General features: G+C 56.3%; 95 protein-coding genes (2 of these 95 cut by a window edge). 51 read left to right on the plus strand and 44 right to left on the minus strand.

Going from position 1 to position 115,343, the window contains the following annotated elements; translation table 11 throughout:
* The 5 genes from ACQQ2Q_RS15605 to ACQQ2Q_RS15625 form a co-directional block, all read right to left on the minus strand.
* Window positions 1–531 carry the 5' portion of a phosphodiesterase gene (locus tag ACQQ2Q_RS15605; RefSeq protein ID WP_428188037.1) on the minus strand. It extends 270 nt beyond the left edge of the window, so 531 of the gene's 801 nt are visible here — the first part of the coding sequence; the start codon lies at window positions 529–531; its stop codon lies beyond the left edge, outside the window.
* Window positions 532–601: 70 nt separating this feature from the next.
* Window positions 602–1,897, minus strand: coding sequence for an ABC transporter substrate-binding protein (locus ACQQ2Q_RS15610; RefSeq protein ID WP_428188038.1), 1,296 nt, complete (start codon window positions 1,895–1,897; stop codon window positions 602–604).
* Between the two features lie 45 nt (window positions 1,898–1,942).
* On the minus strand, window positions 1,943–2,764 hold the full coding sequence (locus ACQQ2Q_RS15615; RefSeq protein ID WP_428188039.1) for a carbohydrate ABC transporter permease: 822 nt from the start codon (window positions 2,762–2,764) through the stop codon (window positions 1,943–1,945).
* Window positions 2,764–3,690 carry a carbohydrate ABC transporter permease gene (locus ACQQ2Q_RS15620; RefSeq protein WP_428188040.1) on the minus strand — a complete coding sequence of 309 codons (927 nt, stop codon included), beginning with the start codon at window positions 3,688–3,690 and terminating at the stop codon, window positions 2,764–2,766. The genes ACQQ2Q_RS15615 and ACQQ2Q_RS15620 overlap by 1 nt, the downstream gene beginning before the upstream one ends.
* Window positions 3,687–4,832, minus strand: a complete 1,146-nt coding sequence (locus ACQQ2Q_RS15625; RefSeq protein ID WP_428188041.1) for an ABC transporter ATP-binding protein — start codon at window positions 4,830–4,832, stop codon at window positions 3,687–3,689. The genes ACQQ2Q_RS15620 and ACQQ2Q_RS15625 overlap by 4 nt, the downstream gene beginning before the upstream one ends.
* A gap of 400 nt (window positions 4,833–5,232) precedes the next feature.
* Between ACQQ2Q_RS15625 and ACQQ2Q_RS15630 the strand changes: the two genes are divergently transcribed.
* The 6 genes from ACQQ2Q_RS15630 (at window position 5,233) to ACQQ2Q_RS15655 (ending at window position 14,725) form a co-directional block, all read left to right on the plus strand.
* Window positions 5,233–6,540, plus strand: coding sequence for a hypothetical protein (locus ACQQ2Q_RS15630; protein WP_428188042.1), 1,308 nt, complete (start codon window positions 5,233–5,235; stop codon window positions 6,538–6,540).
* A gap of 41 nt (window positions 6,541–6,581) precedes the next feature.
* On the plus strand, window positions 6,582–7,667 hold the full coding sequence (locus ACQQ2Q_RS15635; RefSeq protein WP_428188043.1) for an acyltransferase family protein: 1,086 nt from the start codon (window positions 6,582–6,584) through the stop codon (window positions 7,665–7,667).
* Window positions 7,668–7,677: 10 nt separating this feature from the next.
* Window positions 7,678–8,724, plus strand: coding sequence for a glycoside hydrolase family 5 protein (locus tag ACQQ2Q_RS15640; RefSeq protein WP_428188044.1), 1,047 nt, complete (start codon window positions 7,678–7,680; stop codon window positions 8,722–8,724).
* Window positions 8,725–8,936: 212 nt separating this feature from the next.
* Entirely contained in the window at window positions 8,937–10,448 is a 1,512-nt protein-coding gene (locus ACQQ2Q_RS15645; RefSeq protein WP_428188045.1) for a GumC family protein, read from the plus strand.
* Window positions 10,449–10,682: 234 nt separating this feature from the next.
* Entirely contained in the window at window positions 10,683–11,174 is a 492-nt protein-coding gene (locus ACQQ2Q_RS15650) for a (2Fe-2S)-binding protein (RefSeq protein ID WP_428188046.1), read from the plus strand.
* A complete protein-coding gene (locus ACQQ2Q_RS15655; protein WP_428188047.1) occupies window positions 11,171–14,725 on the plus strand; it encodes a molybdopterin cofactor-binding domain-containing protein in 3,555 nt (1,184 codons plus the stop codon). The genes ACQQ2Q_RS15650 and ACQQ2Q_RS15655 overlap by 4 nt, the downstream gene beginning before the upstream one ends.
* A gap of 87 nt (window positions 14,726–14,812) precedes the next feature.
* Here ACQQ2Q_RS15655 and ACQQ2Q_RS15660 read toward each other — a convergent pair whose 3' ends face one another.
* Window positions 14,813–16,270, minus strand: coding sequence for a hypothetical protein (locus tag ACQQ2Q_RS15660; protein ID WP_428188048.1), 1,458 nt, complete (start codon window positions 16,268–16,270; stop codon window positions 14,813–14,815).
* Window positions 16,271–16,572: 302 nt separating this feature from the next.
* Between ACQQ2Q_RS15660 and ACQQ2Q_RS15665 the strand changes: the two genes are divergently transcribed.
* The 5 genes from ACQQ2Q_RS15665 (at window position 16,573) to ACQQ2Q_RS15685 (ending at window position 21,274) form a co-directional block, all read left to right on the plus strand.
* Complete coding sequence (locus ACQQ2Q_RS15665) at window positions 16,573–17,880, plus strand: ABC transporter substrate-binding protein (RefSeq protein WP_428188049.1); 1,308 nt, start codon at window positions 16,573–16,575, stop codon at window positions 17,878–17,880.
* A 122-nt stretch (window positions 17,881–18,002) separates the two neighbouring features.
* Window positions 18,003–18,884, plus strand: a complete 882-nt coding sequence (locus ACQQ2Q_RS15670; RefSeq protein ID WP_428188050.1) for a branched-chain amino acid ABC transporter permease — start codon at window positions 18,003–18,005, stop codon at window positions 18,882–18,884.
* Window positions 18,881–19,843: a branched-chain amino acid ABC transporter permease gene (locus tag ACQQ2Q_RS15675; RefSeq protein WP_428188051.1), complete on the plus strand. Its 963-nt coding sequence runs from the start codon at window positions 18,881–18,883 to the stop codon at window positions 19,841–19,843. Before ACQQ2Q_RS15670 ends, ACQQ2Q_RS15675 begins: the two co-directional genes overlap by 4 nt.
* Window positions 19,831–20,574, plus strand: coding sequence for an ABC transporter ATP-binding protein (locus tag ACQQ2Q_RS15680; protein ID WP_428188052.1), 744 nt, complete (start codon window positions 19,831–19,833; stop codon window positions 20,572–20,574). The genes ACQQ2Q_RS15675 and ACQQ2Q_RS15680 overlap by 13 nt, the downstream gene beginning before the upstream one ends.
* Window position 20,575: 1 nt before the next feature.
* Window positions 20,576–21,274 (plus strand): ABC transporter ATP-binding protein, encoded by a 699-nt coding sequence (locus ACQQ2Q_RS15685; RefSeq protein WP_428188053.1) that lies wholly within the window; start codon window positions 20,576–20,578, stop codon window positions 21,272–21,274.
* Window positions 21,275–21,280: 6 nt separating this feature from the next.
* Here the strand turns inward: ACQQ2Q_RS15685 and ACQQ2Q_RS15690 are convergent, their stop codons facing one another.
* The gene (locus ACQQ2Q_RS15690; protein ID WP_428188054.1) at window positions 21,281–21,745 is read right to left on the minus strand and encodes a MarR family winged helix-turn-helix transcriptional regulator; all 465 of its coding nucleotides are present in this window, start codon (window positions 21,743–21,745) and stop codon (window positions 21,281–21,283) included.
* Window positions 21,746–22,055: 310 nt separating this feature from the next.
* On the opposite strand from ACQQ2Q_RS15690, the gene ACQQ2Q_RS15695 reads away from it, so the two are divergent.
* The 6 genes from ACQQ2Q_RS15695 (at window position 22,056) to ACQQ2Q_RS15720 (ending at window position 29,442) form a co-directional block, all read left to right on the plus strand.
* Window positions 22,056–23,486 carry a 6-hydroxynicotinate reductase gene (locus ACQQ2Q_RS15695; protein WP_428188302.1) on the plus strand — a complete coding sequence of 477 codons (1,431 nt, stop codon included), beginning with the start codon at window positions 22,056–22,058 and terminating at the stop codon, window positions 23,484–23,486.
* 20 nt (window positions 23,487–23,506) lie between these two features.
* A complete protein-coding gene (locus tag ACQQ2Q_RS15700; RefSeq protein ID WP_428188055.1) occupies window positions 23,507–24,433 on the plus strand; it encodes a UPF0280 family protein in 927 nt (308 codons plus the stop codon).
* A complete protein-coding gene (locus ACQQ2Q_RS15705; RefSeq protein ID WP_428188056.1) occupies window positions 24,426–25,007 on the plus strand; it encodes an amino acid synthesis family protein in 582 nt (193 codons plus the stop codon). The genes ACQQ2Q_RS15700 and ACQQ2Q_RS15705 overlap by 8 nt, the downstream gene beginning before the upstream one ends.
* Window positions 25,004–25,588, plus strand: coding sequence for an amino acid synthesis family protein (locus ACQQ2Q_RS15710; RefSeq protein ID WP_428188057.1), 585 nt, complete (start codon window positions 25,004–25,006; stop codon window positions 25,586–25,588). The genes ACQQ2Q_RS15705 and ACQQ2Q_RS15710 overlap by 4 nt, the downstream gene beginning before the upstream one ends.
* Window positions 25,589–25,657: 69 nt before the next feature.
* Window positions 25,658–27,733: a hydantoinase/oxoprolinase family protein gene (locus tag ACQQ2Q_RS15715; RefSeq protein ID WP_428188058.1), complete on the plus strand. Its 2,076-nt coding sequence runs from the start codon at window positions 25,658–25,660 to the stop codon at window positions 27,731–27,733.
* Window positions 27,730–29,442, plus strand: coding sequence for a hydantoinase B/oxoprolinase family protein (locus ACQQ2Q_RS15720; RefSeq protein ID WP_428188059.1), 1,713 nt, complete (start codon window positions 27,730–27,732; stop codon window positions 29,440–29,442). Before ACQQ2Q_RS15715 ends, ACQQ2Q_RS15720 begins: the two co-directional genes overlap by 4 nt.
* Window positions 29,443–29,484: 42 nt before the next feature.
* Here ACQQ2Q_RS15720 and minE read toward each other — a convergent pair whose 3' ends face one another.
* From minE to minC, 3 genes are read right to left on the minus strand one after another with little or no spacing between them, the layout of a single operon-like run.
* Window positions 29,485–29,742, minus strand: coding sequence for a cell division topological specificity factor MinE (minE, locus tag ACQQ2Q_RS15725; RefSeq protein WP_428188060.1), 258 nt, complete (start codon window positions 29,740–29,742; stop codon window positions 29,485–29,487).
* Window positions 29,739–30,554 carry a septum site-determining protein MinD gene (gene minD, locus ACQQ2Q_RS15730; protein WP_428188061.1) on the minus strand — a complete coding sequence of 272 codons (816 nt, stop codon included), beginning with the start codon at window positions 30,552–30,554 and terminating at the stop codon, window positions 29,739–29,741. The genes minE and minD overlap by 4 nt, the downstream gene beginning before the upstream one ends.
* Window positions 30,555–30,583: 29 nt before the next feature.
* The gene (minC, locus tag ACQQ2Q_RS15735; protein WP_428188303.1) at window positions 30,584–31,324 is read right to left on the minus strand and encodes a septum site-determining protein MinC; all 741 of its coding nucleotides are present in this window, start codon (window positions 31,322–31,324) and stop codon (window positions 30,584–30,586) included.
* Between the two features lie 279 nt (window positions 31,325–31,603).
* Between minC and ACQQ2Q_RS15740 the strand changes: the two genes are divergently transcribed.
* The 10 genes from ACQQ2Q_RS15740 (at window position 31,604) to ngg (ending at window position 45,308) form a co-directional block, all read left to right on the plus strand.
* Entirely contained in the window at window positions 31,604–32,614 is a 1,011-nt protein-coding gene (locus ACQQ2Q_RS15740; RefSeq protein ID WP_428188304.1) for a ligase-associated DNA damage response exonuclease, read from the plus strand.
* Window positions 32,615–34,231, plus strand: coding sequence for a cisplatin damage response ATP-dependent DNA ligase (locus ACQQ2Q_RS15745; protein ID WP_428188062.1), 1,617 nt, complete (start codon window positions 32,615–32,617; stop codon window positions 34,229–34,231).
* A 60-nt stretch (window positions 34,232–34,291) separates the two neighbouring features.
* Window positions 34,292–35,449: an osmoprotectant NAGGN system M42 family peptidase gene (locus tag ACQQ2Q_RS15750; RefSeq protein ID WP_428188063.1), complete on the plus strand. Its 1,158-nt coding sequence runs from the start codon at window positions 34,292–34,294 to the stop codon at window positions 35,447–35,449.
* A 192-nt stretch (window positions 35,450–35,641) separates the two neighbouring features.
* On the plus strand, window positions 35,642–37,207 hold the full coding sequence (locus ACQQ2Q_RS15755) for an ABC transporter substrate-binding protein (RefSeq protein ID WP_428188064.1): 1,566 nt from the start codon (window positions 35,642–35,644) through the stop codon (window positions 37,205–37,207).
* A 77-nt stretch (window positions 37,208–37,284) separates the two neighbouring features.
* The gene (locus ACQQ2Q_RS15760; protein WP_428188065.1) at window positions 37,285–38,232 is read left to right on the plus strand and encodes an ABC transporter permease; all 948 of its coding nucleotides are present in this window, start codon (window positions 37,285–37,287) and stop codon (window positions 38,230–38,232) included.
* A complete protein-coding gene (locus tag ACQQ2Q_RS15765) occupies window positions 38,229–40,025 on the plus strand; it encodes a dipeptide/oligopeptide/nickel ABC transporter permease/ATP-binding protein (protein ID WP_428188066.1) in 1,797 nt (598 codons plus the stop codon). The genes ACQQ2Q_RS15760 and ACQQ2Q_RS15765 overlap by 4 nt, the downstream gene beginning before the upstream one ends.
* Entirely contained in the window at window positions 40,022–40,819 is a 798-nt protein-coding gene (locus ACQQ2Q_RS15770; RefSeq protein ID WP_428188067.1) for an ATP-binding cassette domain-containing protein, read from the plus strand. The genes ACQQ2Q_RS15765 and ACQQ2Q_RS15770 overlap by 4 nt, the downstream gene beginning before the upstream one ends.
* Before the next feature lie 24 nt (window positions 40,820–40,843).
* Entirely contained in the window at window positions 40,844–41,623 is a 780-nt protein-coding gene (locus tag ACQQ2Q_RS15775) for a FadR/GntR family transcriptional regulator (RefSeq protein WP_428188068.1), read from the plus strand.
* A 123-nt stretch (window positions 41,624–41,746) separates the two neighbouring features.
* Complete coding sequence (locus tag ACQQ2Q_RS15780) at window positions 41,747–43,522, plus strand: N-acetylglutaminylglutamine amidotransferase (protein WP_428188305.1); 1,776 nt, start codon at window positions 41,747–41,749, stop codon at window positions 43,520–43,522.
* 1 nt (window position 43,523) lies between these two features.
* Complete coding sequence (gene ngg / locus ACQQ2Q_RS15785) at window positions 43,524–45,308, plus strand: N-acetylglutaminylglutamine synthetase (protein WP_428188069.1); 1,785 nt, start codon at window positions 43,524–43,526, stop codon at window positions 45,306–45,308.
* Between the two features lie 72 nt (window positions 45,309–45,380).
* Here ngg and ACQQ2Q_RS15790 read toward each other — a convergent pair whose 3' ends face one another.
* The 11 genes from ACQQ2Q_RS15790 to ACQQ2Q_RS15840 form a co-directional block, all read right to left on the minus strand.
* Window positions 45,381–49,031 (minus strand): hydantoinase B/oxoprolinase family protein, encoded by a 3,651-nt coding sequence (locus tag ACQQ2Q_RS15790; RefSeq protein ID WP_428188070.1) that lies wholly within the window; start codon window positions 49,029–49,031, stop codon window positions 45,381–45,383.
* Window positions 49,032–49,183: 152 nt separating this feature from the next.
* Window positions 49,184–50,629, minus strand: coding sequence for an aldehyde dehydrogenase family protein (locus ACQQ2Q_RS15795; RefSeq protein WP_428188071.1), 1,446 nt, complete (start codon window positions 50,627–50,629; stop codon window positions 49,184–49,186).
* Window positions 50,630–50,794: 165 nt separating this feature from the next.
* Window positions 50,795–51,478 carry a phosphoribosyltransferase gene (locus ACQQ2Q_RS15800; RefSeq protein WP_428188072.1) on the minus strand — a complete coding sequence of 228 codons (684 nt, stop codon included), beginning with the start codon at window positions 51,476–51,478 and terminating at the stop codon, window positions 50,795–50,797.
* 16 nt (window positions 51,479–51,494) lie between these two features.
* Window positions 51,495–52,664 carry a M20 aminoacylase family protein gene (locus ACQQ2Q_RS15805; protein WP_428188073.1) on the minus strand — a complete coding sequence of 390 codons (1,170 nt, stop codon included), beginning with the start codon at window positions 52,662–52,664 and terminating at the stop codon, window positions 51,495–51,497.
* 19 nt (window positions 52,665–52,683) lie between these two features.
* Window positions 52,684–54,471, minus strand: coding sequence for an adenine deaminase (locus ACQQ2Q_RS15810; protein WP_428188074.1), 1,788 nt, complete (start codon window positions 54,469–54,471; stop codon window positions 52,684–52,686).
* Window positions 54,468–55,394: a nucleoside hydrolase gene (locus ACQQ2Q_RS15815; RefSeq protein WP_428188075.1), complete on the minus strand. Its 927-nt coding sequence runs from the start codon at window positions 55,392–55,394 to the stop codon at window positions 54,468–54,470. Before ACQQ2Q_RS15815 ends, ACQQ2Q_RS15810 begins: the two co-directional genes overlap by 4 nt.
* A gap of 6 nt (window positions 55,395–55,400) precedes the next feature.
* Window positions 55,401–56,426: an ABC transporter ATP-binding protein gene (locus ACQQ2Q_RS15820; protein ID WP_428188076.1), complete on the minus strand. Its 1,026-nt coding sequence runs from the start codon at window positions 56,424–56,426 to the stop codon at window positions 55,401–55,403.
* The gene (locus ACQQ2Q_RS15825; RefSeq protein ID WP_428188077.1) at window positions 56,419–57,198 is read right to left on the minus strand and encodes an ABC transporter permease; all 780 of its coding nucleotides are present in this window, start codon (window positions 57,196–57,198) and stop codon (window positions 56,419–56,421) included. The genes ACQQ2Q_RS15820 and ACQQ2Q_RS15825 overlap by 8 nt, the downstream gene beginning before the upstream one ends.
* Window positions 57,195–58,022, minus strand: coding sequence for an ABC transporter permease (locus ACQQ2Q_RS15830; protein WP_428188078.1), 828 nt, complete (start codon window positions 58,020–58,022; stop codon window positions 57,195–57,197). The genes ACQQ2Q_RS15825 and ACQQ2Q_RS15830 overlap by 4 nt, the downstream gene beginning before the upstream one ends.
* A 114-nt stretch (window positions 58,023–58,136) precedes the next feature.
* Window positions 58,137–59,162 (minus strand): ABC transporter substrate-binding protein, encoded by a 1,026-nt coding sequence (locus tag ACQQ2Q_RS15835; RefSeq protein ID WP_428188079.1) that lies wholly within the window; start codon window positions 59,160–59,162, stop codon window positions 58,137–58,139.
* Between the two features lie 26 nt (window positions 59,163–59,188).
* Complete coding sequence (locus ACQQ2Q_RS15840) at window positions 59,189–60,232, minus strand: LacI family DNA-binding transcriptional regulator (RefSeq protein ID WP_428188080.1); 1,044 nt, start codon at window positions 60,230–60,232, stop codon at window positions 59,189–59,191.
* 175 nt (window positions 60,233–60,407) lie between these two features.
* On the opposite strand from ACQQ2Q_RS15840, the gene ACQQ2Q_RS15845 reads away from it, so the two are divergent.
* A complete protein-coding gene (locus tag ACQQ2Q_RS15845; protein ID WP_428188081.1) occupies window positions 60,408–61,856 on the plus strand; it encodes an aldehyde dehydrogenase in 1,449 nt (482 codons plus the stop codon).
* Between the two features lie 93 nt (window positions 61,857–61,949).
* Here the strand turns inward: ACQQ2Q_RS15845 and ACQQ2Q_RS15850 are convergent, their stop codons facing one another.
* The 3 genes from ACQQ2Q_RS15850 to ACQQ2Q_RS15860 form a co-directional block, all read right to left on the minus strand.
* Complete coding sequence (locus tag ACQQ2Q_RS15850) at window positions 61,950–62,387, minus strand: response regulator (RefSeq protein WP_428188306.1); 438 nt, start codon at window positions 62,385–62,387, stop codon at window positions 61,950–61,952.
* A 2-nt stretch (window positions 62,388–62,389) separates the two neighbouring features.
* Window positions 62,390–63,925 carry a sensor histidine kinase gene (locus ACQQ2Q_RS15855; protein ID WP_428188082.1) on the minus strand — a complete coding sequence of 512 codons (1,536 nt, stop codon included), beginning with the start codon at window positions 63,923–63,925 and terminating at the stop codon, window positions 62,390–62,392.
* A 126-nt stretch (window positions 63,926–64,051) separates the two neighbouring features.
* Window positions 64,052–64,249, minus strand: coding sequence for a CsbD family protein (locus ACQQ2Q_RS15860; protein ID WP_428188083.1), 198 nt, complete (start codon window positions 64,247–64,249; stop codon window positions 64,052–64,054).
* Between the two features lie 354 nt (window positions 64,250–64,603).
* Here ACQQ2Q_RS15860 and ACQQ2Q_RS15865 point away from each other — a divergent pair, with 354 nt between their 5' ends.
* The 3 genes from ACQQ2Q_RS15865 to ACQQ2Q_RS15875 are packed head-to-tail and all read left to right on the plus strand — an operon-like array spanning window position 64,604 to window position 65,937.
* A complete protein-coding gene (locus ACQQ2Q_RS15865; protein WP_428188084.1) occupies window positions 64,604–64,939 on the plus strand; it encodes a DUF883 family protein in 336 nt (111 codons plus the stop codon).
* A complete protein-coding gene (locus ACQQ2Q_RS15870) occupies window positions 64,851–65,381 on the plus strand; it encodes a hypothetical protein (protein WP_428188085.1) in 531 nt (176 codons plus the stop codon). The genes ACQQ2Q_RS15865 and ACQQ2Q_RS15870 overlap by 89 nt, the downstream gene beginning before the upstream one ends.
* A gap of 43 nt (window positions 65,382–65,424) precedes the next feature.
* Complete coding sequence (locus tag ACQQ2Q_RS15875) at window positions 65,425–65,937, plus strand: Dps family protein (RefSeq protein WP_428188086.1); 513 nt, start codon at window positions 65,425–65,427, stop codon at window positions 65,935–65,937.
* Between the two features lie 43 nt (window positions 65,938–65,980).
* Here the strand turns inward: ACQQ2Q_RS15875 and ACQQ2Q_RS15880 are convergent, their stop codons facing one another.
* On the minus strand, window positions 65,981–66,205 hold the full coding sequence (locus ACQQ2Q_RS15880; RefSeq protein ID WP_428188087.1) for a NepR family anti-sigma factor: 225 nt from the start codon (window positions 66,203–66,205) through the stop codon (window positions 65,981–65,983).
* Between the two features lie 173 nt (window positions 66,206–66,378).
* Between ACQQ2Q_RS15880 and ACQQ2Q_RS15885 the strand changes: the two genes are divergently transcribed.
* The 6 genes from ACQQ2Q_RS15885 to ACQQ2Q_RS15910 all read left to right on the plus strand — a co-directional run bounded on the left by ACQQ2Q_RS15885 (window position 66,379) and on the right by ACQQ2Q_RS15910 (window position 71,008).
* Window positions 66,379–67,173, plus strand: a complete 795-nt coding sequence (locus tag ACQQ2Q_RS15885) for a response regulator (RefSeq protein ID WP_428188088.1) — start codon at window positions 66,379–66,381, stop codon at window positions 67,171–67,173.
* Window positions 67,174–67,264: 91 nt separating this feature from the next.
* The gene (locus ACQQ2Q_RS15890) at window positions 67,265–68,257 is read left to right on the plus strand and encodes a sensor histidine kinase (protein ID WP_428188089.1); all 993 of its coding nucleotides are present in this window, start codon (window positions 67,265–67,267) and stop codon (window positions 68,255–68,257) included.
* Between the two features lie 65 nt (window positions 68,258–68,322).
* Window positions 68,323–69,429 (plus strand): AI-2E family transporter, encoded by a 1,107-nt coding sequence (locus ACQQ2Q_RS15895; RefSeq protein WP_428188307.1) that lies wholly within the window; start codon window positions 68,323–68,325, stop codon window positions 69,427–69,429.
* Complete coding sequence (locus ACQQ2Q_RS15900) at window positions 69,426–70,430, plus strand: zinc-binding metallopeptidase family protein (RefSeq protein ID WP_428188090.1); 1,005 nt, start codon at window positions 69,426–69,428, stop codon at window positions 70,428–70,430. Before ACQQ2Q_RS15895 ends, ACQQ2Q_RS15900 begins: the two co-directional genes overlap by 4 nt.
* Window positions 70,431–70,484: 54 nt before the next feature.
* Window positions 70,485–70,811 carry a hypothetical protein gene (locus tag ACQQ2Q_RS15905; protein WP_428188091.1) on the plus strand — a complete coding sequence of 109 codons (327 nt, stop codon included), beginning with the start codon at window positions 70,485–70,487 and terminating at the stop codon, window positions 70,809–70,811.
* Between the two features lie 17 nt (window positions 70,812–70,828).
* On the plus strand, window positions 70,829–71,008 hold the full coding sequence (locus ACQQ2Q_RS15910) for a hypothetical protein (RefSeq protein WP_428188092.1): 180 nt from the start codon (window positions 70,829–70,831) through the stop codon (window positions 71,006–71,008).
* Window positions 71,009–71,171: 163 nt separating this feature from the next.
* Here the strand turns inward: ACQQ2Q_RS15910 and ACQQ2Q_RS15915 are convergent, their stop codons facing one another.
* Window positions 71,172–71,339 (minus strand): DUF1328 domain-containing protein, encoded by a 168-nt coding sequence (locus ACQQ2Q_RS15915; RefSeq protein ID WP_428188093.1) that lies wholly within the window; start codon window positions 71,337–71,339, stop codon window positions 71,172–71,174.
* A gap of 178 nt (window positions 71,340–71,517) precedes the next feature.
* Between ACQQ2Q_RS15915 and ACQQ2Q_RS15920 the strand changes: the two genes are divergently transcribed.
* Both ACQQ2Q_RS15920 and ACQQ2Q_RS15925 read left to right on the plus strand, forming a co-directional pair.
* Window positions 71,518–71,739: a NepR family anti-sigma factor gene (locus ACQQ2Q_RS15920; RefSeq protein WP_428188308.1), complete on the plus strand. Its 222-nt coding sequence runs from the start codon at window positions 71,518–71,520 to the stop codon at window positions 71,737–71,739.
* Window positions 71,732–72,295, plus strand: a complete 564-nt coding sequence (locus ACQQ2Q_RS15925) for an RNA polymerase sigma factor (RefSeq protein WP_428188094.1) — start codon at window positions 71,732–71,734, stop codon at window positions 72,293–72,295. Before ACQQ2Q_RS15920 ends, ACQQ2Q_RS15925 begins: the two co-directional genes overlap by 8 nt.
* A gap of 16 nt (window positions 72,296–72,311) precedes the next feature.
* On the opposite strand, the gene ACQQ2Q_RS15930 is transcribed toward ACQQ2Q_RS15925, so the two are convergent.
* Window positions 72,312–72,683: a hypothetical protein gene (locus ACQQ2Q_RS15930; protein WP_428188095.1), complete on the minus strand. Its 372-nt coding sequence runs from the start codon at window positions 72,681–72,683 to the stop codon at window positions 72,312–72,314.
* Between the two features lie 220 nt (window positions 72,684–72,903).
* Here ACQQ2Q_RS15930 and ACQQ2Q_RS15935 point away from each other — a divergent pair, with 220 nt between their 5' ends.
* Window positions 72,904–73,653, plus strand: a complete 750-nt coding sequence (locus ACQQ2Q_RS15935; protein ID WP_428188096.1) for a Crp/Fnr family transcriptional regulator — start codon at window positions 72,904–72,906, stop codon at window positions 73,651–73,653.
* A gap of 35 nt (window positions 73,654–73,688) precedes the next feature.
* Here the strand turns inward: ACQQ2Q_RS15935 and ACQQ2Q_RS15940 are convergent, their stop codons facing one another.
* The 4 genes from ACQQ2Q_RS15940 to ACQQ2Q_RS15955 all read right to left on the minus strand — a co-directional run bounded on the left by ACQQ2Q_RS15940 (window position 73,689) and on the right by ACQQ2Q_RS15955 (window position 78,129).
* Complete coding sequence (locus ACQQ2Q_RS15940) at window positions 73,689–74,735, minus strand: histidine kinase dimerization/phosphoacceptor domain -containing protein (protein WP_428188097.1); 1,047 nt, start codon at window positions 74,733–74,735, stop codon at window positions 73,689–73,691.
* 312 nt (window positions 74,736–75,047) lie between these two features.
* Window positions 75,048–76,592, minus strand: a complete 1,545-nt coding sequence (locus ACQQ2Q_RS15945) for a tripartite tricarboxylate transporter permease (protein ID WP_428188098.1) — start codon at window positions 76,590–76,592, stop codon at window positions 75,048–75,050.
* A 23-nt stretch (window positions 76,593–76,615) separates the two neighbouring features.
* Window positions 76,616–77,047, minus strand: a complete 432-nt coding sequence (locus ACQQ2Q_RS15950; protein WP_428188099.1) for a tripartite tricarboxylate transporter TctB family protein — start codon at window positions 77,045–77,047, stop codon at window positions 76,616–76,618.
* 98 nt (window positions 77,048–77,145) lie between these two features.
* Window positions 77,146–78,129, minus strand: coding sequence for a Bug family tripartite tricarboxylate transporter substrate binding protein (locus ACQQ2Q_RS15955; protein ID WP_428188100.1), 984 nt, complete (start codon window positions 78,127–78,129; stop codon window positions 77,146–77,148).
* A 107-nt stretch (window positions 78,130–78,236) separates the two neighbouring features.
* On the opposite strand from ACQQ2Q_RS15955, the gene ACQQ2Q_RS15960 reads away from it, so the two are divergent.
* Genes ACQQ2Q_RS15960 through ACQQ2Q_RS15970 form a run of 3 tightly spaced genes read left to right on the plus strand, consistent with a single transcriptional unit; the run spans window position 78,237 to window position 81,393 of the window.
* A complete protein-coding gene (locus ACQQ2Q_RS15960) occupies window positions 78,237–78,917 on the plus strand; it encodes a response regulator transcription factor (protein ID WP_428188101.1) in 681 nt (226 codons plus the stop codon).
* A complete protein-coding gene (locus tag ACQQ2Q_RS15965) occupies window positions 78,917–80,317 on the plus strand; it encodes a sensor histidine kinase (RefSeq protein ID WP_428188102.1) in 1,401 nt (466 codons plus the stop codon). The genes ACQQ2Q_RS15960 and ACQQ2Q_RS15965 overlap by 1 nt, the downstream gene beginning before the upstream one ends.
* Window positions 80,314–81,393, plus strand: a complete 1,080-nt coding sequence (locus ACQQ2Q_RS15970) for an ABC transporter substrate-binding protein (RefSeq protein WP_428188103.1) — start codon at window positions 80,314–80,316, stop codon at window positions 81,391–81,393. The genes ACQQ2Q_RS15965 and ACQQ2Q_RS15970 overlap by 4 nt, the downstream gene beginning before the upstream one ends.
* Window positions 81,394–81,425: 32 nt before the next feature.
* Here ACQQ2Q_RS15970 and ACQQ2Q_RS15975 read toward each other — a convergent pair whose 3' ends face one another.
* The 3 genes from ACQQ2Q_RS15975 to ACQQ2Q_RS15985 all read right to left on the minus strand — a co-directional run bounded on the left by ACQQ2Q_RS15975 (window position 81,426) and on the right by ACQQ2Q_RS15985 (window position 86,239).
* Window positions 81,426–82,595 carry an aminotransferase gene (locus tag ACQQ2Q_RS15975; RefSeq protein ID WP_428188104.1) on the minus strand — a complete coding sequence of 390 codons (1,170 nt, stop codon included), beginning with the start codon at window positions 82,593–82,595 and terminating at the stop codon, window positions 81,426–81,428.
* A 161-nt stretch (window positions 82,596–82,756) separates the two neighbouring features.
* Window positions 82,757–84,271, minus strand: a complete 1,515-nt coding sequence (locus ACQQ2Q_RS15980; protein ID WP_428188105.1) for a UxaA family hydrolase — start codon at window positions 84,269–84,271, stop codon at window positions 82,757–82,759.
* A 210-nt stretch (window positions 84,272–84,481) separates the two neighbouring features.
* On the minus strand, window positions 84,482–86,239 hold the full coding sequence (locus tag ACQQ2Q_RS15985; RefSeq protein ID WP_428188106.1) for a glucan ABC transporter ATP-binding protein/ permease: 1,758 nt from the start codon (window positions 86,237–86,239) through the stop codon (window positions 84,482–84,484).
* A gap of 316 nt (window positions 86,240–86,555) precedes the next feature.
* Between ACQQ2Q_RS15985 and ACQQ2Q_RS15990 the strand changes: the two genes are divergently transcribed.
* Window positions 86,556–87,296: a LuxR family transcriptional regulator gene (locus ACQQ2Q_RS15990; protein ID WP_428188107.1), complete on the plus strand. Its 741-nt coding sequence runs from the start codon at window positions 86,556–86,558 to the stop codon at window positions 87,294–87,296.
* Between the two features lie 173 nt (window positions 87,297–87,469).
* Window positions 87,470–90,928, plus strand: coding sequence for a pyruvate carboxylase (gene pyc / locus ACQQ2Q_RS15995; RefSeq protein ID WP_428188108.1), 3,459 nt, complete (start codon window positions 87,470–87,472; stop codon window positions 90,926–90,928).
* A 101-nt stretch (window positions 90,929–91,029) separates the two neighbouring features.
* Here pyc and ACQQ2Q_RS16000 read toward each other — a convergent pair whose 3' ends face one another.
* Together ACQQ2Q_RS16000 and ACQQ2Q_RS16005 are read right to left on the minus strand one after the other, a co-directional pair.
* Window positions 91,030–99,516 carry a GH36-type glycosyl hydrolase domain-containing protein gene (locus ACQQ2Q_RS16000; protein ID WP_428188109.1) on the minus strand — a complete coding sequence of 2,829 codons (8,487 nt, stop codon included), beginning with the start codon at window positions 99,514–99,516 and terminating at the stop codon, window positions 91,030–91,032.
* A 209-nt stretch (window positions 99,517–99,725) separates the two neighbouring features.
* The gene (locus ACQQ2Q_RS16005) at window positions 99,726–100,418 is read right to left on the minus strand and encodes a helix-turn-helix domain-containing protein (RefSeq protein ID WP_428188110.1); all 693 of its coding nucleotides are present in this window, start codon (window positions 100,416–100,418) and stop codon (window positions 99,726–99,728) included.
* 263 nt (window positions 100,419–100,681) lie between these two features.
* On the opposite strand from ACQQ2Q_RS16005, the gene ACQQ2Q_RS16010 reads away from it, so the two are divergent.
* Window positions 100,682–101,881 carry an aromatic ring-hydroxylating oxygenase subunit alpha gene (locus ACQQ2Q_RS16010; RefSeq protein WP_428188111.1) on the plus strand — a complete coding sequence of 400 codons (1,200 nt, stop codon included), beginning with the start codon at window positions 100,682–100,684 and terminating at the stop codon, window positions 101,879–101,881.
* Window positions 101,882–101,940: 59 nt separating this feature from the next.
* On the opposite strand, the gene ACQQ2Q_RS16015 is transcribed toward ACQQ2Q_RS16010, so the two are convergent.
* On the minus strand, window positions 101,941–103,308 hold the full coding sequence (locus ACQQ2Q_RS16015) for an aminotransferase (RefSeq protein ID WP_428188309.1): 1,368 nt from the start codon (window positions 103,306–103,308) through the stop codon (window positions 101,941–101,943).
* A gap of 359 nt (window positions 103,309–103,667) precedes the next feature.
* On the opposite strand from ACQQ2Q_RS16015, the gene ACQQ2Q_RS16020 reads away from it, so the two are divergent.
* Genes ACQQ2Q_RS16020 through ACQQ2Q_RS16030 form a run of 3 tightly spaced genes read left to right on the plus strand, consistent with a single transcriptional unit; the run spans window position 103,668 to window position 106,388 of the window.
* Window positions 103,668–104,492: an ABC transporter permease gene (locus tag ACQQ2Q_RS16020; RefSeq protein WP_428188112.1), complete on the plus strand. Its 825-nt coding sequence runs from the start codon at window positions 103,668–103,670 to the stop codon at window positions 104,490–104,492.
* Window positions 104,489–105,310, plus strand: a complete 822-nt coding sequence (locus tag ACQQ2Q_RS16025; RefSeq protein WP_428188113.1) for an ABC transporter permease — start codon at window positions 104,489–104,491, stop codon at window positions 105,308–105,310. The genes ACQQ2Q_RS16020 and ACQQ2Q_RS16025 overlap by 4 nt, the downstream gene beginning before the upstream one ends.
* Window positions 105,311–105,317: 7 nt before the next feature.
* On the plus strand, window positions 105,318–106,388 hold the full coding sequence (locus tag ACQQ2Q_RS16030; protein ID WP_428188114.1) for an ABC transporter ATP-binding protein: 1,071 nt from the start codon (window positions 105,318–105,320) through the stop codon (window positions 106,386–106,388).
* A gap of 91 nt (window positions 106,389–106,479) precedes the next feature.
* On the opposite strand, the gene ACQQ2Q_RS16035 is transcribed toward ACQQ2Q_RS16030, so the two are convergent.
* The 7 genes from ACQQ2Q_RS16035 to ACQQ2Q_RS16065 all read right to left on the minus strand — a co-directional run bounded on the left by ACQQ2Q_RS16035 (window position 106,480) and on the right by ACQQ2Q_RS16065 (window position 113,826).
* Complete coding sequence (locus ACQQ2Q_RS16035; RefSeq protein WP_428188310.1) at window positions 106,480–107,502, minus strand: extracellular solute-binding protein; 1,023 nt, start codon at window positions 107,500–107,502, stop codon at window positions 106,480–106,482.
* Between the two features lie 69 nt (window positions 107,503–107,571).
* Window positions 107,572–108,249 (minus strand): TetR family transcriptional regulator C-terminal domain-containing protein, encoded by a 678-nt coding sequence (locus tag ACQQ2Q_RS16040; protein WP_428188311.1) that lies wholly within the window; start codon window positions 108,247–108,249, stop codon window positions 107,572–107,574.
* Between the two features lie 29 nt (window positions 108,250–108,278).
* Window positions 108,279–109,076: a class I SAM-dependent methyltransferase gene (locus tag ACQQ2Q_RS16045; RefSeq protein WP_428188115.1), complete on the minus strand. Its 798-nt coding sequence runs from the start codon at window positions 109,074–109,076 to the stop codon at window positions 108,279–108,281.
* Window positions 109,077–109,505: 429 nt separating this feature from the next.
* Window positions 109,506–111,125 carry a 5-guanidino-2-oxopentanoate decarboxylase gene (locus ACQQ2Q_RS16050; protein WP_428188116.1) on the minus strand — a complete coding sequence of 540 codons (1,620 nt, stop codon included), beginning with the start codon at window positions 111,123–111,125 and terminating at the stop codon, window positions 109,506–109,508.
* Window positions 111,110–112,312: a pyridoxal phosphate-dependent aminotransferase gene (locus tag ACQQ2Q_RS16055; protein ID WP_428188117.1), complete on the minus strand. Its 1,203-nt coding sequence runs from the start codon at window positions 112,310–112,312 to the stop codon at window positions 111,110–111,112. Before ACQQ2Q_RS16055 ends, ACQQ2Q_RS16050 begins: the two co-directional genes overlap by 16 nt.
* 18 nt (window positions 112,313–112,330) lie before the next feature.
* Window positions 112,331–112,975: a TetR family transcriptional regulator C-terminal domain-containing protein gene (locus ACQQ2Q_RS16060; RefSeq protein WP_428188118.1), complete on the minus strand. Its 645-nt coding sequence runs from the start codon at window positions 112,973–112,975 to the stop codon at window positions 112,331–112,333.
* Complete coding sequence (locus tag ACQQ2Q_RS16065; protein ID WP_428188312.1) at window positions 112,972–113,826, minus strand: dimethylarginine dimethylaminohydrolase family protein; 855 nt, start codon at window positions 113,824–113,826, stop codon at window positions 112,972–112,974. Before ACQQ2Q_RS16065 ends, ACQQ2Q_RS16060 begins: the two co-directional genes overlap by 4 nt.
* Before the next feature lie 225 nt (window positions 113,827–114,051).
* Between ACQQ2Q_RS16065 and ACQQ2Q_RS16070 the strand changes: the two genes are divergently transcribed.
* Together ACQQ2Q_RS16070 and ACQQ2Q_RS16075 are read left to right on the plus strand one after the other, a co-directional pair.
* Window positions 114,052–114,825: an ABC transporter ATP-binding protein gene (locus ACQQ2Q_RS16070; protein WP_428188119.1), complete on the plus strand. Its 774-nt coding sequence runs from the start codon at window positions 114,052–114,054 to the stop codon at window positions 114,823–114,825.
* Between the two features lie 27 nt (window positions 114,826–114,852).
* A protein-coding gene (locus ACQQ2Q_RS16075) for a transporter substrate-binding domain-containing protein (protein ID WP_428188120.1) crosses the window boundary here: on the plus strand, window positions 114,853–115,343 show its 5' portion. The gene runs 289 nt beyond the window's last position; 491 of the gene's 780 nt are visible here — the first part of the coding sequence; it begins with the start codon at window positions 114,853–114,855; its stop codon lies beyond the right edge, outside the window.

Consider the following 115,343-nt stretch of genomic DNA (forward strand, 5'->3'; position numbering starts at 1 on the left):
GCGTTCCATGATTGCACCTTCGTCGTGCATTCCTATGCGGTCGAAATGGGCGATACCCGGATCGATCGGCGGATGGTGGATGAAGATGGTCACAGGCTTTTTGCCAGCGCCTTCAAGTGCAGCATCCAACCATTCCAGGCGGTCGGCACCGTAGATGCCACCAATGACATTTTCCTCGTGACTGTCGAGAAACAGGAGCCTGCCAAACTCGGTGTCGAGGAAGGACTGGATATAGCCCTTGTCGTCGCGGGGATGCTGCGGAAATGCGGCGATAAATTGCGGTCTCTTGTCGTGATTGCCCAAAATCAAACGGATTTCAAAAGCAATCGGAGTCAGAATATCCGCCAAAAGCTGATAGGCCTCGGGATCCCCGTAATTGCACAAGTCGCCGGTTACAACGAGCAGGTCGGCATCGGCATGTTTTTCGAGAATGTCAGTCACTGCCGCACGCAGTTGCATCTCTGGGTCGACGCCGTTCACCACGATACCGGGCGGCATAAGGTGCGTGTCTGTCAGCTGGATAATCTTCATTTACAGTCTCTCTCAGCATAAGGCAGCTGCGGAGCCGAAGCACCGCAGCTGTTGTCTGCACAAGCGCCGATTATTTCATCAGAGCGTTGGTCTGCTCGACCATCTGCTTGAGCCCTTCTTCAGGCGTCACTTCGCCGCGCATGACGGTCCCGATGATGTCGCGCTGGGTGCGCCAGATGCGGACGCTGTCGCCACCTGGATATCCAGCCCAAGGAAGCGAGCGATCGGCCTGGAGGGAGGCCGTCTTCACATTCGGATGGTCGACATAATAGGCCTCAAGATAGTCGGGGCCGGTCGCAAGCTTGTTGGTCGGCAGGTAGCCGGTAATGCGAACGATCACATTCTGTGCTTCTGGTCCTGTGATCCACTTCAGGTACTTCCAGGCAGCATCCTGCTTGGCCTTGTCCTGGGTCAGGATGACAGCCGAGTTTCCACCTGTCGGTACGCCACCCTTTTCCGCATTGTCGAGCGGGAAGGTTGCTGTCTTCAGCGTGAAGCGGTCACCCACCAGACCTTCTATGGTTTGAACGTGAGCAGGCGTCGAGAAAATAAAGCCGGTCAGACCAGCGCCGAATTGCTGGCGTGACTGATCCCAGTCGAGCAGGGTCTGGCCACCGTCGGTTACAAATTGACGGGTAAGCTTCAAAGCATTCAAGCCGATTTCGTTATCAAAGGCGACGGTCTTGGTGGCATCGTCCACGAGCTTGCCGCCCTGTTCGAATACCAGCGCCTGCCACAGCCAGTCGTCAGGCCAGCCATTGATGTCATAGCCCATGCCGGCGATCTTCGGATCGAGCGCATGGATCTTGCTCGCGAGTTCAATCAGGCCAGCAAAGGTCTTGGGCATGTTGTCCGGATCGCCGCCAGCCTTCGTCACCAGATCAGCATTGACATACATGATAGGGGAAGACGCGTTGACCGGCAGGCCGTATTGCTTGCCGTCGATCTGGCCAAGGGCGGCCATCTTCGGGCTGTAGTTCTTGTCGATAAAGGCCTGTCCACCTTCCGCTTCGATGAAGGGCGCGAGGTCGGTAATCTGTTGACGGGGTTGCAGAGTGTGAACCAGTTCGGCCGTCAGATTATAGCCAGAGAAATAGACGTCCGGTAGATTGCCGGTAACGGCGGAGCGCAGAACCTGCTGCTGGCCTTCGTTATAGCCGGCTGCCGGTGCCAGGAAGTTGATCTTCACATCAGGATTGTTCTTCATGAACTCATCGGCGAGAGGTTGATGAAATTTCGTGAAGCCCGGAAGGTTGTAAAGGACGTTGAGCGTCACTTCGTCCTGCGCAAAGGCGGGTCGAACGAGGCCGGCGAAGGCAAGACCAATGGCCAGACCGCTCACGGCAGTCCGTCTTGTGATATTCATGTTAGTCTCCAGCAAGGTTTCAGTCAGGGGGAGGAGCGACCGGCGTCATTTGACCCCGGTCATGGTGATGCCCGCGATGAAGTGACGTCGGGCAAAGAGGAAACAGGCCACCATGGGGGTTGTGATAATCGCCGCACCGGCCATCAGTGCGCCGTAATTCGCGCCGGATTCGACATCCGAGAAATACAGCATGCCGAGTGGCGGCGGTGCGAGATTGGTGTCAGATACGACGATCATCGGCCAGTATAGATCGTTCCAGTGAGCGACCAGTGAGAACACGGCAAAGGCTGCGACCGACGGAAGCGATCCGCGCAGCACAAGGCCCCAGCAGATCTCAAGCTCGGAAAACCCGTCCATCCGCGCCGCCTCGATCACTTCGTCGGGATAGCTACGGAAGGACTGGTGGAAAAGGAAGATCGCAAACACCGACAGGAAGAAGGGGGCGATCATGGCGAAATAGGTGTTGAGTAACCCCAGCTTTGCCAGGCCCACAAACAGGGGGAGTGCGAGAGCCTGCATGGGAATGCAAAGTGCTGCGATTACCAGCGTCAGCAGTAGCCGGCGGCCCGGAAACTTCAGCTTCGCCAAGGCATAGGCTGCGGGCACCGCCGTCAATATCTGCACCAAGAGAATGCCCAGGCACACGATGACGCCGTTCAGCATGAACCGACCCATCGGAGCCTGGCTGACCGAATGTCCATAGTTTTCGGCGGCGTCGAATTTCTCCGGAATTGGCCAGAGCGAAACATCGAAGATCTCGGCAGGAGAGCGGATCGACGTCAGCGCCATCCAATAGAATGGCAAGAGCATCACGACAGCGCCGAGCGCCAGTACAAGATGCGGCAGGTATCTGCGAAGTGCTTTCATCAGTAATGCACCTTTCGGTCCATATGCAGTGTTTGCCCGATGGAGAGCACCAGCACGAAAGCCAGGAAAACCAGTGTCAGCGCTGCGGCATAACCGGTGTTGGAATATTCAAAGCCCTCCAGGTATAGGTCGAACAGCAGGGTTTCCGAACCTGAGCGGCCCTTGGTCAGAACGGCCACCGTTTCGAACACCTTGAAGGCGGAGATGGAGGTTGTCACAACCACGAACATCGTCGTTGGTCCGAGCATCGGCCATGTCACGGTGAAAAAGCGGTCTATCGGATTTTTTGCGCCATCAAGCCGGGCTGCCTCCTGCAGGTCCTTTGGGATTGCAGTGAGACCTGCCAGGAAGAGCACCATATTGAAGCCCAGAATCTGCCAGATCCCGATCATCGCCATGGTTGGAATAAGGAGCGTGGGATTAGACAGGAATGCCACAGGTTCAAAGCCGAAAGCCTTGATCGCCGCATTCACAGGTCCCAGCGAAGGATGAAGCAGGAACTGCCAGACCGTGGCCATGGCGACCAAGGTGGCTGTCACCGGCAGGAAGTAGGCCACTTCCCAAAAGGCACGGCTGCGTTTGCGGTTATAAACCAGAAGCGCCACACCGAGCGCCAGAAATACCCCGAACGGTATGACGATGATGGCATAGAGAATGGTGTTTGCAAGCGCGCGCCGAAATACCGGGTCGTTGAAAGCCTTGATGAAATTATCCAGTCCGACGAAGTGGGTCGACAATGCGCCTAGCTGGTAATCTGTCACCGAGAAGCAGGCGAGCACAATCATCGGTATGATGTAGATCGCCAGCAACAGAAGGGTTGCGGGGGCTATGAAAAGAAGCGCACGCCGCATCATACGATGCTCTTTGCCGGCTGAGCTTGACTTCGCTTTCAGGTTTGCACCTGTTTGAAAATCGATCGCAGTCATGCCGCCAGCCACTCACGGATGGAGACATCAAGACGACGTTCATCGGCTGCGAACAAATGCACCCGCTCATGCTTGAAGCCGATGCGTATAATGCCGTCGGCATCGGCGCCGATTGCCTCGTCAGCCGGCTGCCGCATTGTCATGCGCACCGTTTCGTCTTCCAGAAGGTGGCATGTGACGAAGCGGTCAGAGCCATGCGTTTCTGCGTGCAGTATCCGCGCGGCGAGGCCCTTCGCCTGCGGCCCCACATCTTCGGCTCTCAGCCCCAGCGTTGCGGGGCCCGCATTCTGCGCATCCGTCTCAAGTCCGAGATCCTGACCGAAGGCCGAGATCCGTCCCTGTGCGTTGATTTCGACTGGCAACAAATTGATTGAGGGCGTGCCGATAAAGCGTGCAACGGTCAGTGTGGCCGGGCGTTTGTAGAGTTCATCCGGCGTGCCAAGCTGCTCGATGCGCCCGTTCGACATGAGCGCGACCCGGTCGGACATTGTCATCGCTTCGATCTGATCGTGGGTCACGTAGATGAAGGTTGCACCGAGCCGGCGGTGCAGCGCGGTCAGTTCCTCACGCATATGGGCTCGCAGCTTGGCGTCCAGGTTCGAGAGCGGTTCGTCCATCAGGAAGGCTGCAGGCTCACGCACCAGAGCGCGGGCAAGAGCGACGCGTTGACGTTGCCCGCCGGAAAGCTGCGCGGGCTTGCGGTCCAGAAGATGACTGATGTGAAGGGTTTCCGCAGCCTGTTGAACCGCGGCATCAATGGCGTTCAAGGTGTTGCGGGAGGCCAGCAGTCGCCCGAAAAGCGGCAATCTCGCCCAAAACGACAGGCGTCGCATCCTGAGCGGTGTTGCAATATTCTGCCTGACATTCATATGCGGATAAAGCGCATAGGACTGGAACACCATGGCGAGGTTACGATCGCTCGGATCCGTATCGGTCACGTTCTCGTCACCGATCGACACTGTACCGCGGTCTGGCTTCTCGAGTCCGGCTATGATCCGCAACAAGGTGGACTTGCCACAACCCGACATGCCGACCAGGGACAGGAATTCACCTGGCTTTATAAGAAGGTCTATCTCCGTAAGGACCGTTTCGGCGCCGAAGCTCTTTCCAATTCCTGACAGTTCAAGCGATTGACGTGACATAGCGTACTCCTTTGTCGGGGCGCATATGCGGCTTCCACATGACAGGAGAACGACAGTTTAAATACAGTTTGGTGATGGTGTTGTGGTGGGAATGAGATTGGCCACCGGTCGCGCGCTGAGGGCGATGAAAGCTGCCTCTGGTAGCCCTTTAGTGATCAATGGACGGCAACATACGGACCACCGGTTTCATGTCATCGAGTTGAATGGAAGAATGCGAGCGTTTGACATGAAGAGATCCGAACTTCGAGTTTACGATACGCGAAAAAACGATCATAGCTCATCTCGCATTTTTGGGCTTGGTCTTCGCCTTCACATCGCTGAAACATCGCGAGATGCTACACAATGTTGATGCAGGCTTGCCGTGCTTTCTTGCTGGCAGGAATTTGAGCAAGGTATCCTTATGAATGAGATGGTGAGCGCGCGCATGGGGCAAAGCAGCGATGCGGTCGGACCGGACCGAAATCCGATCATCATGACTTTGCTGCTGCCGTCTGTGTTCTACAACGGCGTGCTGGCGATCATCAACAATATGATCATGCCTCTCGGCTTCTCGCATGTTGCCATTGTGGAAATGCTCATTCTGTTGATGTGCGTGATTTATATCATGACACGTGGCATCTTCAGCCAGGATCTTCCGGTCTTGATTTTTCTGGGCTTCAATGTCCTTGTCGCCGCCTATGTCATGGTCGCCAATGGAGCCGTTTTCGTCGAGTATCTCAGAAGCATGGTGATCATTTCCATCTTCTCGATGATGGGAACGTGGGCCAACCGACGTACGATCATCCTGACTTTCAGGGTTGCCTGCATTGTCGTTCTCGCGGTCTTGTTGATCGAGATCGTCGATACCAAACTTTATGAAAATATCTTCAATCCCGCATCCTATTTCGAGAATACGAGAGGCCTCGAGCAGATTTCGTTTGGCGGGTCCAAGCTGTTCCAGAATGCCCAGAAAATACCGGGCCGGTTCACATTCGGTATCAGCGATCACCGGACGTCTTCGGTATTCCTGGAGCAGGTCTCGCTCGCCAATTTTTCCGGCGTCCTGATCGTATACCTCATGGCGATGTTCACCGAACTCAGGAAGTGGGAGCGTTTCCTTTTCATCTTCGCGATTGTCGCGATCGTCACTACCAATGATTCCAGAACCATGCTGATATTCTCGGCGCTCTGCTTGCTTGGCTACTTCATTTTCCCGAAACTGAATACCTCGTTGACCGCCCTGATCATGCCGGCGATTATTATCGCCGGGATACTGGTGTTCTTTCTATTCCCGGATGCATCCGGTGACACGATCAACGGCCGCGTCGTCTTGACGATCAAGACACTCGAAAAAATCAGTTTCAACTCGCTGATGGGGCTCGATGTCGCCATCGTCGCTGGACTGGCCGATAGCGGCTACGCCTATGTGGTGAACGCTGGCACGATCTTCGGACTTATCGTTCTCTGGCTATTCATATCCTTCTATCCCGCTGGCAGAACTGCCCCGCAAAGACGCGCTGCATATTCACTTTCTATTTTCTTTTTTATGAACATGATGATTGGCGGAAACGCGGTGTTTTCCATCAAGGTCGCCGCATTGATGTGGTTCTTGATAGGCTACATGAAAGTTTCCGAGGTGGGGAAATTTGGTGAGTTCCAGCCCGACAACGGCTATATCACCGACCCTGTTGGCCAGCGGAAATCCCGGATAGCGGTGCAATCTCGATAAGCGCACGTTGCTGGAGCAATTGGGACAGGAGACCCGCAGTCGTGCTCGTTCAGCTTCAATATTTACGGGCGATTGCCGCACTGTTGGTCGTTTACTTCCATGCGATACTTCAGCTTCGTGTCATGGATCCTTCGGCGCCTTTGGGCGCAGCCTTGTTTGGCCAAAGTGGCGTTGACGTCTTCTTTGTACTGAGCGGGTTCGTCATGTGGATTACGACCCATGGCAAGCCGGTCACCACGCTTGAGTTTTACGGCAAGCGTATCAGGCGAATTGTGCCGCTCTATTGGGCCGTGACCATTGCTGCTGCATTGGTGGCATTAGCACTTCCGCAGATCCTGAAGTCGACGGTCTTTGATCTTCCGCACATCGCTGCGTCACTCGCTTTCCTCCCTTGGGTCAATCCTGCAGATCCTGAAGGCAAAATGATCATGCCGCTGATTGTGCCGGGCTGGACGCTGAATTATGAAATGTATTTCTATTTCCTGTTTGGAGCGCTTTTGCTCTTCAAGCAGTCGTTACGGCTCGTTCTGCTCGTAGCCCTGCTTGCAGCGATTGTTACGCTATGTTTGCTGTCGCCCGTGCAAAACACAGCGACAATCTTTTACGGTAACCTGATTGTTTTCGAATTTGCGGCAGGGGCGGTCATCGGACATTTCTACTTGGCGCGGTATCGCATCGGCACGGGTACGGCAGTTGCGCTGACCATTGTCTCGACAGCCGCGCTGTTGCTATTTGATTTTCTGGAACTGTCTTATGATCGCCTTTTGACCATTGGTGTGCCGGCCATCATTATCGTCTTTGCCATGACGTCGATCGATTTCGCGAAATATCGTGAGCTTAGGGTGCTGCGTTTTCTGGGAGATGCGTCCTACAGTATTTATCTGACCCACATCTTCGTGCTGGCCGGTTGCCGGATGGCCTATAGCCACCTACCCGGCGGTCTTTTCCATGACGAATATTTCCTGGTGATCTCAATGATCCTCCTCTCCTGCGTCATTGGAGAGCTGGTTCATCTGTTCTTCGAACTGCCAGTCGAGCGATACTTGAGCGGTCGGACACCAAAGAGATCAGCACGCCTCACTGTTCCCAGTAACAGCGCCAAGCTTGACCATCCGACCGGCTCTTGAGGAAAGACGAATGAAAACACCCATATTCATCATTCTGGCATGTTACCTGAGCATTCAAGGGGCTGCTCTGGCCGCAGGGGACGACGATCGGCTTTGCTTTCGCGGCGTCAATCTCTCAGGCGCCGAATATGGTGATGTGAATGGAATTGAAGGTACCAATTTTTTCTATCCGACGCCGGCGACGACAACCTATTTTGCCAAAAAGGGTTTCGATACGATCAGGCTTCCGTTCAGATGGGAGCGCCTGCAGCCGACGCTCGGAAGTGATCTTGATGTCCTGGAACTGCAAAGACTGACATCCTCCGTCAAGGGTCTCCGGGCGCAAGGTTTCAGGGTCATCCTGGATCCGCACAATTTCGGCTATTACGGAGATCTCCGTATTGGCTCAAAAGAACTGCCCGCGCGTCAGTTGGCCGATTTCTGGATCAGACTTGCGGTCAATTTTGCTGACGACCACGGCGTGATCTTTGGTCTCATGAACGAACCTTATGATATCGGTGCAAAAGATTGGCTGGATGCAGCAAACGGAGCCATCCAGGGCATCCGGCGGGTCAATGCTCATAACCTTATTCTGGTGCCTGGGACACATTGGAGCGGTGCTTCGAGTTGGACCGAAGATTTTGGTCAGGGATCCAATAGCGACGTCATCAAAGGTGTCTTGGACCCGGACAACAATTTCGCAATTGAATTTCATCAATATCTCGATGTCGATTCATCCGGGACCCATGAAGAGTGTTCAAACAGCGAAGGTGCTGAACAGGCCATCAAGAATGCGACGGTCTGGCTCAAAGAGAACGGCTTCAGAGGCATGATTGGCGAAATTGGCGTTTCGTCCGCACCGGAATGCACACAGGCATTGTCGCGCATCGTTGACCACCTTCGCGCAAATGCCGACACATGGCTCGGTTTTACCTATTGGGCTGCGGGCGATTGGTGGCCGCCAAGCGAACCGCTGAATATTCAACCACAAGGCGATGGCGACAAACCGCAGTTGACAGCACTGGTTGATTCGATGGGCAAACACCGCCCGGATGGGCCGGATTGCCCAGGGCATTGATCCCAGCCTGCGACCGTGAATGCATAGTTTATTAACCATAAGATTATAGCGTCATCGCTAATGTTTGAATTTCTTAGCCAAAGATGTGGCGTGTTATGCAATCCGAAGACATGAAGAAGCCAATGGCTGCGAGATGGCTCGCCGAACGGGGTGTTGCCCCGCAACGGCGGCCACAGTCCAGGGCTATGTCTCGCGCAGAGCCCCGCGAAGCCGTGGACGCGCTGCCCGAGGACGGCGCGCCAGTTGCAGCCGAAACGAGGTCCACCCTCGACGCGCCACAGGGGGCGAATTCAGCACAGGACGCATTGCCTTCGGATAATCACACGACAGTACATTCCCCGAGCCACCTGAGCGCAAATGTGCCAATTATCGATCTGGCCACCATACTGCGAATTGTCTGGGATCATCGCAAGATGGTGGCGATAGCCGTTGTTGTCTGCGCGATCGCGCTTGGTGCTGCAACTCTGCTTCTTGGCAAGAAATACGGTGCGACAGCTGTCATCTATTTTGACCCAACTCAGATCCGGGTCACCGACGAAAACGACAAGAACTCTTCACCCTCCCCACAGGTCATATCCGCCATTATCGACAGTCAGAGCATGATCATCATGTCCGATAATGTCCTGTTGACGGTTGTCGATCAGCTGCATCTCGATAAAGACCCGGAATTTGCGCCTTCCAAGAGTGTTGAAGGCATGGATGACCGGCATCTTGCGGCCAGGACATTGCAATCCGCAATACTGGTGAAACGCGAGGACAACACCTATGTGACGAGCGTTAAAGTCATCTCATCCGATGCCGTTAAGGCGTCTACGATCGCCAACGCAGTGGTGTCGGCGTTCAAGGATGAGATGAATGCGATGGCTCTGGAGAAATACACGACTGCTAACTCCGCGCTTAGCTCGCGTTTGACAGAACTTGGCCAGGCGGCGCAACAGGTCGAGCGCGAGGTTGAGGACTACCGTTCTCAAAACGACCTCGTCGAGGCGGGCGGCGATCTGATCTCCGACAAACGTTTGACTTCATTGAACGAGCTTCTCGTTCAAGCTCAAAAAACCACGATCTCTGCCAAGGCAAAATATGACGCGGCCACGAGGGTCGACGTCAACGATATCGTTTCGGGTGCCATGGTCGATGACGTCGGCTCAAGAACACTGGGCGACCTGCGTAGTGAGTATTCCAAGCAATCCTCGATCGTTGAGAGCCTTGCAAGCAATCTGGGGGCGCGCCATCCTTCGCTGCTTGCTGCTCAAGCATCCCTCGATGCCATCAAGGGGCAGATCCGAAATGAATTGGGCCGTGTTGGCGCCAGTGCGAAGGATCAGTACCAACAGGCTTTGAACGCCGAAAATGCCATCAAGAAAGAACTGACGGTTCAAAAAGCGCTGCAGTCCACCAGTTCTCCGGAAACCGTCAAACTCAAGGAACTGGAGCGAAAAGCGACCGTCACCAGTGAAATCTATAGTACCGCCTTGAAGCGTGCGACGGAAATTCACGAAGAACAAAACCTGCTGCAAAGCAATATCAGAATTATCTCCGCAGCCGTTCCACCTCTCAAGGCCGACGGCCCCGGCAGGGTGGTGTTGATGATTGCCGGGCTTTTTGGCGGAAGCATTCTTGGATTGGGAATTGGAGCTTTGCTCGCCCTGTTCATCGAGTTTAGCGGGCTGATCGGTAAGCCGTTCAGCCGCACACAGCGCGCTGATCTGGATGGAACCGCATAAGCTGCTCCTCGTAACGCCTGCTGAAATATAAGAAGCGAGTTCGCTGTCATAATTTAACATTGACAGCGCTCGCCTACCCCACGATCATTTGTGTACGAACAAAGGGCGCAAAGACCCGGGGGACGACATGAATATATGGGCTCGGTCTGGCTGTCGGTCGGTCCATCCGATTGCGATTGCGCGGGGATGGTCTGTGATGCAAATGCGAATGCGGATATCGCTCGCGGACCTCGCATGAGCAATCATCAGATAGCGCTCACGGTGAATGGCAGACAATGCCCGCTTTCGGTCGCGCCGGAGACGCCGCTCCTGTTCGTTCTGCGCAACGATCTGGCGCTTAACGGACCCAAATACGGCTGTGGGCTTGGTGAATGCGGGGCCTGTTCGGTGCTCGTCAACGGCCGGGCTGTGCGCTCCTGTTCCGTCACCGTCGGTGCTTGTGAAAACCGCGATATCGTCACCCTTGAGGGACTTGCAAATGGAGATGTGCTTCACCCGGTGCAGCAGGCATTCGTTGAGAAGCAGGCTGCACAATGTGGATACTGTCTCAACGGGATGATCATGGCAATTGCCGGTCTATTGAACCGTATTCAGGCACCCGATGAGGCAGATATCAGGTCGGCGTTGAAGAATCATCTTTGCCGTTGCGGCACGCATATGGAAATTCTGGCGGCAGCCCGCCGCGCGGTCGAACTGTCCTGTCAAAGCGAAACGGGGGCGGCATGACGGCTCCACGTGAATTGCCGCTTGAGGCCTATCTGAATGCATCGGATACCCTTCTGGTCACGCGTTCTGGCCCAAATGGCAGCGAACTGTTTCTGGCCTTCCAAAGCGACGGTAACGTGATCGCTTTCAATGGCCATGTGGATCTTGGAACGGGAATTCGAACAGCGCTGGCTCAGATCGTCGCTGAAGAACTGGACGTGCCTTTTGAGCACGTCACCATGGTGCTTGGTACCACGACCGTGACCCCTGATCAGGGGCCGACGATTGCCAGCGAGACGATCCAGGTGGCAGCCATTCCTCTGCGTCAGGCGGCGGCGACTGCGCGACATTATCTTTTGCAATTGGCGGCGGGTCAGCACGGTGTTGATGTCTCTCAACTCTCCATAGTCAATGGCGTGATCAAGCCAATATCCCCGTCGAACTGGGCTCTCTCCTATGGCGAACTGGTTGCCGGATACCACAGGCGTATTGAGATCGATCCGGGAGCGCCGCTGAAAGCGGTTCAGTCCTACAGGCTGGTCGGGGCTGCGCAGCCACGAACCGATATTGCGGCAAAGGCCACGGGCCAATGGACCTATGTGCATGACGTGCGCGTGGCGGGCATGCTGCATGGTCGGGTCGTTCGGCCCCCTTATACCGGTTTCGACAGTGGGGACTTTGTCGGCACCAGCCTGATCGAGGTCGATCGCGAATCCGTGGACCACGTGCCCGGCATTGTGTCGATTGTGGTCGACGGTGATTTCATAGGGATTGTTGCCACTCGCGAGGAATTCGCAGCGCAGGCAGCGCGGGAATTGAAGGTCACATGGCGCGCCCTGCCCGTATTTGCCGATTTGAATGCACCTGAGGAGCCGCTTCGGTCCAATGCGTCGACACCACGTGTGCTGCGCGATCAAGGAGACGTAGATCGCGCATTGCAAGCGGCTTCTCCGTTGATGGAGCGAACCTATGTCTGGCCCTATCAGATGCATGGCTCCATCGGCCCATCCTGTGCGGTGGCGGAGTGGCGGCCGGATCAGCTCACTGTGTGGTCGGGCACGCAAAATCCATTCTGGATCAGGCGGGATCTTGCCTTGCTGCTAGGCATGCCGGAGGCGGCGATCCATGTCGAGCGCATGGAGGCGGCCGGCTGTTACGGTCGAAATTGTGCCGATGATGTGACTGCCGATGCAGCACTCCTGTCGCGTGCTGTTGGCAAGCCGGTGCGTGTTCAACTCACGCGTGAGCAGGAGCATGCCTGGGAGCCCAAGGGAGCTGCACAGGTGGTCGATGTCCGCGGTGGGCTGGATCTGGAAGGTGGACCGGCAGGCTATGATTTCGACACGCGCTATCCATCCAATCTGGCGCCAACGCTTGCTCTTCTTCTGACCGGGCGCGTGCCCAACACGCCGGACACGATGCAAATGGGTGATCGCACGGCGATCCCGCCTTACGGCTTTGGCGATATGCGCGTGACTGTGCATGACATGCCGCCGATTGCGCGGGCATCGTGGTTTCGTGGCGTTTCGGCGATGCCAAATTCCTTTGCCCATGAGAGCTTCATTGATGAATTGGCGGCGGCGGCGGGCGTAGACCCCGTGGAATACAGGCTGCGATACCTGACCGATACGCGCGCCGCTGAACTGGTACGGGCCGTCACTGAAAAAGCGGGGTGGAAACCGCGCACACGCACAGGAACCGAGGGCTCAGAAGGCGACCTGCTCTATGGTCGGGGCTTTGCTTATGCTGTCTATATTCATGGCCCATTTCCGGGAGTGCCCGCTGCATGGTCCGCCTGGGTGGCCGATGTCGCAGTCAACAGGAAGACTGGCGAGATTGCGGTCACGAAGATTACGGTCGGTCAGGATTCCGGCCTGATGATCAATCCCGATGGCGTGAAACATCAGATCCACGGCAATGTCATCCAGTCGCTCAGCCGCGTATTGAAGGAAAAAGTCGGTTTCGACGGCGCCAAGGTGGAGAGCGTCGAGTGGGGCGGATATCCCATCATGACTTTCCCGGAAGTGCCGGACATCGACGTGCTTATGGTGCCACGCCCGAATGATGACCCTCTGGGCGTTGGCGAGTCTGCCTCCGTGCCGAGTGCTGCGGCTATTGCCAATGCGGTCTATGATGCGACCGGCATCCGTTTTCGCGAACTGCCTTTGACGCCAGACCGCATTCTTGCGGCCCTTCGCGAACAGCGGGGCGAGTTGCTGGACGCTCCACACGAGCCGTCGCGTCGCAAAAAGGCCAAATGGTGGAAGTTGCCGGCGGCCTTGGCCGGCATCGCTGGCGCCATTGCTGGCGGCATTACCATCGCTTCACCCGTTCGCAGCGCCTTTGCACCCATATCTCGCCCGGATCCTGGTGTCTTCAGTGCTACTACCATCGAAAAAGGTCGGCTCGTTGCCGCTGCCGGTGCCTGTAATGTTTGCCATGTCAGTGCTGATGGTGAAGCGTTTGCCGGCGGACGGGCTTTCGATACAGAGTTTGGCACGGTGTATGCGACCAATATTACGCCGGACTCGACCCATGGCATCGGCGGTTGGTCCTATCCGGCATTCGAACGCGCCATGCGTCAAGGTGTATCCCGCGACGGGCATCACCTTTATCCCGTCCATCCCTACACCGCATTTGCAGGCGCCGAAGAGGCCGATCTGCAGGCGCTCTATGCCTTTCTGATGACGCAGGCACCGGCAGCTGGGCCGATTGCGAAGACGCAGCTGCGAGCGCCGTTTAACCTGCGTGGCCTTATGGCCGGCTGGAACAGCCTCTATCTCGATCCTCAGCCCTTTACCGTTCAATCGGACAAGACTGCCTCCTGGAACCGCGGGGCCTATCTGGTGGAGACACTGGGCCATTGTTCCGCCTGCCATAGCGATCGCAACGCTTTAGGCGCGGAAAAACGCGGTGCCTCGCACCTTGCTGGCGGTTACGCGGATGGCTGGACCGTACCATCGATCAACGGTGCCGGCGGCGGACCGATCGGGTGGACCCAAACCGCGTTGTTTGACTATCTTCGCACCGGTCACTCTGCCGACCATGGCAGTGCCGGCGGTCCGATGGCGGCGGTGGTCAAGTCCATGTCGGCTTTGCCGGATGAAGATATAGCAGCGATTGCCGCATATCTGACAAGCCGTGGCGACGTTCTAACTGTTGGCGATGTGACAGAGCAGAAAGAACGACTCCAGAGTGCGGTGACTGCGGCAAAGGCTAACGCGCTCGATCTGTCACCCAGTGGTGCACGTATGTTCGATGGCGCCTGTGCGTCATGTCACGAGGGCGGGTCGCCGCTTGCGAACTTTGCCTTCAATTCCAATGTTTCGAGTCCCAGGCCCGACAATGTCATCCAGGCGATTCTTCACGGAATGAATGCGCCGGCCGGGCTGACAGAACATGCGAGTGCAGAGGATCTGGAGATCATGTCGATGCCGGGCTTTTCCGGCAGTCTCAGCAACCGGCAGATCGCAGATCTTCTGATCTATATCAGGGCCCGGTTCGCTCCAGGTGCGCCGGCCTGGAGCGATCTTGCCGCCAACGTGCAGCGGATAAGGGAAGTGGCGCCTTAACGTACAGTGCGCAGATCAACGATGTCCGCGATATCATTTGTATGCAAGCGAACCTGTCGCCGGTGCCTGTGACCGCGATGGCCAACCTTACCCCACAGTTGGCGTTGAAAGCAGCCACAGCCCGAAGACGGTATAGAACACCATGACCATGGCCAGGAAAATCTGGCTCACGGTTGCGCGATGCGAATCACCGAAGTGGCGAAGCGCAATCATGTGCGCCAGCAAAATGCCGACACAGTGACCCGAAACGATGATCAGCGTTTGTACGATCCAGATGATCTGCACGCTGTCGATACTGGTGAGGAAGGATGCGGTTACATGCCAGTGAGCAGTGCCGAACAGGTCCCAGCCGAGGGCGAAGGGATCAGAGATAACGGCATAGAGATACTGGCTATTGATGAGTATCAGGGTGAGATAATGCGCAGCGTGAAATGCGATCGAAATCGGAACGATTGAATAGACCAGATGGCAGGACAGACGAAGGACAGCGGAAGGAGATCGCTCGCCTGCGGCCCATCCGCCGGCCATGACAGCTGCAAGATATAGAGACGCCAGAACCAATGGAGCCGCAATCAGACCAAAGCTGTTGGATAACGTGACGGCACTTCGACCCGGAAATTCCAGCGGGTTTACACCGACGGTAGCCAACCATGTGAAAGTCTCCGAGAAGCCGTCGAAGGAGGCTGTGCCGAGGGTCAGCAACAGAAATAATGCCCCGGAGATTGGTGGGCCCGCAACATCGAGGCATCGCTGGCCGGGCCATGAAAGATAAACCGTGTTGCCTTTTTTTTCCTCGTTCGCGGGCGCTGCCGAAAGCGGCGCGAGCATGCCGATCATGTGGAAATAGACAGAGAAGGGTTCTGCCCGCTTCGACCATTGCTTTTCGCCAAATATGACCATCGCGCAAAGTGTGAACAGCCAGTAGACGGAGACGACATAGGCGAGTTGCGATGGATCTTCCGGTGCGAGCGAGATCAATTCATACCAGGCAAAGAGCAGGAACAGGATGATCGCTGGTGCGTATCCGAGGCGCGCAGGCATGGTGATAATAGGCGTGATGCCGAGCGGACGTCCTGTCAATTTTCGCAATACTGCCAGCGGGCCTGTCCATGGGTTGAACCAAGGCCAGAGATTGCCGAAGACGGCCTGAAGCAGTGTGAAGCCCACCCAGAAGAACGTCCACACAAAGAGCGGAAGTGGGTTTTCCAGAGGGTCCGATGTCGAGACAATGCCGGTGGCTAGCAGCAGAAACAAAAGACCGGTGCTGACAATGCTGGTTGCCGCGGGCGGCGGGAAACGAAGGTCGGAGAATACGATTACCGCGTTCGTTGCACATTCAAACACGCGAGCCGGTATCAAGAGAAGAATAGCGAAAGATGCTGCAACGGCGATCGCCCCTCCTATCAGATAGTAATCTGTTGGAAGGAGCATGACGATCCCGCGCTCTGTGCCGTGGGCAAAGGCCTCACCGGATGTGAAGACGAAGTCGGCAAAGGCAAGTGTCGCGAGCAAGCCGAACGGGAGACGGCAGCGGCGATCTTTCATGACATGGTTCAATGATTTTCTGGTCAAGTGAATATCCGAAAAGCCGAATTGAAGATCTGTTGGACGCACATTTCTGGCGGCTCAATCGCTCAACATCGAGACGCCCGATGGCGCAAATGCTACACTGAAATAGAGTTCATTCGTATGCAAACATGATGCGTTTTTCTTCTCTGGCGGAAGTCGCAATTTCAGGCTGTCGAGGCTGGCTTCTTGTCAAGCTTCAAACATCGTGATTTGTTAGTAGACGAACGATCCGCCGCAACAGAATGTCGGACGTCATTTCCACTAAGAGGGGAAATTCAATGGCCAATAATATCATCAAGCCGAAATCCAGTCTCACCCGCCGCTCCACACTGCTTGGAATGGGAGCGGCAGCGGGTGCCGGTCTCGTATCCTCGGCTGCGCCCGGTTTCGTGCGCTATGCCCAGGCACAGACATCCGAGCCCATCAAGCTCGGTCTCGAACTGCATCGCACAGGTATCGGCGCATCTTACGGTCGCTGGTACGAACGTGTTGCGAATGCGGCGGTCAAGATTATCAACGACGAGGGTGGCATCAACGGGCGCCCGGTCGAGCTTATCGTCGAGGACGACGGCACCGATCCCAAGCGGGCCGCCGAAGTTGTCGAAAAGTTTGCGACCCAGCACAAGGTCGACCTTGTGTTCGGTACGCTGTTCTCGCATGTGGTCGTTGGCGCCGCGCCGCGCGCCGGCGAACTGAAAATGCCTTATCTTGTGGTTTCCGAAGGCACGCACGTCTCGTCCGGGAGCCTCAATCGTTACTGCTTTCAGCCAGGCATCTGCGACGTGCGCAGCCAGGTCATCTCCATGGCGCCTTGGATTACCCAGAACCTCGGCAAGAAGGTGACGATGATCTTCCCGGACTATGCGTTCGGTTACGATCACCGTGACAATCTCAGCTCTGCCATCAAGGCGCAGGGCGGTGAGATGCTGGAACTGATCGCCGTGCCGCCGACGGAGACGTCGTTCACCCGCTATCTGCCGCGCATCCCTTCGGACACGGACGTGCTTTACCATGTGATGGTCGGTCCGGCAGTTCTGACATTCGTCACCGAACTCGGACAGTTCTACGGATCGCAGCGTCCGGAAATCTTCGGATTCATCGATAGCATCGAAGCTGTGGATCTGGCGACCCCGCAGTTGAGCTTCCTTGAAGGCACGTATTTCTGGGAAGGTATGCCGCGCTACGCCCAGAAAGATCAGACCCAGTGGGACAAGATCTACCGCGAAGCCGTTGGTGTTGACGAAAACGGTGCCAGCGCCGCCGATCCGAAGGATATTTCCACTTACGCCCATATGTTTGGGGTGTGGGAGACGCTGTTCACGATCAAGCAGGCCATGGAGATGGCCGGCTATGCCGGTCCCGACGACAAGGCCAAGTTTATCGAGGCTCTGGAATCGATCGAAAAATTCGACGAGGGCCGCGATCATCCGCAGGGCGACAAGGTGTTCAATGGCAAGAACCACCAGTGCTACGGCCATCAGAACATCTCCAAGGTCGAAGACAGCAGGTTGAATGTTGTCCATCGCACGTCAATTGAAGACGGCATGTATGATGTGACGGCCGACTACACCAAGATGTCACTCTGATTGCTCGGCGTTACGGGGGCGTGCTCGCCCCCGTTTTCCATTGTGGCGGCTTTTTTGCTTCCAGATTCAACAGGTAACCTTCGGGCGCCGGGTCTTGCTTCCCGCGCTTCAGGAGCAAGGCTTTGGCATTCGGACCGTTTTTTTTGCTCGCGACACTGGAGGGCTTGCTTCAGGCAGCTGTCCTAACGCTTACAGCACTCGGCCTTTCACTGGTGTTCGGCGTTATGCGCATCGTCAATGTCGCCCATGGGGAGTTTTACATGCTGGGTGCAGTCGTCGCCTGGTGGGTCGCCTCAATGGTCGGATTGCATCCTGCGGTCGGCTTCTTTGCCGCCCTGATCATCAGTCCACTGATTGTCGGTGCGGTTGCATTTGCCAGTGAGCGACTGATCCTGAAGCGACTGGATTACAATCCGGAATCGACGATCGTTGCTACCATCGGTCTACTTTACATCATCCAGCAGACGGTCTTGTTGACGTATGGGCCTGATGCTCGTCCGGTTCCCGCCCCGTTCTATTACCGCATCCAGTTTCCGTGGTTTGGCTATTCTGGCTATAATCTATTTGTGATCGCTGCCGCCATCGCCTTGCTGTTGGTGGTCTGGTTCGTGCTTAGCCGCACCCGACTTGGTCTGATCATGCGGGCAACACAGTTTGACCGTGAAACGGCGCAAGCCTTCGGGATACCGATCGAGCGTGTTTACGCCTTCGTCTTCGCCGCTGGCGCAATGCTTGCGGCAATCGCTGCAGTGTTGATCGTGCCAATCCGTCAGGCACACTATCTGATGGGCCTCGATCCGCTGCTGCTTTCCTTCATCGTCGTCATCATTGGAGGGCTTGGCAGTCTGCGCGGTACGGTGGTCGCTGCTCTCTTGATTGGCTTGAGCGACGGCATCATTTCGGTATTCTTTTCCCCCACGCTTGCCAAGATGATTTCTACGCTGCTGGTGGCCTTGGTGCTGGTGTTCAAGCCGGAAGGTCTGTTTGGAGCAAAGGCACGATGAAGATGTCACTCTTCGGTCGCGTTCTGGCACTTCATGTCGGCGTCATTGCACTGCTTTTCGTGCTGCAATTCGTGCTGCCTGATTATCATCACCTGGCCATGACCCGTGTCATGCTGCTCGCGATCTATGCCATGGGCTACAATATGCTGTTCGGCTATACGGGGCTTTTGAGCCTTGGCCATGCCATGCTGTTTTCTGCGGGACTTTATGGTGCCGGCCTGACCGCCTACTACACCGACTGGGGTGTGCCCGTGGCGTTTCTGGTAGGGATTGGCTGTGGCTTTAGCCTGTCTTTGGTGATCGGTCTGGTGTCTCTCAGAACCACAGGCGTTGCCTTCATGATCGTGACCATGATGTTTTCCCAGGTAGCCTATCTGACAATCACCTATTTCACCGACTATACCCGCGGTGAAGAGGGGCTCACCATGCCGCAGGCGGCGCGCAGTTTCGATCTGGTCGGGTTGCATATCGATCTGACCGATGCCACGCAGCGCTATAATCTGGCGCTCATTCTTCTCTCTATTACGATGATCGTGATCTTCTCGGTCGTCAAAGGACCAATCGGGCGCGTGCTGATTGCAATCCGCGAAAATGAACCACGAACGGTGATGCTCGGCTACAATACATTCCGGCTGAAGCTGATCGCCCTTGTGATTTCAGGCACCATCTCTGCGATGGCTGGTGCCGCCTATGCGCTGTTGTTTGCCTATATCGGCGCGACCTTCGCCACTATCCAATATTCGATCGAGCCCTTGTTGTTCACGCTTCTGGGCGGGGCTGGCACTATTCTCGGACCGCTGCTCGGCACCGTCGCCATGTTCTACATGATCGATATCGCCAGCGAATATACGACAGCCTATCTGTTGGTGACCGGTGTTGCGCTGGTGCTGCTGGTTATCTACTTCCCCAAGGGCATCCTCGGAACCATCCGGGAAAGGTGGTTGCCATGGCTGCCATGACATTGCTCAGCACAAAAGGTCTCAGCCGCCACTTTGGTGGACTGAAGGCGGTGGAAAACGTCGATTTCGAAATCCGTGAGGGTGAGATCCGTGCGTTGATCGGACCCAATGGCGCTGGAAAGACGACGTTCGTTTCGCTGCTATCGGGGCGTATAGAGCCCACCGCCGGCAAGATCCAGTTTCAGGGCCGCGACATTACTGCTGATCCGGCCCACAAGCGTGTTCGCGAGGGCATTGCCTACACATTCCAGATCACCAGCATCTATCCGACGCTGTCAGTTTTTGAAAACGTGGCGTTATCTGTTCAAAGCGCGATGCGACGGGTGACAGAGGCTGGTCCAACTGACCGTCTAAACCTGCATGACAAGACGCTAGAAGCGCTAAGGCGCGTCGGACTTTCAGATCGTGTTGATGAGCTTGCAGGCACTATGGCCTATGGTCACCAACGCCTGCTGGAGGTGGCAATGGGACTGGCTCTTGAGCCGAAACTTCTCATTCTCGATGAACCGACGCAGGGTCTTTCCGATGGAGAAATCGAGAACTTCTGTGCTCTGGTGAGGGAGATTGCACACTCTGCGACGGTGCTTCTGATCGAGCATAACATGCCTGTTGTCATGCAGCTTGCACATACCATTACCGTTCTCAATCACGGTGAGATCCTGGCCAGCGGTTCGCCGGAGGATATCCGTGGCGACAAGGCTGTTCAGGCAGCTTATCTTGGAGCTGGCTGACATGCTGCAGATTTCCGATCTCGACGTTTATCACGGCAACAGTCAGACGCTCAAAGGCATGTCGCTTTCGGTTCACCCTGGGGAAGTCTTGTGTCTTCTTGGGCGTAATGGTGCCGGAAAGACGACGACACTTCGGGCCATCATGGGGCTTATTCCGGCGAGGGCCGGCAGCATCATGCTCGACGACAAGGAACTGACCGCACTTTCCCCACATGAGGTGCCAAGGCGCGGCATCGGTTATGTGCCACAGGGGCGTCGCCTGTTTTCAGAACTGACTGTCCGCGAGAACCTGGAAATAGGTCTGATGACGCGCAACAGTCCGCGTACGGTACTGGATGAGGCGCTTGTACTCTTTCCACGCCTGCAGGAGCGGATGCCCCAGGTTTCGGGAACGCTTTCCGGTGGCGAGCAGCAGATGCTGGCAACGGCGCGTGCCATGTGCGTCGATCCGTCCGTCATTCTGCTGGATGAACCGACAGAAGGACTGATGCCATCCATGATTGCGACAATACGCGAAGTGATCGTGGCCCTTAGAAGCCGCGGCAAGGCGATCCTTTTGGTAGAGCAACGCGTGGAGGCGGTTCTGTCGGTTGCTGATCGCGTGTGCTTCATGGAAAACGGTAAGGCGCAGGCCGTCGTGCCCGTTCAAGCGCTACGTGATGATCCGTCTTTGCTCGGACGCTATGTGGGAGTTGGCTAGCCTATCTCAGGTGATCTTGCGGATCAGTTCGATCAGCATCATGCGTTCGCCGGAGGTCAGTGGTTCGAGCGTTTTATCGGTTGCCTCGACTGCAGCAGGCAAGTGCTGATCGATGGCGGCGAGGCCATCTTCGGTCAGCGACAGGATCAACCGGCGTCCGTCCTTCGGATCTGGCTCGGTGCGGACAAAGCCGCGCTTGACCATACGGTCGATCACACCTTTGATGGTAGCGACGTCCATTGCCGTTTCGCGGCCGAGCTGATTTTGCGAGCAAGGCTGGATTTGTCGTAGCTTGGTGATGGCCGCCCATTGGGTCGTCGTCAATCTGTCTCCAATGAGGGACGTGAAGATGGAGACGTGGCGCTGGTTGGCCTGGCGGAGGAAAAAGCCGATCTGCTGATCGACCTCGTATTCATTCGCCTGGGATCGTTTGCTGTCGATCTTTTTATCGTTTTGCCGGTTTACGGCCATGGCGTTTTCCGATCGGCCGTTGAGGGCGTTATATTGGGTTTAGCTGTGCTGCGGCGATTGTCAACGCTGTGCGGAGATGCTGCGAGGATGCGGGAGATTGGTGGCTACTTACCGCGTAGCTCCTTTTCCGAGACTGGCAGGATTTCCCGGCGTCTCCTGCACTCTCGCCGCGCTTGACAGTCCACAGAGAGCGGACAATACTCATTTGTACACAAATGAAATTTGGTGCGAATTTCAGGAGGCATGCGTGGTCAAACAACAGGTCGAAAGTACCTTGAATGGCAAGATCCGCTGCGATGCCTGTCCGGTAATGTGCTACATTGCCGATGGTCGCTCCGGCGCTTGCGACCGCTACGCCAACGAGGCGGGTGAGTTGATCCGCGTCGATCCTTTAACTGTCATCGAGGCGACCGAAGCAGAGGGCGGAAAGCTCGTGCCTTTCCTGCCTGCAGGCGGATCGGCGGATTGGGACGGCGACATCGTTCAGTCGCGCAATGCCTTTGTCACGGCGGTTGGTGCCGGAACCACCTATCCAGACTACAAGCCTGCTCCGTTCATCGTGTCGCGCAAGGAAAACGGCGTCGACATGGTCACGGTCGTGACGGAAGGCATTTTCAGCTATTGCGGCGCGAAGGTGAAAATAGACACCGACCGCTATCTGGGGCCTGAAGCAGCGGCCGTGCGTGTTGACGGCGAACAGATCGGTCATGTGATGACCAGCGAATACGGATCACAGATGCTGTCGCTTGGCGGCGTGCATCATCTGACGGGCGGATCCAAGAAGGAAGGCCGGGTCACCTGTGACGCTCTGTTGAAGCTTTGCAATCGCGACTCTGTCGCGATGGAAATAGATGGTGGGTCGACGCTTGTTGTGGCGGCCGGCAAAGCGCCGATCATCAACGGCGAAGAGGAAGTCCGCATGCGGGTCGGCTGTGGGTCCGCGACTGTTGGCATGTTTGCGCGCCAGTGGCTAGGCCATGTCGATGAAGTGGTTGTGGTCGATGACCACATCACCGGCGTTCTTTCGGAACATCAAGCCGGCAAGCTTCTGGATATCCCCCCGAGCGGCATCAAGATCAAGGGCAGACGCTCCACGCCCGGTCGCTATTTTCAGGTGGCGGAGCCTGGCACTGGCTGGGGCGGTACCAATATCACCGATCCGCTTTCCATCCTCGGCGATTTCGATGGCAAGACTGCCTATCCGGGACTGCGGCTGTTGATGGTGTCCACCACCGGCGAGCAATTCGGATATTATATTCTCGACGAGAACCTGCTGCCCGTCTTGCAGACGACACTGCCGCAGTCGTTGCAGCAGTCGGTCGATATCATCGAGGAAAATTGCGAGCCAGCGCTTGCTTCTGTTCTCTTCATGGGCGGTGCCGGTGGCAGCCTTCGCGCAGGCGTTACCAGCAATCCGGTGCGACTGACACGGTCCGTGAAAGACGCATTGACCCATGTGTCGTGTGGCGGTGCGCCAGCCTATGTCTGGCCGGGCGGGGGTATTACGGTCATGGCCGATGTGACGCAGATGCCGAGCAATTCCTTTGGCTATGTGCCGACACCGGCGCTGGTTGCACCGATCGAATTCACCATGCGCCTTTCAGATTATGAAGCCTTGGGCGGACACATGGACGCCGTGGTTCCGCTTGAGGAAGCGGTATTGCTTGCCGAGCGCAAGATCGCGACTGTGTCGTCCGGGGCCTGGCCGACGGACAGTCGTAATTTTCGCTGGGGTGCGTAGTGGGGCGAGGAGTGACGACGGTGGCTGGAGCGTCGGCCTTTTATATCGATGGACATGCAGAGGGGCGGCTGCATTTGCAGCATGGTCCCATTGATTTGGTCATCGGTGTCGACCTCGCCTCTGCGAGCATGCCTGGTTGCCGTAGACTTGCCTTTGAGGCTGCGCATGCCCGCTTTTCTACGATCCTGGACGAGTTGGTCTCGGAACTGCCGTATCTAAAGACGCGTGCTCGGCAAAACAGTGCGTTGCCCATTGGTGCGGTCGCGCGTCGTATGGTGGCGGCTGTCACGCCTTTCGCAAATGATCATTTCATTACGCCGATGGCAGCGGTGGCGGGATCGGTAGCCGACGAAATACTGGCGGCTATTCTCGCTGCATTTCCAACCCCGGCACGTCCGGCCCGGATCTATGTCAACAATGGCGGCGACATTGCGCTGCATCTTGAGGCTCGTCAGGAGTTCCGTATCCGCATGGCGCGCGAGGATGGAGCCGCTTACGGCGATCTGGCGATCCGTCACGAGGATGTCAGTCGCGGGATCGCCACCAGTGGCCGTCGTGGACGCAGTCTATCAATGGGCATCGCCGATTCTGTGACCGTTGCCGCTGGAAGTGCTGCGGCTGCCGATGCTGCTGCGACACTGATCGCCAATGCGGTCGACGTGCCTGGCCATGCTGCGATCGAAAGAGCTCGTGCGATCGATGTCGTCGATGATAGCGACCTTGGTGAACGATTGGTAGTCACTGCTTGCGGGATACTCCCAGCGCAGGACGTTGATCGGGCGCTTGAAGCCGGATTATGTAGAGCCGATCACTTTATCGCCGAGGGGCTCATTCAGCGTGCCGGACTGTTTTTGCAGGGGGAGGGGCGCCTTGCCGATTTGACCTCCTCGCGTCAACCTTCACCCAAAATTACGCCAAAGCCAATGGAGCATCGTCACCATGCCTGAACCCAAAGTGCGCAAGTTCGCCATTACCATCGAGGATATCTATCACGAGGGCGGAAAGCCGGTGACGGAGCCTTTGAAGAAGGGGACGATCCTGGCCGTGATCGAGAATCCTTTTGCCGGAAGCTATCACGAAGAAATTTCCGGTTTCATGAAGGACTTGGAACCATTGGGCGTAGATATGGCAAGACGGCTCTCCGAAGCGCTCGGTGGCAAGGCCGCGATTGAAGGCTATGGAAAGGGCGCCATTGTCGGTCAAGCTGGCGAACTGGAGCACGGCGCGCTCTGGCATGTGCCCGGTGGCTATGCCATGCGCGAAATCCTCGGTGACGCCAAGGCAATCGTTCCATCCACCAAGAAGGTTGGCGGCCCCGGTACACGGCTTGATATTCCGGTTACCCATATCAATGCGTCCTATGTCCGCAGCCATTTCGATGCGATGGAGGTCGGGTTGACGGATGCGCCGCGTGCCAACGAAATCGTGCTGGCCTTGGTCATGACCACTGGCGCGCGTATCCACGCCCGTGTTGGTGGCCTAAAAGCCGGTGAGATCAAGGGTGAGGATGGGTTGCGATGAGTGCCGAGATCCGCAAGATCACGGTGTTTGTGGAAGAGGTGTTGAGCGAGGCCGGACAGTCGATCTCGCCGGCTACCCGGCGTGCTGCTGCCGTTGCGGTCATCCGCAACCCGTTTGCGGGCCGATACGTCGAGGATCTTGCTCCGCTGATCGCGCTCGGGAGTGAACTTGGAGCCATTCTGGCGCAGCGCTGTGTTGATGCTCTGGGCGTCGATGCCTCGCAGATCGAAAGCTATGGCAAGGCGGCACTTGTCGGTGAGGATGGCGAACTGGAACATGCAGCAGCCCTTCTGCACCCCGCTATGGGGAAGCCGGTTCGAGATGCCGTTGGCGGCGGTGCTGCCCTTATAGCGTCATCAAAGATGCGCGCAGGGATGGGCGCCGTGCTGGATGTTCCGCTGGGGCATAAGGATGCAGCTTTTGTTCGCTCCCATTTCGACGGCATGCAGGTGCGCGTCAGCGATGCACCGCGCGCCAACGAGATATTGGTGGCGGTTGCCTTGACAGATAGCGGTCGGCCGCTGGCGCGTGTTGGCGGTCTCACCAGGGACCAGATCATAGGCAAGGACGGGCTGCGCTGAGCAACCAGCCTGCATTGCAGCAGTCGACGCAAAAATTCAATTCAACGAAAATAATAATTGGGAACGACCGTGCAGGAAAAAACAACAACTGGTGTTCCGCGCCAGTCCCAGGTGGCTGGCATCGATGTGGGTGGTACCTTCACCGATCTGGTGCTCTTCGATTCAGAACATGGAACGGTTCGGCTGGCAAAGACGCCGACAACTCTGGATAATCAGGCGACCGGCGTTCTCAATGCGCTGGATGCTGCAAATGCGGACATCGCAGCCCTCGACCTGATCGTGCATGGCACGACAACCACGACAAATGCGGTGCTTGAGCGCAATCTCTGCAAAACCGGTCTCGTGACCACCATGGGCTTTCGAGACGTGCTGGAACTCGGTCGCCGGACCCGTCCGCAGGCCTATGGCATGAAGGGGCATTTCGTCCCGATCATTCCACGCGATCTTCGCTATGAAATTCCGGAACGTATGGATGCGCGCGGCAATGTTCTGGTTCCGCTTGATGAGGACGCATTACGGTCGGCCATGGAGGAACTTCTCGCTAGAGGTTGCGAGGCTCTGGTCATTCACTTTCTCCATTCCTACGCCAATCCAGCGCATGAATTGCGCGCGGGTGAAATTGCCCGCGAGATCTGGCCGAATGGCAATTTCACCATTGGTCATACCCTGCTGTCCGAAAGCCGCGAATTCGAGCGTGGCGTGACGGCGGCGGTGAATGCTTCTGTTCAGCCGCTTTTGCGGCGCTATGTCGAACGCCTCGCAGACCAGCTTGCAGGGCGTGGCTATCGTCATGATGTTCTGGTGATGAACGGCAATGGTGGTATGGTTTCGGCGCGCCATGTAGCCAATGAGGCCGCAAAAACTGTCATGTCTGGTCCCGCATCCGGGGTCATGGCGGCTGCCTATACGGGGCGGCGTGCAGGCATCCCCAACCTTATTACCTACGACATGGGCGGCACATCAACAGATGTCGCGCTGATCCGCGACGCGGAGCCTGCGGTCTCGAACGAGATCGAGATCGAATATGCGATGCCGATCCATCTCCCTATGGTGGATGTACGCACAGTAGGCGCTGGCGGCGGCTCGATAGCCCGCATCACGCCGGCCGGTCTCTTGCAGGTTGGGCCTGAAAGTGCCGGTGCGACGCCTGGACCAATCTGCTATGGTCGGGGTGGTACTCAACCGACGATCTCGGATGCCAACATGCTTCTCGGTCGCCTCAATCCGGCTCGGCTCAATTCCGTTCCGGGTGGCCCGACAATCGAAAATATAGCGACGATTTTCGAGGAGACGCTTGGAAGGCCATTGGGCGTGAATGCGATAGAGGCGGCGGCTGCGGTGATCCGGATTGCCAATGCGCGTATGGCCGATGCCGTCCGCATGGTATCGGTGAGCCTTGGGGAGGACCCAAGAGATTTTGCGCTGTTTGCGTTTGGCGGCGCCGGTCCGCTGCATTCGACAGCGATTGCGCGAGAGCTTGGTATTCCCAAGGTGCTGACGCCATCGCGGCCCGGGATTACCAATGCGCTTGGATGCGTGGTGGCAGATCTGAGGCATGATTTCGTCAATACCGTTAACCGCCCCGTCCATTCGGTGGATATTTCCGCCGTGCACGAGATTTTCTCGAAGCAATCCGCAGAAGGCCGTGCCCTGATTGCCAAGGAAGCGGTGGCGATCCGAGATATTCGCGAGATCTGGTCCGTGGACATGCAGTTTGTCGGACAGACACATCTGCTGCGCGTACCGCTTTCGTCGCCGACGCCTTCCATCGAGGAATTGCAGGCTCGATTCGAGGAGGTCTACTTCCAGCGGTTCAGGGTCGATCTGGCAGATATCCGGGCGAGCCTGGTGAATATCAATACCTCGGTCATCGGGCGCCGGGCTGAAATCGATTTGTCCCTTTTGATCGATGCTGATGGACGAAAGGCAAGTCTTACGTATGCACAGACGGGCAGCCGTCCGGTCTGGTTCGGTGAATGGACGGAGACGCCTGTCTATTGGCGCGATCATTTGCCCGCTAACGCCGCGATTTCCGGCCCGGCCATTATCGAGCAGATGGATACGACCATCATCATCGAGCCCGGCGATATCGGTGGGCAGGATGCCGACGGCAATATCATCATCACGCTTGGAGTTGCTGCATGAGTATCGATCCAATCACCCTCAGCGTCATCCAGTCGGGGCTTCAACAGGTCTGTGACGAAATGGACCTGACCTTTTCGCGCGCGGCATTCTCTCCGGTGATTGCCGAGGCCAATGACCGCTCTGACGGCATCTATTCTGCCGAGGATGGGTCTCTCATTGCGCAAGGGGCAGGCGGTCTCCCGGTCTTCGTTGGTACGATGCAATATTCGACCCGGACCCTGATCGAGATGATCAAGGCTGGAACGGTGGCTGCGCCGAGGCCCGGCGACATTTATATCGTCAACGATCCTTATCTCGGTGGCACGCATTTGATGGATGTGCGCTTTGCGATGCCGGTCTATCGCGGCGGCGAGATATATTGCTGGCTGTCCAATACCGGTCACTGGCCGGATACAGGTGGTGCTGTGCCCGGTGGTTTTTCGGCATCGGCGACCTCGGTTGAGCAGGAGGGGCTTCGTCTTCCTCCGGTCAGGTTGTTCAAGGAAGGCAAGCTTGACCAGGAAATTTATTCGATCATCTGCTCGAATATTCGCGTGTCGGAACAGCGGATTGGGGATGTCAAAGCGCAAGCAGCAGCGCTGCTGGTCGGCGAACAGCGATTGTGCCGCATTCTTGATCGCTATGGCGACGATACAGTGCGGGAGGCTATCGCTGAATTGCGAACGCGCGCAGCGGACCAGATGCGGGCCTATGGACGGCAAATCCCTGACGGCATCTACCGGTCGGTTGCCTATGTCGATAGCGACGGGGTGGTGAATGAACCGCTTGAGATCCGTCTGGCAATCACGGCAGCCGATGGCGAGCTCGAGTTTGACTTTGCCGGCTCATCGAGACCCTGCATGGGGCCGATGAATTCGGTTCTGGCGACGACGCTTTCGTCGGTTTACCTCGCCATGCGCCATATCTTCCCCGACGTGCCTATCTCTGCTGGCGCCTTTGAGCCTTTGCACGTCAAGCGACCCGAGGGGACTTTTCTCGATGCACAATATCCGCGGCCCGTTTCAGGTTGTGCGGCCGAAGTCTCTCAGCGCATTGCGGAAGCAGTCTTCAGCGCGCTCGTGGAGGCTTTGCCGGATCGCGTGACCGCTGCTCCTGCAGGCACCTCCGGCAATTTTGCGCTTGGCGGCTTTGACCCGGAACGCAATCGCGGTTTCGTCATGTACCAGATATCCGGTGGCGGCTATGGCGGGAATGCCGATACAGATGGTTTGTCCAACGGTTGCTCAACCATTGGCATTTCCAAGGCACCTCCGGTCGAGATCATGGAGCAACAGTTCCCTGTTCTCTACCATCGCTATGCTTTGCGAGAGGGATCGGGCGGTGCGGGACAGCATCGCGGCGGCTTCGGTCTGGACTATGAGGTTGAATTGCTGCGCGGGCACGCGACGGCAAGCTTCGTCATGGATCACGGTCGTTTCGGACCGCCCGGCGCGCTGGGTGGCGGAGATGGATTGGCGAACTCCGTTACGGTCTGGCGCGATGGTCAGCCCATGGTGCCGGAGCATTTGTCGAAGGCGCAGGATATTCCGCTCAAACCCGGCGACCGCGTGCGTGTTGGCACACCCGGCGGCGGCGGCTATGGCAATCCCATGCAACGGGCAACTGCCGCAGTAGCTGAGGATGTTCGGCTTGGTCGCTACACTATCGATCAGGCTCGGGAGCTTTTCGGTGTTACGATTGACGAGGGTGGTCACGGCGTGCGGATATAGACGTGGAGGGCATGCCGGTCGTCCCGGCATGCCGTAATTACATCAGGCGGCGAGCTGGCTCTTCAGCGGGATCTCGACGTCGATTTCGAGCATCGATACATTTTCGTCGCGGTCCATCTTCACGTGAACCTTCTCCCCATCGACCTGCACGTGGCGGGCGATGACGGCGAGAATTTCTTCACGCAGGATCGCTACGAGGTCGGAGTCAGCCGAGGCACGCTCATGCGAGAGCAGAACTTGTAGTCGCTCTCGCGCCGTGGGCGCAGAACGCGTCTTGCGAAACAGGTTGAAAATGCTCATGCAGCCCTCCGTGCGAAGATCTTGCCAAACAGGCCGCGCTTCTCATCGGGGATGGAGACGGGCAGATCTTCTCCGCAAAGTCGACGTACGGCTTCGAAATAGGCCAGTGCCGGTGCGCTGCGCGCATCTGCGAGTGTGACCGGTGCACCGAGATTGGATGCCTTCAGAACGTCCATGCTTTCGGGGATAATGCCGAGCAGCGGAATGGACAGGATTTCCAGGATGTCGTCGACCTTGAGCATATCTCCGCGTTGGGCGCGAGCGGCGTCATAGCGTGTCAACAGCAAGTGCTTTTCAATCCGCTCGCCACGTTCGGCCTTTGCAGTCTTGGAATCCAGTAGTCCGATGATGCGGTCGGAGTCGCGAACCGAAGAGACTTCCGGATTGGTGACGACAACAGCCATGTCCGCATGGCGCATGGCAAGCGTTGCACCGCGTTCGATACCGGCCGGACTGTCGCAGATAACCCAATCGAAATGACGCTTGAGGTCGTTGATGACGATCTCGACACCTTCGGCCGTCAGGTTGTCCTTGTCGCGTGTTTGCGAGGCAGGCAGCAGGAAGAGCGTTTCGAGCCTCTTGTCGCGGATCAGCGCCTGCGGCAGCTTTGCATCGCCCTGAATGACGTTGATCAAATCGTAGACGACGCGACGTTCTGCACCCATGACGAGATCAAGGTTACGCAGTCCAACATCGAAATCGACGACGACGACCTTATCACCCCTTTGCGCGAGTGCCGCGCCAAGGGCGGCAGTCGAAGTCGTCTTGCCGACGCCGCCCTTGCCTGACGTTACAACGATTACCTTGCCCATGTGTGTCTCCTGTTCCTGACGGATCGGGTTCATTTCAGTCTTTCTGCCATTATCACTTCATTTTCCAGCCAGAGCTGCACCGGCTTGCCGCGCAGCTCCGGATCCATGTCTTCCGCCATCTTGTAGATGCCGTCGATGGCGACGAGTTCGGGTTCGAACTTGCGACAGAAGATCCGGGCGGTGGAGTTGCCGATGGATCCTGCCATCGCCCGGCCTCTCAGAGCGCCATAAATGTGGATCGATCCGCCGGCGATTACCTCTGCGCCAGAGGAGACGGATCCGACGACCGTGATATCGCCTTCGATATGCATGATGGACTGACCGGAGCGAACCGGCTCGCCGATCACCAGCGACGGAACCGCAGGCCGGGGTTCGGCGACTGCTGCAGGCGCGTTGTCCTGAGGAGCAGTCGCTTCTGTCTGCGATGCATCCTTTTCCACCACCTCGATATCGGCTGCCGGCTTTCCGCCCTTAAGGGCTGGCGGCATGCCGGGTTCGACGAGCGAGGCGCGCCCGCCCTCAATGCCCATAATGCTGACATTGCGGGATGAAAGTTCAGCAATCAGCCGCTTTAGTTCCGGGCGATCAATTTCCAGTTCGGACACATCGAGAACAACGGGGCGCCCCAGGAAAAAGCCAGCGGAGCGCGCTGCAAGATCGTCGAGGCGAACCAGCCATTCATCCAGCGGCATGTCCGGCGTCAGAACGACTGCCAGAAAAGAGCGACCTTTGATTCGGATGGATCGGGAATCAGTTAGCACTTTGGTCATCTTGGTAAAGAATTCGTTGACTTTAGGTACTCCCGCCATGGTTAACAAATCGTTAACAGCGGTGTCTCGAGGTGGGGTGAGCGGTAATAAATGCGCTGCTGCTTGCGTAAGCCTTGTGATGGCCGGAACAAATGTGTCCGGGGGCTACTTATGGCTCTACGCTGGCACCTGCGGTGATCTTTGACGCCGTTAAAATGTTCAATAGGTCGGGTTGCCAAATATGTCGCGGGGGCCATCTAAAGATGGATCGATCCGGTTGGTTGAGGAATTGATTTGCCCATTAAAGCCGAAGCGCTTCTCAGCCCCCGTGAAGCAGGACTTTATTGCCCCGCCGGCGATTTTTTCATCGACCCGGTTCGCCCTGTCGCACGGGCGCTGATTACACATGGTCATGCTGATCATGCCCGTTCCGGTCATCAGGCGGTGATGGCAACACGGCAAACGCTGGACATCATGCGGTTGCGCTATGGCGAGGATTTCTGTGTCAGCGAACAGGCTGTTGAGCTAGGCGACACCATTGAGGTCAATGGCGTCGCCGTTCGTTTCCATCCTGCCGGCCATGTGTTGGGATCAGCCCAGATTGCGGTCGAGAAGGACGGTATGCGAATCGTTGCCTCGGGCGATTACAAGCGCAGCGCTGATCCAACCTGCACGCCATTTGAACCGGTGGCCTGCGATGTGTTCATTACCGAGGCGACATTCGGACTGCCGGTTTTCCATCACCCGGATCCGGTCGTCGAGATCGGGAAAATACTGCAATCGCTGCTGACATTCCCTGACCGTAGTCACCTGGTTGGGGCCTATGCGCTTGGCAAGGCACAGCGGGTCATCTCTCTTTTGAGACAACAGGGATATACCGATCCGATTTATATCCACGGGGCGCTGGTCAAGCTATGCGACTACTATCAAAGTGAGGGTATCGACCTTGGCGAACTGCTGCCCGCAACAGATGACAAAGCCAAAAAGGAGAGTTTTCGCGGTGCAATCATTGTCGGGCCTCCGTCATCCTTCTCGGATCGTTGGGCACGTCGCTTCGCTGATCCGCTGGTCAGTTTCGCTTCTGGATGGATGATGGTTAGGCAAAGGGCACGCCAACGCGGTGTCGAACTGCCTCTTGTCATTTCGGATCATTGCGACTGGCCGGAGCTCACCGCGACGATCAGGGAAATTAAACCGCAGGAAGTCTGGGTGACCCACGGACGGGAGGAGGCGCTGGTCCGCTGGTGCGAGCTTGAAGGTATCAAGGCACGGCCGCTTCATCTCGTTGGCTATGAAGACGAGGGTGACTGAATGAAGGCGTTTGCGGAACTTCTTGATCGCCTCGTGCTGACACCTCAGCGCAATGCGAAACTGCGTCTTCTGGCTGATTATTTTGCCCGTACCCCTGATCCGGACAGAGGTTATGCCCTTGCGGCCTTGACATCGACGTTGGACATAAAACTGGTAAAGCCAGCTCTGTTACGCGAATTGGTAATGGAGCGCATGGATGATGTCCTGTTCCGGTATTCCTACGATTATGTGGGCGACCTTGCAGAAACCATTTCGCTTGTCTGGGGGCCCCCGGCCGAAGAGGCAGGAGTGGTCTTGCATTCCCCGCCGCGTCTTTCAGCCGTGGTTGAAGAGCTGAATGGGATCGGTCGCAGCGAAATGCCGGCGCATGTGCGGGGTCTTCTGGATCGGCTTGACACTTCAGGGCGCTACGCCTTCATCAAGCTTGCAACGGGTGGGCTGCGCATCGGTGTGTCGGCGCGGCTGGCAAAGCAGGCGCTGGCATTGATGGGCGATGTGGGCGTCGATGAGATCGAGACGCTCTGGCACGGCCTTGAGCCACCGTATGGGACACTCTTCGCCTGGCTTGAGGGACATGCGCCGAAGCCTGAGCTTTCTACGCCCGCAATTTTTCATTCGGTCATGTTGGCTCATCCCGTTGCCGATGGCGATCTGGAAAAGCTCGATCCGCAAGACTATCTGGCCGAATGGAAATGGGACGGAATCCGTGTGCAGTTGTCTGCCATTGGCGGCACACGACGGCTCTATTCTCGCAGCGGTGACGATATTTCGAAGAGCTTTCCGGATGTTCTGGAGGCTGTGGACTTCGAAGGAATCATTGATGGTGAGCTTCTGATCGGCGGGACTTCGCGCAGCAATGCGGCCACGCTCACCTTTTCCGATCTCCAGCAACGTCTGAACCGCAAGTCGGTCACGCAAAAGCAGATGCAGGATTATCCGGCTTTTGTTCGCGCCTACGATCTTCTGTTTTTGAAGGATCGCGATATCCGCGATCAGTCCTTTGAATTCCGTCGGGACAAGCTGACGGGCTTTATCGATGGCGCGTCGGCGACACGGTTCGATCTATCGCCGCTCGTTCCCTTCAAAAGCTGGGAAGACCTCGACCGTATCCGGCGGGATCCGCCCGATCCGGTGATCGAAGGCGTGATGATCAAGCGTCGCGACAGCGTCTATCAGTCCGGACGTGTCAAAGGACCCTGGTTCAAATGGAAACGCGATCCTTTTATCATCGACGCGGTAATGATGTATGCGCAACGTGGACACGGCAAACGCTCGAGTTACTATTCCGATTTTACCTTCGGAGTGTGGACAGGTGATCCCGGAGCCGAAACGCTTGTCCCTGTCGGCAAGGCCTATTTCGGCTTCACGGATGCGGAGCTGGAAGTGCTGGACAAGTTCGTTCGTAACAATACAGTCGAGCGCTTCGGCCCGGTTCGTGCGGTGAGGGCTGAGCCGGATTTCGGGTTTGTGCTCGAGGTGGCCTTTGAGGGTATTGCCCGCTCTACGCGCCACAAATCAGGCGTTGCGATGCGCTTTCCCCGTATCTCGCGTCTCCGGACAGACAAGCCACCGATCGAGGCTGATCGCTTGTCGACGCTAAACGACATGATCGCGTAACGACATTGCCCAGACGCGTCGCCGGTTGACCTTGGAGCTCATGATTGCGACAAAGGCCATATGAATGAACCGATCGATATCGACCCAAATTACCTCACCGATCAACTTAAAGCCTTGCTGGCCATACCAAGCCCTACAGGCTTCACGGACGAGGCTGTACGCCACACTGCCAAGGAACTCGAGCGCCTGGGGCTTGAAGTCAAGCTGACACGGCGTGGCGCAATTCGAGCATTGCGGCCCGGTGCCGCAGAGAGGCCCGCCAGAGGGATCGTTTCTCATCTCGATACGCTCGGCGCTCAGGTCAAGGCACTGAAAGATAATGGGCGACTGGAGCTTGTCTCTATCGGCCACTGGTCGGCGCGGTTTGCCGAAGGCGCACGTGCGTCCATCTTGTCATCGAAGGGCACGTATCGCGGATCGATCCTGCCGCTCAAGGCTTCCGGGCATACGTTCAACGAGGAAATCGACACACAACCGACGGGGTGGCCCTATGTCGAAATGCGTGTGGATGCGCTGGCGCGCGACAAGAAAGACCTGGTGCAGCTCGGCATTGAGGTCGGCGATATCGTCGCGGTCGATCCCCAGCCAGAATTCATCGGGAATGGCTTCATCGTCTCCCGCCATCTCGACAACAAGGCCGGCGTAGCTGTGATGCTGGCAACGCTTGAAGCGATGCAGCGACAGGAAATCGAGGCGCCGGTCGACAGCTATTGGCTGTTTACCATTGGCGAAGAAGTTGGCGTCGGAGCGTCAGCGGCACTGGTGCCGGAGATCGCCTCCCTCGTCGCCATCGACAACGGCACAACGGCGCCGGGGCAGAACTCTCAGGAATTCGGCGTGACGCTGGCCATGGCGGACCAGACCGGGCCGTTCGATTATCATCTTTCCAAGAAGCTTTACGAGCTTTGTACGGAGCATGGTATTCGCGTCCAGAAGGATGTTTTCCGTTTCTATCGCTCGGATGCGGCATCTGCTGTTGAAGCGGGCCACGATGTCCGGACGGCACTTTTGACCTTTGGTGTCGATGCGTCACATGGCTATGAGCGCATTCATCTCCACGCCCTGATTTCTCTCGCCAAGCTCACGGCGCAATATGTCGCCAGTGAAGTACAGATCGAGCGCGATGCAGAGGAAGTGTCCGGCCTGCGCGGCTTTACCCGCCAGAAGGTTCGCAAGGCAGAGCAAGGTCTCAATCCGGATGAGCCAGACGCACAATAGAGCGGATTGCTCTTTATTTGTGGTAATCCGACTCGTTGTGTCAATTTACTGAATTGTCGAAATTATTAGCCTTCACTTAATGTTGGGTGTGGCCCTCTCTTGTAATTTTATTATGATTAATTATTGAGTTTCACTGATCAATCCGTATAAATGGTCCTTCACGAACTGAGCCAAATCGAAAGGATCTTCCCCATGAAGAGGCTATTTCGGAGCGCCCTTGCGGTCGCTGCCCTTGCACTTGCATCCGCTGCCGCCCTGCCGGCCGCGGCCCAGACCCCTCCAAATGTGCTCGTCGTCGGGCAGATTGCTGAACCGCAATCCCTTGATCCGCATACGGTGACGGCGACCAATGATTTTCGCATTCTGGTCAATATCTATGACGGACTCGTGCGCTACAAAGACGGCACGCTCGAAGTCGAACCGGCACTTGCCGAAAGCTGGGATATTTCCGAGGACGGAAAAACCTATACGTTCAAGCTGCGGGAAGGCGTGAAGTTTCATGACGGGGCCGACTTCAACGCAGAAGCGGTCAAGTTCAACTTCGACCGCATGCTCGACGAAAACCACCCCTTCTACGATACCGGACCGTTCCCGTTGTCCTTCAATTTTTCGTCCGTCGACGCGGTGAATGTGATCGACGACCACACCGTCGAGTTCAAATTGTCGGAAGCTTTCGCGCCGTTCCTGTCAAATCTTGCGTATCCGACAGGCCTTATCGTCTCGCCCGAGGCAGTGAAGACGTATGGCAAGGAATATGGACGCCATCCGTCAGGTACTGGTCCGTTCAAGTTCGTCGAATGGGAATCCAATCAGCGCGTCGTGGTCGAAAGCAATCCCGACTACTGGGACAGCGCGCCCGCCCTCGAGGCTGTCGTATTTCGCCCAATCACCGATGCCAATACGCGCGTTGCCGAAATGATGGCGGGTGGCATTGATGTGATGGTGGAAGTTCCGCCGGACAATCTTGCGACGTTCAAGCAGGACGCCAATTTTTCTGTGACCGAACAGGCCGGACCCCATGTCTGGTTCGGTATTCTGAATACCAAGGAAGGCCCGTTCGCCGACAAGCGCGTACGCCAGGCGGCCAATTATGCGGTCAACAAGGAAACTCTGGTCAACGATGTCCTGCAGGGCACGGCGACCGTTGCTGCTGGACCCATTCCGCCAGCCTTCAACTGGGTTGAAAGCTCGGTTAAGCCTTATCCCTACGATGTCGAAAAGGCCAAGGCACTTCTTGCAGAAGCGGGTGTCGAAAAGCCAGCCTTGACCTTTTATGTCACCGAAGGCGGCTCCGGCATGCTTGATCCGATCACCATGGGTGCTGCAATCCAGGCCGATCTGAAGGCCGTTGGTTTTGACGTGAAGATCGAGACCTATGAATGGAATACATTCCTGGGTCAGGTTAATCCCGGCCTTGAAGGCAAGGCCGATATGGCCGAAATGGCCTGGATGACCAATGATCCCGATACGGTGCCCTATCTGACGCTGCGCACGGATGCCATGCCCGACAAGGGTGGTTTCAACTCGGGTTACTATTCCAACCCAACGGTTGATGACCTTCTGGAGAAAGCACGTCAGTCGACCGATCAGGTCGAGCGTGGCAAGCTTTACGGAGAAGTGCAGTCTATCGTGCATGACGATGCTCCCTGGCTCTTCGTTGCCAACTGGAAGCAGAATGCTGTGACCACGGCAGCGGTGCAGGGCTTCAAGCTTCAGCCGTCCTTCTTGCTTCAGCTTCATAACGTGACGAAGCAGTAAGCCGCGTCACCTCTCTCTCGTCACCGGTGGGTCTTTGCTGCCGGTGACGTTTGCAACGGATGATCCGGGGGAATTCCATGTCCACCTATATCCTGAAGCGCCTCATTGCTGTTGTGCCCGTGTTGTTCGGACTGTCCATCATCGTCTTCCTGGTGATGGCGCTTATTCCGGGCGATACGGCGACGGCGATCCTCGGTGCCTATGCAACGCCTGAGAACGTCGAGCGCATCAACCGTGATCTCGGTCTCGACAAGCCGCTCGTGCAGCAATACCTGATCTGGATCACCAATCTGCTTCAGGGTGATTTCGGGCGTTCCTATGCGCTTAACCGTCCTGTGCTGGATGAGGTGCTTGAGCGTTTTCAGGCGACATTGGTGCTGGCCGGCGTCTCTTTGGTTCTGTGTTCGGTCATTGGCCTTCTTGCCGGCATTGTTTCAGCCGTGCGTCAGTTCGGCTGGGTGGACCGCGCAATCACATTCGTGGTGCTTGCCGGGATCTCTCTGCCATCCTTTTGGCTGGGGCTTCTCCTGATTTATCTCTTTGCTGTTCATTGGCGTATTTTGCCGGCTTCCGGCATGTATGCGGTCTATGGCGGTGGGGACCTGAAGGATCTGCTGTTCCATCTTGTCCTGCCGGCTTTCACGCTTTCGGTTGTGGCGGCGGGTGTGATCGCGCGGCTGACCCGCGGTGCCATGTTGGAAGTCTTGCGACAGGATTATGTGCGCACGGCACGCGCCAAAGGTTTGTCCGAACGGCGCGTGATTTATGGTCACGCCTTTCGAGCAGCCCTTGTCAGTGTCATTCCCGTGATCGGTATTCAGGCCGGCTTTGTGCTCGGTGGCGCTGTTTACATCGAGACCGTCTTCCAGTGGCCGGGAATAGGCGCGATGCTGGTGAAGGCCATCTCCCAGAGAGACATTCTTCTCGTGCAGGGCGGCGTGATTGTCGTGGCGGCAAGCTACGTGCTCTTCAACCTGCTCGCCGATGTCCTGCAATCCATGCTCGATCCGAGGATACGCTCATGAGCGCGCTTGCCGAAATGACCGCTCCGGCGTCGACGAGGCTCACCTCCTGGCGTCTGCTTCTCACCAATCGGCTCGCGACGGTCGGCTTCGTGCTCCTGATCCTGATCACTCTGCTGATCATTGTGGTGCCGGTGCTGCCCTTGCCCGATCCCGACGCAACGGCGCCGGTGGACCGCTTGAAACCCGTGTTCAGTGCCGGGCATCTGCTCGGCACGGATCAGCTGGGGCGCGACATCCTGAGCCGGCTACTGTGGGGCACGCGCGTTTCCATAGCGGTCGGATTTGCCGCGACGGTGATTGCCGCTGTTCTCGGTTCGGCAATCGGTATCGTTGCGGGTTATGCGGGGGGACGGACCGACAATCTGATGATGCGCGGCATCGATATGCTGATGGCATTTCCGTATATCCTGCTGGCACTCGCCATCGTGGCGGCGCTCGGGCCGGGACTGATGAATGCGCTCTATGCCATCGCCATCGTCAATATCCCGTTTTTTGCCCGTAATGTGCGCGGCGTGACGCTTGGCTATTCGCGTCGTGAATTTGTCGATGCGGCCCGATTGTCGGGGCGCGGACATGTGTCTGTCATTCTGGCAGAGATCCTTCCCAATGTGCTGCCGGTCATCGTGATTACAATGTCGACCACCGCAGGCTGGATGATCCTTGAAACAGCCGGCTTGAGCTTCCTCGGCCTTGGCGCGCAGCCGCCGCAGGCGGATCTCGGCTCGATGCTGGGGGAGGGGCGTGCGCAGTTGTTCACGGCACCTCATGTCTCAATTGTGCCGGGCGTGATGATATTCCTCATCGTCATCAGCTTGAATGTGCTGGGCGATGGCATTCGCGATGTGCTGGATCCGCGCCTCAGATCCGGCGCTTTGGCAAGGCCCGGGCCTTCAACAGAGGTTGCTCGTGATCGCGACGTCCCAGCCAACAGCGCGCCTGAGGCAAGCCTTTCGATCGAGGGTTTGGAGACCGGATTTCGAAGAGGTGAGAATATTGTTTCCGCCGTGCGCGGCGTATCGCTGCATCTGAAACCGGGCGAATGCCTCGGTCTTATCGGGGAAAGTGGCTCCGGCAAGAGTGTGACTGCCCTTTCCGTGATGGGCCTTGTCGCTTCCCCACCCGGCATTGTCAGCAATGGCGCCATCTATCTGGGCCCGGACGATGTGCTGGCAATGCCGCAGACGCAGCTGATCTCGGCACGGGGTCGGCGGGTGTCTTATGTATTCCAGGACCCGCTGACGACATTGCATCCGATGTATCCGATCGGAAGGCAGGTTGAGGAGGCGATATCTGCGCATCAACGGGTTGGTGGATCAGAATGCCGTGAGAGGGCGATAGCGCTTCTCGACAAGGTCGGGATTCCGGATGCGCGCGAAAGAGCCGATCACTACCCGCATCAGCTTTCCGGCGGGCAGCGTCAGCGTGTTGGCATTGCCATGGCGCTTGCCAATGATCCGGAGATCATTATTGCCGACGAGCCGACCACGGCACTGGATGTGACGGTTCAGGCGCGCATTCTGGAACTCTTGCGCGCGCTTCAGCGCGAACGCGGTATGGCGCTTTTGTTCATTACCCATGACTTCGGTGTCGTTTCGGAGATCTGTGATCGTGTCGCGGTCATGAAGGACGGCGAAATCGTTGAAACCGGTGCGACCAAGGAAGTGCTGGCCCATCCGCAGCATGATTACACCAAACGTTTGATTGCCTGTGTGCCGGAACTCGGCACTGGCGCGAGCTTTCTGGAACGTGTGGCCAAGCTATTTGGGGCGCAACACCGGGGGGCAACAACATGAGTGCTGCAGCGGTTCAGATCAGAGAACTGACAAAGACCTTTGGCGGCGGGCGTCGTCTTTTCGGTGCGCCGCATCACGAGGTGAAAGCGGTCAAGTCTGTCTCACTTGATCTTGCCAAGGGTGAGACGCTGGCAATTGTTGGCGAAAGCGGTTCGGGCAAAAGCACGCTCGCGCGAATGCTGGTCGGTCTTGAGGAGCCGACCTCGGGCAGTATGTTAATAGCGGGGCAGGACTCCACCGCCCTTCGCCGCTCGGGACCCAAGGCTTTCGGCAAGCGGATTCAATATGTGTTCCAGGACCCCGTCGCTTCGCTCAATCCGCGCAAGACAATCCGCGATATACTTGCCACGCCCATGGCGCTTTTGTGCGGCTATGAGGAACCTCGTCGACGCCTGCGCATGAAAGAACTTCTGGATGCTGTGCAGATGCCGGAAGATACGCTGGATCGGTATCCGCATGAGTTCTCAGGTGGGCAGGCGCAGCGTATTGCGATCGCGAGAGCATTGGCGGCAGAGGCGGAAATACTCGTTCTCGACGAGCCGGTGAGTGCGCTCGATGTTTCGGTGCAGGCACAGGTGCTTCTGTTGCTGCGAGATCTCAAGACACGGTTCGACCTTTCCTATTTGTTCATCAGTCACGACCTTGCTGTCGTGGAAGCGATTTCCGATCGGGTTGCGGTGATGTATTTCGGCGAATTCGTCGAGACTGCGCCCGCCAGCAGGCTCTTCGCCAATCCGGAACATGCCTATACCCAACGGCTTGTCGCCAGCGCGCCACGCATCAGGAAAGCCTAAGGGTTCATGCCAGCGGAAAAGACCATGAAGAAGGAACAGCAAAAAAGCGACAAACGCTTGTTCGTACCGGCGGTGCGGACGAAGCGCCGGCCGGAGGCGATTGCTGCGCGGATCAAGGATTACATTCGCGCAGAGCGCTTGGGCCCCGGTGATCGCCTTCCTCAGGAACGAGATCTGATCGACGGCTTCAAGGCGGCAAAGGGAACCGTACGCGAGGCAATGAAAGCTTTGGAAACGCAAGGGCTGGTGTTCACACGCAGCGGCCCGGGCGGCGGTGCCTTCGTGGACCAACCTTCTGCGCAGCACGCAATGGAGCTGCTATCGACGCATTTCTTCTTCGATCAACCGAGCATTGCCGACATCTATTCGATTCGAAAGTCGCTCGAGCCGGAGATCGCCGCAGCGCTTGCCGGAAAGGTAACGGCTGAACAGCTGTCCAGTCTGGAAGACACCATTCGTATCTACGACCATCCACCGTCCGATCTGGACGAACAATACCGACAGCGCGTTGCCGAGCTCGATTTCCATTCCATGCTCGCCCAGATTTGTCCCAATCCCTTGCTGGGTTTCATCTGTGGGTTAATGCACAATCTGTTGCGAGAGCATCCGGATGCGCGTGCAGTTTATGCAGATACAAGTCCGTCCTCGCGCGAGGAAGGTCTATCCTTTCAGTATCGCCTGATGGCGGCATTGAAGGACGGACGCGCCGAGGATGCACGCCGAATCTCTTCCGAGCATATGAAATTTGCCGAGGCCTTCATGCAGCGACGGCTGTTGGCGGTTCGTAGCGAGAGCGCCGCGTGAGGCATTCGACGGAACAATCGTGTGATGCTCGGCATTGAGAAATTAAAGGACGTCAGGGCCGTGGGAGAACCGCGACCCTGACGTCGTTGTAATGTCCCTACAATGGAGGTTTTGACCCAGTTTATGTGTGGTATTTGCGGAGAAGTCAGGTTTGATGGCGGGTCACCGTCGGTGTCGGCAGTGTCGACGATGGCAGATGTAATCGCGCCTCGCGGTCCGGATGCGTCCGGGGTGGTGGTTCGGGGAAATGTTGGCCTTGGTCACCGCCGATTGCGGATCCTCGACCTTTCCGACAAGTCGCAGCAGCCGATGGTCGATTCCGATCTCGGTCTGGGCATGGTCTTCAATGGCTGTATCTACAATTTCCGCGAATTGCGAGCTGAACTAGAGGGCATGGGGTATCGCTTTTTTTCCGATGGCGACACCGAAGTGATCCTGAAATCCTGGCATGCGTGGGGCGAAGACTGCGTGTCTCGCTTCCATGGTATGTTCGCTTTTGTCATTCATGAACGGGATAGTGGCCGTGTTGTGATGGCGCGCGACCGTTTTGGCATCAAGCCGCTCTATCTTGCGCAAGTGGATGGCGCGGTGCGATTTGCGTCTGCACTTCCGGCTCTCGTCAAGGTTGGCGGGGTGGATACATCCATCGACCGGGTGGCGCTGCACCATTATATGAGTTTCCATGCAGTCGTTCCGCCGCCGCGCACCATTTTGAACGGTGTGAAGAAGCTGCCGCCAGCGACAATCCGGGTTTACGAGCGTGATGGTACCTTCAAGGATCGTCGTTACTGGGATCCTGCCTACAGCCGACAGGCTGGCGACGCTGCAATCAGCCGAGAAGACTGGCAGGACATGCTTCTCGATGCCCTTCGCCTTGCAGTGAAACGGCGCATGATTGCCGATGTTCCTGTTGGTGTGTTGCTCTCCGGCGGTGTGGATTCGAGCCTCATTGTCGGTCTGCTGGCCGAGGCCGGCCAAAGTGGGCTCATGAGCTTTTCCGTCGGTTTCGAAGAAGCCAATGGCGAGAAGGGAGACGAGTTCGTCTATTCCGATCTGATTGCCAATCATTACGGCACCGACCACCATCAGATTTTTGTGCCCTCCTCCGAGTTGATGGATGCGCTCCCAGGCACAATCGCTGCCATGTCTGAGCCGATGGTGTCCTATGACAATGTCGGCTTCTACCTTCTGTCCAAGGAGGTCTCAAAGCACATCAAGGTGGTGCAGTCGGGCCAGGGTGCAGATGAGGTCTTCGGGGGCTATCATTGGTACCCGCCGCTTCTGAACTCCAATGATGTTGTTGGAGATTACAGCAAGGCATTCAGAGACCGTTCGCATACGGTTCTGGCGTCGCAGCTTTCGGGCAAGTGGATCGGCGATGAAGATTATAGCGGCGAACTCCTGAACGACCATCTGTTGAGAGGTGGCGCGGATACTGCTGTCGATCAGGCGCTTCGTCTCGACAGCAATGTCATGCTGGTCGACGACCCGGTCAAGCGGGTGGACAACATGACAATGGCGTGGGGTCTTGAGGCGCGGGTGCCGTTCCTTGATCACGAACTCGTCGAACTTGCAGCCCGTATTCCGCCCGAAGAAAAGCTGCGTGATGGAGGCAAGGGTATCTTGAAAGATGTGGCGCGTAAGGTCATTCCAAGCGAGGTCATCGATCGGAAGAAGGGATATTTCCCGGTTCCGCAGCTCAAATATATCGAGGGACCCTATCTTGAGATGATCAAGGATACGCTGGGTGCGCAGAAGGCACGCGAACGCGGCCTGTTCCAGGATGGCTATCTGAGGACACTTTACGACAAACCGTCAGACCACATCACACCGCTTCGTGGTTCAGAACTCTGGCAGGTCGGACTGCTGGAGATGTGGCTTCAGGCGCAAGGGGTCTGATATGAAGAAGGCACGGGACGGGGCGGTGTCTCAAAGGCGCAGTAAAGGGACACAAGCCCTGACACATCGCCTCGAACGGCTTCGCACAGGGGCGAAGCCACAACGACATGCGAATAAGCCGGACCGTGATGACGAGCAGCAGCCGAATGTTTCTCTCGATTGCGGCTGGGGTCGTCTTCTCTTTGCACAGACCTATTCTGACGAGGCCCTGCTGTCAGACCTGAGCAAGGAAGCACCCTCAAGCCGGGATATTGCCTTCTATGTGCGCGATCCGCATGTCCTGTTGTCCAAGGCGCCTCAGGAGATCTTTCTCGATCCGTCCCATACCTTTCGTCTCGATCTGTCCACATACCGGGCGTCCAGCCGCCGGACGAGCGGGATTACCATCCGCCGCCTGGCCACCGAAGCGGATGGCGAGGGTATCAACAAAGTGTATGCGGCTTGCGGCATGGTTCAGGTTCGACCGCATTTCTTCGCGTCGGACCGCGACAATCGTTCGATGACCTATTTTCTGGCGCAGGACGAGGCCACAGGCGAAATCGTTGGAACCGTCACGGGCATAGACCATCAGCGGCTGTTCAATGATCCGGAGCGCGGTGCGTCCCTGTGGTGCCTCGCCGTCCATCCGCAGGCGCGGCAGCCCGGGATCGGAGAGAAGCTTGTTCGCAAGCTGGCCGAGCACTTCCAGGCGCGTGGCCTTGCCTATGTCGACCTTTCCGTCATGCATGACAACGAACAGGCTATCCGGCTTTACGAAAAGCTGAACTTCCGCCGTATGCAGCTTTTCGCGATCAAGCGGAAGAATGCCATCAATGAAAAGTTCTTCGCCATGCCGCATCAGTCCTATGAGGCTTTGAACCCCTATGCCCGGCTGATCGTCGATGAGGCGACCCGGCGCGGAATCCATGTGGAAATCACCGATGCCGAGGGTGGCTTTTTCCGGCTCTCCCACGGAGGACGCTCGGTGCATTGCCGTGAAAGCCTGTCTGAACTGACCTCTGCTGTGGCGATGTCGATCTGCGACGACAAGGCGATCACGCGGCGGGTTGTAACTGCCGAGGGTCTGATCGTGCCAGAGCAGATGGAGGCGCGCGACGATCAGGATGCATTAAAGGCGTTCCTGAATGAGCACAAGAAACTCGTGGTGAAGCCTGCGCGCGGGGAACAGGGCAGAGGCATCTCGGTTGGTATCACCACCATTGAAGCGCTGAATGATGCTATTGCTGCGGCGCGTAAGGTGTGTGACCGCGTGCTTCTCGAAGCCTGTTTCGATGGCGAGGATCTGAGACTGGTGGTGATCGATTACAAGCTTGTGGCTGCTGCGGTCCGGCGTCCACCGCGTGTTGTTGGAGACGGCAAAAGCACGATTTCTGCCCTGATCGAAAAGCAGTCCCGTCGACGTGAGGCAGCGACGGGTGGCGAAAGCCGGATACCGATGGATGCCGAGACCGAACGCTGCCTCGCCGAACAGGATCTCAAGCTCGATACTGTGTTGGAAGAGGGAAGAGAAATCGTCGTTCGCAAGGCGGCCAACCTGCATACCGGCGGTTCGATCCATGACGTGACCGCGAGCGTTCATCCTATTCTTGCCGAGGCGGCTTGCAAGGCGGCGAAGGCGATCAACATTCCAGTCGTCGGTATCGATCTGATGGTACACGATCCGTCAGATCCGGACTATGTTTTCATTGAGGCCAATGAACGGCCGGGGCTTGCCAATCACGAGCCTCAGCCGACGGCCGAGAGCTTTATCGAGTTGCTGTTTCCAGGAAGCAGAACGGCGGCATGATATTCAGATTAGAAGACAGACTTCGGGGCAATTGAGCCCCGATCCATAGCTTCTCATATTCAGGGCCGTTTTTCATACTTTGCCATCGCCGGCTTTGCCGTAGCCGCCGCCGGTGGGGGTGATGATTGTGATCGTCTCGCCGGCTTCCAGTATGGTCTGGGCACAGCCGGGCAGAGTTTCGGTTTCTCCGCTCATTCGGCCAACGATATTCTGGCCGCATTGACCGGGCTCGCCATCCTTCAGTCCGAACGGAGCGACCTTTCTGTGACCTGACAGGACGGAGCAATCCATCTTTTCAAGGAAGCGGATCGTGCGACGTGTGCCGCTCCCGGCTGACCATTCGCCCTTTCCGCCCGATCCTGTGCGGATATGGAAATCATCGAGAACAACCGGATAGCGAAGTTCCAGAATTTCCGGATCCGTGAGGCGTGAATTTGTCATGTGGGTGTGAACTGCATCGGCTCCGCTGAAACCGGGACCGGCTGGAGCGCCGGAGCAGATGGTTTCATAATACTGATAGACATCATTGCCGAAGGTCAGATTGTTCATCGTACCTTGCGCGGACGACAGAGCCTCCAGCGCACCGAACAGGCAATTGGTCACTGCCTGGCTGACCTCGACATTGCCGGCAACAACAGCTGCGGGGTAGTGGGGCGACAACATGCTCTTTTCCGGCACAACAATCTCGATAGGTCTGAGGCAGCCGGCATTCATCGGGATCTTGCCGTCCACGATCATGCGAAACACGTAAAGCACGGCGGCGCGCGTGACGGGTTCCGGAGCATTGAAATTGTCATCGCGCTGACCGGAGGTCCCTGTGAAATCTACCTTTGCCGAACGTGCCTTACGGTTGACGGTGATCTTCACCTTGATGGCGCAGCCTTGATCCATCGGGTATTCGAAGGTGCAATCCTCGAGATTTTCAATCGCACGCCGGACGCTTTCCTCGGCATTATCCTGCACATGGCCCATATAGGCTCTGACAACATCCAGGCCAAAATCGGCGATTGCCTTGTTCATCTCTGATACGCCGCGATTGTTTGCAGCGATCTGCGCCTTCAAGTCCGCCACGTTCTGCGTGACATTGCGTACCGGATATCGCGCGCCGAGCAGCAGTTCCTTCAAGGATTTTTCCTGGAACGTCCCGCGGTCGACGAGCTTGAAATTGTCAATGTATACGCCTTCCTCCTCGATTGTGCGGGCATCCGGGGACATGGATCCTGGCGCAATGCCGCCGATATCGGCATGATGGCCACGGGATGCGATCCAGAACAGAACGTTTGCGCCATCCTCGTCAAACACAGGAGTGCAGACTGTAATGTCGGGAAGGTGCGTGCCGCCATTATAAGGCGCGTTGATGGCGAACACGTCACCTTGATGGAAGTGGTCATTATTGCGGATGATCGATTGTACGGAGCGATCCATCGAACCCAGATGCACCGGCATGTGCGGCGCATTGGCCACGAGCGATCCATCGGCGTCAAACACGGCGCAGGAGAAATCCAGCCTCTCCTTGATGTTGACCGAATATGCCGTGTTTTGCAGCGTGAGGCCCATTTGCTCGGCGATCGACATAAAGAGATTGTTGAAAATTTCCAGCATGACGGGATCTGCTTCAGTCCCGGCAGCCCGCCTGTCTGGTAGCGCGACGACTCGCTCTAGGACCAGATTGTCCTGCGCGGTCAGTTGTCCCTGCCAGCCGGGCTCGATGACAATGGTCTGGTTTGCTTCGATGAGAAGTGCCGGGCCGTCGATGCGACTGCCGGTCTGTACATCGGCGCGGCGATAGACTGCGGCATCCTGCCAGGCTCCTTCGGAGAAGAAACGCATCCGCCCGCTTTCGGTGGCGCCGGCATCAATGATCTCTCCCAGGTCAATTTTATCTGCCGGAGTCGCGCCACCAACAGCTTCAATGGAAATGGCCTCGACAACGAGATCCTTGGACTGGTCAATAAAGCCGAAACGCGATTTATGAGCCGTCTCAAATGCCGTCTTCATCGGACCGGGATCAGATTTAGCGATCTCGGTCTTATAGTCTGCTTCGGCGGCCAGCGTAGCAACAGGAACTTCGAGTGTTGTGTCGGTGCCAGCATAACGCACCAGAGCTGTCACTCTGACATCGATCTGGTGAGCCGCGATGCCTTGCGTTTTCAACTCATCGACTGCTTCCGCACACAGCGGTGCAGAGGTGCCAGCAATTCCGGCAATTGACTTTTCGAGGTTCTGCTCAATAGCGCCCTGCCGTAGCGAACGAACGTCGGCGAGGCCCATGCCATAGGCGGAAAGCAATCCGGAGAATGGATGGATCAGCACTTTCTTCATACCAAGTGCATCCGCGACAAGACATGCGTGCTGACCGCTTGCGCCACCAAAAGCATTGAGCGCATAGCGTGTCACATCGTAGCCGCGGGCAACTGAGATCTTTTTCACGGCTTCCGCCATATTGGCGACAGCGATCTGCAGGAAGCCTTCGGCCACGGCCTCCGGTGTTCGACCGTCGCCGATTTCTTTCGCCATATCGGCAAATGCCGACCGCACGGTTTCCATATCCAGGGGTTGATCCTGGTTGGGACCAAAGATCGCCGGAAAGAGATCCGGGTTTAGCTTGCCCGTCATCACATTAGCGTCTGTGACGGTCAGCGGGCCGCCGCGACGATAGCATTTGGGTCCAGGATTGGCGCCGGCGGAATCGGGGCCGACCGAGAAGCGGGCACCGTCAAAATGCAGGATCGATCCGCCACCGGCGGCAACAGTATGGATCTGCATCATGGGAGCACGGATACGAACACCTGCAACTTCCGTTTCAAACGCACGTTCGTATTCGCCAGCAAAATGGGCGACATCGGTAGATGTGCCGCCCATGTCAAATCCGATGACATGTGGGAAACCCGCCGCAATGCCGGTCTGGGCCAGTGCCACGACACCACCGGCAGGGCCAGACAGGATCGCATCCTTGCCCTGAAACAGGTCAGCAGATGTCAAACCGCCGGACGACATCATGAAGAGTAGCCGTGTGCCTGTTCTCTCCAGATCCAGCTCTTCGGCGACCTGACCCACATAGCGTCTGAGGACGGGAGAGAGATAGGCGTCTACGACCGTCGTGTCGCCGCGCCCGACAAATTTCACGAGGGGTGATATTTCGTGGCTGACGGAGACCTGTTCGAAGCGGAGATCGCGCGCAATCACAGCGGTTTTCTGCTCGTGTTCGGGATAGCGGTAGGCATGCATGAAGACGATGGATAGTGCGTCGTATCCCTCGGCCTTCAATGTCTTCAATTCAGCGAGCGTTGAATCGGAATCGAGCGCGATCTCGACTGTGCCATCGGCACGCACGCGTTCTTCCACCTCAACGACGCGGTCATAGAGCAGTTCGGGTTTTATAATGTTGCGGGCAAAGATATCGGCGCGGGCCTGGTAGCCGATGGCCAGAGCATCGCGAAAGCCCTTTGTCGTTACCAGCGCAACCTTGACGCCCTTGCGTTCCAGAAGGGCATTGGTGGCAACGGTTGTGCCCATGCGGACTTCGTTGATGAGACCTGAGGGGATGGGATCAGCATTGGCTAGTCCAAGAAGGGCGCGAATGCCGGCAACGGCGGCGTCCCGATAGGCTTCCGGGTTTTCCGAAAGCATCTTCTTCGCATGCAATCTGCCTTCGGGATCGCGGCCGATCACATCGGTGAATGTGCCGCCACGGTCGACCCAGAAATCCCAGTGATTGGCCATGTTCCGCCCCTTTTTCAGTTTGCTCGGCAAAGGAGCACGACACATATTCCGAGTGCAAGGACTTCCTCACGACCTCCATCGAAGGACGGTCGTGATATCGGTCAACATCGCAACGCAGCGACTGAACTGCGTTGCGGGTGGGTGTGTCCGGTTTAGCCAGCGCTGAAGTCGTAACCGGAAATGGCCTTGGATTCGAGAAATTCCTCGATACCCCAGATGCCACCCTCGCGTGCACGACCGGACTGCTTCACACCGCCAAAGAAGGCGCCAGCGCCGCGTGACTTACCGTTCATTTCGACCATGCCAGACTTCAGCTTGAGAGCCATACGATTGGCGCGGGCCGGATCGCTGGTCTGGACGTAATTGGTCAGGCCGTAAGGCGTGTCGTTGGCAATTTCGACCGCATGTTCTTCTGTATCGAACGGGATCATGGCCATGACAGGTCCAAAGATTTCTTCCTGTTCAATCGTCATTCCTGGTGTCACGTCAGCGAAGATCGTCGGCTTTACGTAGAAGCCACGGTTGAAGCCCTCCGGCAAACCGGTGCCACCGCAGGCAACACGGGCACCTTCGTCGATACCCTTCTGGATCAGACCCTGGATCTTCTCCCACTGCGACTTGTTGACGACCGGGCCGATATGATCACCCTTTTCGTGGGCGGGGCCAACCTTGATCGATTCCGCTACAGCCACGGCCTTCTCGACCGTCTGTTCATAGATGCTGCGCTCGACCAGCATGCGTGACGGCGCGTTGCAAGACTGCCCTGTGTTTTCCATCATGCGCTGGACCGAGCGTTCCACGGCGTTGTCGTCGGCATCTGCAAAGAGAACATTGGCACCCTTGCCACCGAGTTCCAGCATCACGCGCTTCAGCGTTTCGGCTGCGGCCTTGGAGATGGCCTTGCCAGCACGGGTGGAGCCGGTGAAGGAAATCATTTCGACGTCCTGATGTGTTGTCAGCTGCGAGCCGACGCCGACCCCATCACCATTCACCAGGTTGAAGACGCCTGCCGGCACGCCTGCGTCATGGCAGAATTCGGCAAACAGCATGGCGTTGAGAGGGGATTCCTCTGACGGCTTGAGCACACAAGTGCAGCCGGCCAACATAGCCGGGATCGCCTTTAGTGCGATCTGGTTGACGGGCCAGTTCCACGGCGTAATCAATCCAACAACACCGATTGGCTCCATGGCGATTGCCGCACCGGGAGCATGATCGCCGAGCGGACGAATCCATTCGATCTGCTCGAACGCAGTCAGGAAGTTTTCTGTATGCCAAGGAAGGCAAGGTGCCTGTTCAGCGAGGGAGAAGTCGATTGGCGCGCCCATCTCCATGGAAATGGCTTCGGCATATTCCTGCTTACGCTTTTCGTACTGTTCGAGAATGCCCTTGACGACGCGCGCACGCTCCTTGGGCGGCGTTGCTGCCCATGCGGGAAAAGCAGCCTTTGCGGCGGCAACTGCGGCATCTGTATCGGCCTGGTCACCCAGCGAAATGATCGCACATGGTTCCTCGTTCGATGGGTTGATGACTTCGCAATCGCGAGGTGCTGCTGGCGCAACCCATGCGCCGTTAATGTAGAAATCACGCTTGATGATCATTGGAATTCCCTGGTCAGCTTTCATTGTCAGGCTGGAGCGATGGCCTCTTTGCACATGTTATTCGGGCTTCGATCCAATCGATATTGCCGTTGCGACAATAGGCCGGAGGCAGTGTCGCAATCAACCGCATGCGCATGCCAGAGTGGCGTGATCTTCATGTGGTGACTAGTTGGGACTCTGCCAGAGGCCGTATGCGTCTTTTTCCAGGATCGGAGTGGAAAAACAGCCTTCGACCCGGTCTTCCCACCCAGCATAAGGATCTGTCTTATGCTCGCGCCAGCGACTGGATTGCAGCATCGCAGCGCCGATGACGATGGGCCTGATGGCAAGGGTATCGAGAAGCGCCAGGGCGGCCATGATCGACCTGCCACTCGAAATGACATCGTCGATCAACGCCACCCGACGACCTTCGATTAGCGGCAGCATACGTGGGTCGATATAGAGGCGCTTGAGTTGTTCGGGCGTTGTCACCGAAGACAGCGGGACCGAGAGGTTCTCGTCATACCAGAATTTGCGCGAGGTCCCGAGCGGCACATAACGCAGATGACCCAGCTTGCGGGCGACCTCCGATGCCAGAGTAAGCCCAAGAGTGGGCAGACCGATAACGATATCAGGGCAGTGCTTAGACAGACGTTCCGCCAGATCACCAGCAAGGGCATCGACTACTGAAAAACTGGCCTGATTGATGATCAGAGATGCGAAGGCATGCTGGCCATCGGCAAGCGGTCGAATGGGCAGCCTGATCTGTCGGCCGTCCCCGAGCGTTGCCGGAAAAAACTGTTCATGGCCCTGATCCACCCGAAATGAGTTTGGCGGATAGACTTCCTGCCAGACGTCCTGGGGCTGCATTGGCAATTCCTTTTCCTCAGACGTCTGCTGCAAGTTCGCGTTCGACCAGGCGGGTCCAGAAGCGGACGCCGAAACCGATTGCGTCGTCGTTGAAATCATAGGCAGTGTTGTGGTGGAGTGCGCCGTCACGGGCAGGGCCGTTGCCGAGCCACACGTAGCAGCCAGGGGCCTTGTCGGCAAAGAAAGCGAAATCATCTCCCGCTGTGGAGGGCGGGAAGGAGGTTCTGACTTTATCGCCGAAAACGTCGCGGGCGACCGCAAGGGCGCGCGCCGTCGCATCCGGATCGTTGATCACAGGCGGAATTCGGCGGATGTATTTATAATCCGCTTGAATGCCGAACATTGCGGCTGTGCCTTCAGCAACTCGGCCAATTTCCTTTTCGAGCTGGTCTCGAACGTCCTTTGAATAGGCGCGCGCCGTTCCACCGATTTCCACGATGTCAGGGATCACGTTCAGGGCTTTCGAGTCGCCAGCCTGCACGGAACAGGCACTGACGACGGCTGGCTGTAGCGGATCGACAACACGGCCAACGATGCTTTGTAGCGACGACAGGAATGTGCCGGCGGCGGTAATCGGATCTCGACCGAGATGGGGCTTGGCGCCGTGGGTTCCTGTACCCCGCAGGGTGACGAGCCAACTGTCCGATGAGGCCAGTTGTGGTCCTTCAACGACTGCGATTTCATCCGTATCGAGGCCGGGCATGTTATGCAGGCCATAGACCGCATCGCAGGCGAAGCGATCGAACAGGCCGTCTTCCACCATGCGCTTGGCGCCGCCTCGGCCCTCTTCTGCCGGCTGGAAGATGAAGTGAACCGTGCCCGAAAAATTGCGGCTCTTGGCCAATGCGCGCGCAGCCCCCAGAAGCAATGTCGTATGCCCGTCATGACCACAGGCGTGCATTTTTCCGGGTACTGTCGACTTGTAGGGCCGGTCCACCGTCTCGGGCATGGCCAGGGCATCCATATCTGCGCGCAGGCCGATGGTTCGCGTGCCGTTGCCAACCTGCAAGGTGCCGACGACGCCAGTTTCACCGAATCCGCGATGGACTGCAATGCCTGCCTCTTCCAACAGGCGGGCAACGATACCGCTCGTGCGCGTTTCCTCAAATCCGAGTTCGGGGTGCGCGTGAAGGTCACGGCGCAATTCGGTCAGGAACGGGATGTCGTCTTCAAGTGGATCGGTCATGGGTCCTTCGTATGGATCGTCAGGTAATAATTTCCAGAACGGGTGACGCAAGCAGTTTGCCGGCGGAGACATCGGCAATGCCGAGGTCGGTTTGATGCGGTCCTGCGTTGCAGGCCAGCGTTGCACCGAAGCAGGCCTTGAAGACGAGATAAGGTGGTTGCCATTCTACCACCTTATCCATGGCATCGCGCAACGCGGAAAAGTCGCTTGCAACATTGCTGAGGGGGCGTTCGGACACGAGCCCCGAAACTGGCAAGGCGACGACCGCCAGTACTTTTCCACCGGATGCCACCGCCATGCCGCCGCCCGCTGCTATTACGGCATTTGCCGCAGCAGCCATATCTTCGGGATTGCCACCGAAGATGGTAAGGTTGTGGCTGTCATGAGACACACTGGTTGCAAAGGCACCGGTCCAACTGCCCCACTCCCGCAAAAAACCAACTCGGGGAGTTGCATCGGTTAATCCATGTCGGTGTGCGACTGCGATCAGCGTGGCCCCTTCTGGCGGATTGATGAAACCATCTGTGACATCTGTCTCGGCTTCACCCCATCGGGTAAAGCGCGGCCTGTCAATCGTGGCGACGCGTACGCGTTTGGCATCGGACCGCAGCCGAAAGTCGTCGGGAGCGAGTGTTCGCAGTTTCATGGAGGCTTTGAAGGCATCGGCAGTCGATGGTATTGACGGTCTCTGCATTTGGCCGTTTACGCTGGCCGTTTCGCCATTTGCGATAACCAGTTGCGCTCGAAAGTCAGTCAAGTCCTCGAAAACCACGATATCGGCGCGTCGGCCGGCAGCGAGCAATCCGATATCGTTTCGGCCCAGTCTGCGGGCTCCGTTCAGCGTAGCTGCCTGCAGCGCCCATTCGGGCTTCAAGCCGTAGCGGACGAGACGGCGTACCACGTCGTCCAGTCCACCGCCTTTTAGCAGGTCATCGGGAAATACGTCGTCCGTGCATAGCGTGACCGATTGCGGGAGATGCCCCAACGCGCTCAACGCTTCAACGAAATCTGGCAGCAGGTGATCATGCGAGCCGCGCAGCTCGATGGTCAGGCCGGCGCGCAGTTTTTCCATCAGGTCAGCGGCAGATGTCAGTTCGTGATCGGAGGATATGCCAGCCGCCATGAAGGCTTGAAGATCAGCGCCGGTCAGACCGCGCGCATGGCCGCAGACCATTTTTTCGGCACGCAATCCGGCATTGACAATGCCGCTCATGCGCGGTTTTCCGTCAATGACGTCGCGCATGTTCATGACTTCGGCAATGCCTCCGACCTCAGGTCTTGCCAGCAGCGACGCAACGGTTCTGGCCTCGAAATCAGCGCCTGCCTGTTCCAGACCCGGTGCCGAGGGCACGCAGGATGGGGCAAGAATGACGAAGCGGAGCGGCAAGTCGCGCGTTGCGTCTATGGCAAATTCCACGCCGTCTATGCCATGGACGTTGCCGAATTCATGGGGATCCCAGACGACAGTCGTGACGCCTCTGGGCACGACCGCATCTGCATAGGTCGCAGGCGTTACCATCGAGCTTTCGACATGCATATGGGTGTCAATGAAACCGGGGCATAGATAGCCGCCTTTGACATCCAATATCTCACGCGCATCATTTCGGCTGGCGGGTGCATGAACGGAAGCAATCAGGGCGCCAACGATGCCGATGTCTGCAGCCCGGATTTCACCCGTCACCATGTCAACCAGCCTGCCATTGACAAGCAGGCGATCAAAGGGAGCTGCGCCGCGCGCAGCCGCCACGGCGCGTAACCGCAAAGCCGGATCGGCAAGGTCGAGGGGCTGGTCGGTCTGTGTGCTCATCGTTTGCTGGCCTCCCACAGCAAAGCGTCCATGACGACGTTCTTCACGCCAACCGCTTCGCAGTCGGCAGCGAATTCGGCATTGAAGGTACCGTGGGTTTGCCGCGTCTCGACAACGGTTCTTCCGCGGGTGAGGCCGCCTGCGCATTCCATATCGATACGCGCGGATTGGAATGTGACAAGGTCCTGCCTGACGAAGGCTGCAGCCGCTGCCGGATCGTAGAGCGCCATCGCTGAACGCCCGCGACTGGTTGCAATCGCGATGAAGCCTGCGAGCATATCGGCGATCAGGCCGGCATTAGTGCCACCTGCATCGCGGATGGGTAACACCTCCGAGGGGCCTGCCAGTACCCTGCGGCAAAAATCGAGATCGACCATGCGCAGAGGCAGGTTGTGAGACAGGACGATTGCCACGGCTTCTGGGTCTGCAAAGGCATTGAACTCTGCAGAGGCGGTATGATTTCCGCGGGTGAGCCCTCCGCCCATCCAGGTCAGATCATCGATGCGCGCAGCCAGATCGGGGCGTGCCAGGACAACGGCCGCCAGATTTGTCAACGGGCCCAATGCCAGGATGCGGCGCGGTGCAGGGGCGGTTTCCAACCAATGACACATGGCCGTGAATGCATCGCTAGGGGGATGTTCGTCTGCATCGGGTAATGTCAGTCCGGCGGTCGGAATGCCGCTATCTCCGAGGATCATCTGTGCCGTTTCGATCTGTCCCATAACGGGCATCTCTCTCCCGCCATGGATTGGGACTGTCCAGCCGAAGGCTTTTGCCGCGCCAGCTGCATTGCGACGGACCTGATCGAGGGGTGTATTTCCAAATACAAGCGATATGCCGTCTATGGGCAGGTCCGCATGCATCACCACCAGAATGGCGGCGATGTCATCGAAGCCCATATCAGTATCAATCCAGACTCCCATCACAGATCACCCGAACCGGTTCAGGGGTGCTGCGTGATCGACCGGCAGATCGAATCCAACGGATGCTCCAAGCTGATATGCAGGCTGAGCGGCATCTGTCTCTGCCTTGACCAGTCCAACCGGGGTCTCAAGCACATATTCCCGGGTGCTGCCAGCGAAGGAAACGCCGCGCACGATACCCGTAAAAGGACCTGAACCCAACGGAATCGCACGCGGCCGCCAGGCAAGGCCCGCCGCCGCCGGCAGCCTGGCGGAATTCGTTATCTCGCCTTTATCTGTCACGAGTTTGCCGTTGTGGATGGCGAAGATATTTTCAAAACCGACGAAATCGGCAACAAAGCTGGAGGCCGGTTGATTGTAGATCTCCTCCGGCGTGCCAATCTGCTCGATTGCTCCATCGCGCATGACGACAATCCTGTCTGCGAGTGCCAGGGCCTCGACCTGATCGTGGGTGACGAAAATCATTGTCACACCGCTTTCCTTTTGCACTCGCTGCAGCTCGGTGCGCATTTCCAGACGCAGGCGCGCGTCGAGGTTGGACAGTGGCTCGTCCAGCATCAACACCTTGGGTTCCATGACCATGGAGCGGGCAAGGGCGACGCGCTGTTGTTGTCCACCGGATAGTTCGGGCGTCTTGCGGCTGGAGAATTTCGACAGGCCGACCGATTTCAATGCGGCGTCGACCTTTCTATTCAACGCGTCCCCGCTCATGCCCTTCAGCTTCAGGCCAAAGGCGACATTTTCGAAGACGCTCAAATGGGGGAAGAGTGCGTAGGACTGGAAAACCAGACCAACTTCCCGGCGGTTGGCAGGTATGCGCGTGATATCCTTGCCATCAAGCGTGATGCGACCGCTTCGCACCGGCATGAGACCGGCGATGGAACGCATCGTTGTCGTCTTGCCGCAGCCTGACGGACCGAGCAAAGCCAGCAGTTCACCCTTGCGGATATTGAGATCGAGATCCTTGACGGCTGTCGTTTTGCCATAGGCCAGCGTGAGCTTGTCGAGGGAAAGGAAAATTGCATCAGACATAGCGGGAGAACCCCAGAAAACGTTCGGCGGCAAAGACAATGCCGATGGAAAGGAAAGCGAGCAAAGATGACAGTGCGGCGATGGACGGATCGAATACGATCTCCATGTAACCGAGCATGTCGATCGGCAGTGTACGGACACCTGGACCGGACAAGAACAGCGACACAGGCACCTGATTGAAGCTGGTGACAAAGCCAAGGATGAAGGCCGACAGGATGCCGCCGCGGATATTGGGCAGCACGACGCGGAAGAATGCACCAAGGCGGGATGAGCCGAGCAAGACAGCCGCTTCTTCCATATCAGAGCGCAGATTGCCAAGGCTTGCAGAGACTACGCGCACCGCATAGGGCAGCACCAGTGCGGTATGGGCAAGAAACAGCGCGAGCGTAATGGACAGCCCGACCGGGATCACAAAGTAGCGCAGCAGCGCCAGACCGACGATGATGCCGGGAACGATAATCGGCATCGATACCATGAAGCGCACGGTCTCTGCACCCGGCAGCTTGTAGCGTGACATTGCGTAAGATGCCGGGATGCCCATCAGGAGGGCCGTGAAGGTGCCCCCAATGGCCAGAAACATGGATACGGCGAAACTCTGTCGGAAACTCTCGACCGTGAAGACTTTCACGATCCACTTGAAGGAGAAACCCTGCGGCGGAAAGGCCAGCGTGTCGCCCGCCGAAAAGGACGCAGCCACAATAATGAGGAAGGGGCCAATCAGAAATATCAGCACGAGAAACAGGGTGAGGGGGGCGAACAGTCTTTGCATCATGTCTTGTTCCTCGCCGTTGCAATGCGTCGCAGCAGAATGTTTGCGGCAAAGCTCATGACGATCAGAATGAAGGCGATTACGCTGGCAGCGACGAAATTGTTGGTCACGGTGACCTGCTGGTAAAGCAGGGTTTCGAGCATGAGAACCTTGGAGCCGCCCAGAATGGCGGGCGTGATATAGGCTGTCATCGATCCGGTGAAGACGAGCGTGCCGCCGACCACGAGCCCCTCACGGGTGAGCGGCAGAATGACCTTCCAGAACACCTGGAACCAATTGGCACCCAGCACACGGGCTGCTGGAACAGCATCCTTTGGCAGGTTTTCAAGCGCACTGATCAGGGAAATGACCATCAATGGGAGGAAGAGTTGCAGGAGGCCGATGAAGACTGCAGTTTCAGTAAACAGGATTCTGACCGGCTCATCCGTCAATCCGATTGCCATCATTGCCTGATTGATGATCCCCGTGCGTCCCAGGATCACGATCCAGGCATAGGTTCGGGCAACGGGGGATATCATCAGAGGAAGAACGACAAGGCCGATCATCTTACCCTTGCTGCCCGGAGGCAGCGAAACGATCGCATAGGCCGTTGCATAACCGATAATGGCGGCTGCCAGGGTGACCAAAAAGCCCAGCTTGAGCGTACGCAGGAAGACGGTTCGGTTGAGCGGTTGCGAAAAAAAGTCGACATAGGCAGAAATGGTCCAGCTATCGGCCGTGCGGAAGCCTTCCGAGAGAAGGAGCGCAACAGGCACGAGAAAGACGATGGCTGCGAAGACCGCGGCTGGTAGGGCGAGCGCCATCGCTTCTGCCCGGTTCTGAAACATGTCGTCTCATCCTCTTGGAAAACTGTTGATCAGGGTGCGGCAGAAGACCGAAGTCTTGCCGCCGCACCCTTGAGCCTTGGGAGGCATTGGTGTCAGGTTTGTTTCAGCCGTTGATCACTGACCGACTTTGGCGTTCCACTCCGCCAGCCAAGCGTCGCGATTGTCGAGCGCAATGGCTGAGGGAATGAGCTTGAGGCTCTTTGCCGTTTCCTCGCCATAGGTGATGTTGTTGGCCACCTCATCGGAGACTTTCACTTCTGCATTGGCCGGGCTGTCGACCAGTTTTTCAGCGAGTTTGGTCTGGATCTCCGTGGACAGCCAAAAGTCCATGAACTCAAGTGCCAGGTCGCGGTTCTTGGAATTCTTGGTCACGACCATCACGTTCATGCCGCCAGTCTGGCCTTCCTTCGGAGTGGCCCACTTGATCGGCAGGTCGAGTTTGGTGAAGGGCGCCCAGGAAAAGCGGCCAACGGGGGCTGCCCAGATTTCTTCCTGCTGCATCAGTTGAACCAGCTGCGACGACTTGACGTAGAAGGTCACGATTTCGTCCTTCTTCTTGCCGACGGCTTCTATGGGGGTCTTAAGGTCTGCTGCGTCCGAGCCGAGAGCCTTGCCGAGCATGTAGAGCGACGGCGGCCCCTGGTTGGTGGTGACGTTCGGGAAAGCAATATGAGAAACCACGTCGTCCTTGAGAAGGTCGGCCCAGGAGTCGACCGTCATCTTGTCGGAGCGGTAAGCGATGGATGTTGCGTAGAATGTGTAGCCAACGCTCATGCCGTCGCCGTTGGGATCCTTCGCGATGTCATAGAGCTTGTCGTAGCTGGACAGCTTGGAGGTATCGATCTTGTCGATCAGGCCCATGCGGGATGCTGACAGCGCATCTGCCATCGAGACGACGGCCATGTCGATGACAGGCGCGTCCTTGTTGGCTTCCATTTTTGCGATACGTTCGACGCTGTTGCCGGTTTCGACAACAAGTTTACAGTCGCACTTGGCTTCGAACGGGTCGTAGACGATCTCCTTGAACTCATCCTGTCCGAACGCATAGACCGAAATCGTCAGGGTCTTTTCCTGCGCCTGGGCAGAGCCCATGGTGAGCATCAAAGCGGTGGCCGAAGCCAGGATTGTTTTGTTAATCATCGGGTTCTCCTTCTGGGGTACAATTTCTAATGCGGAAACGTCTGAGGTGGACCGGAGGTCTGGCGGACGATCAGGCTCATCGGCACCTGTTGCCTGGTTGCCGATGCTGAATTCGGCGGCTGCTCGGTGCCCGCTTCACTGTCGCCCGAGTCCCTCTCGATCACGGACACCAGAGCATCGATTGCGATCTCTGCGATCAAAGGCATATCCATGTGAATGGTGGTCAGTGCCGGGGTCACAACGGTTGACCAGATCAGATCATCGAAACCTGTCACGCTGACCTGTTCGGGAACACGAATTCCGGCGCGCTGAAGTTCAGTCAGTGCGCGCAATGCGTGGAGATCAGAAACAGCTGCAAAGGCTGTGAAGCCTTCCTCGACCTTTTGCTGCAAACCCAGTGCGCAGCCTGTTCCGTGACAGCGTTCCTGCTTTTCGATCCAGAGGACCTCGCAATGAACATCAGCGGGAAGGCGTGACTTCAAGCCACCGATCCGGTCGTTCTGCACATTCGAATCTGGATTGTTGCCGAGGATAAGTAGTTTCCGGTGGCCCAGCGCAATCAGGTGATCGGCGATCAGTTGGCCGCCCTGCCAGTGATCTGCAGACACCGTATTCCCGGGTGTTGAGGGGCTGTCGATGACGGCGACCGGGCTGCCGATATCGGCGATGCGCGTGCCTCGGCGGGGCACGATGACAATGCCGTCCACGCCGCGTTCCAGCAGGCGGCTGATTGCCTCTGTCTGCATGGAAACATCGCCCCTGGAGTCGGCAATCAGTATTCCGTATCCTGCTTTGGAAGCGGCATTTTCAATTGCCTGTGCGATCTGCGGGAAGAGGGGATTTGCGATATCCGGTAGGACGAGCCCGAGAACCCTGCTGCGTCCGGTTCTCAGGGCTCGCCCGGCAGTGCTTGGCATATAGCCCAGGTCTGCAGCCATCCCTCGGATCTTGTCGGCCAGTTCAGATGAGACGCGACCTTTGCCAGACAGCGCGTTGGACACGGTCGCGGTCGATACACCGAGCAGCCCGGCGATCTGACTAAGGTTTGGACGTGTTCGGTTCGAATTCAACGGTTTGGCCGCGATAGATGATTAATCGATTAATCGCACGGATACACCATCAAACTCATGGAGTCGATTCATTTCGGTCACGGCCGCGACTGGCGTTTCACTTAGCTCGGCACTAGGTGAAGGGGAGCCCGTTTCAGGGGAGGCAGGTAATGAAAGTTTTAGGAGGATAGGAATTATGGATAATCTCAATCTTTATATCGATGGTCAGCATGTTCCCGCGAAGGACGATCGGCGCTTCAATCGCAAGAGTCCGATGACCGGAGACATCGTGACTGAAGCCGCAGCCGCATCGGTGGATGATGCACGTGCGGCGGTTGATGCTGCTCAGCGCGCATTTTCTGTCTGGTCGCAGACGTCACCTGGAGAGCGTCGCGGAAAATTGCTGGCAGCCGCGCAATCCTTGCAGGCGCGTGGCGACGATATCGTGCAGGCGATGAAGGACGAGATTGGCGCCACGGAGGGCTGGGCGAGATTCAACCTCATGCTGGCCGCCAACATGCTTGTGGAAGCTGCAGCTTTGACCACGCAAATCAAGGGCGAGATCATTCCATCCAACCGCCCCGGCTCGACGGCATATGCGGTGCGCCAACCTGCCGGCGTTGTGCTCGCCATGGCGCCATGGAACGCCCCCGTCATTCTCGGCGTTCGCGCCATTGCCACGCCGCTTGCCTGCGGAAATACAGTGGTCATGAAGACGTCAGAGCTTTGCCCGAGAACGCATTCGCTGATTATTGAAGCTGTTGCCGAGGCAGGCTTTCCCGCGGGCGTCTTGAATGCCATCTCCAATGCGCCGGATGATGCGGCCGAGATCGTGGAGACAATCATTGCGCATCCTGCCGTACGGCGTGTGAACTTCACGGGATCGACGCGTGTTGGCCGGGTAATTGGTGAACTTGCAGGACGCCATCTGAAGCCCGCTCTTCTTGAGCTTGGTGGCAAGGCGCCGATGATCGTTCTTGATGATGCCGATATTGATGCAGCAGTCGCTGCGGCCGGCTTTGGCGCCTATATGAACCAGGGCCAGATCTGCATGTCGACGGAGCGGATTATCACTGTCGGCGACATTGGCGATGCGTTCGTCGAGGCGTTTGCCAAAAAGGTCAAAAATTTGGTTGCGGGGGACCCGGGCGATGGACAAGCGCCGCTTGGATCGCTGGTGTCACAGGCGGCTGCAGACAGGGTGCGTGAACTGACCGCAGATGCTGTGGACAAGGGTGCCACGTTGATTGCTGGCGGCGGAGACAAGACCATTCTCAATGCGGCGGCACTGGACCATGTCACATCTGACATGCGGCTTTACTCCGAAGAGAGTTTTGGCCCGGTTGTCGCCATCATCCGGGCCAAAACGATCGATGAGGCCGTTACAATTGCCAATGACAGTGAGTTCGGTCTCTCGGCTGCCGTTTTCGGTCGCGATAGCACGCGGGCAATGGCTGTGGCGCGGCGGATCGAAAGCGGTATCTGCCACGTGAATGGGCCGACAGTGCATGATGAGGCACAAATGCCATTCGGCGGGGTCAAGTCTTCCGGCTACGGGCGTTTCGGTGGTATCTGGGGCGTAGCTGAGTTTACCGATCTGCGCTGGATCACAGTCCAGGACGGTCCTCTTCACTACCCGATCTGACATCGAACACAACAAATGAGAACGGCGGCGTTATTGCACGCCGCCGTTTTCAAAAAATTCGAGATTAGAAAACTCGATTGTTGACTGGCCCGATCAGGGAACCTGCATGACCGAGAAAAACAGCCCCAGCTGGCGAATGGCATTGGCAAAGCCGTCGTAGTCGACTGGTTTTGTAATGTAGACATTCGCGCCCAAATCATAGCAACGCTGAATTTCTGTTTCGTCATCTGTCGTGGTCAGAATGACGACCGGCAGGCGCTTGGTGTGGGGATTGGCCTTGACCTTTTCGAGGATCTCCGTTCCCGACATGTCGGGGAGATTGAGATCAAGAAGAATCAGAAGATATCGATCTTCGGACACCTTGCCGGTACGGTCCTTGCCGAGGATGAAGTCGAGAGCTGAGGTGCCGTCGGTGAATGGAAGCACTTCATTGCTGACACCGGCCCGGCGGATGTTCTTTTCGATCAGTCGAGCATGACCTTCATCGTCCTCGACCATGACGATGGTAACTTCCTTGCCGATTGCCTTCATACTCATACTCTCCTCAGGATCTGCCCCAGATCGGCAGGAATCCTCAAAACAAATGTCGAGCCCTCACCGAGGGTCGATCTAACTGATATGTCACCGCCGAGATTTCTTGCCAAGGACCTGACATGCGCAAGTCCTATGCCTTCTCCGGTCTGGTCCTGCGTGCCCGCTCTTCGAAAGAGTTCGAACACGCGCTCCAGATCGTCCGGTCCGATCCCGCGACCATTGTCGGAAATTTCTGCTTCCAACATCGTTCCCTTGCGGGCCGCAGTAACAACAACCTTTAGTGGCCGCTCTCTGTTCCTGTATTTTATGGCATTGTCCATAAGATTCGTAAAAATTTGTTCAATGGACAGGCGGTCCGAGTTGACGCTGATCCTGGGCATTTTGATCTCAACAGTTCCGTCGGCTCCGTCAATCAGGTGCTGGAGGCTGGATGAGCTGTTTTCAACAACGGCTCTGATGTCGACCCGCTCTGGTTTGAGCTGGCGGCGACCATCACGCGAGATTTTCAAGATGGCATTGATCAGGCCGTCCATCTTTGAGGTCGATGAACGGATGAAGTTCAAAGCTTCGGGAACCTCCTCCGTTGCCGCCGTGCGCGCATCCTGGATATCCTGCGTGCTCAATTGCTCGCCATCGGCCAACACATAGGCCTTCATCTGTTCAAGGGACATTTCCAGTTCGCTGGTAAAGCCCATGATGTTGACGAGGGGTGCTCGTAGGTCATGGGTTACGATGTAAGCATAACGTTGGATTTCCTGGTTGGCACGTACAAGGTCTTCAGTGCGCTCCAACACCCTGTCTTCAAGCTCCTCATTCAACCGCATCATTTCCCGTCTGGCGGAAGTGATTGACTGGACATGGCGCATGATGACGTAAATCGCGCCACCAAGAACAATAACGATGGCAATTCCAGCGCCGAGGATCGTCCATTTCAATTGAGCGGAGCTTCTGATCTGGGTTCCGATGTTCGACTGTATGTTGACGTCGGAAATATCCAGGATCGTCTGCATGCCCTGGCGAATGCTAGTCATGAGTTTTCGACCGAGACCGTCTTGTATGATCTTCAGTGCACTTTCCAGATTGCCTGCCTTTGCAAGCAGGATTGTCCTCGCCATTTCGTCCAGTTTGGTATCGATCATTGAGATCAGCGGAGCGACCTGGCCTTCGTAACCCTTTCGATCAGAGGCACTCGCCAGCAAGTCACTTTTCGCCTTCTTGATTTCCTCCAGGGCCTCATCATAGGGTTCCAGAAAGAGGGTGTTTCCTGTCAGCAGATAACCGCGTTGGCCCGTCTCGGCATCCTGCACCAGACTGAACAGGTCAGCTGTGGAGCGCCGTATTGCCAGTTCTTCGACCAGCCTGTCGAATGATGCGCTGGTGCGTTCAACGAACAGGAGAGCAGACGCAATAATGGCCAGCAACATGGCAAGGCCTACCAGGACCATTATGAGAGAAGCACGGACGAATTTGCGGTTATAGGTCATGCGGGCGAGCATATCCTTTTTAGGTGGCGCCCTCGCGCCGACTGGGTACATTATCGGATATCGACGATTTTGCACGTCGAGGTCAACCGGCCTCATGCAAACACGAAAAAGCCGCACCCTCACGGGTACGGCTTTCGTTGAGTTAGCGCTCAGCTATCGAGCACTCGTTCAGCCAAGTCAGTGCTTGCCGAGCCAGTTATCGATTTCCGTCTCGGCTTCTTCCTCGGACTTGCCATAAGCTACCTGAATACGGCCAGCCAATTCGCGACGGTTGCCAGCGATGACGTCGAGATCGTCATTCGTGAGCTTGCCCCACTGCTGCTGAGCCTTACCCTTGAGCTGCTCCCAGTTACCTTCGACCTGATTCCAGTTCATGACTTTCTCCTTCCGTGTAAAGTTATTGTTCGGGGATTAAACGTGCGGTGAGGCAATGGGTTCCACTCCCGAGCAAAACTTCAGGGACGAAAGCAGAGCGGATGGTTGAATGCCATGCGTGTATTCTTAAGAATCCTGATGCTCCAGAATCCTCATGCGCGAGGGCCTGTGTCACATGCTGGCGGACATGTCATGAACTTAGCTTCGTCCGTCCCGCGGCAATACTTCTCCGGTCCATTCTGACAGCTTCTTTGCCAATCAATCGAATCGTTTGCGGAACAAAGTGACCCCGACGTGCGTTTGCCAACCAGATAAATTTGATCGGACAAAGAACCGAATAAAGGAGCTTGGACAATGGCTACATCAACAGCACAGAAAGCTGGACCGAAGACTGAGGCAGCGACTGCCGAAGACATTGCGGCACAGATCGACAATCTGCGCGCTGATATTGCGGTGCTGACGCAGACCGTTTCAGATTTTGGTGCGGGCAAGGCAGATCAAGCTGTTCGCCAGGCCGGTGCCTTCAAGGATACGCTGGCTGAAAATGCTGCCGCCGTTGCCAATGACGCAAAAGATAGATTTGTCAGCGCAGAAAGCGACTTTGAAGATCGCATCCGTGCAAATCCGCTCGCCTCTGTTGGTATCGCCGCAGGCGTCGGTTTTCTCTTCGCAATCTTCACGCGGCGATAAGACCTTGAGCGGATTGGCTGGACAAATAGCGATGATGCTTTTCGGCAGTTATCTTCCTTCTCCAGCGCGTATCAAGCGATCGGCGGTGGGGGGGGTGCTGATCGCATTGTTTTCGGTAACCGCCTATGTCGCGCTGGTCGTCTCTTTGTGGTTTGTGGTCGATGATGTTTACGGTCCCAAGCTTGCCAGTCTGTCAATTGCAGCTGGCAGCATTTTGGCCGCGCTGCTTGTTTGGGCCGTGGTTTCCTTCATGAACCATCGCGCCCGCCGCAGAGCGCTGATCGCCCGTCAGCTGCGCGCTGCGTCCCTTGAGCAAAGCATGGCGCAAGCAGCAATGTTATCGGTTCCGGGACTGGTTCAAAAGAGTCCGATCGCCACTTTGGTGGCCGTCGCTGGTATCAGTTACGCCCTGATGAAGGCCGCCAAGGGGCCGCCTCGGTAGAAGTCGCGGACGTAGTTTTCACCTTCGAGAAAGGAATAATTTCATGGCAAACACTGCCGAAGTCCTTCAAGTTCATACCCACGAAGAAGACATTGATACCGGCCTGACCAAGGCCTATCGGAAAGAGATGGCCAAGCATCTCACGGACATTCTTGGGGGCACTTATCGATTGACGATCAAGAGCCATATCTACCACTGGAATGTTGTGGGTCCTCTGTTCAAATCGATCCATGAATTGACTGAGGAGCATTACGAGACGCTGTTCGCTGCGGCGGACGTCATTGCGGAGCGTATTCGCGCGATTGGTCATCTGGCACCAGTGGAAATGGGTGCAACTTCGAGCTTTACGCCCAAGGCTGGCGCCACCAATCATGAAACGGCTCGCGAAATGGTTGCTGATCTGATTGCGGATCACGAGGCGGCTGTCAAGTTGATGCGCAAGGCTGGTGAAAAGGCCGGCGACGCAGGCGACCTGGTGACCGAGGACATGCTGACGGATCGACTGACGTTCCACGAAAAGGCGCTGTGGATGTTGCGCGCGATCGTCAGTGAATAAAGCTTTAAGTCCGAGGGGAGGCGACGTCGATGCTGTCGCCTCTTCAATCGTTGCTTTCAGATTGCTTCTTGGATTTTGCGGCGTTTTCTGCAGCATCCAGACGATCAAGCAGGTTTAACAAAAAGTCCGGCGTTCCTTCATCGGTAACGCTGTCGTAGAAATTTCGAAGTTTAGATGCAATTAAATCAACCGGTTTGTTGGGATCGGAATTTTTCTTTCCATCCGATTTATTCGATTTTTCTTTACTTCCGTTATTTTCGACGACCATTTAGCTTTCCCTGCCCGAAATCATTGCCACCTAGGCAGACTTCCACTATTTCACGTGTGCATTCGGTGTTAAATCCTGAGCGTGAAAAAAGTTCCCCTCTTCCCGGAACTTTTTTCAAGGGCGTTCGTTATGCCCCAGATTGAATGCCTTCTCGATAACTGGAGAGATCTCTTATGTCCCTGACTGCACGCGTCGCAACTCATCTGCCGTATTTGAGGCGCTTCGCCCGGGCCGTCACCGGTTCCCAACGTTCCGGTGACTCCTACGTAGCCGCAATGCTTGAAGCGTTGATTGAGGATATTTCCCTCTTTCCGCAAACTGGTGACGACCGTGTCGGTATCTACAAGCTTTTTGTGAATGTGTTTGACAGGCTGGATGTGGATATCGATCCGACGCCATCCCCTTTTGCATGGGAAAACAGGGCTTCCGAGAACCTCTCGAACCTTCCCAAGAAAGAGCGCGTCGCATTCTTGCTTGTATCTGTTGAAGGTTTCAGCGCTTCTGAAGCAGCCGAAATTCTCGCAGTGGATGACGCGGAATTCTCGCGCCTGATCGATCAGGCGTCGCATGAAATTTCTGCGCAGGTCGCAACGGAGATCATGATTATCGAAGACGAGCCGCTGATTGCGCTTGATATCGAGCAGATGGTCGAAGATCTGGGGCATCGCGTCACCGGCGTCGCGCGTACCCATTCCGAAGCGGTTGCGCTGTTCAAAACCACGTCTCCCAAGATGATCCTTGCCGACATCCAGCTTGCTGATGGTAGCTCAGGTATCGATGCGGTAAATGATATTCTGAAGGTTGACACTATTCCCGTCATTTTCATCACGGCGTTTCCTGAGCGTCTGTTGACAGGTGAGCGGCCGGAACCTGCATTTCTTGTCACCAAGCCGTTCAACCCAGACATGGTGAAGGCGCTGATCAGTCAGGCATTGTTCTTCAACGAGAGGCAGAAAGAAGGCGCCTGAATGAAGAGCGCGGGTAGCTAGCCGATGTGTGCGAGGAGATATACTTGTCCGAGCATCGGCGTCTGCCGGTTGCCAACTGAGGTTTGAGTTCGTGAACAGATTAACGTGGGTAGAGCCTGGAGGAATTGACGCGCTAGCGGGCGATTTCTTTATCCATGCGCTGATTGATATGGGGGCTTGCTACATCCTCTACGACCAGCAGGAGCGGTGCATCTGTATCACAAGGCTGCCGGCACGTTGGAGCAAGCACTTCGATCATGAACCGTCGGACGATATCATCTTTGGCGATGATATCGCCGGCAAGCTTCACGCCCTCCGTTCAGGCCTGCAGCAGGTTGGGGACCAATCAAAGATCGAACTGAGCGACGATGGTGAAAACACCTTCGAGTTCCGGTGTCGAAAAGTCGACATACCGGACGGGGGGCTTCATTACATATTGTCAGTGACGGATAAATCCGAAGAGCGTCAGCGCGAAAAAGTGTTGCGCGCACTGCTTCTGGAAGTCAGCCACAGGTCGAAGAACCTCCTGGCGGTTGTGCAGGGTATCGCATCGCAAACGGCGCGTTTTTCCGGTTCGCTTGAGAGCTTTTTGCAAAAGTTCAGAGGGCGCCTCTACGCGCTTTCACAGTCGCAAGATCTGGTCACAGATTCCAGTTGGCGTGGTGCGGCGTTCCGCGATTTACTCGACAGTCAGCTTTCCAGATTTTTGTCTGACAATCCGTCTGCGATTGTTGTGACGGGTGAAAATCTTCTCCTGTCTCCCAATGCGTCCATGCATGTGGGGCTTGCCCTGCATGAGTTGATCGTCAATGCGATCAGCCATGGCGATATCATAAAGGCGTCGGGCCTCGTACAGGTCAGTTGTGAGACGGTGGACACTGAAGAAGGCAAGAATATCCGGATCATCTGGAACGAGACGTCTTCTCGCAAAGATGGCTCCGATTTCGAGGCCGGAAACGGGCGCTTTGGCAGCACGGTTCTCGAACGGGTGGTGCCCGCTTCTGTCAATGGAAGCGCCGTTCATCGATGCGATGACAAGGGCGTCTATTACGAACTGGTTTTTCCAGCAGATTTGCGCGCTTAAACCGGGTGGCGCGGGAACATTAACGACCGGCTTGCATTTCCAAAGCGAGTACGCCTGTGGCTATCATGAAAAGGGCCGGTTCCATTCCCAAGAGGATCGATTTTAGCGAACTGATTAGCGTTATGGCGCGCCTGTCGGTCATTCTGGTTGCGCTTCTGGCGATTATCGCTGCCATGGACTATGGCGAAATCATTATCGCACCTGTCAGCCTCGGCGTGGTCGTCGGATTGATGGTAGCGCCACTTGCCAGAATACTCGAGCGGAGAGGTCTTTCTTCCTGGCTCTCATCTGGTGTCGTGGTCTTGCTGCTTCTCTTTATCATCATGTCAGCAATCATCGGCTTTTCCGTACCGATTTCAGGGTGGGTGCAGAAAGCGCCCGAGATCTGGAAGTCACTGCAATTGCAGATATCAGACTGGCGCTCGACACTTTCGTCTCTAAACGACATTCGCGATCGCCTGGGACAGGCTGCCGGCGAAGTTGGTCATATGAAGGTGACTGTGGATGAAGGAGGCGGTGTCGGCTCAGTGATCACGCTTGCGCCGGTCTATGTCGCGCAAGTTTTGTTGTTCCTCGCAAGCCTCTATTTCTTTGTAGCAACACGTGATGATTTCCGGGCTGCAGTGCTCAAGCTGTGCATTACCCGCAACCTGCGCTGGCGCATGGCCCATATATTCCGTGACGTCGAAACCATGATGTCGCGTTACCTGTTCACGATCACCATCATCAACATTGGATTGGGCCTTTCGGTCGGCTTTGCTCTTTGGATGATCGGCACGCCTTCTGCATTGGTGTGGGGGCTTCTCGCGGCTGTCCTCAATTATGTGGTCTATGTCGGACCGGTCCTGATGGCCATCATTCTCATGGCCATCGGCCTTGCGACCTATGACAGCGGGTTCGCCATCATGTTGCCGGCGATGATTTATCTTTCTCTCAATCTGATGGAGTCGCAGTTTGTGACGCCACGCGCACTTGGGTCCTCAATGACGATCAATCCATTTCTGATCTTCCTGGCGCTCACGTTCTGGCTGTGGCTTTGGGGTCCGATCGGGGGCTTTATTGCGGTGCCATCATTGCTGGTGTTCTCGGCAATCTTGAAAAATATCTTGCCTACGGTTTCGGTCGGTATGGCTAACCGTGCAGGCAACCAATTCGAGGCTAAAACAGTATGAAGCGGTTTGAATGCAATGAATGCAGCACCATCGTCAATTTTGACAACACGGAATGTCTGACCTGTGGCGCTCATCTAGGCTTTGATCCCGACAGCCTGAGCATGCTCTGCTATCGGGATGTCGCACCGAATGGGTTTCACATCTGTGCCAATGCTGATCTCGGTGGCTGCAACTGGCTGGTGAAGGAGGGCGAGGGCGACTTTTGCAAAGCCTGTCGCCTGAACAGCATTGTGCCAGACCTTTCCAATGACGAGTTCGTCGAGCGCTGGCGCGCTTTGGAGGCGGCCAAGAGGTTCTTTCTTTACGGTCTCATTCGTCTCGGTCTTCCCATCGTGTCGCGGGAAGAGGATCCCGAAGAGGGGCTCGCGTTCGAGCTTCTTGCGGACGATCCAGGCAGTCCGGACGGCGGCCATGTCCTGACCGGGCACGACAATGGTGTTATCACCATCAATATCGCCGAAGCGAGCTCTCCCGAGCGCGAGGCTAGGCGCGAGGCGTTGGGTGAACCGATGAGAACGTTGGTCGGACATTTTCGCCATGAGTCCGGGCATTATTACTGGAATCGCCTTGTGCGCGATGGCGGCAAGCTCGAAGCGGCGAGAGCCGTGTTCGGCGATGAGCGGGATGAGTACTCACAGGCACTCGAGCGCTATTACGCCGACGGTGCTCCACTCGATTGGCAGTCAAACTTCATCAGCGCTTACGCATCGAGCCATCCCTGGGAAGATTTCGCGGAGAGTTGGGCGCACTATCTGCACATGATTGATGGCCTTGATACCGCATTCGATCATGGGGTCATGCCCGCTGGCATGCAGTTCTCATTCGATCCCTATCAAGGGGAAGACATTGAAAAGATGACGTCGGCCTGGGCGGCGTTGTCGGTGGCTGTCAACGCGATCAATCGCAGTATCGGTCAGCCAGACCTTTACCCCTTTGTCTTTTCTGCCTCGATCGTGCAGAAATTGGGGTTCATTCAAGGCATCATTCACCGAACCATCTGATCCTGCGGAACAAAGTCGCCTGCTCTTCATTAACCTTTGTGACAAGAGGAATTGATGATGGCAGGTTTGGCAGCTGTTTTGGTATTGGTCGCTTGCCCCACCGGGGCTGGAGAGTGCCTTCAGGAGCCGGTGCGTGTGCTTTCCTATACCAGTCCGAGACTATGTGAGCGTCAGCTTCCGGTTGAGATTCGCAAGGCACGGCTCGAGGGCGTGGAAGTTTACGGTGCCTGCAATACCGTTGGCGCTAATCTTCTAGCTGGCCGCAAGCGGATTGATATCAAGGCTGGTCCGGAGGTCTATAGAACGGCGAGCGCGTCGGTTGCACCCGATGGTGAGGTCGCAAGCTTCACTGACATGCACAGATCCCTGCCCAGCCAATAGGCAGAGGAGATATCCGAATGGAACACGAAAACAGAGACGATCAGATCAGAAAAATGGCGCAGGACGCCCATCTCGATCAGGACACGGAATCAATGGTTCCTCCTACATGGCGCGGATCAACCTCATTGATTGTGTCTGTGCTGTTTTGCGTTGTCGCTCTTGGATTGATTGCCATTCTGGTGATGGCGATCGGCTGACGTATTCTGCGTAGAGAGGGTTTCAGGCCGTGGTGGCTGTTGAAACCGATAATTGCCTTATTATCTTATGTTCAAATGCGTTGCGCCGCTGACATTGTAACTTTCAATAGAAAATGCCCGGCTTTTGACCGGGCACTTTTTGGATTTTGCATTTGCAGCGGGTTCAAGTTCTTCTGCGAAGACCGCCGGCAACCAGTGATACAATGAAAAGTACCAGGAAGATGAAGAACAGGATCTTGGCGATGCCTACGGACGCGCCTGCGATGCCACCAAAGCCGAGAGCGCCCGCAATGAGGGCCACGACCAGAAATACCAATGCGTAGTATAGCATTTTCACTCTCCTTTTTTGCTGTGTCGATAACGCAAGAGTTGCATTCTGGTTCCGCCTGGATCCCACGAAATATTTCCGCGGTATGAGATTTTTGGTTCGTAAGATAAAAAACACGCGGTCTATGGAACTTACCCGCGTGAGCGCCGTTAAGCGGTGAACAGGAAAAGCGATAGTGGACATGCAGCAAATGGATAATAGGTCGAGCAAAGGTTTAGGATCAGATCCTGGGCCTTATTCCGATGTGATACAGGACGGCGTCGCGCTCAAGCTGAAGGAGCTTTACAGCAGCTTGGAAGGCGAAGCGGTGCCTGACCAGTTGCTTCAGTTGCTCGACAAACTTGAGGCAGCAGAGAAAGCCAGCTTGAATTCTGTAACATCCAAGGATGCCGTTGATGAGTGAAGTGGTTGAGCCGCAAAACGAATTCAAAAGGCAATTGCTTGCTACGATACCAAGCTTGCGCGCTTTTGCAGCCTCCTTGTGCGGTCAGTATGATCGTGCTGATGACCTTGTTCAGGAAACTGTGGTCAAAGCCTGGACGAAGCAGGAATCTTTTGAACTCGGTACAAACATCAAAGCCTGGTTATTCACCATCCTTCGTAACGAGTTTTACTCGCAGATGCGTAAGAAGGGTCGGGAAGTATCTGACCCCGATGGTCACTACACCTCGCAACTTTCAATTCATCCCAACCAATATGGTTCGATGGATATGAAGGATTTCATGAAGGCACTTGATCAGATTGGTGAAGAGCAGCGTGAAGCCATTGTTCTTGTGTGCGCTTCAGGCTTTTCCTACGAAGAAGCTGCGGAAATTTGCGGCTGCGCGGTCGGTACAATCAAGAGTCGTATCAATCGCGCGCGTGGCAGACTTCAGGAATTGCTGGGCATAGACAACGAGGACGAATTTGGCCCTGACGCGAATAGTTCTGCCGTTGTGAGGCAGTCCTTCGCGGTTTGACATGACATAAATGCAATCAGCCTGTCTGTAACGGGCTGATTGCCTTTTCAATAAAGCGAATTACAGCGTTTTCGGTAAAGGGCTTTTCCAATACAGCTAAGCCCAGTGCTCGGTCGATCTCAGCCGAGAGCTGCGTATCTGCGCACAGGAATGCTACCTTCGCGCCCTTGGCGATGATCATGCGTGCTTCGTCTTCGCATTCCGACACGGTGGCTTCCGCGTCGACCAGAACAAGATCATATCGCCGCGCTTCCAGTTCCTGATCAATTTCGTTTCGCCTGCAGATAGTCACATCGCAGCCTGCAATTTTTTGCAAAATCTGCTCAACTTCCATCGCGATAAAGTATTGGTGCTCAGCAACGAGTACGCATATTTTGCGCGCATTCATGTTATTCTCCAAAACTCGCTGGGTCGACAGCGCCCGATGGGCTGAAGCAGTTGTATTACGAGGCGGGGGCAGCGGTCGGAACGACTGCGCGATGTCTTATTTTCAGACAGATACGCTTTGCTGGCATCATTCGTCATTTAAATAAGACATAGTCCAACGGCGAGGGAACACACTCTGCGCACTCTGCGTTGATCCTCAAAATCAATTGAGGGTAAATTCATTGGACGCCAAGGTAGATACCTCGCCCAAGTCCGTTGCCAGATGCAGTTTGAGAAAGCTTTCGGGCGTTCGAACCCTTAGCGCGTCGGAACTGAGCTTTATATCCACGCTTAAATCGGGCGAACTCAAGTGCAATGCTGGCGCTACGGTGGTCGCCGAGAGTTCATATACTCCGCACATCTTTACCGTCGTGGAAGGTTGGGGCTTCCGCTACAAGACGATGGAGGATGGCCGCCGTCAGGTGCTCAACTATCTCTTGCCTGGTGACATGATCGGTCTGCAGGGTGCGGTGCTCAAGGAGATGGATCACAGCGTTGAAGCCTTGACGCCCATGCGTCTTTGCATGTTTGAACGTAGCCGGTTTTTCACCCTGTTCGAGAAACAACCAAGCCTTGCTTATGATGTGACCTGGCTTGCGGCGCGGGAAGAGCGTATTCTGGACGAACACCTGCTCAGCATCGGCCGTCGTACAGCAATTGAGCGTGCCGCCTATTTGATCGCTTTCCTGCATCATCGCGGAACTCGGTCTGGTCAGTTGAATGATGAAGACGCCCGTCTTCCCATCACACAAAACCTCGTTGCCGATACACTTGGTCTGTCAATCGTGCATACGAACAAGACGTTGCGCAAACTCGCCACACGAAAGTTGTTGAGCTGGAAGGATAAGGGCTGTGATGTCCTGGATCCCGCCGGTCTCGCGGCAGTTGCACAGTGGGAGCCTCCAAACTTGAAAGAACGAGGAGCCGAGTGACAGAAACCCTTCAAGCGGGCTGTACGGCGACAGCGTTACGTCTTGGGGTGGACAAGTGACACGATCACCTCTGCCTTCGTGCCGCGCTCCGTCTCGGGATAAGAGATTCCCGAGCCGATGGTATCTGACATCGTCTTGACGATCTTGGTTCCGAGGCCTGTGGACTTTGGGCTTGGTTTGGATGCGCTAAGGCCTATTCCGTCATCCTCAACCGAAAGACGGGCGCTGGCCTCGTCAATCTGCTTGAAGCAAACGCGGATCTCGCCCTCTTCACCTTCCCTGTAGGCGTACTTGAGGGCGTTGGTCACAAGTTCGGTGACGATCATGCCCGCAGAGACGCCCTTGTCGGCGGGCAGGTTGATCGGATCGGCGTCCACCGTGACCAGCGAGGGGGAATGTCGTGTGCCCACTGTCATCGCGATGTCATTCACCAAGGTAGATAGATAGGGCTGCATGTCCACGCTTCGTACGTCATCGGCTGAATACAGGCTTCTATGCATGCCGGCGATGGCGGTGATGCGGCTTTGCGTTTCTTCGAGCGCTTCGCGGACCTCTTGATTGTCTGTGTGAGCGCTTTGAAGCCGAAGCAGGCCGGCAACCAGCGACAGGCTGTTGGCGACCCGGTGATTCATCTCTGCAAGCAAGGCTTCGGCGCGCTCCTTGGCGAGACGCGTTTCTTCGTCTGCGCGCTCCTTTTCCGTCTTCAGACGCGCATTGGCGACCGTTTGATGGACTGTGTCTGCCAGAAGCGGGAAGAAATCGTCACTGACGCTCTTGATCACATAATCCGAGGCACCTGATTTCAACGCCTCGATGGCAATACGCGCCTCATTCGAACCCGTAATATAGACAACCGGAACATTGATACCGAGATCGCGGAAACGTCGCAGTATCTCGTGACCCGTCATATTGTTCAGGTAGTGATCGAGAACGATCACGTCGAAATGTTCATCGCGCAGGTGATCGATCGCGACCTCAGGGTCGTGGGTGTGAATGACTTCCTGATTGCGGCGACCAAGATTCCTTTTGACGAGGTGCGCTAAAGCCAGATCATCATCGATGTAGAGAATTCTAATGTCCATTGAGCTGACGGCAACCTCAGAAATAGACGGGCCGAGCTCCGTCTGGCAATTTTTATCGCGACATTTTTACATTGCTACAACCCGGATTGGTAGTGCCAATGTGACGAAAACTCTCATCTGTTGCGTCGCGGTAAGTGCATGAAATTGTACATTTCCGTAGGCTTAAGATGACTTTTCTGTATGTCACGCGACTACGATCAATTTCTGGATATGAGAACTGGGGAAGGTGACATCAACCTGTGGCGACAAAAGAAATAGGCGGCTGAAATAACAGCCGCCTATCGGGTTTGTCTGTGACGCCAAATGATGACTTTAGTCGCCCGGCGCTGTTTCTTCCCGAATGGCTGCAGGCTGAGCCGGTCTGCGGAACAGACGCCCAAGCACGATCGGCAATACAAATCCACCGATTGCGAAGCACCAAAGGCCGATCGAGAGCGGAGAAGCCAGCAGGGCAGACCAGTCGCCGTCCGAAATCGTCATTGCCCGTCGCAGGTTCACTTCCATCTGGTTGCCCAGCATGACACCCATGATGACAGGGACGAGTGGAACGTCGAACTTGCGCAAGACCCAGCCAAGAACACCGAAGATGATCATGACGAGCAGATCGAAGGTCGATCCGGAAATGCCGTAGATGCCAACAAAGGAAATCATCGCGACTGCCGGCATCAGATATTTTGTCGGGACAAGCAGCACGCGGACAAACATGCCGACCATCGGAATGTTGAGAAGCAGCAGCATGACATTGCCGATGAACAGTGCCGCGATCAGGCCCCATACGACATCCGGATTATTTGTGAACAGAAGCGGTCCCGGCGTCACGTTCAGCGCCAGAAGCATGGCCAGCAAAACGGCTGTCGTACCCGAACCCGGAACGCCAAGCGCCAGCATAGGTACAAGCGCACCGCCGGCGGCTGCGTTGTTGCCGGCCTCCGGCGCTGCCACCCCGCGAGGATCGCCCTTGCCAAAGGTGCCGTCCTTGTCACAGAGCTTCTTCTCAAAAGCATAGGCGAGGAAAGAGCCGAGCGATGCGCCAGCGCCCGGCAGAATGCCGGCAACGAAGCCAATCACAGTACCACGTGCCATGCTGCCACTGGTTTTCTTCAGCATGGCGCCGCTTGGCATCAAACGACCTAAACGCACCTTTGTGGCATCGCCTCCGTTCTCGCCCTCTCCACGATGCTCAATGAAAATGAAGACTTCAGAAAGAGCGAAGAGACCGACAATAGCGACGAGGAAATCGATGCCGTCGTAGAGATGTATTTGTCCGAAGGAGAGGCGCGGAACGCCCGTTTGTCCATCCACTCCGATCATGGCGATTGCCAGACCCAGTGCTGCTGCAAATGCGGACTTCGCCTGATTGCGGCTGGTGATGCCGCCAAGTGTTGCGAATGCAAGCGCAAAGAGTGCGAAATATTCGGCTGGACCGAATAGCAGCGCCACTTTCACAAGCTGCGGCGCCAGAATGGCGAGGCCCCAGGTGGCGGCGAAAGCGCCGACGAATGACGCTATGCCAGACAGGGCCAACGCTTCACCAGCCTGACCGTTTCTGGCCATAGGGTAGCCGTCGAGTGTCGTCATGACCGCAGGCTCGTCGCCCGGGATATTCAGCAGGATAGCGGAGATACGGCCGCCATACATGGCACCATAATAGACGCTCGTCAGAAGAATGAGCGCCGGGGTGACCGGCAGGCCGAGGGTGAAGGCAAGCGGTATGAGGATCGCTACGCCGTTCGAGGGGCCGAGACCCGGAAGAGCACCGATAATAGTGCCGAGAAAACAGCCGATAAGCGCCAGGCCTAGGTTCTGCCATGTGAGCGCGACCGCGAAGCCGTCGGCAAGTGAGGAAAAAGTATCCATGGGATCAATCCTTTGAGCCGGGGTTAGAAGCCGAACGGACCCTTGGCCAGTGTCAGGCCAAGCGCGAGATGGAAGATGGCGTATATCCCGACCGAGATCAGGACGCCGGCGATGACGGAGTGGACCGGCTTGGCTCCAAGACGCCATGCCAGAAATGACGAGGCCAATACGGTTGAGAAAACAAACCCAATCGCCGGGAGCAAATAGGTATAGGCGACCAGAACTGCGACCGAGATGAAGATCTCAATCAGCCGTGACAGCGCCGGCCATTTTGGCTCTTCGTCCGGCATAAGAAGAATAAACAGACTTGCGACACCCAGCAGGGTGGCAATGACGATCGGGAAAGTCTTGGGCCCTACCGGATCACTGATGAAGCTTTCTTCGATCAGGGTCGCTTGCCAGATATAAAAAGCGGCAAGCAAAATCCCAATCGTGCCGAACACACGATCACTCATGAATGTTTCCCCTGCTCTATTGTTTTTAGGGATCTTACGGTTCCGCCGGGAGAAGCGCAAAGGCTTTTCCCGGCGGGCGTCCTAGCCTTGGGAGGCTGTTACTTGATGAGGCCAATATTGCGCGACAGATCCTGGATCTCGGCAATCGACTCCTTGACGAAGGCATCGAAGTCCGCGCCGCGTTTATCGAGCGGTGCAAGGCCATTCTGCTTCATCGTTTCTTTCCACTCGGCAGAATCATAGACCTTGCCGATTGTATCGACCCAGTAGGCATAGGCATCGTCGGACATGCCGCCGGGCGCGTAAAATCCGCGCCAGTTGGCGCCGACTGCGTCGATCCCTTGTTCCTTGGCTGTCGGGAACTTGGCGAAGTCGCCTTCCATGCGCTCAGGTGCGAGGACTGCAATGACCTTGATGTCTCCGGAGTCAACAAAGCCCTTGGCTTCCGAGGCATCACCGGTGAAGGCCTGAACGGAGCCCGCCAGAAGCTGGGTTACAGCTTCACCGCCCCCATCGAAGGCAACGTATTTGATTGTGCGGACATCTTCCACACCAGCACGCTTGGCTGCGATGAGTACTTTGAGGTGGTCCCAGCCACCAACAGCGGATCCGCCTGCGACCGCTACGCTCTTTGGATCGGCCTTGATCTTGTCCATCAGCTCAGGGAGGGTGTTGATGGGCGAGTCCTTGGCCACTGCGATGATGCCGTAATCAGCGCCAACGCTTGCGATCCAGCGCATCTGGTCGACTGTGTTGCCCGGATATGCGCCTTGGGCAAGACGGGTCGAAGTCGAGGATGATGCCGCAACAATCAGGTTGTTATCTTCATTGCGCTTCGATGCGACTTCCGAATAGGCAACGCCACCACCGCCGCCGGCGAGGTTTGTTACTTGCATCGTGCCGGGAATGAGCTTCAGGTCTTGCAGTGTCTTGCCGATCTGACGGCAAGTGAAGTCCCAGCCACCACCAGCATTTGCTGGCGCAATGCACTCTGTCGCCTCCGGTTCGAATGCGTGGACAGGGGCAGACAGAGACAAAGCAGCGATAACCGCAAGAGCGGTGCGAGATATGATATGTTTCATGGGTGTCCTCCAAAATGTCAGTACAGGCCTCCACCTGCACATCGAAGTCATGCTAGGAGGGAAAACTGTCATTGACCTGTCATTCTGGAGCCCCGCGGGCCGAAATCATGCGTTTCCTTCTCGTTGAAGATACATTGGACGTGGCGGAGGCCATAAGAGACCGGTTCGAGCGGGCAGGGCATGTGCTTGAATTGGCCCAACGCATCGAAGATGCCGAACAACTCGCATCCTTCAATACCTATGATCTCATCATTCTGGATGTGAACTTGCCCGATGGCTCAGGCCTCGATTTCCTGCGCCAACTGAGACAGGGACAAAACCCGGTGCCCGTGCTGGTGCTGACGGCCCGGTTGGCCGTCGACGACAAGATCAGCGCGCTCGATTTCGGTGCCGATGACTATATGGTCAAGCCGTTCGATCTCGGTGAACTTGAGGCACGGGTGCGCGCCATCATTCGCCGTCGTGCAGGCGGGGCGAGACCTCTTTTGCAGGCCGGAAACCTGCAATTCGACATGGCGGAACGTACGGTAAAGGTCGATGATGAGCTGCGTGAACTGACACGCCGTGAGCAGATTCTGCTTGAGATTTTTCTGACCAACACAGGCCGCGTGCTGGAGAAGGAAGAGCTTTTGACGCGGCTTTTCGGGCTCAATGGTGAGAGCAATCCCAACGCAGTGGAACTATATGTCGGACGGTTGCGGCGCAAGATCGAGGGTGCGGATCTGGAAATACGTACATTACGCGGTCTTGGTTATCAGGCCCGGCTTATCGAGCGGGACGCTCTTTAATGGCAATCAGTCAGGGGAGGCGCTCATCCCTTGCCATGCGTTTGACGCTGGTGCTGACGCTGGTCTTTGCCGTCGCAGCTGTGGCCGCTGTCATAGCCACATATCGTTATGGACGCGCAGCCGCTGACGTTGCCTTCGATCGACTGCTCACAGGAGCAGCCTTGCAGATCTCGGAGAGGGTATTCGCGACGGATGGAAAACTGCAGGTCGATCTGCCGCTATCGGCCTTTGAGCTGCTGTCCTTTGCTGCCGATGACAGGGTTTTCTATCGAATTGTCAGTGCCGATGGCGTGACGATTACGGGTTACGATGATCTGCCGCTGCCTGATGCTGTTCGAGGCCAGGCGCAACAACCCTTGGTCTACAATATTGAATATGCCGGAGCGCCCGTGCGAGCGGTGATGTTGCAACGACGACTTGCCGAAAAACAATTGCGTGGACCCGTTAGTATCATCGTTGCACAAACCACGGAGGCACGGGCAGCTCTTGCCACTGATATCGCGACGCGTGCCATGGCCGGCACGGCCCTGGCGGGACTGGCCATCATTGCGATCGCCTTTATCGCAATGCGTTTTGCCATGCGGCCGCTTGGCCGTATAGAAACCGCCATGCTTGCCCGTGATCCACTGGATCTGTCTCCCATCACGGAAGAGGTACCGCAGGAGGTTGATGCGCTCGTCTCGGCGATCAATCGGTTCATGGCGCGTCTGGATCGGCGGGTGCGCGACATGCAGGAATTCGTGGCCGATACCGCACATCAGATGCGTACACCGATTACCGCGCTTCGGGCCCAGACGGAGATCGCCATCGATGAGACGGATGCGGCGCGTCTCAAGCTTGTGCTTCACCGGATCCGAAGCCGGGCAATCGGCGTCAGCAGACTGATGGAGCAACTCCTGAGCGAGGCTCTGGTGATTCATCGCTCCGATGCACAACCGCTTGTCGCAACCGATCTGCGTCGCGTGGCACTTGAAGCCGAGCGAGAATACCGCACCACGGTGCGTCTTTCAGGCGATCTGCTTGAGCTGGACCTGTGTGCGGATGAGGCCATGGTAGCGGCCGATTCCTTCAGCCTTCGAGAGGCCATCAAGAACCTGATCGCCAATTCTTTCGTCCATGGGAAGCCACCTGTTTGCGTGCGTGTGACAGCGGAAAATGATGGTACGTGCCTGGTTCAGGTTGAGGACAAGGGAAACGGGTTGGATCCGGAAAAGCTTCAAGGATTGGGCAAGCGCTTTTCACGGCGGGATGATCAGCCCGGAAGTGCAGGCCTTGGTCTTTCGATTGCCAGAAAAGTCGCCCTGTTCCACAAGGGCGAGCTTGTTTCCGGGCAATCGGATAGGGGCGTTTTCTGGATCGGGATACGCTTGCCTATGCTGCCGGAGGTTCAATCGTCATGATCGAAAAGATATTTCGCTTTGGTCTGGTCGCCAGTCTACTTATCGCATTCAGTCCACGTGGCTATGCTGTTGCAGCCGACATGGATTTTTCGGCTGTGGCGACAAATGCTGACGAAACATTGACGATTGCAAGCGTTACGGATCTGGAGGCTATCAGGCCGATGATCGAGGGTTTTCAGCGTCATTATCCCGGCATCGCGGTTCATTACCGCGAAAGTGAGAGTTCGTCATTGGATGTCGCGACATCCCAGGCTTGCAAGGAGGACCGCTTCCTTGCGGACCTGATTATCTCGTCTTCGGTTCCGCAACAGGTAGCGCTTGTCAATAATGGCTGTGCGCAGAAGGTCGATGCCGCCAGTGCCAGTCTGCTGCCGGCATGGGCGCGTTGGCGGTCCGAACTGGTCGGTCTGACGGCAGAGCCTGCTGTGATCGTTTATAACAAGAAAGCATTCGAAGAACTGCCCGTTCCTGATGATCGCTTCGAACTGATCGATCTGTTGCGAAAATCGGACCGGTTTGTCGGCAAGATCGGCAGCTACAATATAGCCACTTCCGGCGTTGGTTATTTCTTCGCATTCGAGGATGCCGCTCAGGCGAGCACCTGGGGTCGTATCATCGAGGCGTTCGGGCGCAACCGCGTGCAGTTTTATTGCTGCACATCGGATATCCTTGATCGCGTTGCAGATGGCCGTCTGTCGATTGGCTATAATGTGCTCGGCTCCTACACTCTGTCGCGTGTCGAGACCGACAACCGGATTGGTGTGATCTTTCCGTCCGACTATACTCTGGTCATGACCAGAGCAGCACTGATCTCGCGCCAGGCCGTGGCACCTGGCGCTGCCAACAAGTTTCTGGCGTTTGCGCTTTCGCCGGAGGGAAAGTCCATTCTGGAAAAGAAAATGCATTTCTTCTCGGCTGTCGATGGCGTCGACAAGCTGAGCGAGCTTGCCCCCGGAGAGGGCAATTCCATACGCCCCATCGCCCTGACGCCGACACTGATCATCGCGCTCGACAAAGAGAAACGCCGTGTCTTCCTGGAGCAGTGGCGCAAGTCCGTTCTGGTGTCCGGTCCGTGAGACAGGCCAGTGAGTTGAGTTGCTACGATATGTCAGATCGAGAACTTGCTAAGCCGCGCCGGTAACTTAGAAATCGTCTGCACATCGGCATTGGCGAAGGCGAAGCGCAGATAGTTTTCGTGTCTCGCTCCGAAGTAGGCGCCCGGAATGGCCAGAACGCCGACCTGTTTTGCCAGCTTCTCGGCAACCTCAGCAGAAGCGAGGCTTTCAAACGGGTGTCGCACGAATGCGAAATAGGCACCGAGCGAATCCATTGACCAGCCCGGAAGCGCCTTGAATGCTTCTTTCAGCGCCTCGGTGCGCCTGAAAATTTCTAGCCTGTTTTCATCTCGCCATTCGCTGAGTGCTGAAATGGCTTTGGCGACTGCTGCTTGCGGCGCACGTGGTGCGCAGATCTGCATATTGTCCATGACCTTGGCAATTTGCGCGATCATGTTTGGCCCAGCGGTGACCGCGCCTAGTCGATGGCCCGGTATGCAGAAGGATTTCGAAAATGAATAAAGAAGAACGAGATTGTCTTCCCAATTTCCAGGCGAGAGCAAGTCATGCGGTTGTTGGCCGGAGGGGAGAAAATCGCGATACGTCTCATCCAGGATCAGCCAAACGCCGGCATCACGGCAGGCATCGAAAATCTCGCGCAGGAGCGCCGCTGGATAAACGGTGCCCGTTGGATTGTTTGGAGACACAAGGGCAAGTGCCTTTATGCCCCGTGACAGCATGTCGTTGACAGAGGCCATATCCGGCAGGAAGCTGTTTTCGGGATCGAGTTGCAGTAGTTCATGGCGAATGCCGAGCATGGCAAGTGTTGATTCATGGTTGAAGTAGAAGGGGTCCGTCAACGCAATCGTGTCACCGGCGCCCGCGACAGCCATTAAGGCGCACATGAAGGCCTGGTTGCAGCCGGATGTGATGTGAATATTGGCGCGTGTGACATTTGCCTCATAGAGCGCGGCGATGTCTTCCGCATAGGCGTCGCGTAACGCGGGATCGCCCTCAATTGGACCATAGCCTGCGCAGTCGGCCGACTGCGCGGCTTCCCCCAACCACTGCAAGAGTTGCGGATGGGGCGCATAACCCGGAACAGCCTGGGAGAGATCGATCAGAGGACCCAGGTCTCCCTGATAGGCTTTGGCCCATGCAAAGACCGATGGAACAGGTGGCGGCGACAGTGTTTCGACAATCGGATTGAAGGCGGCACTCATTGCGAGCATGATCCTGAACGGCTGGGAGCGGTCGGTTTGCGTTGTCGTGACCGCAGAGTTGAAGATCCAACCGCTAGATCATCGCAGATCCAATTTCCAGCCCTTATGGAAACAACGACGTTGAGGAGAGGAGTTGTTGCGTTATCGCTGATGTCCCAGAGTCACATAACCGCTCCGATCTGCCAGGGGACGAATTCTGCGCCACCGAAGCCTAGACCCTCGCTCTTGGTTTTCTCGCCCGAGGCGACGGCAATAAAGAGCTCGAAAATCTCACGCCCTTTATCTTCGATCGAAACACCGTCGATGATGTCGCCGCAGTTGATATCCATATCTTCCTGCAGGTGCGCATACATCTCGTTATTGGTCGCAAGTTTTATACCCGGAGTGGGCTTGTAGCCGGAAACAGAGCCACGACCGGTGGTGAAGGCAATGAGAGTGGCACCCGATGCAATCTGGCCCGTCACCGAGCAGGGATCGTAACCGGGGCTGTCCATGAAGACGAAGCCGTGGGTGTCGATAGGCTCGGCGAACTTGTAGACGCCTGACAGTGGTGCTGTGCCACCTTTGGCAACGGCGCCCAAGGATTTCTCGAGGATTGTCGTCAATCCGCCGCGCTTGTTGCCGGGCGAAGGATTGTTATTCATCTCACCCTTGTTGCGTTCGGTGTAGTCCTTCCACCAGTCGATCCGCTCCACAAGCTTTTCGCCGATCTCGACCGTGGCTGCACGCCGCGTCAGCAGATGCTCGGCACCATAGATTTCCGGTGTTTCGGAAAGGATAGTCGTGCCGCCGTGCTGGACGAGCAGATCGGATGCAAAGCCCAAAGCCGGGTTCGCAGTGATGCCGGAATAGCTGTCCGAACCGCCGCATTGAAGGCCAATGGTAATTTCGGAGATCGGCGCTGGTTCGCGGCGAACTTCATTGGCCTTGATGGCGACCTCGTGCAGCATTGCCAGACCAGCTTCCACAGTCTTGCGCGTGCCGCCGGTTGCTTGAATGGTCATGTAACGGAAGTTCCCGTCAGGGCGCAGGCGTTCCTTACCGACCAGTTCGGGGATCTGCATGACTTCGCAGCCCAGACCCACGAGGAGGATGCCGCCGATATTGGGGTTTCTGGCATAGCCTGAAAGGGTTCTGTAAAGCGTGGCATAACCTTCGTCGCTGCCGGACATGCCGCAACCGGTGCCGTGAACGATCGGTACGATGCCATCGACATTGGAAAGGCCTGCAAGCCAATCACTTTTTTCCGCTGCTTCGGCAATGAAGCGAGCGACGCTGCCGGAACAGTTCACAGAGGTCAGGATGGCCACATAGTTGCGCGTGCCGAAACGGCCATCGGAACGGCGATAGCCCTGGAAAGTGCGCGCCTCATTGGCGGTCGGCAAGCGCTTGGCTTCGCTACCAAAGGCATAGTCCAGCGCCAGATCGGCCATGGCCAGATTGTGAACGTGAATATGTTCACCGGCAGCAATATCGGCCGTTGCCTGACCGATTACTTGTCCGTAGCGCAGGACGAGTTCTCCTGATGAGATATCGGATGATGCGACTTTATGGCCGCGCGGAACTGGCTGCTTAACGGCAATATCGCTGACCGCGAGACAGTCTCCCTCCTTGAGATCCCTCAGTGCAATTTCAAGATTGTCCGATGCGTTGAGACGAATGCTGGTGCCGGTCATGCTGTCTTGCCTGTGCTGCTTACTCGGGGTGTCCGACATCATGTTACGGACAAATATTCGTATCTGTCATTCTAGTATGTCAGATTTATCGGCTTGCACTTTATCCAACTCGCAAGAGTTTGCAATCGCGCGATGAGCTCCAATTGGCGATCGGAGCCCGTGACGAACCGAAGGCCAACCTTCCCTTTGATCTGCAGAAAAATTGCCGTTTCAGGAGATCGTCCGGTCTTCAATGTTGCTCGGCGCTTCGGAGAGCCCGCTTGCCTCCAACAGGGATGCAAACCGGCCACCTTTCTCCCTGAGCTCCTTGTGTGTGCCAATTTCGGCAACGCTTCCGTGATCAAGGAACATGACAAGGTCAGCTTCGCGAACCGTGGAGAGACGGTGAGCGATAATGAAGGTCGTGCGGTCCTTGCGCAGACTATCAATCGCTTCCTTGACGCGGGCCTCGGTTTCGACGTCCAGCGCGCTGGTCGCTTCGTCGAGAACGAGGATCGGCGCATTTTTCAAGATGGCTCTGGCAATGGCAATTCTTTGTCGTTCTCCGCCGGATAGCCGGTTTCCTCGCTCTCCGACGAGGGTTTCGAAACCGTTGAGGCGGGTCTCGATGAATTCAGCGGCTGCAGCTGCCTCGGCGGCTGCCAGCATTTCCTCCTCGCTTGCTTCCTCGCGGCCGAGGCGAATATTGTCGCCAATCGAGCGATTGAGAAGGCCCGCATCCTGAAAAACGGTTGCGATGGAATGGCGCAATGATTTGCGTGTTACTTTCGAGATATCGGTGCCATCGATGAGGATAGAGCCACTTTTCGGTTCGTAGACTCTTTGCAACAGATTGATAAGCGTGGTTTTACCCGCGCCTGTCGGACCAACAATGGCTATGGTTTGTCCGGCTTTTACCGAAAATGATACGTTACTTACGCCTTGTGTGGCGTTGGCGAAATCAAAGGAGACATTGCGAAATTCAACATTGCCTTTGACTGCTGGCAGTTCGAGCGCGCCCGATGGTTCTTCCCGCTCCTGCACCGATTCTTCAAGCTTGTAGAACTCTTCGAGCTTGGCTCTTGCCTCGAAAGTCTGCGTCGCAAAGGCGCGCATTTGGTCGAGTCTACCGATCAGAAGGTTGGCGAAGCCCGTGAAGGCTATAATTTCTCCAACCTTGAGGTCACCACTGGCGACCAGCGCTGTGCCGACAATCAGGATGATCAGCATGGAAATGGTGGACGCAATTCGGTTCAGACCGCTTGCGATCGCCCACCAGTCGAGCACCGGATATTGGGCTGCAAGCAGGTCTTCGGTGAAACGCTTCAATGCCCGGGTTTCGGCTTCGATGCGGTTGTAGCTATGCAATACCGACACATTGCTGATGGAGTCACTCACATGGGAAAAAACCGTGTGATAGTGGTTTTCAACTGACGCTTGGCCTTCTTTCGTTTTCGCCATCACGACCTTGCCGATCAACAGGTAAAGAACGCCCAAGACCAGCAGTACGATGCTAAGGCGCACATCCATGGACAAAGCAGTCGGCACCAGCAGCACCAGCGCCACCACTGTGGCCAAATGCGAGCGCATGAACTCGAGCCAGAGACCGAAGAGCGTTTCGCTTGCTCTGAGCAGAGTGTGGAGGGCGTTGGAGGTTCCGCGCTGATGATGCCATGCCAGCGGCATGGAAATGATGCGGCCAAAGGCTTCGGTCAAAAGCGTGGCGCGGCGTCCATGAGCCAATCTGTCGGCTTCGCGCGCCACCAGTACATAAGCGACGGTATTGAACACGCCAAACCCCGCCCAGGCCATGATAATGCCGCTTGTACTTTGTTTTTCGGATATAGCGTCAATAATCCGGCCGAACAGAATAGGCTCCGCGATCGTTATGACGGCGAGCACAACGTTGGCAATGACGATCATGGTGGTCTTGCCGCGGTAGGCGGAAAGGTAGCTTAGCGCTTTCAGATAGACTTGCAGGAGAGACAAGAGGCAACTGGCGTCCTTGGCGCAGCTTTATCGAAACGATCCATTCGGCGACGAAACCTCACCGGGTTCGCGAGCAGATATGGCCCGAAGTAGTAACGCTTTCAAATATTAGACGCATGCGGCATTATCTCTGGAGACCTGACTAGGCTTTTGATATCACTGCGTTCCGGTACCGTTTGCCGTAAACCGGAATTGTCTAGAATGCAAGATTTCGGAATCAGCCTTAACATTTTGATAACCGAACATAGGCGCTCCTACCTGATATTATGACAAGGCATTTTTAAGATCGCATGCGTCATTTAGCTTGGAGAATGTTTTGGATCTGAATCCCATATTTAAATTTTTGATCCTTGCTGAAGAATGCGAGTCTGTAAGCGAGTTGGCTGATGCTTTGGAAAAGCTGATCAGGCATTACAGGTTTGACTATTATGGCCTTATCAAGCAGCCGAAACCCGATGAAAATCCCATGAATTTGTCAATGATGGGTCGCTGGCCGAAAGATTGGCCTGAAACCTACATCGCCAAGAAATACGTTTTGATTGATCCCACCATCCGCTATCTCGGTAAGGCGCAGACGTCTTTCCGCTGGAGCGACGTCATGGCTGAATTCAAAGCCGACCCCTACAAAAAGCGGATGGAACGTATGATGGCCGACGCCGAACGTTTCGGCCTGGTCGATGGTTATATGTTCCCCGTTCATGGCAGGACTGGATTGCTCGGCAATCTGACGCTTGGCGGTCGCCCCGTCGAACTTTCGTCCGTTGAAATGACCATGTTCGATGCGGCTGCCAAAAAAGCCTTCTGGCGCCATATGGAATTGACCGGGGTCGCAGGTTCTCTTCGGGCTCAGGCCAATCTCGAAACGCGGCTGACACGACGGGAAATGGAGATTTTGAGCTATCTGGCGGATGGGCTGACATCGAACGAAATCAGCAAGGTTCTGTCGATCTCAAGCCATACTGTCGATTGGTACATGAATGGCATGCAGGACAAGCTGAATGCAAAAAACCGGCAGCAGGTCGTGGCAATCGCCTTCAGGCTTGGGCTCATCACCTGAATACATTATTCTTTTAAGTAGTATACAACTGCAAAACGGCTTTTTGTCCAGAGGGCAGCTGTCTCATAAAATCGACTGGTTCTGCATCCTGAAATTGAACTTGACTGTTCAACAGGTTATTAGAATATTTCGCAGTGCAACATTTGCGAGCCAGGCGAATGAGGAGAAAGCCTTTGTCCATATCCAAGATACTTGTCGCAAACCGATCCGAGATTGCTATTCGCGTGTTTCGCGCCGCAAACGAACTTGGCATCAAGACGGTTGCCATATGGGCCGAGGAAGACAAGCTGGCTCTGCATAGGTTCAAGGCAGATGAGAGCTATCAGATCGGTCGAGGACCGCATCTGAGCCGGGACCTTGGGCCGATCGAGGCCTATCTTTCAATCGATGAGATCATTCGGGTGGCCAAGCAATCCGGTGCGGATGCTATTCATCCAGGTTACGGATTGTTGTCTGAAAGCCCGGAATTTGTGGATGCCTGTAATGAGGCGGGTATTACATTTATCGGTCCGACCGCAGACACAATGCGCCAGTTGGGTAACAAGGTTGCAGCGCGTACTCTCGCACTCTCAGTTGACGTGCCTGTCGTGCCGGCAACCCAACCTTTGCCGGACGATATGACGGAAGTAGCACGGATGGCCGAAGAAATCGGCTATCCTGTCATGCTCAAGGCATCATGGGGTGGTGGTGGCCGCGGTATGCGTGCGATCCGCAAGGCAGAAGATCTGCAGCGCGAAGTGACCGAGGCAAAGCGTGAGGCTATGGCTGCGTTCGGGAAGGACGAAGTCTATCTCGAGAAATTGGTCGAGCGGGCTCGCCACGTGGAGAGCCAGATTCTGGGCGATACCCATGGCAACGTCGTTCATCTGTTCGAGCGTGATTGTTCCATCCAGCGACGCAATCAGAAGGTTGTCGAGCGGGCGCCTGCACCGTATCTCAGCGAGGAACAGCGCCAGGAACTGGCGACATATTCGCTCAAAATCGCCAGAGCTACAAAATATGTCGGTGCCGGTACTGTCGAATATCTGATGGATGCCGATACCGGCAAGTTCTACTTCATTGAGGTGAACCCGCGCATCCAGGTTGAACATACCGTGACCGAAGTTGTCACCGGTATCGATATCGTCAAAGCGCAGATTCATATTCTCGATGGCGAGGCGATCGGCACGCCTGAGTCCGGGGTGCCAAGTCAGGACAAAATCTGGCTCAACGGCCATGCGCTTCAGTGCCGGATCACGACCGAAGATCCTGAGCAGAACTTTATTCCGGACTATGGTCGCATCACAGGTTATCGTTCAGCCTCCGGTTTCGGTATTCGGCTTGACGGCGGTACCGCCTATCCGGGTGCTGTCATTACGCGGTTTTACGATCCCTTGCTGGTCAAGGTAACAGCCTGGGCGCCAAGCCCGGTCGAGGCTATTACGCGCATGGACCGTGCGTTACGCGAATTCCGTATTCGCGGCGTGGCGACCAATCTCACATTCCTCGAGGCGATCATAAGTCATCCGAAATTCAAGGATAACAGCTACACGACGCGCTTTATCGATACGACACCAGAGCTGTTCCAGCAGGTCAAACGGCAGGATCGTGCGACGAAGCTGCTCACTTATCTTGCGGATGTCACGGTCAACGGACATCCGGAAACGAAGGGGCGTCCTTCGCCCTCTGGAGATATTGCCAAGCCGGCACTCCCTTTCATCGATCGCGATATTCCCGACGGGACCAAGCAGAAGCTTGACGAACTCGGACCGAAGAAATTTGCCGAGTGGGTTCGTGGTCAGCATCAAATATTGATGACTGACACTACCATGCGCGATGGCCATCAGTCACTTTTGGCAACACGCATGCGCACGCATGATATCGCAAATATATCGGGCGCCTATGCTCGCGCACTTCCGCAGCTGTTTTCGCTAGAATGTTGGGGCGGTGCGACATTCGACGTTTCCATGCGCTTCCTTACGGAAGACCCTTGGGAACGGCTGGCGCGTATCCGTGAGGGCGCGCCCAACCTGCTGCTGCAGATGTTGCTTCGGGGTGCGAACGGAGTTGGCTATAAGAATTATCCCGACAATGTCGTAAAGTACTTCGTTCGTCAGGCGGCAAAGGGCGGCATCGACGTCTTCCGTGTCTTCGACTGCCTGAACTGGGTCGAGAATATGCGGGTCTCGATGGATGCGGTGGTCGAGGAAAACAAGATCTGTGAAGCGGCGATCTGCTACACCGGCGATCTTCTGAATTCCGCCCGGCCTAAATACGATCTGAAATACTATACTGCGCTGGCGACCGAGCTGGAAAAAGCCGGCGCGCATATGATTGCCGTCAAGGATATGGCCGGTTTGCTGAAGCCGGCTGCGGCCCGCATACTCTTCAAGGCGCTGCGTGAGGCGACCGATCTTCCGATCCACTTCCACACCCATGATACCTCCGGGATCGCTGCCGCGACCGTTCTTGCGGCCGTCGAAAGCGGTGTCGACGTGGTGGATGCAGCCATGGACGCGTTGTCCGGCAACACATCGCAGCCGTGCCTTGGTTCGATTGTCGAAGCCCTCAAGGGGACTGAGCGTGATCCGGGACTCGATCCGGAGTGGATACGTCGCATCTCCTTCTATTGGGAAGCTGTTCGCCACCAGTATGTTGCCTTCGAAAGTGATCTGAAGGGGCCGGCTTCCGAGGTTTATCTCCATGAAATGCCCGGTGGCCAGTTTACTAACCTCAAGGAACAGGCGCGTTCGCTGGGACTGGAAACCCGTTGGCACCAGGTGGCTCAGGCCTATGCCGATGCAAACCAGATGTTTGGTGATATCGTAAAGGTTACACCATCCTCCAAGGTCGTGGGCGACATGGCTCTGATGATGGTCTCGCAGGACCTGTCGGTGAAGGACGTCGAAAATCCGGAAAAGGATATCGCCTTTCCAGAGTCGGTCATTTCGATGCTGAAAGGCGATCTTGGCCAGCCTCCGGGCGGTTGGCCAGAGGGACTGCAGAAGAAAGCACTGAAGGGCGATCAACCTTTTACGGATCGCCCAGGCTCTCTTTTGCCGGATGCGGATCTCGACGAAGAGCGCAAGGCGATCGAGGAAAAGCTCGAGCGTCCTGTTTCGGATTTCGAATTTGCCTCCTATCTCATGTATCCGAAGGTCTTCACCGACTATGCGCTGGCGTCTGACATGTACGGTCCAGTCAGCGTTCTGCCGACACATGCCTATTTCTATGGATTGACGGCAGGGGAGGAGCTTTATCCCGAGATCGAGAAGGGCAAGTCTCTCGTGATCCTGCATCAGGCCAAGAGCGAGCCCGATGACAAGGGCATGGTGAAGGTGTTCTTCGAGATCAACGGACAGCCGCGCTTGATCAAGGTTCCAGACCGTAACAGGACGGCCGCATCGGTTGCACGTCGCAAGGTTGATATCGGCAATGCGGCCCATGTCGGGGCGCCGATGCCGGGTGTCATCTCGACCGTCGCAGTTGCCCCAGGTCAGTCGGTCAAGGCTGGTGACGTGTTGTTGTCGATCGAAGCCATGAAGATGGAAACAGCCCTCCACGCAGAGCGGGACGGCAAGGTATCCGAGGTTCTGGTGAAAGTCGGGGACCAGATCGACGCGAAAGACCTGCTGATCGCCTTTGAAGGCTGATTGATCCCACTTGTGAATTTGGAAAAGGGCGGCGCCTGCTTTATGCGGGCGCCGCCTTCTTTGTCGTGTCTCTTCGGTTAATCGGAAGATGGATTATTCTCTCACGACGTTAGTGCGAGACCGTCTTCAGGAACGGCAACCTCTTCCCCGTTTACATGGATCATATATCCTTGCTGATCCGATTTCCGGCTGACCGAAATATTTATGGCTTTGCCTGACACGGTCAGTGTCGCCTCAAACCCTGGCCAGTCCGGAGGAAGGACGGGATTGATGAGGATCTTCTCGCCATTCTTTTGAATGCCAAGGATCTCATTGACTGCAAACTGATAGAGCCAGCCGGCAGATCCCGTATACCATGTCCAACCACCTCGGCCCGGATAAGCCTCGGCGCCATAGATGTCGGCTGCGACGACATAAGGTTCGACGCGGTAGCGATCAGCTGCCTCAGGGGTAAGGGTGTGATTGATCGGATTGATCAGTGAGAAGCATTGCCACGCCTTGTCGGCCAGACCGAGCTTCGCCAAGGCAATGCCGAGCCAGATGGCGGCATGAGTATATTGTCCGCCATTCTCCCTGACGCCTGGCGGATAGGAAGCGATATAGCCGGGATCCGGATCACCTTTGACGAAGGGTGGCGTGAACAAACGCACGATACCTGCCTCTTCATCAACGAGTTGATCGTAGGCGGCCAGCACGGATTGCTTGGCCTTCTTGCTAGTCTCGCCGGCAATGACGCTCCACGATTGTGCGATGGAATCGATTCGGCACTCCTCTGACTGAAGGGACCCGAGCGCGGTTCCGTCATCGAAATAGCCGCGTCGGTAGTAGCTTCCATCCCAACCGGATGTGTCCAGTGCCTTGGCCAGGGCCTTCAAATGTGCATTCCAACGCTTCGCGTGGGCTGTCTCTCCGCGTTCTTCAGCGACAGGTACGAAAGCTTTGAGTGCGCCTTGCAGGAACCACCCAAGCCAGACGCTCTCGCCTTCACCTGCCTCGCCCACTCGGTTCATTCCGTCATTCCAGTCTCCGCCGAGAATGAGCGGAAGACCATGAGGTCCGGTTCGTTTGACGGCGAGGTCAAGTGCGCGTGCAATGTGCTCGTAAAGACTTTCTGCTTCTTCTGCCTGTTCAGGCTGGAAGAAGGAATCGTGCTGTTCGGGGCGAAGAGCAGGTCCGCTCAGGAATGACACTTGTTCGTCCAGAAGACCTTTGTCTCCTGTCACGTCCATATACCGACGGGTGGCATAGGCAAGCCAGACCACATCATCTGAAATTGTCGATCGAACGCCGGCACCTGACTTCGGCAGCCACCAGTGTTGGACGTCGCCTTCGACAAATTGACGAGCCGTAGCAGTCAGGATCTGCTTCCGCGCGAGCTTCGGCTCCTGCATGAGGAAGGCAAGCGAATCCTGCAACTGATCGCGGAAGCCGAAGGCGCCGCTGGCCTGATAAAAGCCGGCCCGCGCTGTTAGTCGGCAGGCGAGGGTCTGGTATGGAAGCCATGAATTCACCAGATGGTTAAAACCACGATCTGGTGTCTTGACCTGCAATTGTCCCGTCTCGGCATGCCAACTGGATTTGACCGTTTCACAAACAGCTGTGAAATCGGAATTGCGCTTCTCGGCTATAAGTGCTTGCGCGGCCTCAAGGCTTTCGCAGTCGCCGAGCAGGAAAGTCACGTCGCGGGACTTGCCCGCGGCGACTTCGATATCAATCGCGATCGTTGCGCATGGATCGCCTTCCGAATCCGTGGTGTTCGACAAGGACAATCCCCCGGCGACTGCACGAGGCATATGGATTCCGCCGTTGCGGCCAAGGAACTCACGCCGATTGACGGTGACGCTTTCCACGTCTCCCTTTGCCGCGAAGAAGGCATGTCTGCCCGAGTAATCGAGGCTATACGGGTTCGTTGCTATTAAAGCCGACCGCTCATTGTCGAATATGCTCTGGATGAACGGCGCTGTTTTGCGTCCACTGTTTCCGAGAACCCATTCGACATGGGCGTAGATTCGGTATGTCCGCTTTGAGGATGAGGTGTTGCGGACGACCAGACGTGAGAGCTTGACGGGCGATACGGGGTCGACCGTTTGCGTCAGTTCTGTCTCAAGGCCGATATGGCGAGCGGTGAAGGTTGAATAGCCGAGGCCGTGCCTTGCCTCAAAAGTGCTCTCTGCACGTATATTCGTTGCAGCAACCGGGGCGTAGACTTCCTGGTTTGCGGTATCTATGACATAAAATGTCTCGCCGGTTCGGTTGGTGACCGGATCGTTGGACCAGTTCGTCAGCTGGTAGTCTCGCGAGTTGGAGCTCCAGGTGAAGCCTGCGCCTTCAGCTGAAACGTGAAAACCAAAGTCGTCATTGGCGATAACGTTGATCCATGGCTGCGGCGTCGTATCGCCACCATTGAGCCTGACCACATATTCGGTGCCGTCCTTCGAGAATCCACCGTATCCGTTCCAGAAGTCGAGATCGTCCGCTGTGGCCAGACTGTTGCCTTCGGCAGGCTTTGGTAGTCCGGGACTGTCTTGCCACTCAGGCCGTCCGTCCGCTGCTCGGGGTGATGCGTAAAGTGAAACGGCATGGTTGATCTGGTCGACGATCTTGCCATTTCGAGCATGAAGCACAACTCGGGCCGTTGCCAGCAGTGCCGACCATGTTTCTTCCTCCATCAGGTCGCGGCGAACCGCAAAGACGTGTTGAGGCGTACCATCGCCCTGACGGTGGCGAAGGTTTTCGCACAGTGCATCGAGCGCGTGCTGCATGTCCTGAACGTAGGACGAAGCGCGTTCATTGACGATCACGAGATCGGAGACGATGCCGCGTCGGCGCATATATTCCTGGCAACGAAGCGCTTCACGGGCGATTTCAACGTCCATATCGTCGTTGATGCGCAGCATGAAGATCGGGTAATCGCCTGAGATGGCGAGTGGCCACAAGGACCGCTGGGACGAAAGCCCGCTGCGAACGGTGGCCGGATCGGCCCGCAGATGTGCCTCCGGATAGACAAGGAAGCGAGCAAGGTGCTGGAAGGCAGCAGCTTGTTGTGACGTAATGCCAACATGGCGCATTTCGACCTGCGCGCGCGTCCAGGCATGGATCATTTCGTGATTGAAGGCGTCGGGATGGCGGTAGCGTTCAATTGCCTGATCCACTTCTTCACGGCTTGGTGCTGCCATGGTCCAGAATATGACGCTCACCTTCTTGCCTGAGGGCACGCGAACAACGCGGCGAAGGCTCAATACCGGATCAAGGGTGAAGCCTTCTGTTCCCGAGAGTGTTGCACCGACATCGAAAGCGGCAGCATTTTCAATGCCGCGGCCACGACCGAGGAACTTCATGCGATCCGTTTCAAATTCGGTCGGACGGCCCGGGCCGGCATTATCGACCACGAGATGGGCAAGGCACATGTCCGGCTCGCTGGCACTTCGCTTGCTGCGCTCAGCGCGGATCACATCCTTGCGCTTACCGAACTCCGTGCGGATGAACATCTTCGAGAACGCAGGGTGTGCTGCATCGGCATCATCGGTCGCAATCACTGGTTCGAGATAGGATGTCACCTCGATAAAACGATCCTCACTTCCAGTGTTGAGAAGCGTGACGCGTCGGCCTTCGGCATCGTGTTCGGTTGCAACGATACACTCGAGATGGCTGGTGATGTCGCCGACGGATTTGTAGAATTCTGCCTTGTCATCGCCGAAGATGACCTTGCAACGTTCTTCGTCTCCGCGCCGTGGTGCACTTGTCGTCGACCACCATTCGTTGGTGGAGGTATCGCGCAGGAAAACGAAGGTGCCTGAACGGTCTTCGGTCGGATCCGCTTTCCAACGGGAAACGGCCTGCCCGTTCCAACGGGAAAAGCCGGTGCCGGTTGCCGACAGCATGGTCGAGTAATGACCGTTTGACAGGAACACCAGTTCGCGATCTTTGGTTGTCGGATCGAGCACGGTGCGGATTTCCGGGCGCAACAGGTCGGCTTGCCCTTTGCCCGGCATTTCCGGTTCATGTTTGGCGCTCATGACCGGAATTTCGCGCGGTGCCTTTTCCTGTAGCAGGAGCTCGGCTGCCTCGATTACAGGATCGGAGTGGAACAGCTCTCTCAGGTGTCCGTTGAAGGCGACGTTGGCGACAGCTGCAATCGACATCCCATGGTGGTGGGCATAGTAGTTATAGACGACGGCGCATTTCTTGCCTTCCGGAACGCGGGTCGGTGTGAAATCCACGGCATCGTGGAAACCATAAATGCCGAGTGCTCCGAGCTTGCGCAGGCGGTTAAGATTGTCGAGCGACGCCTTCGGAAAATACTGGCTCGCCAGAATGGAAGCATAGGGAGCGATCACCGCATTCTGCCCAAGCCCTCGTTTCAGGCCCAGCGTTGGCACGCCGAAATTGGTGTACTGGTAGGTCAGTTCGTGGTCGCGTGCATTGAAAGCAGCTTCCGAAATCCCCCATGGAATTCCGCCCAACCGCTTGGCGTGGTTCATCTGTTCCTCGACGACCAGACTGTTGGTCTGGTTGAGAATGCCGCCCTGACGTTCCTGCATGACAAGCGGCGGCATCAGATATTCGAACATAGAGCCCGACCACGATATCAATGCGGCGCGGGAGCCGATCGGCACGACCTGACGCCCAAGGCGATACCAGTGCTCTGTTGGGAGATCGCCCTTGGCGATGGCAAACAGGCTGGTCAAACGGCATTCCGATGCGAGCAAGTCGTAGCAGGCCTCATCCAGTTCCCGTGTGTCGGCCCGGTAGCCGATGGACAGCAGGCGCCGTTCCGGGCGGAAAAGGAAGGTGAAGTTCATTGAAAACGCGATGTCGCGGCTGCGGTCTCGCAGCAAGGAGAGACGCTGACGGATTGGCTCGATTGTGGACAGGTCGAATGCACTATCGGCGATATGCGCTTCACAGGTGGCGACCAGCGCCTCTGTCCAGCGAATGACTTCGCCGCTCTGCTCCGAGCTGATCTCATGATGGAGGTTGGAGGCCAGTTTCTGGATGTCGCGCGCCAGGACCGCGAGATTGATAATGCGGATTGAGGCAAACTCATGCTCGCGCTTGACGGCTGCAAGCGCGCTGTTGAAGCCTCTCACCCGTTCCTCCAGGCGTCGGCGCAGAGGCCTCACGATCTTGCGGTCATCCGGCAGATCCTGGAGCACTTCGTGCAGAACGCCGCCAACATCGCCGATTCCGTCCAGATTGCCTTGAAGATGGGCTGATGGTGCTTCTGCCCATTCACGACAGGCGGAGGAAATGGCTATCAGATGGCCAGCGAGATTTCCGCTATCGACCGCAGAGATATAGCGTGGGCCCAGCGTCTTCAGGGTGTCAGTGTAATACCAGTTGAACAGGTGTCCGCGGTATTTCTCCATCCGTTCGATAGTAGAAATGGTCTGTTCCAGCTTCTCGATCGTTTGCTCGAAGCTGATCCAGCCGAATTGCCGGGCGGAAACCACAGACAGCAGATAAACGCCAATATTCGTTGGCGATGTGCGATGCGCGACGATCTGCTCGGGCACTTCCTGAACGTTGTCCGGTGGCAGATAATTGTCGCCGGCTGTTACGAAAGTCTCGAAATATCGCCAGGTCCTGCGCGCGATCTTCCGGAGTTCCGATGCTGCTTCTTCTGGTACTTCCAGTCGATCTTCGGTTTCAGCAGACTGGCTGACATACCAGGCGACCATTGGTGACAGCACCCAGAGTGTCACGAATGGGAGACCAACGACGACACCGTAAAGCCCGTTCATGCTCGACACAGCAAGTGCGATCAACGCCAGCACCGGCGCATGGCGCATGGTGCGATAGTAGGAACTGATATCGCCCTGTGCCACCGACTGAATACTGGCTGCCGTCTTCCACTCGAGCATGAAACGTCGGCTGTAGAACAGACGATAGATGGAACGCAAAATTGCATCTGCCATCACACAGGCGTTATCGGCGATGAAGACGATACGGAGTGCTACCTGAGCGTTTGACGCGCTGATTTCAGACCACACTGAATGGAAGTGGGCGCTTTGCACAAAGTCGCTTGAGCGCGGCACTAGGCCAGATAACAGGGACAAAGTGGGGGCAACGAACAGGCAAAAAATTAGCAGAAGCTGCCAGATAACGGCGCCAAAAGGCGACATGGCACACCAGCCGAGAACCGAGGCGCCGAACCAGGCAATCGGTGTCAGAGACCGACGAAGATTGTCGATCATTTTCCAGCGACCAAGGGCGGTAATGCCACGAAGAGGGTCGAGAATATAGGGGATGAGTTGCCAGTCACCACGTGCCCACCTGTGCTGGCGCGAGATTTCCACCTCGTAGCGCGTGGGAAAGTCTTCGACCAGCTCGACATCGGTTACGAGTGCGCAGCGTGCAAAGGACCCCTCCAGCAAATCGTGGCTGAGTACCGTGTTTTCGTCGATGCGGCCCTTGATGGCCGTTTCGAAGGCGTCAACCTGATACAGACCCTTGCCGGTAAATGTGCCTTCGCCGGTCAAGTCCTGATAGACGTCCGACACCGTAAACACATAAGGGTCTACGCCTCGGTTCATCGAGAAGACGCGCTGGAAAACGGAGGCGTCTTTGCCCGTGGTCAGAGACGGCGTGACGCGGGGCTGGAGAATACCGTAGCCGCTGATCACCCGACCCGTCTTAGGATCGTGAACGGGTCGGTTGATGGGGTGATGCAGTTTGCCGACAAGCTTGGTCACCGCTTCGCGCATCAGTCGCGTGTCGGCATCGAGGGTCATCACATATTGAATGTTTTCAGGGGCGGTATTGGCGCCTGGAATGTAGGATGTGTCCCGGTCCCCGCGCAACAGCAGGTTCAGTTCGTGCAGCTTGCCACGCTTGCGCTCCCAGCCCATCCAGACGCCTTCATTTTCATTGAAGAGGCGGCGGCGATGAAGAAGGAAGAAGCGCTGGTTGCCATCAGCGGCATAGCGGTTGCTTAGATTGGCCACTTCCTTCTTGGCATATTCCAGGATTTCCAGATCGGCGGGTGTTTCCTCCACCGGTCCGTCACGCCAGTCACTCAGCAAAGCGAAATAAATTTCACCACGCGGGTTCGTTAGATAATGAACTTCCAGATTGCGGATCAGCTCGTCGACGTCATCTCGATTGGTGATCATGCAGGGGACGGCAACGAGGGTTCGTGCTTCCTCAGGCAGTCCTTCCTTGAACTCATAGCCAGCCAGTCGCGACGGTTTGACGACGAACGTGACGACCGTGTTGTAAAGACCGGTCGCACCCTCTGAAGCTGGCAAAGCGAACATCAACAGCATCAATATGGTCAGCGGGGTCGACAGACCGGCCTGCAGAAGGAACCAGCCGACCACTGCCAGCACGGCGAGGGTGAGACCCATAACCGGGAGCGCGATCGCCAGCCAGTTCATCCGTCGAACGAGGCGGCCAAAGCGCTGGGTAAATGGTGGTTGATATCCAATTGCCTTTTCGAGATCTCGACAATTGTCCCCAACAAGAAAATTACCGACGTCTGCGTGGTTTTGATCGGTGTCCCTGACCGCTGCCGCCGCCATATCGATGGCCGTCTGGGCAATGTCTGCCTCTGGCACACCGGAATGACGTGACAGTTGCTCGATGGTGTTGCGGTAGGCGTTGCGGGAGCCGAAGTCCAACTCCTGGTAATCGGTGTGCTGGCCAAGGATGCGGTCAACTTCCGAGACGTCCTCCACCCAGACGGACCATTCGGCGTCATCGATCTCGCGAAGACTTTTGACAATGTTACCCATCGTCACATTGCCGGATGAAAGGCGGGTGTGCTCGGCGTTCATCGCCTCTTCGGCGTCTTGGCCGAGGTTTTCCAGGCGCTCTTCCAGCCAGGTGACGGCAAAGCTTGTGTTCTGGGAGCCGTTTCTCAGGCGATAAAGAAACTGGGTGGAAAACGTATTGTCGGATACCAGTGGTGCGGTGCGCTCCAGCAGGTCGTTACACAGTTCAGGCTCGCCCAGGCGGATAATCTCGTCCGCAGTCTCATTGGCACGACGACGCATGCGTCGCGATTGTTCCACCCGGGTGGAAATCCGGCGGAGGTTTTCCACCAGGACGTAGCGGACCATAGAGGGCAGGGCCCACAGTTCGCCGATTTCCAGAATCTGATGGGTTTGATAGCCGTTGACCAGTGAGGTCAGGCTTTCCTGCGAGGCAGTGCTGTGCGTGTGGGCGACATATATCCATGCCAGGACCAGAGTGCGCGGGATTTCCGCACCGTGAATGCGCATCGTTGGAAGCTGGCGATAGAATTTCAGCGGGAAATCACGCCGGACTTCCTGAATGGCTTCCTCGATTACATAGTGATTGTCGAGCAGCCACTCTGCCGCCGGCGTGATGTCCGAGCCGGCCTCCACATCCAGGGCGGTGGTTCTGTAAACCCGAAGGATTTCCCGTTCATTCTCCTTATGGCGTTCGAAGAAGTCGAAAGGTTTCAGGCCTGCCAGATCGCCTGAGCCATCGAGCGCCAGACGCGCGGCTCTATCGTGGAGTTCCTCCACTGTCATGTAGGCGGCACGGATCGAATCATTGTGGTCGATCTGTTTTGTCTCATGGTCACGTGAGGCGACCGGATCGATCAAGTCATGAGGCATATTTACGGATTCTGTTTTTGGCAAAGAATTGGGTACTCGGCGTTAAACGTTGCCGCTCCATACGGGTTCCGTCAGCAGTACCTTGGACATTTCAATTAAAGGCTAGCGGCCTGAAATGTCAAAAAGTCAACTGCATTACAGCGGAACTGAAAAGATGAGCGAACTTCGCAGTCTAGGATGATGTTGGCAATTTTAAGCCATGTGCGGTTTCAGCCTTCTTGTCGGCTCGGATAACTGATGATTGTGAGGAACCGAATTGGCAATTTGACGAGAACTTCGGGACCGTGTCTGGCGTCTGCGTCAAAGAATAAACTGTCGCCTGGCCGCATTAAGTAAAGCTGCTCTCCATGCCGGTATTTCACCTCACCTTCAAGCATGTAGATGAACTCCATGCCCTGATGCTGGAATGCCGGAAAGACATCCGAATCCGCGGTCAAGGTAATGAGGTAGGGCTCGACTTGGACGCCGGGTGTGCTGCTGTTAATGTGGCCAAGCAGGTTGTATTGGTGGCCGGCGCGCGTGCCTCGACGCTCGATTTCTACGCCTTCGCCTGCCTTGACGAAAACTGCATTACGGACTTCTTCGAAGCGTTTGAAAAAGGCCGACAAGGGAACACCCAGCGCGCGCGCCAGGGACTGCAAGGTGGTCAGTGAAGGCGAGGTGTTGCCGTTTTCGATCTTGGAAAGCATTCCAAGAGAAATTCCGGTGGCGGCGGCAAGGTCAGCACCTGTAATGCCCAGCTTCTTGCGATAGGCTCTGACTTCGTGGCCGATCGCGATTTCCAGATTGTTCTCCTTGGAATCGCGCAGCGCATGCGGGTCCTGACGTAAAATGGATTTTCCGCCAGTTTCCGCTTCATCGGATTTTGCAAATGCGGGTTCGTCATCCCGACCTTCGACCATGGGCTTTCTCCATTTTCACACGCTAAGTCCGATGGCGCTGCCAATCTGGTATAGGGGAGAGGCGATACGCAGCCAAGTCGTGGCGCGCAACAGGGGCGCGCGCGAAAAAATGGCATTCTATGCCTGCCCAGCCCCTTTCTCAACGGACGGAAGAATAGATGAGAGATAAGAATTGTGATTTCGCATCTCTGTAAGATATTCCAATTGAAGCTTAATTGTGCTTTTATTGAATGAACGTTCAGCAAAATTAAAAGGTCGAGGACATGAATGAAATGCTTCGCGATACCGCCATTCCGAATGATTGGGATAGAAGCGGCTTGCCTGGATGGTGTTACCACAGCGAAGCCTTGCTGGAACTTGAGCGGACGAAGGTGTTTCTGACGCATTGGCAGATTGCGGCTCATGTCAGCGATATTCCGGAGCCTGGCAATTATCATACATTCGATGTTCTAGGCGAACGGGCATTGATCCTCCGGGATGGAGAAGGGCAGGTTCGTGCATTTCACAATGTCTGTCGTCACCGGGGCTCACGCCTTGTGGCCGATGAAACGGGAACGTGTCGCAATGCACTGGTGTGTCCCTTTCATGGCTGGGTTTACAATCTGGATGGCACTTTGCGCGGTGCAGCGCGGCCGAATACATTTCCAGAACTGGACAAGGTCGAATACGGTCTGCCGGCGATCGAGATGGAGATCTGGCAGGGGTTTGTCTTTCTGCGGTTTCGCCCGGGCCCCCAGCCTTCGGTCGCAGAATTGATGGCGCCGGTTGCGGAAGAGTTCGGGCATTACATGGCGGAAAATGTGATGCCTGCAGGCGGGATCTGGACGCAGGAATCCGACGTCAACTGGAAGTCAGTGCGCGATGTCGACAATGAAGGCTATCACGTGGCGATGGCGCATCCTGCACTTCAGGATCTTTACGGCTCCACTTATTATGACGAGCCTTTCGTCAACGGGGTGTCGCGGTCGTTTGCAACCTATAATCCGCATGCCGGTCGGCGCTGGAGTGTTCGCCAGTATGTGAATATCTGCGAGGCGCCGCCCCACTTGCCGGAGCATTTGCAGAAGGCCTGGGTCTATTACGGTGTCTTTCCCAACGGGGTTTTTGCCTTCACGCCCGAGACCGTGCAATTTTACCAGGAGTTTCCGGTTTCCACGGGCAAGACCTTGCTGCGCGGAGCGATCTACAAGCTGAAAAATGAAACCAGACGGCAGAAGCTCGGTCGTTACCTCGCCTATCGTATCGATCGCGACACAATGGAGGAAGATGTTCAACTGACGGTCTGGTCCAACGAGGCCATGCTTTCAGAGAATTTTTCCGGCTTCTTCCTGTCAGATCTCGAATATGGTGTTCGCAGCCATCATGATCATCTGCGCAAGATTCTGCCTGTGGTGAATCTGGCGGAGAGGCCATCCGAAAAGGAAATGGCGTCCGTGAATCAAAAGATGCTGGCGCAAGGCTGACATCGTACATACGGCTAGGATGCTTCAGGGCTGGCGCACGATGTTGCGCCGGCTCGTTGTCAACCCTTCCAAAGACCTTCGCGCACAAGGTCGTCGGCAGTGCGGGATATGCCCTGGCGCAAGATGTCGACCATGGTGTCAATCTGTTCTCTGGTGATGATCAATGGTGGCGACATGACGCACATGTTGATCAGCGGCCTTACAAGGAGTCCGAGTTCCTGGCAGTGATCATCGATGCGTTTGCCAACAGCGACATCGAGGGTCAGCGGGTTGTTGCTTTCGTGGTCCGCCACGCATTCCACACAGGCCATGAGGCCTTTGCCGCGTACTTCACCCACGAGCGGCAATTCCTCAAGGGTCTTCAAGCTGTTCTGGAAGTAGTCCGAGATCGCGTTGACGTGATCGAGAATGCCGCTTTCTAGAAGCTGCAGATTGGTAAGAGCGACGGCGCAGCCCACCGGGTGGCTGGAATAGGTCAGGCCATGGGCAAACATGGCATCGGGATGGTTGGAGCGCCTCAGTTCCTCAAACAGTTTTGCTGAGACCATGACGCCACCCAGGGGGAAATAACCAGATGTGACGCCCTTGGCAAAGGTGATCATGTCCGGCTGCACACCAAACACATCCTTTGAAGCGAAGACCGAGCCTAGACGCCCGAAAGCGGTGACGACTTCGTCGGCAATAAAGAGGATGTCATTGTCGCGGCACAGCTGTGCCATGCGCCCCAGATAGTTTTCAGGTGGCACGATAACGCCGCCTGATGCCTGGATCGGCTCGGCGACAAAGGCGCCAATATTTTCAGCCCCTTCTCGTTCAATCAGGTCACGGAACTCGTCGACGAGAAAGTCCTCGAAAGCCTCGAGGCTTAAGCCTTTCGGACGGCGAAATGGATTGGGGCAGCTCAGGCGGCGGAGAAGATGATCGGCGCCATCCATCCAGTCATGGTCGCGGGGGCGACCATTCAGGGATGCACTGAGATAGGTCGAGCCGTGATAGGCGCCTTCGCGCGCAACAAGCAGCTTCTTGTCTTGGCGGCCGCGAATATTGTTGGCGAACTGCATCAGTCGCAGGGCTGTTTCGACGGCTGACGATCCACCGGTGGTGAAGAAAACATGGTTCAGGTCGCCGGGCGCACGTGTGGCAAGTGCCTCAGCCAGCTCCGTCGATGGTGAACTGCTGGTGTACCAGGGGGAATTGTAAGACAGCGACATCGCCTGATCGTGCATCGTTCTGGCGAGAGGTTCGCTGCGGTGGCCAACATTGACGCACCACATGCCGGCAGGGCCATCGATCAGGCGGCGACCGTGGGCATCGTGAACATAGATGCCGTCACCATCTGATAGTGCGCCAAGGCGATCCATGCCGACAGTTCGGGCGACTGGCCAAGGTTGAATGAGGGCTGCGCTATTTGTTGCGGCCTCCGGCATTTCGGTGTTGCGGCCTTGTGCCTGAATTGCTGCCATTTCATTTCGCACGGAATGTCTCCCACGGTATTCATGTTCTGAATTAAATACATGAATTTGCCTATGAAAGAAATATTATTTTGAATGATCGTTCAATCAATATTTTGAAAAATATCTTGATTTACGTTCGTTTTTGTCATCTTCTTCTTAACCAGAAAATACCGCTATAAAGCGGAAGGGGAACCGATGGTCGATGTGATTGTAGGCCCGCAAACGCTTGTGCAGCGTAAGCGAGGTGCGTCTTGAGTGGCGTGGACGCTCAGGTGCCGGGCGCACGTTCCCGAAGTTGGTTCCGGTCCGACGAGGCGCGGGGGCTGACACTGATGTCGCCACCATTTTTCTACGCACTCGTCCTTCTTCTCGTCCCCATATTCATGGTGCTGCTCTACAGTTTCTGGAGTCAGGACTACCTGACAATAGACCGCACATTCACCCTGAAGAACTATCGGCAGGCCCTTGGTGAGCCGATCTATCAGGATCTTCTGATGCGATCCCTCTACATCTCGCTGCTTGTCAGCCTTGTGACGGTTCTGTTGTCCTATCCCGTGGCGTGGTTCATCTCGTTTCATGGCGGGAAAAACAAGAACATGTGGCTCTTCATTGTCACCATACCGTGCTGGACGAGCTATCTTTTGCGTGTCATGTCGTGGAAGGTCATACTTGGCTATCAAGGCGTTCTGAATACCGGCTTCAAGGAGTTGGGGCTGATCTCGGAGCCGCTGACGTCTCTGCTCTATAATGCCAACGCCGTGATCATCACGCTTACGCATAGCTGGGCACCATTTGCGATCCTGCCGATTTTTGTCTCTCTGGAGAAGATCGACCGGGCTTTGATCGAGGCCGCCAACGACTTGGGTGATCGGGCGATTTCACGCTTTTTCAGGATCGTGCTTCCGCTTTCCATGCCGGGCGTCATATCCGCCTTCCTGATCGTCATGATCCCGACTGTTGGTGATTACGTCACGCCGCAATTGGTTGGCGGCAAGGAGGGCGTCATGATCGCCAGTGCCATCCAGGCCAATTTCGGCAAGGCAGCAAACTGGCCTTTGGGTGCTGCACTATCGGTGACCACAATGGTCATTGTCGTCGCTCTGGCCGCTTTCATTGTGCAGGGCGCGCGCATTTTGGTCAGGTGGGGTTCACGATGAGGCGGGTGACACGGTTCCTTCCCAAGGGCTTGACGGTTTACCTGGTCCTCTATCTCGTCTTTCTTTATGGACCAATCCTGCTCATTCCACTGTTTTCATTCAATAATGCTGCGGCAACGAGCTTTCCACTCGCTGGCTTTACCACCAAATGGTACGCATCGCTGGCGTCCAATTCGGTTTTGATGGATGCGGCCTGGAACAGTCTTGTTGTCGGTATTTCTGTGTCCCTGCTCAGCACCCTATTCGGGATCGCAGCGGCGCGTTCGGTCACACGCTATGAATTCATCGGCAAGACGCCGATTTTTTCGCTCATCATGGCGCCTCTTTTCCTTCCGGAAATCATTGTCGCCATTTCGCTTTTGATGATCGTGCTTGCCACCGGCCTCGGGCTGTCGCTGTTTACGGTTGTCCTGGGACAGTCGGTATTCTGCATCCCCTATTCGGTATCGGTCCTTGTGTCCGGTTTCGAGGGGTTTGATAGGTCTCTGGAGGAAGCGTCGCATGACCTAGGAGAAACCTCGTTTGGCACGTTTCGCCGCGTAACACTGCCGGTGGTTGCGCCAGCAATCCTGTCCAGTCTCCTTGTGTCCTTCACCATTTCTCTTGATGAATTCATCCTGGCATTCTTCCTCAGCGGAACCGAGCCGACCCTTCCTGTCTATATATGGGGACAGCTTCGATTTGCCGCCAAACTGCCCGCCGTTTTAGCGCTTGGCAGTCTGATGATTTTGGCGTCTATATTCCTCGTTACTCTCGCGGAAGTCTTCCGCCGGCGCTCAGAAGCCCGCAACATGGATCAAGGTTTCATGCATGTCTGAAAATGCGATGATTTCTATAAAAGATGTTTCAAAATTCTACGGTCCCTATCCGGCCGTGAACAAGCTTTCACTTGATATTGCAGCGGGCGAGTTTTTTTCCCTGCTGGGGCCGTCCGGGTGCGGAAAGACCACGCTGTTGCGCATGATCGCAGGCTTTGTGGAGCCTAGTCATGGTGACATCCTGATCGACGGACAGGCGATGACGGATGTCCCGGCAAACCGCCGTCCGACCAATATGGTTTTTCAGAACTATGCGATCTTTCCCCACCTCAATGTTGAAGAGAATGTCGGCTATGGATTGAAGCGTCTCGGTCTCGACAAAAGCGAGATGAAGCGCCGCATTGGCGAGGCGCTTGAACAGGTTCGGCTCGGTCACCTTGGCGGTCGCCGCGCCCATGAACTATCCGGTGGACAACGGCAGCGCGTTGCCTTGGCGCGGGCGCTGGTGATGCGCCCGAAAGTGTTGCTTCTTGATGAGCCGCTTTCGGCGCTGGACAAGAAACTGCGTGAGCAGATGCAGGTCGAGTTGCGCAGCCTGCAGAAGGCTGTCGGCATTACCTTTGTACTGGTGACACATGATCAATATGAAGCTCTCGCCATGTCCGACCGCATTGCGGTGATGTTTGCAGGTGAGTTGGCTCAGGTCGCAACGCCGAAAGATATCTACCAGCGCCCGCGGACCAAGCAGGTTGCTGGTTTCTTAGGGGGTATGAACTTCCTAGATGGCCAGGTGGTGGGAAGCCAGGGCGCGCAGGTGCAAGTGCAGACGCCGGTCTTCGGAAACCTGTCATTGTCGAAGCCAGACACATGGCAGGTCAGCGGCGACAAAGTCACCCTTGGCATGCGCCCCGAGCGCTTGCGACTTCTTTGGGACGAGCGCGCCGCGCTGGAGATCCCCGGCAAGATCGTCGACCGTGAGTATTTCGGAGATACGACCCATCTGACGATCCGGGTCGATGGTTTGCAGGCTCCGCTTTCTATCATCGAGACGAATGATTACGGGGCTGATGATCTTCCCATTGGGGCCGATATTCGCATGACCTACGATCCAGATGCGCTGGTGCTGCTGGCGGAATAGTCCGCCGTTCAAAAAAGCCGGGCGATCATGATCGTCCCGGCCTTTTTAGATTGTCACTCCGGAGACAGCGATGTCTCCGGAGTATTCTTTGTCAGTAGCCTGCTTTGATCTTTTCAAATTCGGCAATCATTTTCTGCCGGATTTCCGATGGCATTGGAGACTGAAACAGGGTGTTGCCGGTGAATTTCTCGACATTGTCGTAGCCTGAACTTTTCAGCGTCGCCTCGTCGATTGCGGCCATGCCTTTGGCATTGCTGTGGCCGTAGCCCCAGGATTCGATCATGTATTTGGATACTGCGGGATCTGTGACTGCGTTGAGGAAATCATAGGCTTTTTCCTCGCTGCCTTCCGCGCCCTTCAAGCGAACATAGCCGCAGACCCAGGTTGATAGGCCTTCGTCGGTGTCTTTGTTGACGTCAACGGGAACGCCGTCGTTTTTGAGCGAGGTCGCCGTATCGTTCCAGGCCCATGCAAGATCGACCTCTCCCGCAGCCATTGCCTGATTGATCTGGGTGTTGTCTGTCCAGTAGAAGCGAACGTTCTTGTGAACCTGACGCAGAAAATCCGAGGCTTGCTTGAACTGGTCGTCGGTCATGGCTGTCCAGTCCTTTAGCCCGATCGCCAGGCTCGCCAGTGCGTAGGCATCATCGACATTGTCGCCAATCGTGACGCGATCCTTGAATTGCGGGTCGGCAAAGGCTTTCAGAGACTGAACATCCTCTGCTTTGACCTTGTCGGTGCGGTAGGTCAGCAGTGTGTTGCCCCAGTCGAATGGAATAAGCCAGGCTGTTCCATCTGCTGACGTCATCAGGTCTTTCATAGACTTCAGACCCGGTAGAATTTCTTCCCAATTTTTCAGTTTTGAGGGATCGAGGGGCTCCAGCAGACCGGCGTCCCGCCACTTTACGACGCTCTGTGAGCAGGGATGGGCCAGATCGGCCTTGAAGCCCGACCGAAGTTTTTGAAAGGCTTCTTCTTCATCGCCGAAAAATGCGAAGTCGGGTTCGCCGTATTTTTCCGTATAGGCTGGGTGCAGTTCAGGATCTTCGTAACCGGACCAGTCGAATACGGTCAGCGTGTCCGTCGCCTGCGCCACCGTGGCAGTTGATGACATCAAGCCTGCGAGCAGGAGGGAAGCCGTAAATTGAATTGTCTTCACGCGAGATGCCATGCTGTTCTCCTTTTATGTCACCGGCACTCGTTCTTTCGGTCCGGCGCTGTTGAAATGCCTTGGAAATACACTGATGAGATAGTCAATTGCGGCGCTGTGGGCTCTCTCCCGCGTCACGCCATCGCCCATCATCAACCGCAGCCACAGTCCCTCCATCATGGAGCACAGCGCCAACGCTGACAGTTCGGGGTCGAATTCATAACCACCTTGATCTTTCAACGAGATGCAGAGCGCGACGAAGGTATCCTGATAGCGCTTGTCATTTGCTCCGCAGAGGGACTGGTAAGTGGGGCGTGATTTGGCTTCTCCCCAGAACGCGCACCAGGCAGCAAGTTTGCGCTTTGTACAGATCTTGCGGTCGAAGTCTGCGGCCACGAGCGCCCAAATGCCTTTGGCGGCGTCGGGACCTGCTTTTTCAAGCGCTGTCTGCCAATGATTGGCGTATTCGTCAGCCATGTATTGCAGCGTTGCGACGAGAAGCTTTTCCTTGCTCTCGAAATGGAAATTGACGATGCCACGAGAGAGGCCTGCGCCATCCGCAACATCGGCAAGTGTCGTTTCTGAATAGCCACGTTTTGCAAGAGAATCGATCGTAGCCTCGATCAACTGAAGCTGACGGGTTTGCCGTGAGGCTTTGCGTCCGCGCTTTTCGGGGTCTTCTGCCGCTGGAACATTCATGTGAACCGCCATGTTACCGGTCTTCAGACGTAGCGGAGACTTCATCGGGAAATCTCCGGCTTTTTCGCCCGAATATGTGTGGGACAATGCTCGCCACTATCGAGCACCTTTTGCATGGCTGTCCATGTACGAATGTTCTTTTGAACAAAAGACTGGCCGACTGCGTCAATGGCGGCATTATAGAGCCCGCATTGCATGCGGTTGAGCTCTCTGCGAGCCTCATCGCGATACCACACATTGCGGTTGAAAGTCAGGATGTTTTGGAAGCCGGCACCTTCCATAGCTCTCACATATCGCGCAGGCGAAGCCATTCCAAAACTCAAGCCTTCGGCTTGGAGATAGGCCTGCATATCGGGCGAGGGCGTGTGATCATGCGCGATCATCCAGTCGGAGGCTGCAATGGTTCCACCGGGCATCAGAACGCGAAAAATCTCGCTGAACAGTGCCTCCTTGTCCGAGATGTGGACCATCGCGTCCTTTGAGAATACGAGGTCGAAACTGGCATCGGCAAAGGGCAGTCGTCCAGGATCGGCTTGCACGAATTCGACCTGGTCGCCAAGATTGGCTTCGTTTGCACGACGCCTGGCGCTTGCGATGCAGGGTTCCTCGACATCGAAGCCGGTTACTGACGCCGGGCCGAATTCTCGCGCCAGGTGGAGCGTTATGCCACCCGAACCGCAGCCGAGATCGAGTACGGATTTGCCGCGGAGGTCAATGCCCTCGAGAATACGCGCAACTTCGGGTGGTCCACCCGGAGACAGGAAGCCGTCGCCCCACACGAGTTCAAGGAAGCGCATATGCACTTCATCATATTCCGGTTCGCGATGTGCCATATCCATGCTCAACTACCCGGTCGTAGGTTCGCTTCATGCGGACCTGCCCTTGAAGAGTAGCCAAGTGTCGATGAAAATCAATGGACTTGCTGAATATTCATTCAATATGGTAGAATAACCATATGGTAAATAATGATTTTCTTTGTGTTTCACATTCATTTGAGTGATGAAGATGCCAGCGAATGACGGCGACCAAGCAACAGAGTCGAGCGACCCATGGGTCTTGATCAATACGCCGATGGGGGAAACCTGGTCAGGCCGAACACGCTACGCGGCAGCAATGAGTTTATACGCGGCAGGCGAGATGAATGCCGAGACACTTGAGGTCTATCGTATCTGTTCGCGGCTTGATGACGAGAACCCGATCGAAGTTTTGCGCCGATGGAATACAGGCGCTGACTGGATCGCTCGATTTGTAGAGCGATCCAGCAAAGGCTAAGACTGGCCAGCGTCCGGATGCACCAGTCGTTCGTGCATCTCTATGACAAAGGGGCCGGATTTGCCTGCCGCTTCCTTAAGCGCCGCGGGCAGGTCCTCGATTGATGCAAGATGCTTGCCGGGAATGCCGTAGGCGGCGGCAATCATGGCAAAGTCGGGCGCAGATGGTTTTACGCCTTCGGGTTGGATGCCGCATTCAATCATGTACTTCTCAATCTCGCCGTAACCGTCATTGTTCCATACGAGAAAGATGACGTTGGCGCCGCAATCCTTGGCGGAGCCGATCTCGGACAAGGCGAACTGGAAACCGCCGTCGCCAACCAGGCAGATGACGGGCGTATCAGGCTCGGCGATGGCCGCGCCGATTGCTGCTGGTGGCCCGTATCCAAGGGCGCCGTAGCCTGTTGCAGCATTGAACCAGCCATTTGGGCGGTCAGCTTCGTAGTACAGATTTCCAGCGTAAACGGCCTGGGTGGAGTCGCCGACGATAATCGTCCCCGGCAAGGTCTCGCGTATCAATTCGAGCAGAGCCACCTCACGTTCAACTCTCTCTCCCAGTTCGGTGCGGGCGTCTGTCCTGGCCTTTTCAGCACGTGCAGTTGCTCCGTTAATGGAGCGGGCCTCATCCAGAAGGGCCAGAAGGTCGGTCACGAAATTCTCCGAGGTCGAATGGAGACTTCGAGCAGGGAAGGGTCCGCGTGCCAGTTGTTCGGGGTCTATATCGACCCGCACAAGGTTACCAAGAGCAGGGAAGCCCTTGTCGGCAAACATGTCATAGTCCGTCTGCCCCATCTGGGTGCCAAGGGCGATGACCAGATCGGCATCGGCGATGAGACTGCGAACGGATTTCAGGCTCGGGCTTGCCGGCACCGACAGAGAATGGTTGGCCATGATGCCGCGTGCATTTGTCGTGGTCACGACAGGTGCATCCAGACGTGCAGCCAAGACCCTTATTTCCGGGGCTGCCGATACCGCACCGCCGCCGCACAGAATGACGGGCTTTCGGGCCGCCCGGCATTGCTCGGCGACTTCCATCATCTTCTCTGTTTCCGCACGTGGCCGGCCCGGTCTTGTCACTGACGTCGCGCGATGAGAAATCGGCTCGGCCATGACATCTGTCGGAATTTCGATGTGCACCGGGCCCGGACGCGATGAGCCGAGGATGGCGAATGCCCTATCCATGACGGAAGGTAGATCATTTGGGTCCAGGAGGGTGTGCGACATCAGCGCAAGCGTTGCCATCATGGCCTGCTGGTTTGGCAGCTCATGGAGTTGGCCGCGTCCGTGACCGAGGGTGGCCCGAGCATTCACGCCGGAAATGACCAGCATCGGTACGGAATCCTGATAGGCCTGCGCCATGGCCGTGATCGTGTTGGTCAGGCCTGGCCCCGTGATCACGAGGCACACGCCCGGCTTGCCGCTGACGCGGGCGTAGCCATCGGCCATGAAGCCTGCGCCTTGCTCGTGACGTGGTGTGATATGCTGGATCCGGGATGCAGCAAGGCCCCGGTAGAGTTCGACGGTATGAACGCCAGGAATGCCAAACACGACATCGACGCCATAGGCCTCAAGTATCGAGATCAGCGTTTCGCCAACAGTCTTCATTTTGTCGCCCATTTGCGTCCTTCCCTGGTTGAGGCCAATTCGCCTGCAAGCTCGATCATGCGGGTCGTTGCTTCTTGAAGCGTTTCGTCCGAGACGGTCAGTGAAACGCGGATGAAATTTTGTGCCTGATCGCCAAATGACGTTCCGGGCATCACGGCGACCAGTTTCTCGTCCAGCAGTTTCGTCGCAAACTGCTGGCCGTTCAATCCGGTTGCCGACACATCGATCAGCATGAACATGCCGGCTTCGGGCATGACGGGGTTAAGGTGAGGAAATTTGTTCAGCGCATCGCAGGCCTCTTTGGCGCGCCGCCCGTAGCGTTCACGCATTCCGGTAGAGGTATCGAATGAGCCTGATACGGCCATTGCTGTCATGTCGGCGATAAAAGGTTGGACGCCAAAGAGCATGGTTTCCGACACTGCCAGCAGCCTGTCGCAGAAATCGACAGGTCCCGCGGCCCAGCCGGATCGGAAGCCCGGTGCCGCATGGGATTTTGAAATGGACGAGACTGCGATCGTTCTGTCGGCGAGGTCGGGGCGATCGAAAGGCGACGCGAACGGCTTTCCGAAGATCAACTCTTCATAGACTTCATCGCATACGATCCATAGATCGTGTGCCTTGCACACTTCTCCGATTGCCTCAATTTCTTCGTTGCTGAGCACAGCGCCTGTCGGATTATGCGGTGTGTTGAGCAGCAGCACGCGGGATTGTGGCGTGACTGCTTTTTCGAGATCGTCTGTCTGAAGATGAAATGCGTGTTCCGGGCGAAGCGGAACAGGCACTATTCCTGCCCCGGTTGCGGCGATCACGCCTTCATATGTTGCATAATAGGGGTCGCCGACAAGCACGTCGTCGCCTGCTTCTACCAATCCCAGCATAACGGCGAAGAGTGCGGTCTGGGTCCCGGGAAAGCAGAGGATGTTACGCTCGGTAACGCCGGCGCGTCGCTTGGCGTATTTGTCCGTCAGCGCCTTGACGACAGCACTTTCGCCACGCCCATTGGAATAGCGTGTGCGGCCGGCATGCATGGCGCGGTTTGCTTCCGCCAGCAATGCGCTATCGGGGGGCACATCCGGTTCGCCAATCGTCAGCTCGATCACCTGGAGGCCGCGCGCAGCCATTTCGCGGGCCTTGATATGAACAGCCCATTTTCCGGAGCCAAGATCAGCAAGGCGATCTGTGATGGATGCATAGCGCATGAGATTGTTCTCCGCTTGTCAGGATTCGTTGTTGTCTTTGCCCAGACTGATGCCGCCGAGCAGTGCTTCGACGGATCGCAAGGCAATTTTCGGCAAGGCCGTGTCGTCGAACAAGTCGCCGGCAAGCGTTCCCTCAAGCCATAATCCATCGATCAGGCCGTTGATCGCGATTGCATATTCATGGCACTCGGCCCTGGGCGTGGGGCGACCGCTGTCGTTGAGGACTTCTTCGATCAGATCTTCGAGGGCTTTGAGGAAAGACAGATAGTTTTGCCGATGAATGTCGGCAAAGCCCGGATCCACACGCACGTGGCTGATGAAGGCTGCCCAGAGAGACAATGTCCGGGGGTCCGTCACAGGTGGACTGACATTGGCGACGATGAATTTTCTCAGTCTTGTCCGAGCATCTCCAGTGGCAGGATCGGCGGCGGCAATGACGGCCCCGTTCATGGATGCGATGGTTTCGATGTAGGCGGCTTCCACCATCTGGTTCTTGCTGGTGAAGTAGTGGCGGATGAGCCCACCCGTCACGCCTGCTCTTGCAGCAATCTGGCGCACGGTGGCACCCTGAAGACCGGTTTCGGCGATGCAATCCAATGTGGCCCGGATGAGATCTTCCCGGCGCTCGGCTTCGCTTGCTCTATGGAAAGGCCGCCTGTTCAAGACGCCCGCCGCCAGATGGGTCGGGTCAGGCAGGTCGGGCCACCTTCACAGGCGATGCAGAGAGCATCCGCTGTGAACGTCTTGATCGTGCAGCCGGCGGCTTCCATTGCCGCCTGCGTACCGGGAAAGCCTTCCAGCATGATGATTTCACGCGGCGCGGTGGCCAAAACGTTAAGGTTCAGGCCACCGCTGCGATAAAATTCGTCTGCGGGCGCGACGACCAGTTTGATGCCGCGCTCCTTGAGCAGGAAATAGAAGGCCGCGGGCAGGAGTGGTGCGTGGACCAGTGCCAGATCACGCGCCAATGGGCTGATGACGGACATCAGGTGCAGACATGCCTCTTCTCCCTGCCAAAGAGGAAGATCAAAGCCGAAGACGTCTACTCCATGCGGCGCCAGCAGCTTAGAGAGCTGTTCGATCCCTGCCTGGTTCGAGCGAACGCCACGTCCAACGACCAAAGTCTTTTCATCGACCCAAACGCAGTCTCCACCTTCGATGCTGCCGGGAGCCTCGATGCGTCCAAGGATCGGGATGCCAGCGGATTTATAGGCCGCTTCGTGGAGGTTTGGCTCTTCCATGCGCAGCGGTTTTCCCATGCGCAGAATGATCGCTCCGTGATTGCTCATCAATGACGGGTCATGGGTGAACATGGCATCGGCATAGCCGTCGCCTGTGTCTTCAATCCACTGGATGTCAGCGCCGGATTCGGCAACGAGTTTGGCGAATTGCTGGTATTGTCCGATCGCCTTTTCGGCGTCGAATGTGGGTCCATAATGCCATTTTGCAGCATCCGCTCCAAGCAGGCTTGGACCCGGCTTGCGCATCAGAACGCGCTCGAGCTTGCCTGACATTTCCTGTGACCCGAATTCCATTCCCGTGCTCCTTAAGGTGAGGGCCGGAAATGCATGCCGGCATCAATATTTGGTTATTATACGCTTGAATAATTACTGTACAAGTGCAAAACTCTGCATCAAGTCAACGGGCGCAGAGGTCAGCAGCGCACCGTACAAGGGTTAAAAAAGCTGGCGGGAACAGGTTCCGGTGCATCTCCGGTTTTCCGGACAATGGCGGTAGGTATGACAGAGTCGGCGCAAGCCATCGAAGTGCGTGATCTTCATAAGAGGTTTGGACCGCTTGAGGTTCTCAAGGGTGTTTCGCTCAATGCCCGCCAAGGCGATGTGATCGCCATTATCGGAGGCTCCGGCTCCGGAAAGTCCACCTTCCTGCGCTGCATCAACATGCTTGAATTGCCGACCGCCGGATCCGTCTCCATCCATGGTGAAGCGATCACGATGAAGAAGGACGGTCATGGCGGTTTGATGCCGACTGACCGTCGTCAGGTGCAACGTCTCCGCAGCCAGCTTGGCATGGTGTTTCAGAACTTCAATCTATGGCAGCACATGACGGTCATGCAGAATGTCATCGAGGTGCCGATTCATGTTCTGGGCCTGAAGAAGGACGAGGCGATTGAAATTGCCGAGGCACTGCTGCGCCGTGTCGGTCTTTATGAAAAGCGGGATGCCTATCCGGCATTTCTTTCCGGCGGGCAGCAGCAGCGCGTGGCGATTGCCCGTGCGCTCGCCATTCAGCCATTGGTGATGCTGTTCGATGAGCCGACATCGGCGCTGGATCCCGAACTGGTCGGAGAAGTACTTTCCGTTATCGGGGATCTCGCCCGCGAGAAGCGGACGATGATCCTGGTGACCCACGAAATGGCATTTGCACGCGATGTTTCAAACCATGTCGTGTTTTTGCATAACGGGATGATCGAAGAGCAGGGCCCACCGGAACAGCTTTTCGGGTCACCAAAATCCGAGCGGTTGAAGAAATTCATCAGCTCGATCCACTAGATCCACAAACAATAACAGGGGAATATCATGAAACATTTTGCAAAAATCGCACTGCTTGCTGCGACCGTCGCCACAGCGGGTTTTACGTCGGCTTATGCCGAGGAAGTGAAAGTCGGTGTGGCGGCTGAGCCCTATCCGCCTTTCACATCGCCGGATGCGTCGGGTAAATGGGTTGGCTGGGAAGTCGAGTTCATGGATGCGATTTGTGCCGAGGCGAAGCTTGACTGTGTCATCACGCCCGTGGCCTGGGACGGTATCATTCCAGCCCTGACGTCAGGCAAGATCGACATGATCATCGGTTCGATGTCGATCACGGAAGAGCGCCTGAAGACCATCGACTTCTCTGACAAGTACTACAACACGCCAACGGGCATTGTGGGTCCGAAGGATATGGATTTTGACGCGACGCCCGAGGGGCTGAAGGGTAAGATCCTGGGTGTTCAGGTCTCTACCGTGCACCAGGACTATGCGATGAAGCATTTCGGCGATACTGCTGCCGAGATCAAGGAATACCAGAC

This window comes from Agrobacterium sp. ES01 (genome assembly GCF_050320885.1).
In the GTDB taxonomy this organism is placed as follows: Bacteria; Pseudomonadota; Alphaproteobacteria; order Rhizobiales; family Rhizobiaceae; genus Allorhizobium.

Bases quoted from the DNA above. Each gene is read 5' to 3' on its own strand.
- ACQQ2Q_RS16050 (WP_428188116.1), bottom strand. From the start codon at position 111,125: ATGGGCGACAAAATGAAGACTGTTGGCGAAACGCTGATCTCGATACTT.
- ACQQ2Q_RS15845 (WP_428188081.1), top strand. From the start codon at position 60,408: ATGGATAATCTCAATCTTTATATCGATGGTCAGCATGTTCCCGCGAAG.
- ACQQ2Q_RS15750 (WP_428188063.1), top strand. From the start codon at position 34,292: ATGAATGAACCGATCGATATCGACCCAAATTACCTCACCGATCAACTT.
- ACQQ2Q_RS15960 (WP_428188101.1), top strand. From the start codon at position 78,237: ATGCGTTTCCTTCTCGTTGAAGATACATTGGACGTGGCGGAGGCCATA.
- ACQQ2Q_RS16040 (WP_428188311.1), bottom strand. From the start codon at position 108,249: ATGGCGGTTCACATGAATGTTCCAGCGGCAGAAGACCCCGAAAAGCGC.
- ACQQ2Q_RS15855 (WP_428188082.1), bottom strand. From the start codon at position 63,925: ATGTACCCAGTCGGCGCGAGGGCGCCACCTAAAAAGGATATGCTCGCC.
- ACQQ2Q_RS15660 (WP_428188048.1), bottom strand. From the start codon at position 16,270: ATGAAAGATCGCCGCTGCCGTCTCCCGTTCGGCTTGCTCGCGACACTT.
- ACQQ2Q_RS16025 (WP_428188113.1), top strand. From the start codon at position 104,489: ATGAGGCGGGTGACACGGTTCCTTCCCAAGGGCTTGACGGTTTACCTG.
- minD (WP_428188061.1), bottom strand. From the start codon at position 30,554: ATGGGCAAGGTAATCGTTGTAACGTCAGGCAAGGGCGGCGTCGGCAAG.
- ACQQ2Q_RS16065 (WP_428188312.1), bottom strand. From the start codon at position 113,826: ATGTCAGGCAAGCTCGAGCGCGTTCTGATGCGCAAGCCGGGTCCAAGC.
- ACQQ2Q_RS15695 (WP_428188302.1), top strand. From the start codon at position 22,056: ATGTGCTACATTGCCGATGGTCGCTCCGGCGCTTGCGACCGCTACGCC.
- ACQQ2Q_RS15775 (WP_428188068.1), top strand. From the start codon at position 40,844: ATGAAGAAGGAACAGCAAAAAAGCGACAAACGCTTGTTCGTACCGGCG.
- ACQQ2Q_RS15805 (WP_428188073.1), bottom strand. From the start codon at position 52,664: ATGACCGATCCACTTGAAGACGACATCCCGTTCCTGACCGAATTGCGC.
- ACQQ2Q_RS16010 (WP_428188111.1), top strand. From the start codon at position 100,682: ATGAATGAAATGCTTCGCGATACCGCCATTCCGAATGATTGGGATAGA.
- ACQQ2Q_RS15810 (WP_428188074.1), bottom strand. From the start codon at position 54,471: ATGAGCACACAGACCGACCAGCCCCTCGACCTTGCCGATCCGGCTTTG.
- ACQQ2Q_RS16030 (WP_428188114.1), top strand. From the start codon at position 105,318: ATGATTTCTATAAAAGATGTTTCAAAATTCTACGGTCCCTATCCGGCC.
- ACQQ2Q_RS15950 (WP_428188099.1), bottom strand. From the start codon at position 77,047: ATGAGTGATCGTGTGTTCGGCACGATTGGGATTTTGCTTGCCGCTTTT.
- ACQQ2Q_RS15665 (WP_428188049.1), top strand. From the start codon at position 16,573: ATGGCCAATAATATCATCAAGCCGAAATCCAGTCTCACCCGCCGCTCC.
- ACQQ2Q_RS15940 (WP_428188097.1), bottom strand. From the start codon at position 74,735: ATGGACATTAGAATTCTCTACATCGATGATGATCTGGCTTTAGCGCAC.
- ACQQ2Q_RS15630 (WP_428188042.1), top strand. From the start codon at position 5,233: ATGAATGAGATGGTGAGCGCGCGCATGGGGCAAAGCAGCGATGCGGTC.
- ACQQ2Q_RS15830 (WP_428188078.1), bottom strand. From the start codon at position 58,022: ATGTTTCAGAACCGGGCAGAAGCGATGGCGCTCGCCCTACCAGCCGCG.
- ACQQ2Q_RS15910 (WP_428188092.1), top strand. From the start codon at position 70,829: ATGGAACACGAAAACAGAGACGATCAGATCAGAAAAATGGCGCAGGAC.
- ACQQ2Q_RS15790 (WP_428188070.1), bottom strand. From the start codon at position 49,031: ATGGCCAATCACTGGGATTTCTGGGTCGACCGTGGCGGCACATTCACC.
- ACQQ2Q_RS15655 (WP_428188047.1), top strand. From the start codon at position 11,171: ATGACGGCTCCACGTGAATTGCCGCTTGAGGCCTATCTGAATGCATCG.
- ACQQ2Q_RS15710 (WP_428188057.1), top strand. From the start codon at position 25,004: ATGAGTGCCGAGATCCGCAAGATCACGGTGTTTGTGGAAGAGGTGTTG.
- minE (WP_428188060.1), bottom strand. From the start codon at position 29,742: ATGAGCATTTTCAACCTGTTTCGCAAGACGCGTTCTGCGCCCACGGCG.
- ACQQ2Q_RS16005 (WP_428188110.1), bottom strand. From the start codon at position 100,418: ATGGTCGAAGGTCGGGATGACGAACCCGCATTTGCAAAATCCGATGAA.
- ACQQ2Q_RS15815 (WP_428188075.1), bottom strand. From the start codon at position 55,394: ATGGGAGTCTGGATTGATACTGATATGGGCTTCGATGACATCGCCGCC.
- ACQQ2Q_RS15980 (WP_428188105.1), bottom strand. From the start codon at position 84,271: ATGACCGGCACCAGCATTCGTCTCAACGCATCGGACAATCTTGAAATT.
- ACQQ2Q_RS15835 (WP_428188079.1), bottom strand. From the start codon at position 59,162: ATGATTAACAAAACAATCCTGGCTTCGGCCACCGCTTTGATGCTCACC.
- ACQQ2Q_RS16020 (WP_428188112.1), top strand. From the start codon at position 103,668: ATGTCGCCACCATTTTTCTACGCACTCGTCCTTCTTCTCGTCCCCATA.
- ngg (WP_428188069.1), top strand. From the start codon at position 43,524: ATGAAGAAGGCACGGGACGGGGCGGTGTCTCAAAGGCGCAGTAAAGGG.
- ACQQ2Q_RS16015 (WP_428188309.1), bottom strand. From the start codon at position 103,308: ATGCCGGAGGCCGCAACAAATAGCGCAGCCCTCATTCAACCTTGGCCA.
- ACQQ2Q_RS15745 (WP_428188062.1), top strand. From the start codon at position 32,615: ATGAAGGCGTTTGCGGAACTTCTTGATCGCCTCGTGCTGACACCTCAG.
- ACQQ2Q_RS15965 (WP_428188102.1), top strand. From the start codon at position 78,917: ATGGCAATCAGTCAGGGGAGGCGCTCATCCCTTGCCATGCGTTTGACG.
- ACQQ2Q_RS15685 (WP_428188053.1), top strand. From the start codon at position 20,576: ATGCTGCAGATTTCCGATCTCGACGTTTATCACGGCAACAGTCAGACG.
- ACQQ2Q_RS15895 (WP_428188307.1), top strand. From the start codon at position 68,323: ATGAAAAGGGCCGGTTCCATTCCCAAGAGGATCGATTTTAGCGAACTG.
- ACQQ2Q_RS15705 (WP_428188056.1), top strand. From the start codon at position 24,426: ATGCCTGAACCCAAAGTGCGCAAGTTCGCCATTACCATCGAGGATATC.
- ACQQ2Q_RS15680 (WP_428188052.1), top strand. From the start codon at position 19,831: ATGGCTGCCATGACATTGCTCAGCACAAAAGGTCTCAGCCGCCACTTT.
- ACQQ2Q_RS15920 (WP_428188308.1), top strand. From the start codon at position 71,518: ATGCAGCAAATGGATAATAGGTCGAGCAAAGGTTTAGGATCAGATCCT.
- ACQQ2Q_RS15850 (WP_428188306.1), bottom strand. From the start codon at position 62,387: ATGAAGGCAATCGGCAAGGAAGTTACCATCGTCATGGTCGAGGACGAT.
- ACQQ2Q_RS15945 (WP_428188098.1), bottom strand. From the start codon at position 76,592: ATGGATACTTTTTCCTCACTTGCCGACGGCTTCGCGGTCGCGCTCACA.
- ACQQ2Q_RS15760 (WP_428188065.1), top strand. From the start codon at position 37,285: ATGTCCACCTATATCCTGAAGCGCCTCATTGCTGTTGTGCCCGTGTTG.
- ACQQ2Q_RS15885 (WP_428188088.1), top strand. From the start codon at position 66,379: ATGTCCCTGACTGCACGCGTCGCAACTCATCTGCCGTATTTGAGGCGC.
- ACQQ2Q_RS15620 (WP_428188040.1), bottom strand. From the start codon at position 3,690: ATGACTGCGATCGATTTTCAAACAGGTGCAAACCTGAAAGCGAAGTCA.
- ACQQ2Q_RS15860 (WP_428188083.1), bottom strand. From the start codon at position 64,249: ATGAACTGGAATCAGGTCGAAGGTAACTGGGAGCAGCTCAAGGGTAAG.
- ACQQ2Q_RS15955 (WP_428188100.1), bottom strand. From the start codon at position 78,129: ATGAAACATATCATATCTCGCACCGCTCTTGCGGTTATCGCTGCTTTG.
- ACQQ2Q_RS16045 (WP_428188115.1), bottom strand. From the start codon at position 109,076: ATGGATATGGCACATCGCGAACCGGAATATGATGAAGTGCATATGCGC.
- ACQQ2Q_RS15720 (WP_428188059.1), top strand. From the start codon at position 27,730: ATGAGTATCGATCCAATCACCCTCAGCGTCATCCAGTCGGGGCTTCAA.
- minC (WP_428188303.1), bottom strand. From the start codon at position 31,324: ATGACCAAAGTGCTAACTGATTCCCGATCCATCCGAATCAAAGGTCGC.
- ACQQ2Q_RS15915 (WP_428188093.1), bottom strand. From the start codon at position 71,339: ATGCTATACTACGCATTGGTATTTCTGGTCGTGGCCCTCATTGCGGGC.
- ACQQ2Q_RS15610 (WP_428188038.1), bottom strand. From the start codon at position 1,897: ATGAATATCACAAGACGGACTGCCGTGAGCGGTCTGGCCATTGGTCTT.
- ACQQ2Q_RS16000 (WP_428188109.1), bottom strand. From the start codon at position 99,516: ATGCCTCATGACTTGATCGATCCGGTCGCCTCACGTGACCATGAGACA.
- ACQQ2Q_RS15675 (WP_428188051.1), top strand. From the start codon at position 18,881: ATGAAGATGTCACTCTTCGGTCGCGTTCTGGCACTTCATGTCGGCGTC.
- ACQQ2Q_RS15975 (WP_428188104.1), bottom strand. From the start codon at position 82,595: ATGAGTGCCGCCTTCAATCCGATTGTCGAAACACTGTCGCCGCCACCT.
- ACQQ2Q_RS15970 (WP_428188103.1), top strand. From the start codon at position 80,314: ATGATCGAAAAGATATTTCGCTTTGGTCTGGTCGCCAGTCTACTTATC.
- ACQQ2Q_RS15755 (WP_428188064.1), top strand. From the start codon at position 35,642: ATGAAGAGGCTATTTCGGAGCGCCCTTGCGGTCGCTGCCCTTGCACTT.
- ACQQ2Q_RS15900 (WP_428188090.1), top strand. From the start codon at position 69,426: ATGAAGCGGTTTGAATGCAATGAATGCAGCACCATCGTCAATTTTGAC.
- ACQQ2Q_RS16035 (WP_428188310.1), bottom strand. From the start codon at position 107,502: ATGTCATCAACTGCCACGGTGGCGCAGGCGACGGACACGCTGACCGTA.
- ACQQ2Q_RS15925 (WP_428188094.1), top strand. From the start codon at position 71,732: ATGAGTGAAGTGGTTGAGCCGCAAAACGAATTCAAAAGGCAATTGCTT.
- ACQQ2Q_RS15780 (WP_428188305.1), top strand. From the start codon at position 41,747: ATGTGTGGTATTTGCGGAGAAGTCAGGTTTGATGGCGGGTCACCGTCG.
- ACQQ2Q_RS15800 (WP_428188072.1), bottom strand. From the start codon at position 51,478: ATGCAGCCCCAGGACGTCTGGCAGGAAGTCTATCCGCCAAACTCATTT.
- ACQQ2Q_RS15690 (WP_428188054.1), bottom strand. From the start codon at position 21,745: ATGGCCGTAAACCGGCAAAACGATAAAAAGATCGACAGCAAACGATCC.
- ACQQ2Q_RS15795 (WP_428188071.1), bottom strand. From the start codon at position 50,629: ATGATCATCAAGCGTGATTTCTACATTAACGGCGCATGGGTTGCGCCA.
- ACQQ2Q_RS15905 (WP_428188091.1), top strand. From the start codon at position 70,485: ATGATGGCAGGTTTGGCAGCTGTTTTGGTATTGGTCGCTTGCCCCACC.
- ACQQ2Q_RS15770 (WP_428188067.1), top strand. From the start codon at position 40,022: ATGAGTGCTGCAGCGGTTCAGATCAGAGAACTGACAAAGACCTTTGGC.
- ACQQ2Q_RS15930 (WP_428188095.1), bottom strand. From the start codon at position 72,683: ATGAATGCGCGCAAAATATGCGTACTCGTTGCTGAGCACCAATACTTT.
- ACQQ2Q_RS15625 (WP_428188041.1), bottom strand. From the start codon at position 4,832: ATGTCACGTCAATCGCTTGAACTGTCAGGAATTGGAAAGAGCTTCGGC.
- ACQQ2Q_RS15640 (WP_428188044.1), top strand. From the start codon at position 7,678: ATGAAAACACCCATATTCATCATTCTGGCATGTTACCTGAGCATTCAA.
- ACQQ2Q_RS15825 (WP_428188077.1), bottom strand. From the start codon at position 57,198: ATGATGCAAAGACTGTTCGCCCCCCTCACCCTGTTTCTCGTGCTGATA.
- ACQQ2Q_RS15875 (WP_428188086.1), top strand. From the start codon at position 65,425: ATGGCAAACACTGCCGAAGTCCTTCAAGTTCATACCCACGAAGAAGAC.
- ACQQ2Q_RS15820 (WP_428188076.1), bottom strand. From the start codon at position 56,426: ATGTCTGATGCAATTTTCCTTTCCCTCGACAAGCTCACGCTGGCCTAT.
- ACQQ2Q_RS15865 (WP_428188084.1), top strand. From the start codon at position 64,604: ATGGCTACATCAACAGCACAGAAAGCTGGACCGAAGACTGAGGCAGCG.
- ACQQ2Q_RS16070 (WP_428188119.1), top strand. From the start codon at position 114,052: ATGACAGAGTCGGCGCAAGCCATCGAAGTGCGTGATCTTCATAAGAGG.
- ACQQ2Q_RS15615 (WP_428188039.1), bottom strand. From the start codon at position 2,764: ATGAAAGCACTTCGCAGATACCTGCCGCATCTTGTACTGGCGCTCGGC.
- ACQQ2Q_RS15650 (WP_428188046.1), top strand. From the start codon at position 10,683: ATGAGCAATCATCAGATAGCGCTCACGGTGAATGGCAGACAATGCCCG.
- ACQQ2Q_RS15765 (WP_428188066.1), top strand. From the start codon at position 38,229: ATGAGCGCGCTTGCCGAAATGACCGCTCCGGCGTCGACGAGGCTCACC.
- ACQQ2Q_RS16055 (WP_428188117.1), bottom strand. From the start codon at position 112,312: ATGCGCTATGCATCCATCACAGATCGCCTTGCTGATCTTGGCTCCGGA.
- ACQQ2Q_RS15880 (WP_428188087.1), bottom strand. From the start codon at position 66,205: ATGGTCGTCGAAAATAACGGAAGTAAAGAAAAATCGAATAAATCGGAT.